106 protein-coding genes, 5 tRNA genes and 1 pseudogene are annotated in these 101,258 nt (G+C 58.4%); 44 read left to right on the forward strand and 68 right to left on the reverse strand.

All coding sequences use genetic code 11. From position 1 onward, the window contains the following. Positions 1–35 precede the first annotated feature (35 nt). The 18 genes from MPRO_RS26680 to MPRO_RS00300 all read right to left on the reverse strand — a co-directional run bounded on the left by MPRO_RS26680 (position 36) and on the right by MPRO_RS00300 (position 19,439). The gene (locus MPRO_RS26680; RefSeq protein ID WP_067285723.1) at positions 36–3,470 is read right to left on the reverse strand and encodes a hypothetical protein; all 3,435 of its coding nucleotides are present in this window, start codon (positions 3,468–3,470) and stop codon (positions 36–38) included. 12 nt (positions 3,471–3,482) lie between these two features. After that, positions 3,483–3,830, reverse strand: coding sequence for a hypothetical protein (locus tag MPRO_RS00230; RefSeq protein ID WP_067285725.1), 348 nt, complete (start codon positions 3,828–3,830; stop codon positions 3,483–3,485). Further along, positions 3,827–4,210 (reverse strand): hypothetical protein, encoded by a 384-nt coding sequence (locus MPRO_RS00235; protein WP_067285728.1) that lies wholly within the window; start codon positions 4,208–4,210, stop codon positions 3,827–3,829. Before MPRO_RS00235 ends, MPRO_RS00230 begins: the two co-directional genes overlap by 4 nt. Then, a complete protein-coding gene (locus MPRO_RS00240; RefSeq protein WP_067285730.1) occupies positions 4,207–8,322 on the reverse strand; it encodes a phage tail tape measure protein in 4,116 nt (1,371 codons plus the stop codon). Before MPRO_RS00240 ends, MPRO_RS00235 begins: the two co-directional genes overlap by 4 nt. Positions 8,323–8,399: 77 nt before the next feature. Continuing rightward, on the reverse strand, positions 8,400–9,149 hold the full coding sequence (locus tag MPRO_RS00245; protein WP_067285731.1) for a phage tail tube protein: 750 nt from the start codon (positions 9,147–9,149) through the stop codon (positions 8,400–8,402). A 16-nt stretch (positions 9,150–9,165) separates the two neighbouring features. Continuing rightward, positions 9,166–9,327, reverse strand: coding sequence for a DUF7210 family protein (locus MPRO_RS25590; protein ID WP_158651693.1), 162 nt, complete (start codon positions 9,325–9,327; stop codon positions 9,166–9,168). Then, positions 9,327–9,614: a co-chaperone GroES gene (locus tag MPRO_RS00250; RefSeq protein WP_067285732.1), complete on the reverse strand. Its 288-nt coding sequence runs from the start codon at positions 9,612–9,614 to the stop codon at positions 9,327–9,329. Before MPRO_RS00250 ends, MPRO_RS25590 begins: the two co-directional genes overlap by 1 nt. Beyond that, positions 9,607–10,074, reverse strand: coding sequence for a hypothetical protein (locus MPRO_RS00255; RefSeq protein WP_067285738.1), 468 nt, complete (start codon positions 10,072–10,074; stop codon positions 9,607–9,609). Before MPRO_RS00255 ends, MPRO_RS00250 begins: the two co-directional genes overlap by 8 nt. Further along, positions 10,071–10,655 (reverse strand): hypothetical protein, encoded by a 585-nt coding sequence (locus tag MPRO_RS00260; RefSeq protein ID WP_067285739.1) that lies wholly within the window; start codon positions 10,653–10,655, stop codon positions 10,071–10,073. Before MPRO_RS00260 ends, MPRO_RS00255 begins: the two co-directional genes overlap by 4 nt. After that, a complete protein-coding gene (locus MPRO_RS00265) occupies positions 10,655–10,966 on the reverse strand; it encodes a hypothetical protein (protein ID WP_067285740.1) in 312 nt (103 codons plus the stop codon). Before MPRO_RS00265 ends, MPRO_RS00260 begins: the two co-directional genes overlap by 1 nt. Then, a complete protein-coding gene (locus MPRO_RS00270; protein ID WP_067285741.1) occupies positions 10,966–11,301 on the reverse strand; it encodes a DUF2190 family protein in 336 nt (111 codons plus the stop codon). The genes MPRO_RS00265 and MPRO_RS00270 overlap by 1 nt, the downstream gene beginning before the upstream one ends. A 38-nt stretch (positions 11,302–11,339) precedes the next feature. Continuing rightward, positions 11,340–13,325 (reverse strand): prohead protease/major capsid protein fusion protein, encoded by a 1,986-nt coding sequence (locus tag MPRO_RS00275; protein WP_067285742.1) that lies wholly within the window; start codon positions 13,323–13,325, stop codon positions 11,340–11,342. 75 nt (positions 13,326–13,400) lie between these two features. Then, on the reverse strand, positions 13,401–14,912 hold the full coding sequence (locus MPRO_RS00280; RefSeq protein ID WP_067285744.1) for a phage portal protein: 1,512 nt from the start codon (positions 14,910–14,912) through the stop codon (positions 13,401–13,403). Beyond that, entirely contained in the window at positions 14,909–15,118 is a 210-nt protein-coding gene (locus tag MPRO_RS00285) for a phage head-tail joining protein (RefSeq protein WP_067285748.1), read from the reverse strand. The genes MPRO_RS00280 and MPRO_RS00285 overlap by 4 nt, the downstream gene beginning before the upstream one ends. A 28-nt stretch (positions 15,119–15,146) precedes the next feature. Further along, positions 15,147–15,545, reverse strand: coding sequence for a hypothetical protein (locus MPRO_RS00290; protein ID WP_067285750.1), 399 nt, complete (start codon positions 15,543–15,545; stop codon positions 15,147–15,149). Continuing rightward, positions 15,542–15,718, reverse strand: a complete 177-nt coding sequence (locus MPRO_RS25595; protein ID WP_158651694.1) for a hypothetical protein — start codon at positions 15,716–15,718, stop codon at positions 15,542–15,544. Before MPRO_RS25595 ends, MPRO_RS00290 begins: the two co-directional genes overlap by 4 nt. A gap of 69 nt (positions 15,719–15,787) precedes the next feature. After that, positions 15,788–18,925, reverse strand: coding sequence for a terminase gpA endonuclease subunit (locus tag MPRO_RS00295; RefSeq protein ID WP_158651695.1), 3,138 nt, complete (start codon positions 18,923–18,925; stop codon positions 15,788–15,790). Then, the gene (locus MPRO_RS00300; protein WP_158651696.1) at positions 18,897–19,439 is read right to left on the reverse strand and encodes a terminase small subunit; all 543 of its coding nucleotides are present in this window, start codon (positions 19,437–19,439) and stop codon (positions 18,897–18,899) included. The genes MPRO_RS00295 and MPRO_RS00300 overlap by 29 nt, the downstream gene beginning before the upstream one ends. A 350-nt stretch (positions 19,440–19,789) precedes the next feature. Here MPRO_RS00300 and MPRO_RS00305 point away from each other — a divergent pair, with 350 nt between their 5' ends. Beyond that, positions 19,790–20,020 carry a hypothetical protein gene (locus MPRO_RS00305; RefSeq protein ID WP_158651697.1) on the forward strand — a complete coding sequence of 77 codons (231 nt, stop codon included), beginning with the start codon at positions 19,790–19,792 and terminating at the stop codon, positions 20,018–20,020. A 476-nt stretch (positions 20,021–20,496) separates the two neighbouring features. Here the strand turns inward: MPRO_RS00305 and lysC are convergent, their stop codons facing one another. From lysC to MPRO_RS24915, 16 genes are all read right to left on the reverse strand, one after another. Beyond that, positions 20,497–20,727 carry an Rz1-like lysis system protein LysC gene (gene lysC, locus MPRO_RS26620; RefSeq protein ID WP_439646775.1) on the reverse strand — a complete coding sequence of 77 codons (231 nt, stop codon included), beginning with the start codon at positions 20,725–20,727 and terminating at the stop codon, positions 20,497–20,499. Further along, positions 20,624–20,998 carry a hypothetical protein gene (locus tag MPRO_RS00315; protein ID WP_067285757.1) on the reverse strand — a complete coding sequence of 125 codons (375 nt, stop codon included), beginning with the start codon at positions 20,996–20,998 and terminating at the stop codon, positions 20,624–20,626. Before MPRO_RS00315 ends, lysC begins: the two co-directional genes overlap by 104 nt. Continuing rightward, positions 20,995–21,510: a transglycosylase SLT domain-containing protein gene (locus MPRO_RS00320; RefSeq protein WP_245634997.1), complete on the reverse strand. Its 516-nt coding sequence runs from the start codon at positions 21,508–21,510 to the stop codon at positions 20,995–20,997. Before MPRO_RS00320 ends, MPRO_RS00315 begins: the two co-directional genes overlap by 4 nt. Then, on the reverse strand, positions 21,491–21,709 hold the full coding sequence (locus tag MPRO_RS26260; RefSeq protein WP_245634998.1) for a hypothetical protein: 219 nt from the start codon (positions 21,707–21,709) through the stop codon (positions 21,491–21,493). The genes MPRO_RS00320 and MPRO_RS26260 overlap by 20 nt, the downstream gene beginning before the upstream one ends. A 339-nt stretch (positions 21,710–22,048) precedes the next feature. After that, complete coding sequence (locus tag MPRO_RS00325; RefSeq protein WP_158651698.1) at positions 22,049–22,222, reverse strand: hypothetical protein; 174 nt, start codon at positions 22,220–22,222, stop codon at positions 22,049–22,051. A gap of 121 nt (positions 22,223–22,343) precedes the next feature. Next, positions 22,344–22,829, reverse strand: a complete 486-nt coding sequence (locus MPRO_RS00330; RefSeq protein WP_067285759.1) for a hypothetical protein — start codon at positions 22,827–22,829, stop codon at positions 22,344–22,346. Between the two features lie 441 nt (positions 22,830–23,270). Then, positions 23,271–23,453 (reverse strand): hypothetical protein, encoded by a 183-nt coding sequence (locus MPRO_RS00335; RefSeq protein WP_067285761.1) that lies wholly within the window; start codon positions 23,451–23,453, stop codon positions 23,271–23,273. Further along, entirely contained in the window at positions 23,450–23,785 is a 336-nt protein-coding gene (locus tag MPRO_RS00340) for a DUF968 domain-containing protein (RefSeq protein ID WP_067285763.1), read from the reverse strand. Before MPRO_RS00340 ends, MPRO_RS00335 begins: the two co-directional genes overlap by 4 nt. Beyond that, positions 23,782–24,216 carry a recombination protein NinB gene (locus MPRO_RS00345; RefSeq protein WP_067285765.1) on the reverse strand — a complete coding sequence of 145 codons (435 nt, stop codon included), beginning with the start codon at positions 24,214–24,216 and terminating at the stop codon, positions 23,782–23,784. The genes MPRO_RS00340 and MPRO_RS00345 overlap by 4 nt, the downstream gene beginning before the upstream one ends. Further along, positions 24,209–24,391 carry a hypothetical protein gene (locus MPRO_RS00350; protein ID WP_067285769.1) on the reverse strand — a complete coding sequence of 61 codons (183 nt, stop codon included), beginning with the start codon at positions 24,389–24,391 and terminating at the stop codon, positions 24,209–24,211. Before MPRO_RS00350 ends, MPRO_RS00345 begins: the two co-directional genes overlap by 8 nt. Before the next feature lie 4 nt (positions 24,392–24,395). Next, the gene (locus tag MPRO_RS00355) at positions 24,396–25,436 is read right to left on the reverse strand and encodes a DnaT-like ssDNA-binding domain-containing protein (protein WP_067285770.1); all 1,041 of its coding nucleotides are present in this window, start codon (positions 25,434–25,436) and stop codon (positions 24,396–24,398) included. A 456-nt stretch (positions 25,437–25,892) separates the two neighbouring features. Beyond that, positions 25,893–26,132, reverse strand: coding sequence for a hypothetical protein (locus MPRO_RS00360; protein ID WP_067285772.1), 240 nt, complete (start codon positions 26,130–26,132; stop codon positions 25,893–25,895). Between the two features lie 110 nt (positions 26,133–26,242). Then, complete coding sequence (locus MPRO_RS26450) at positions 26,243–26,368, reverse strand: hypothetical protein (RefSeq protein ID WP_281177073.1); 126 nt, start codon at positions 26,366–26,368, stop codon at positions 26,243–26,245. Then, a complete protein-coding gene (locus tag MPRO_RS00365) occupies positions 26,368–26,622 on the reverse strand; it encodes a hypothetical protein (RefSeq protein ID WP_067285774.1) in 255 nt (84 codons plus the stop codon). The genes MPRO_RS26450 and MPRO_RS00365 overlap by 1 nt, the downstream gene beginning before the upstream one ends. Next, positions 26,619–27,203: a phage regulatory CII family protein gene (locus MPRO_RS00370; RefSeq protein ID WP_082708356.1), complete on the reverse strand. Its 585-nt coding sequence runs from the start codon at positions 27,201–27,203 to the stop codon at positions 26,619–26,621. The genes MPRO_RS00365 and MPRO_RS00370 overlap by 4 nt, the downstream gene beginning before the upstream one ends. A 46-nt stretch (positions 27,204–27,249) precedes the next feature. Next, complete coding sequence (locus MPRO_RS24915; RefSeq protein WP_158651699.1) at positions 27,250–27,471, reverse strand: YdaS family helix-turn-helix protein; 222 nt, start codon at positions 27,469–27,471, stop codon at positions 27,250–27,252. A gap of 151 nt (positions 27,472–27,622) precedes the next feature. Between MPRO_RS24915 and MPRO_RS00380 the strand changes: the two genes are divergently transcribed. From MPRO_RS00380 to MPRO_RS00470, 20 genes and pseudogenes are all read left to right on the forward strand, one after another. Next, the gene (locus tag MPRO_RS00380) at positions 27,623–28,327 is read left to right on the forward strand and encodes a LexA family transcriptional regulator (protein ID WP_067285778.1); all 705 of its coding nucleotides are present in this window, start codon (positions 27,623–27,625) and stop codon (positions 28,325–28,327) included. A gap of 26 nt (positions 28,328–28,353) precedes the next feature. Then, positions 28,354–29,103, forward strand: a complete 750-nt coding sequence (locus MPRO_RS00385; protein ID WP_067285780.1) for a hypothetical protein — start codon at positions 28,354–28,356, stop codon at positions 29,101–29,103. 151 nt (positions 29,104–29,254) lie between these two features. Further along, positions 29,255–29,959, forward strand: a complete 705-nt coding sequence (locus tag MPRO_RS00390) for a BRCT domain-containing protein (RefSeq protein WP_067285781.1) — start codon at positions 29,255–29,257, stop codon at positions 29,957–29,959. Between the two features lie 191 nt (positions 29,960–30,150). Beyond that, complete coding sequence (locus tag MPRO_RS25600) at positions 30,151–30,318, forward strand: hypothetical protein (RefSeq protein ID WP_158651700.1); 168 nt, start codon at positions 30,151–30,153, stop codon at positions 30,316–30,318. 4 nt (positions 30,319–30,322) lie between these two features. Beyond that, complete coding sequence (locus MPRO_RS25605) at positions 30,323–30,463, forward strand: hypothetical protein (protein WP_158651701.1); 141 nt, start codon at positions 30,323–30,325, stop codon at positions 30,461–30,463. 39 nt (positions 30,464–30,502) lie between these two features. Beyond that, positions 30,503–30,757 carry a hypothetical protein gene (locus MPRO_RS00395; RefSeq protein WP_067285783.1) on the forward strand — a complete coding sequence of 85 codons (255 nt, stop codon included), beginning with the start codon at positions 30,503–30,505 and terminating at the stop codon, positions 30,755–30,757. A gap of 32 nt (positions 30,758–30,789) precedes the next feature. After that, positions 30,790–31,731, forward strand: a complete 942-nt coding sequence (locus MPRO_RS00400) for a recombination-associated protein RdgC (protein WP_067285785.1) — start codon at positions 30,790–30,792, stop codon at positions 31,729–31,731. A 26-nt stretch (positions 31,732–31,757) separates the two neighbouring features. Then, positions 31,758–31,943, forward strand: a pseudogene (gene csrA, locus MPRO_RS00405) (carbon storage regulator CsrA); the annotation flags it as partial. Between the two features lie 356 nt (positions 31,944–32,299). After that, positions 32,300–32,536, forward strand: coding sequence for a hypothetical protein (locus tag MPRO_RS00410; protein ID WP_067285787.1), 237 nt, complete (start codon positions 32,300–32,302; stop codon positions 32,534–32,536). After that, positions 32,533–32,820 carry a hypothetical protein gene (locus MPRO_RS00415; protein ID WP_067285789.1) on the forward strand — a complete coding sequence of 96 codons (288 nt, stop codon included), beginning with the start codon at positions 32,533–32,535 and terminating at the stop codon, positions 32,818–32,820. Before MPRO_RS00410 ends, MPRO_RS00415 begins: the two co-directional genes overlap by 4 nt. Beyond that, positions 32,817–33,110 (forward strand): hypothetical protein, encoded by a 294-nt coding sequence (locus MPRO_RS00420; protein ID WP_067285791.1) that lies wholly within the window; start codon positions 32,817–32,819, stop codon positions 33,108–33,110. The genes MPRO_RS00415 and MPRO_RS00420 overlap by 4 nt, the downstream gene beginning before the upstream one ends. Continuing rightward, a complete protein-coding gene (locus tag MPRO_RS00425; protein WP_067285792.1) occupies positions 33,107–34,813 on the forward strand; it encodes a DNA cytosine methyltransferase in 1,707 nt (568 codons plus the stop codon). The genes MPRO_RS00420 and MPRO_RS00425 overlap by 4 nt, the downstream gene beginning before the upstream one ends. Before the next feature lie 11 nt (positions 34,814–34,824). After that, complete coding sequence (locus tag MPRO_RS00430) at positions 34,825–35,403, forward strand: beta clamp domain-containing protein (RefSeq protein ID WP_067285794.1); 579 nt, start codon at positions 34,825–34,827, stop codon at positions 35,401–35,403. 11 nt (positions 35,404–35,414) lie between these two features. Beyond that, positions 35,415–35,816, forward strand: a complete 402-nt coding sequence (locus tag MPRO_RS00435) for a hypothetical protein (protein WP_067285796.1) — start codon at positions 35,415–35,417, stop codon at positions 35,814–35,816. A 137-nt stretch (positions 35,817–35,953) separates the two neighbouring features. Further along, positions 35,954–36,133 carry a hypothetical protein gene (locus tag MPRO_RS00440; RefSeq protein ID WP_067285797.1) on the forward strand — a complete coding sequence of 60 codons (180 nt, stop codon included), beginning with the start codon at positions 35,954–35,956 and terminating at the stop codon, positions 36,131–36,133. Positions 36,134–36,147: 14 nt separating this feature from the next. Continuing rightward, a complete protein-coding gene (gene ssb, locus MPRO_RS00445) occupies positions 36,148–36,723 on the forward strand; it encodes a single-stranded DNA-binding protein (protein WP_067285799.1) in 576 nt (191 codons plus the stop codon). 12 nt (positions 36,724–36,735) lie between these two features. Continuing rightward, positions 36,736–37,023: a hypothetical protein gene (locus tag MPRO_RS00450; RefSeq protein ID WP_067285801.1), complete on the forward strand. Its 288-nt coding sequence runs from the start codon at positions 36,736–36,738 to the stop codon at positions 37,021–37,023. A gap of 10 nt (positions 37,024–37,033) precedes the next feature. Continuing rightward, entirely contained in the window at positions 37,034–38,452 is a 1,419-nt protein-coding gene (locus MPRO_RS00455) for a hypothetical protein (protein WP_067285802.1), read from the forward strand. Between the two features lie 190 nt (positions 38,453–38,642). Next, positions 38,643–38,876 (forward strand): helix-turn-helix domain-containing protein, encoded by a 234-nt coding sequence (locus MPRO_RS00465; protein ID WP_067285806.1) that lies wholly within the window; start codon positions 38,643–38,645, stop codon positions 38,874–38,876. 8 nt (positions 38,877–38,884) lie between these two features. Next, positions 38,885–39,241 (forward strand): hypothetical protein, encoded by a 357-nt coding sequence (locus MPRO_RS00470; RefSeq protein WP_067285808.1) that lies wholly within the window; start codon positions 38,885–38,887, stop codon positions 39,239–39,241. Here the strand turns inward: MPRO_RS00470 and MPRO_RS00475 are convergent. Together MPRO_RS00475 and MPRO_RS00480 are read right to left on the reverse strand one after the other, a co-directional pair. After that, positions 39,238–40,512, reverse strand: a complete 1,275-nt coding sequence (locus MPRO_RS00475; RefSeq protein WP_067285810.1) for a tyrosine-type recombinase/integrase — start codon at positions 40,510–40,512, stop codon at positions 39,238–39,240. The genes MPRO_RS00470 and MPRO_RS00475 overlap by 4 nt on opposite strands. A 120-nt stretch (positions 40,513–40,632) precedes the next feature. Then, positions 40,633–41,949, reverse strand: coding sequence for a deoxyguanosinetriphosphate triphosphohydrolase (locus MPRO_RS00480; protein ID WP_067285811.1), 1,317 nt, complete (start codon positions 41,947–41,949; stop codon positions 40,633–40,635). Between the two features lie 375 nt (positions 41,950–42,324). Between MPRO_RS00480 and bufB the strand changes: the two genes are divergently transcribed. Beyond that, a complete protein-coding gene (gene bufB / locus MPRO_RS00485) occupies positions 42,325–43,173 on the forward strand; it encodes an MNIO family bufferin maturase (protein WP_067285812.1) in 849 nt (282 codons plus the stop codon). Further along, the gene (locus tag MPRO_RS00490; RefSeq protein ID WP_067285813.1) at positions 43,173–43,964 is read left to right on the forward strand and encodes an HvfC/BufC family peptide modification chaperone; all 792 of its coding nucleotides are present in this window, start codon (positions 43,173–43,175) and stop codon (positions 43,962–43,964) included. The genes bufB and MPRO_RS00490 overlap by 1 nt, the downstream gene beginning before the upstream one ends. Before the next feature lie 28 nt (positions 43,965–43,992). Here MPRO_RS00490 and MPRO_RS00495 read toward each other — a convergent pair whose 3' ends face one another. Genes MPRO_RS00495 through MPRO_RS00510 form a run of 4 tightly spaced genes read right to left on the reverse strand, consistent with a single transcriptional unit; the run spans position 43,993 to position 47,539 of the window. Next, positions 43,993–45,369, reverse strand: coding sequence for a cryptochrome/photolyase family protein (locus tag MPRO_RS00495; protein ID WP_067285814.1), 1,377 nt, complete (start codon positions 45,367–45,369; stop codon positions 43,993–43,995). Next, the gene (locus MPRO_RS00500) at positions 45,366–46,340 is read right to left on the reverse strand and encodes a YbgA family protein (protein ID WP_067285815.1); all 975 of its coding nucleotides are present in this window, start codon (positions 46,338–46,340) and stop codon (positions 45,366–45,368) included. The genes MPRO_RS00495 and MPRO_RS00500 overlap by 4 nt, the downstream gene beginning before the upstream one ends. A gap of 12 nt (positions 46,341–46,352) precedes the next feature. Further along, positions 46,353–47,009 (reverse strand): ChrR family anti-sigma-E factor, encoded by a 657-nt coding sequence (locus MPRO_RS00505; protein WP_067285816.1) that lies wholly within the window; start codon positions 47,007–47,009, stop codon positions 46,353–46,355. Next, complete coding sequence (locus tag MPRO_RS00510) at positions 47,006–47,539, reverse strand: sigma-70 family RNA polymerase sigma factor (RefSeq protein ID WP_082708360.1); 534 nt, start codon at positions 47,537–47,539, stop codon at positions 47,006–47,008. The genes MPRO_RS00505 and MPRO_RS00510 overlap by 4 nt, the downstream gene beginning before the upstream one ends. A 196-nt stretch (positions 47,540–47,735) precedes the next feature. On the opposite strand from MPRO_RS00510, the gene MPRO_RS00515 reads away from it, so the two are divergent. The 3 genes from MPRO_RS00515 to MPRO_RS00525 are packed head-to-tail and all read left to right on the forward strand — an operon-like array spanning position 47,736 to position 51,173. After that, on the forward strand, positions 47,736–49,091 hold the full coding sequence (locus MPRO_RS00515; protein WP_067285820.1) for an NAD(P)/FAD-dependent oxidoreductase: 1,356 nt from the start codon (positions 47,736–47,738) through the stop codon (positions 49,089–49,091). Continuing rightward, positions 49,088–49,930, forward strand: a complete 843-nt coding sequence (locus MPRO_RS00520; RefSeq protein ID WP_082708361.1) for a DUF1365 domain-containing protein — start codon at positions 49,088–49,090, stop codon at positions 49,928–49,930. Before MPRO_RS00515 ends, MPRO_RS00520 begins: the two co-directional genes overlap by 4 nt. Further along, on the forward strand, positions 49,917–51,173 hold the full coding sequence (locus MPRO_RS00525) for an SAM-dependent methyltransferase (protein ID WP_067285822.1): 1,257 nt from the start codon (positions 49,917–49,919) through the stop codon (positions 51,171–51,173). Before MPRO_RS00520 ends, MPRO_RS00525 begins: the two co-directional genes overlap by 14 nt. Before the next feature lie 50 nt (positions 51,174–51,223). Here the strand turns inward: MPRO_RS00525 and MPRO_RS00530 are convergent, their stop codons facing one another. The 3 genes from MPRO_RS00530 to MPRO_RS00540 are packed head-to-tail and all read right to left on the reverse strand — an operon-like array spanning position 51,224 to position 53,150. Next, a complete protein-coding gene (locus MPRO_RS00530) occupies positions 51,224–51,655 on the reverse strand; it encodes a nuclear transport factor 2 family protein (RefSeq protein ID WP_067285824.1) in 432 nt (143 codons plus the stop codon). Further along, positions 51,652–52,419, reverse strand: coding sequence for an SDR family NAD(P)-dependent oxidoreductase (locus MPRO_RS00535; protein ID WP_067285826.1), 768 nt, complete (start codon positions 52,417–52,419; stop codon positions 51,652–51,654). Before MPRO_RS00535 ends, MPRO_RS00530 begins: the two co-directional genes overlap by 4 nt. After that, positions 52,386–53,150, reverse strand: coding sequence for a DUF6134 family protein (locus MPRO_RS00540; RefSeq protein WP_067285827.1), 765 nt, complete (start codon positions 53,148–53,150; stop codon positions 52,386–52,388). The genes MPRO_RS00535 and MPRO_RS00540 overlap by 34 nt, the downstream gene beginning before the upstream one ends. 228 nt (positions 53,151–53,378) lie before the next feature. Between MPRO_RS00540 and MPRO_RS00545 the strand changes: the two genes are divergently transcribed. Next, the gene (locus MPRO_RS00545) at positions 53,379–53,996 is read left to right on the forward strand and encodes a peptidylprolyl isomerase (protein ID WP_067285828.1); all 618 of its coding nucleotides are present in this window, start codon (positions 53,379–53,381) and stop codon (positions 53,994–53,996) included. 35 nt (positions 53,997–54,031) lie between these two features. On the opposite strand, the gene MPRO_RS00550 is transcribed toward MPRO_RS00545, so the two are convergent. The 7 genes from MPRO_RS00550 to MPRO_RS00580 all read right to left on the reverse strand — a co-directional run bounded on the left by MPRO_RS00550 (position 54,032) and on the right by MPRO_RS00580 (position 61,110). Further along, the gene (locus tag MPRO_RS00550; RefSeq protein WP_067285830.1) at positions 54,032–56,272 is read right to left on the reverse strand and encodes a heavy metal translocating P-type ATPase; all 2,241 of its coding nucleotides are present in this window, start codon (positions 56,270–56,272) and stop codon (positions 54,032–54,034) included. A 5-nt stretch (positions 56,273–56,277) separates the two neighbouring features. After that, complete coding sequence (locus MPRO_RS00555) at positions 56,278–56,487, reverse strand: heavy-metal-associated domain-containing protein (RefSeq protein ID WP_067285832.1); 210 nt, start codon at positions 56,485–56,487, stop codon at positions 56,278–56,280. Between the two features lie 960 nt (positions 56,488–57,447). Further along, positions 57,448–57,903: a YiiD C-terminal domain-containing protein gene (locus MPRO_RS00560; RefSeq protein WP_245634999.1), complete on the reverse strand. Its 456-nt coding sequence runs from the start codon at positions 57,901–57,903 to the stop codon at positions 57,448–57,450. A gap of 1 nt (position 57,904) precedes the next feature. After that, a complete protein-coding gene (locus MPRO_RS00565; protein ID WP_067285835.1) occupies positions 57,905–58,465 on the reverse strand; it encodes a nitroreductase family protein in 561 nt (186 codons plus the stop codon). A gap of 33 nt (positions 58,466–58,498) precedes the next feature. Next, positions 58,499–59,326 carry an NADPH-dependent 7-cyano-7-deazaguanine reductase QueF gene (gene queF, locus MPRO_RS00570; RefSeq protein WP_067285836.1) on the reverse strand — a complete coding sequence of 276 codons (828 nt, stop codon included), beginning with the start codon at positions 59,324–59,326 and terminating at the stop codon, positions 58,499–58,501. After that, entirely contained in the window at positions 59,323–60,096 is a 774-nt protein-coding gene (locus tag MPRO_RS00575) for an ABC transporter permease (protein ID WP_067285839.1), read from the reverse strand. Before MPRO_RS00575 ends, queF begins: the two co-directional genes overlap by 4 nt. A gap of 78 nt (positions 60,097–60,174) precedes the next feature. After that, the gene (locus tag MPRO_RS00580; RefSeq protein ID WP_067285841.1) at positions 60,175–61,110 is read right to left on the reverse strand and encodes an ABC transporter ATP-binding protein; all 936 of its coding nucleotides are present in this window, start codon (positions 61,108–61,110) and stop codon (positions 60,175–60,177) included. 260 nt (positions 61,111–61,370) lie between these two features. On the opposite strand from MPRO_RS00580, the gene MPRO_RS00585 reads away from it, so the two are divergent. Further along, positions 61,371–61,769 (forward strand): PA2817 family protein, encoded by a 399-nt coding sequence (locus MPRO_RS00585; protein ID WP_067285843.1) that lies wholly within the window; start codon positions 61,371–61,373, stop codon positions 61,767–61,769. 66 nt (positions 61,770–61,835) lie between these two features. On the opposite strand, the gene MPRO_RS00590 is transcribed toward MPRO_RS00585, so the two are convergent. The 4 genes from MPRO_RS00590 to MPRO_RS25610 all read right to left on the reverse strand — a co-directional run bounded on the left by MPRO_RS00590 (position 61,836) and on the right by MPRO_RS25610 (position 66,439). Further along, entirely contained in the window at positions 61,836–62,042 is a 207-nt protein-coding gene (locus tag MPRO_RS00590) for a DUF3565 domain-containing protein (RefSeq protein WP_067285845.1), read from the reverse strand. 10 nt (positions 62,043–62,052) lie between these two features. Next, positions 62,053–64,005 carry a sensor histidine kinase gene (locus tag MPRO_RS00595; RefSeq protein WP_158651702.1) on the reverse strand — a complete coding sequence of 651 codons (1,953 nt, stop codon included), beginning with the start codon at positions 64,003–64,005 and terminating at the stop codon, positions 62,053–62,055. A 122-nt stretch (positions 64,006–64,127) separates the two neighbouring features. Then, on the reverse strand, positions 64,128–65,906 hold the full coding sequence (locus MPRO_RS00600; protein WP_067285850.1) for an SLC13 family permease: 1,779 nt from the start codon (positions 65,904–65,906) through the stop codon (positions 64,128–64,130). Positions 65,907–66,262: 356 nt separating this feature from the next. After that, entirely contained in the window at positions 66,263–66,439 is a 177-nt protein-coding gene (locus MPRO_RS25610; protein WP_158651703.1) for a hypothetical protein, read from the reverse strand. A gap of 546 nt (positions 66,440–66,985) precedes the next feature. Between MPRO_RS25610 and MPRO_RS00610 the strand changes: the two genes are divergently transcribed. Further along, a complete protein-coding gene (locus MPRO_RS00610; protein ID WP_067285853.1) occupies positions 66,986–67,681 on the forward strand; it encodes a winged helix-turn-helix transcriptional regulator in 696 nt (231 codons plus the stop codon). Positions 67,682–67,758: 77 nt separating this feature from the next. On the opposite strand, the gene MPRO_RS00615 is transcribed toward MPRO_RS00610, so the two are convergent. From MPRO_RS00615 to MPRO_RS00680, 14 genes are all read right to left on the reverse strand, one after another. Continuing rightward, positions 67,759–70,614 carry a bifunctional diguanylate cyclase/phosphodiesterase gene (locus MPRO_RS00615; RefSeq protein WP_067285855.1) on the reverse strand — a complete coding sequence of 952 codons (2,856 nt, stop codon included), beginning with the start codon at positions 70,612–70,614 and terminating at the stop codon, positions 67,759–67,761. Positions 70,615–70,622: 8 nt separating this feature from the next. After that, positions 70,623–71,843, reverse strand: coding sequence for a hypothetical protein (locus tag MPRO_RS00620; protein WP_158651704.1), 1,221 nt, complete (start codon positions 71,841–71,843; stop codon positions 70,623–70,625). Beyond that, on the reverse strand, positions 71,830–72,258 hold the full coding sequence (locus MPRO_RS00625; RefSeq protein WP_158651705.1) for a hypothetical protein: 429 nt from the start codon (positions 72,256–72,258) through the stop codon (positions 71,830–71,832). Before MPRO_RS00625 ends, MPRO_RS00620 begins: the two co-directional genes overlap by 14 nt. A 96-nt stretch (positions 72,259–72,354) precedes the next feature. Then, positions 72,355–72,430 (reverse strand) — tRNA-Glu (locus tag MPRO_RS00630). 23 nt (positions 72,431–72,453) lie between these two features. Next, positions 72,454–72,529, reverse strand: a tRNA-Gly gene (locus tag MPRO_RS00635). 33 nt (positions 72,530–72,562) lie between these two features. Then, a tRNA-Glu gene (locus MPRO_RS00640) sits at positions 72,563–72,638 on the reverse strand. Positions 72,639–72,678: 40 nt separating this feature from the next. Beyond that, positions 72,679–72,754, reverse strand: a tRNA-Gly gene (locus MPRO_RS00645). A 50-nt stretch (positions 72,755–72,804) separates the two neighbouring features. Continuing rightward, positions 72,805–72,880, reverse strand: a tRNA-Glu gene (locus tag MPRO_RS00650). A gap of 77 nt (positions 72,881–72,957) precedes the next feature. Next, positions 72,958–74,622, reverse strand: a complete 1,665-nt coding sequence (locus tag MPRO_RS00655; RefSeq protein ID WP_067285861.1) for a diguanylate cyclase — start codon at positions 74,620–74,622, stop codon at positions 72,958–72,960. Next, positions 74,612–75,001 carry a response regulator gene (locus tag MPRO_RS00660; protein WP_067285863.1) on the reverse strand — a complete coding sequence of 130 codons (390 nt, stop codon included), beginning with the start codon at positions 74,999–75,001 and terminating at the stop codon, positions 74,612–74,614. The genes MPRO_RS00655 and MPRO_RS00660 overlap by 11 nt, the downstream gene beginning before the upstream one ends. 134 nt (positions 75,002–75,135) lie before the next feature. Next, positions 75,136–78,114 (reverse strand): PAS domain S-box protein, encoded by a 2,979-nt coding sequence (locus MPRO_RS00665; protein WP_067285864.1) that lies wholly within the window; start codon positions 78,112–78,114, stop codon positions 75,136–75,138. After that, entirely contained in the window at positions 78,114–81,662 is a 3,549-nt protein-coding gene (locus tag MPRO_RS00670; protein WP_067285866.1) for a PAS domain S-box protein, read from the reverse strand. The genes MPRO_RS00665 and MPRO_RS00670 overlap by 1 nt, the downstream gene beginning before the upstream one ends. Positions 81,663–81,698: 36 nt before the next feature. Then, positions 81,699–83,219, reverse strand: a complete 1,521-nt coding sequence (locus MPRO_RS00675; protein ID WP_067285870.1) for a response regulator — start codon at positions 83,217–83,219, stop codon at positions 81,699–81,701. 11 nt (positions 83,220–83,230) lie between these two features. Continuing rightward, complete coding sequence (locus MPRO_RS00680) at positions 83,231–85,822, reverse strand: GGDEF and EAL domain-containing protein (RefSeq protein WP_158651706.1); 2,592 nt, start codon at positions 85,820–85,822, stop codon at positions 83,231–83,233. Positions 85,823–87,351: 1,529 nt separating this feature from the next. Between MPRO_RS00680 and MPRO_RS00685 the strand changes: the two genes are divergently transcribed. The 15 genes from MPRO_RS00685 (at position 87,352) to MPRO_RS00760 (ending at position 101,050) form a co-directional block, all read left to right on the forward strand. After that, positions 87,352–88,098, forward strand: a complete 747-nt coding sequence (locus MPRO_RS00685) for a hypothetical protein (protein WP_067285873.1) — start codon at positions 87,352–87,354, stop codon at positions 88,096–88,098. 118 nt (positions 88,099–88,216) lie between these two features. Beyond that, the gene (locus MPRO_RS00690; protein ID WP_067285875.1) at positions 88,217–88,429 is read left to right on the forward strand and encodes an AlpA family transcriptional regulator; all 213 of its coding nucleotides are present in this window, start codon (positions 88,217–88,219) and stop codon (positions 88,427–88,429) included. A gap of 10 nt (positions 88,430–88,439) precedes the next feature. Then, on the forward strand, positions 88,440–89,351 hold the full coding sequence (locus MPRO_RS00695) for a ParA family protein (RefSeq protein ID WP_439646774.1): 912 nt from the start codon (positions 88,440–88,442) through the stop codon (positions 89,349–89,351). Next, complete coding sequence (locus MPRO_RS00700) at positions 89,335–89,586, forward strand: cobyrinic acid a,c-diamide synthase (protein ID WP_067285880.1); 252 nt, start codon at positions 89,335–89,337, stop codon at positions 89,584–89,586. Before MPRO_RS00695 ends, MPRO_RS00700 begins: the two co-directional genes overlap by 17 nt. Beyond that, positions 89,579–91,240, forward strand: coding sequence for a ParB family protein (locus MPRO_RS00705; protein ID WP_067285883.1), 1,662 nt, complete (start codon positions 89,579–89,581; stop codon positions 91,238–91,240). The genes MPRO_RS00700 and MPRO_RS00705 overlap by 8 nt, the downstream gene beginning before the upstream one ends. 24 nt (positions 91,241–91,264) lie before the next feature. Beyond that, a complete protein-coding gene (locus MPRO_RS00710; protein ID WP_067285885.1) occupies positions 91,265–91,825 on the forward strand; it encodes a DUF2857 domain-containing protein in 561 nt (186 codons plus the stop codon). 3 nt (positions 91,826–91,828) lie between these two features. Beyond that, positions 91,829–93,061: an STY4528 family pathogenicity island replication protein gene (locus tag MPRO_RS00715; RefSeq protein ID WP_067285887.1), complete on the forward strand. Its 1,233-nt coding sequence runs from the start codon at positions 91,829–91,831 to the stop codon at positions 93,059–93,061. A gap of 213 nt (positions 93,062–93,274) precedes the next feature. Then, entirely contained in the window at positions 93,275–94,096 is an 822-nt protein-coding gene (locus MPRO_RS00720; RefSeq protein ID WP_067285889.1) for a PFL_4669 family integrating conjugative element protein, read from the forward strand. Continuing rightward, positions 94,093–94,635 (forward strand): DUF3158 family protein, encoded by a 543-nt coding sequence (locus MPRO_RS00725; RefSeq protein ID WP_067285891.1) that lies wholly within the window; start codon positions 94,093–94,095, stop codon positions 94,633–94,635. Before MPRO_RS00720 ends, MPRO_RS00725 begins: the two co-directional genes overlap by 4 nt. Before the next feature lie 71 nt (positions 94,636–94,706). After that, positions 94,707–95,108, forward strand: coding sequence for a single-stranded DNA-binding protein (locus tag MPRO_RS00730; protein ID WP_067285893.1), 402 nt, complete (start codon positions 94,707–94,709; stop codon positions 95,106–95,108). Positions 95,109–95,639: 531 nt separating this feature from the next. Beyond that, on the forward strand, positions 95,640–97,649 hold the full coding sequence (locus MPRO_RS00735) for a DNA topoisomerase III (RefSeq protein WP_067285895.1): 2,010 nt from the start codon (positions 95,640–95,642) through the stop codon (positions 97,647–97,649). Between the two features lie 637 nt (positions 97,650–98,286). Further along, the gene (locus MPRO_RS00740; RefSeq protein ID WP_067285897.1) at positions 98,287–98,679 is read left to right on the forward strand and encodes a hypothetical protein; all 393 of its coding nucleotides are present in this window, start codon (positions 98,287–98,289) and stop codon (positions 98,677–98,679) included. A 379-nt stretch (positions 98,680–99,058) separates the two neighbouring features. After that, a complete protein-coding gene (locus tag MPRO_RS00750) occupies positions 99,059–99,610 on the forward strand; it encodes an STY4534 family ICE replication protein (protein ID WP_067285901.1) in 552 nt (183 codons plus the stop codon). A gap of 190 nt (positions 99,611–99,800) precedes the next feature. Then, positions 99,801–100,628, forward strand: coding sequence for a DUF932 domain-containing protein (locus tag MPRO_RS00755; protein WP_067285903.1), 828 nt, complete (start codon positions 99,801–99,803; stop codon positions 100,626–100,628). Positions 100,629–100,756: 128 nt separating this feature from the next. Next, positions 100,757–101,050: a hypothetical protein gene (locus MPRO_RS00760; protein WP_067285905.1), complete on the forward strand. Its 294-nt coding sequence runs from the start codon at positions 100,757–100,759 to the stop codon at positions 101,048–101,050. Positions 101,051–101,258 lie beyond the last annotated feature (208 nt).

The following is a 101,258-nucleotide window of genomic DNA, read 5'->3' on the forward strand; positions in this document are numbered from 1 at the left end:
TTTTTTTTTCAACCAGAAGACGGAAGACGAGGTGCTCAGGAGTCTCGTGGGCTCGGAGAGGTGTATAAGAGACAGCCACTGAGCGTTGTCCTGGCGATCCAGATGGGCGCGTGGGCCGCATCGGTGTTGAACCGCAGCACGTTGTTACTGGCCCAGCCTGAGCCCCAGCCGGCGGCATACAGGGTGAAGTAAGGCTCCCCTGTCACCGGATTGATGGGAGCCAGATCAGAGCCTGTGCTGCCTGTCGCTATCTGCCCCACTACTTCGCCCACAACGTTAAACGACGATGAGCTGGTGAATATCAGCGCCCAGCGCTCACGGATGGCGTTATTGTTGTCGGTCTGCGGCGGGTACAAAACGTCGTTGTACTGCGCGGTGGTGTTGCTGCCGATGCGGGCATCGGCCCAGACGCTGGTCCAGGTGGTCTGGCTGAACAGGTGGTGCACGCGGGCGCCGATATCGCCGAAGATCAGCGCGCTGGAAACGTAGGTATCGGCCGGGTCGTAGGTGCGCGGGATGGCACCCACCAGGCGCAGGGTGCCGTTGATCTCGGCCTCGTTCACCAGCGCCATATCTTCAATGCGGTGGGTCGCGATGAGCGGCTCGGTGTAGGCGCTCAGGTCCAGCGGCGTGGCCATGGTGATGACGCCGGTTTCGCGGTTGACCGTATACAGGCCCGGGTCCACCAGGGTGCCGACCTGGTCCTTGAGGGTGGCGCTGGCCAGTTCGTTACGGCTGAGCGCGGCGGTTTCGCCGGCGGACAGCGGGCTGCTGAGGGTCTGCGACTGGGTGCTGTGCACCACAACCACGTCGCCGTTGCGGATGATGGGCACGCGGCCATCGATCGGCAGGCGTACCGGGTCCAGCCCCAGCACGGCCTCGTCTAGCGGCATCATGCTGTACACCACGGCGTTGAACTTGGCGGTAAAGGGCAGGATCTCGCTGGCGAAAGTCACATCGGCCACGCCGGTCTGGTAGCTGATGGTGCCAGTGATGCCGTCCTGGTTCAGCTCGCCATTCAGTGATCCGGTGGCGCTCACCACGGTGCCATCGGGCTGGGTGGCACGCAGGTAGAAGGATGCCGGGCGCAGCGGCGCGCCTGGGGTGCGGAAGAACATTCTGTCTGCCGTCCAGGCGCCCCGGGTGACCAGCAGGCTTTTCATGGCGACGGTATTGGCACCGCCGTTGTATTCATCCAGCGATACCTGGCCGGTTTCGTAGTCGATCAGGCCAACTGCGGTGGCGGCGCCGCTGGCGCGGTTAAGGTCCGTATAAATCGTACCTTCGCGGTCGATGTAGGTTTTGCCATTCCACAAAAATTCGACGCTGCCAGGCATGATGTTACGGGTGGTGAGCGGGGTCAGATCGAAGGTGATCGACGGCAAGGCGGCGGTTTCGGACTGGGCGATCGGCGCCACGCTGTCCTGGTTGTATTTAACCTCCACCGAGCCACCGTAAATGCTGGTTTGGGTGAGGTTGCCCCAGCTGCCGTCGCTACCGGTACCGCTGCTGACAATGTAGGTATCGAGGTCGTAAGCCGCCCGTACCGGCATGACCACAGCGCCGGTAGCATAGTTGATGGTGCCGCCGTTGCTGAGGTTGCCGGCGCCATCGTCGGTGACGCGCACCGTGGTGGTCTGCTCCTTGGTGCCGCGGTAATAGCGCACGGTACGGGTGCTGTCGTAGCTGGCGACAAAGGTTTTCGGCTCCACCGGGGCGTTGGCCAGGGTGAAGGTGGCGTCATTGCCGGTCAGGCCCGGGGTCAGCAACGCAGTAGTCTGGGTACCCTTGTCGTAATCGATCTGCAGCAGGCTGCCGCTGTCGGGCAGCAGGGTCGGCTTGATGCCGATCTGGCCAAGGCCATAAATCACGCGACCGGTACCGTCGCCGGTGATATTGCCGTTGCCGTCATCGGTTGCAGTTTTGGTGACGGCGCCGGACTCCCAGCTGATCACCAGGCTGCCCGGCAGGATATCGCCTGCCGACACTGTGGCGGTGATGGTGGGCAGCTCGATCTCGGTGTCGGTATCGCGGATCTCGTAATGGGCCTTGGTCGCCCAGGTGTAGATCACAGTGCTGCCGGTGTCTGGCAGCGCACCCAAGGTCGCTACCACTGAGCCGGTAACGTAATCGATCGTTCCGGTTCCACCGCTGTCGTCTTCCAGCACGCCATCGCCACGATCGCGCATCCGGTACCACTTGCCCAGCACCATATAGTCAACGGTCAGGGTGCCCGGGTGCGGGATCGGCCGCAGGGTTTTGACGTAGTTATAGCCCCGGTTCGACAACTCGATAGCTTCGGCGGCAGTGTGGGCGACATCGTAAATGGCAACACCTGGGATGGCGGTTATTTGCAGTGTTTCACCCAGCGCCTTAACGCCGGTCAGAGTGCCGGTGGCATAATCGATCGAGGCCACCACCTCACCCATCGCTGCGCCGCCTTGGGGGTGTACCGTGGTTACAACCAGGTTACCTACTCCGTCATCGGTCGCGGTGACGTAATACAATGTGGCGGTGAAGGGCTTTGCATACCAGGTCGCGGTCATAGTGCCGGGCGTTACCGCACGACCAAAGCCCATTGTGGTGGCGCGGGCCAAGGTGATGCTATAGCTGCTGGCACTGGCCGCTTGCACGTTGAGCCGATCGGCGCCGGCCTGGATATCCACCACCGGACTCTCGACCGTAGCAGCAGGTACCAGCTGACCATAGATACTCTCGGCCTTGATGCTCAGATCCCCCGGCGCGATGGCGTCTGCCAAAGGTACAACCCCAAAATATTTTGACGCATCGGCCACCAGGGTGGTGCGCAGCAATGTGGGGCTACCGTGCTTGCTGATGCGCAGAGCAGTATCGGGGCCATCAAATGTGCGGCGTAGCGCGCTGCCGATCTCGATCGTGAACACTTGGCGACTGTATACGCCATTTGAATCTTCAAACTCGCGGATCTCGCCGCTCACGTCGTTAACACGCACATACTGCTGTTCGCCGATGATGGTGCCGGTGCTGCTCTCGTTGCTGAGCAGGTAAACGGTGCCCACCTCCGGGCTCTCGGCATCCAGGCGGGCATAGACGGTGATCAGGCGCTGGCCGATGAGCTGGTCACCCAGCAGCACATAGCGCGACTCGGGCCCTTGCACCACATAGCTTTCGATCCGGTCCTGCGCCTGGGCGCGCTCGTCGGTATAGCTGCCGGTGGTGAACATGACCACCGAGACTTTGCCGTCGTCCGGGGCATCGGTGATGATGGCGTGGCTGCCGTAATACATATCCTTGTTAGCCGTGCGCACCGCCGCATAGGCCTTGCGCAGGTTAACGCGGCCATAGGTGCGATCCAGGCGGCTGATATCCGGGAACAGGTTGTTCACCACGCCATCCACCACTTCCACGGCGCTCATCAGACCGCCGCCATCGTCTACGTCCAGCAGCCGCTCGGAGGCCATGAGTTTGATATCGGATTCTAAAATGGTCATTTACTGCTTACCTCAGCTAGTGCCTGTTTTGTGCGACAGTGCGCGCCAGAGAAACCACACCAGCGCTGCGGCAGCGGACCAGGCACCGCCAGTGGCGAGCTTGTGTATTACGGCGTCGCGAAGTTCTTGGCGGCGGTGACGTTCGGCCACCAGCACTTTAATAAAATCGTGATGATCGGCGTGCTCAACATCCGGCATGGCGTCCAGACGAACTTCAAGGGCGCGCAAACAGCGCAGCGTTTGCTGCTGTACTTGCTGCGCCTCAAGCCGATCGGCTTCACTACGATCAATGGTGGCGCGCAGGGCGCCCACCTGGCCCGTCAAGGCGACTATATGATCCATCGGTGTTTGCTCGGTCACGCTACCTCCATCAGCCGCAGGCTCAGGGTGTATTTGTTGGTGGCGCCTGGGTTGCGCTGGCGACTCACTTCGGCGGCAGAAATCGCCTTTTCGCGGTGACGAAACAGCACGGTGAAAGTCCGCGAATGGAACACCAGGGTGCGGGGCGTGGCTGGGGTTTGCGCCAGCGCATACAGAGCTTCAACCGTCGCCCGGGTGACCCAGGCGGCGTTCTGCCCGCCCTCAAGAGTGATGCGGCGGCCTTTGGTCTGGGCAGCCTCTTCAACCACCAGCGCACCGGTCAGTGATACCTCTTCTTGCTGGCGCACCGGGGTCCACTCGAATTCGTCGGTCCATTGCATATCAAGCGGCAACTCAATGCCGGCGAGGGAAACGGTCATCGCGTGATGGCTCCTACTTCGGCCAGAGTATCGAGAAAGGCTATGGTGGTTTCATTGTCGGTATCGAAGCCGTAGGTACGGCCACCACGGACGAACTCCATCCGCACCACCTGAGATACAGATTGCTGGGCGGGCGAGGTAGTCTGGCGGCCAAAACCACTGGGTGGGGCTTTGCTGGCCGCCGCCTGCTTTCTGGCCAGCTCTGCCAGGCGCTTGGGCTCAGAGACAACGGTATCGTCATACGGGCTCAGCACCTTGCCTTCCAGTTTTTGCGCCAGCCCAGCTATGAGCTCGTCGTAGATTTCCACCGCCAGACGATCGCCGGTTTCCAGCAGTTCCTGGCGCTGGGCAGCACCGAGCTTGCCGCGTTTGATAGTGGATCTGCCGGATCCGCCGGAATCACTGCGGCCGCCACCACCACCGTCACCATTGGCGGCGTCGGTCATTTTCTGGGCGGACTCAGCGGCTTTTTCGTAGCCCTGCTGCAGCTTCTGCACTTCTTCGATCAGCGACCTTATCGCCGTGGTCAGCTCGCCAATGGCGCCCTTGCCGACTTTGCCGGTTTCTTTCAGGGTGTCGTTGAAGTCGTCCACTTCATCGGTGGCGTCTTTGGTGTCGCGCTTAACGCCCTTGATCTTGTCACTGGCCGCATCGAAGGCGACCTTGAAGCTATCGCCGGTCAGCACGCCCTGCTTGCGCGCCTTTTCCAGGGCCACGATCAGCGCCTCTATATCGGCTTTGGTGCGGGTTTTAGATAACGCAGAGTCAAACGCCTGGCTGATCTGCTTGGCACTGTATTCACCCTCAGACGCCAGCAACAGGAAGGCATCGGCGGCTTCGCGGCCCTGATCAGTAATGCCATCAGTGACCTCGTTGATATCTAGCCCCAGGGCTTTCCAGGCTTTCGACTGGGCCTGAACGACGTTATTGACGGTATCGGTGGTTGCAGCGCCCACGCGCTCCAGCGCCTTCTGCAGTTCTTCAGCCGACGCTACGCCAGCCAACCCTGCCTTGTTCAGCGTTTCGATGAGCAACTCAACGTCAGCCGCCGTCTTGGCATTATCCAGAGCGGCGCCGAAAGCCGCCTTGATGGTTTCGGCGCTGTATTTGCCGGACTCAGCAATCTTCTGGAAGGCCTCGGCAGACTTGCCGCCCTGCTCTGTGACGGAGTTGGTGACCTCAGCCACATCGAGCTTGAGGATCTTCCAAGCGTCCGCCTGGGCATTAATGGCCTGAGTGCCCGCTTCCGTGGCGACCTTCTGTTTTTGCTGACCTTCCTCGGTCGCTGCCGCTTCTTCGCGCTTAGCAGCGATCTTTTCCTTGGCGCGGCGGATCGCCTCCTCTTCCTCGATGCCTTGGGCCTTCATGAGCGCGACGGAGCTCTTTATCTCCTCGTTTTCGTCGGTGGTGTATTCCGTATAGATCTGCTTTTCACGGGCTGCGCGCTGAATTGCGCGGGTCAGCTGCCGGTAAACCTTGTCGTTGCCCTCGAGATACCCGGTGCTTTTGAGAATCGTTTCTGCCGCCTGGCGCTGCTCTTCGTCCAGATCATCGAGCGCCTCGCGGTTCTCGTTGTAGGTGTCACGCAGGTCCTGGTAGGCGCGAGAGGCATCACCGGACAGGCGCTCAATCGAGTCCCGCTGCCGTTTTACGGATTTCTCCACACTGTCGCTGGCATCGTTCCAGACCTTTTTCCACCGCTCCATATCCTCTGTGTCGCCGGTGAACTTGTTCCAGACATACCCGAGCTCAGCAATAGCCTTCGTGACTGTGTTGATCACAACCGAAATGCCATCAAACGCCAGCGACACGGCTGCCAGGGCGACGTCAAGCAGGCCTACGTCACCGGTCAGGGCTCCGAATATGGACAACACATTGTCGAGTGTGCCAACAAAGTCCACCACCAGTTCTGCCACATCGGCCAGCCCTTCACCCAGTTCGGCAAAGGCTTCGTCAAGGTCTTCGCTATCCTCAAGCGTGGAATTCATGGCACGGGATAGATCGTCGGAGAAGGCTTCGCCGATCTTCTCCTGCAGAGCCTTGGCGCGGTTCTGCAGGCGATCAAAGCCAGACTCCAGCGAGGCGGCCTTCTTCGCCATTTCCGCGAAATGCGCCGTGCCTTTCTCAAAGGCGGTATTGGCCAGATCCACGTTGGTGGTTACGCCTTCATAACGCTGCGACAGCAGGCCGAGAATACGGGCGTTTTCGTCGGACTTGATGCCCAGCTGATCCAGTATGCTGTTCAGCGTCTGGCCACCGTCCTGCAAGCTATTCAGGCCTTCGAGGAAGTCACCGAACAACGCTACCTTGTCTTCACCGAAGGCCTTCTGCAGCTCTTCGTGGGTCTTGCCCGTGAGGCGTATCAGGTCCTCCAGTGGCTTGCCGCCACCCTTCACCGCATCCTCGATGTAGCGGAAGGTTCTGCCAACGACCGTACTCGTACCTTCGGCCTGCTGCCCCATCTCCGCGAACGCGCCAGACAGGCCCAGCACTTCGGCGGAGGTCAACTTGACGGTGGCGGTATCAGACGCCAGCCGCTTAGCGAAGTGAATGATCTGTTCTTCAGTGGTGGCAGTGTTGTTGCCAAGCTCCGCAATGGCGGCGGACACGCCCACCACGTTTTTCTGCGCTTCGCCGGTGACATTGAGGATCTGCGCAATACTCTGGGCGGCATCATCGCCGGCAATGCCGGTCGCGGAACTCAGTGCGTCGATCGACTTGGTGAAGGCGCGAATATTATCCGCCCCCTGCACCCCCATGCGGCCGGCAGCCTCCGCAACTTTCAGCAGTTCTTCCTTGGTGGTCGGCGTCACATTGGACGACAGATGCTCCATTGTGTCGGCCAGACCCTGCAGCTCGGACGCTGTCAGGTTGGTGGTCTTGCCCAGGCCGAGCATGGCATTCTCGGTGGTGGCATAGGCCTTGCCCGATTCCACAACCTGCCGCGCCGAGGCCTGAGCGGCCTGCAGGGCGCCATAGGCCACCGCCAGCTGCTTGGCGGCCTTGACCAATCGGCCGGTTGACGCTGTCGCCTTGTCCTGCACGGGCGCCAGTACCATCACGCCCTCTGTGTAGGCGTTCAATTCGCGACGCGTGGCTTTTACCTGCGCCTCGCTGAGCTTCAGCCGGTTGCGCAGTTTCTGCTCACCAACCTCAAACGCCTCGGCCGATACCTTGCCCTGACGGTAGCTATTGGCGAGCTTTTCAAGCTCCTGGCGGTATTCGCGCGTAGCGCGCTCAACGCGACGCTCTTCCTCGGCCTGCCGGGCGCTGGCTTCTGCCGCCTTGCGGGCGGCAACCGCCCGATCGTCCAGCGCCTGGTTGATCTTCGCCACCTGCGTGCGGCTGAGCTCGGTAGCGCGGCCCGCCTCGGTGACACGGCGCTTGTAATCCTCCCAACTGATATTGCCGCTACGGAGCTCTTCGGTCAGCGCGTGGAGCGTGCGCGAATACTGCAGCGACTGCTCGGCGGTGCGGCGCTGCTGCTCTTCGAGCGCCTGGTCGGCGACAAGCTGTGCCTTCTTCTGCCCGATCAGCCGCTGCTCTTCCTCGGCCTGCTTCGCCTTGGCTACCGTAGACTCCCGCACCGCGTCAGCCTCTGCCTGGGCGGACTGCACAAGCCGGGTTTGCACCACGCTCAGATCGGTGAGCTCGACAGCGAGGCGTTCGGCGGTCTGACGGTAGCTGTCCTGATTGGCTTCAACGGTTTTAAGATCAACGCCATAGCGGCGCATGGAATCCTTGGTGCCGTCGAAAGCCTTTTGTACCTTGTTTGTGGCAGTGCGCAAGGATCCGAACTCGGCCTTGGCTTTGGCAAGCTGGGCCACCAGATCGACATTGGCGCCGCGGGCTTCCTTGTTGGCTTTGGTAAGGCGGTCAACCTCCAGCTTGGCTTCGGCCTGGGCCTGGGCCAGGCGGCTGACTTCCTGTTCCTGGGCGCGGTAGGTGTCGGCTAGATCAAGGGATTGCTCTAACTTATCGAACTCAGATCGCGTGGCTTTGGTTTTCTCGGCCAGGGCCGACATTTCAGCGCGCACGGCCTCAGAGACATCGGAGTATTCATCCGTGCCTTCAATGACGAGCTCGATAATGTCCTTGTTCTTTTCAGCCATTGACCACTGCCTTCAGGTTACAAAAAAGGCCGCACGCGGCGGCCCTTATCCTCATGATTACCGAGGGACGGGTGGGCTTAGCCCGCCATTTCGATTTTCACGTACTTCGATTTTTCCGAGCCGGTGATGGTGTTGTCACGCAGCAGGTCGATCGTGAAGGGCGCATCGGCGAAGTCATCCGAAATCATCTTCAGCGCTGTGGTTGGGTTGATCTTCACGCGGTGGGCGGTCAACAACACCGGCTTACCGGAGCGAGCTTCGTTCAAACCATCGAAGTAAAACTCGTACTCGCCGCCCACTTCAGTGAGCATTTCAACGGTACGGGATGCCAGCGCGGTATAGGTGATTTCAAGGCCTGCGGCGGCGGCAATATCACCTTCAAGAATCAGGATACCGCCGTTGCGGATCTCGTAATCGGTGCCTTCCACATAGGACGGTGTAGCGCTTGGGCCGGTGACGGTGATGGTCGCGTCCGTATCCGGCACCTGCAGAAACTTCACGAACGAGCCCTGAGACGCCACGGTATGAACCTCAGCCGAGACAGCGCCACCCGCCACCGCGACAGAAGCGCCAGCGGTTACGCGGGCGATGTTTTCCGGGTTCAGGTTGAGCAGTGTGATAGACGCAGACACAGATTCGATGGAGCTAATGGAGTCAGCGGTACCGCCACCCTGGTTTTCGTAATCCTGCATTTCCTGTTTCGCCAAGGCGAACGCCAGGTCAATGGCGGAGGCGTTGCCGATCGGCAGGAAGCCCAGCGAGCCCGCTTTGTTGCGCAGGTATCCGGTACCCTTGCCCTTGTAAAACTCATTTTGAATAACGGCCATCAGTGCACCTCAGCGGTTAGATGACACCGTGCTTTTTCAGGATGACTTCCTGAGCAGCGGTGCAGTTGATTGTTTTACCCTTGGGCACATGCTTACCCTGATGGGTAACGCCGCCCTCGATGATGACGGTTACCGATTTAGTCTTGCTGTCCGGGGCTTTCGGGGTTGCTTCGCTCATCAGATGGGCTCCTTGCACAGGATGAATTCTTCACTGATCACCAGGTACGGCTTGCCTTCAAACTTGACCTCGGTGCCGTGCGTCTTGCCGAACAGCACCACATCACCAGGTGCTATCTCACTGGTGCGAAAGGCGCCGGTGGGTGTGTAATAGCTTGGGTTGGCGGCCAGTACGCGACCACGGTGGGGCTTTTCAACCGCAGTGCCGGGCAGAACAATGCCGCCAGCACTCACCGCTTCCTGCTCGATGACTTCAAGAATGATGTTATCGCCGACGGGTTTAAGCATATTGTTCTGTAACCTCGAAACTGATCTTCTGCGAAAAGAATGCGTATTCATCACCCGCTTCCGGCACGTCAAATGGGCATTCCAGAAAAGTGATCTTCTTGATACCCATTCTGTTTTTATGCGGGTCGAAAACAAGTGCGCGCCGCACGTCTTTCAACAAGTTGAACAGGTCTTCCACCGGGGTATCGGTGTCTTTCACCGCGATGGCGCAGTCCAGCACCAGAGTGATGCGATCGGTCACGACTGCGTTGCCGGTACGCTCGCCATCGGGGGCGCTCAATTCAGGCCGATAAGCCACCACCGGAAAGCTGAATGGGATACGGGCTCGCGCCTGGAACAGGTGCTGCAGCCAGCCCTGCTTGATAGTGGGGTCGAAGTTATAGCCATTGGCGACACTGATGGTCGCCAGCATGGCTTTCACGGCGTTCAGCGCCACCAGCGCATCGGCTTGAGTATTCATTGGCGCATCGCCTGCAGGAATTGCTGTTTGGCCGCGCTCAGCGCCTGGGGCGCTACGCGGTAGCGGGAATCATGGAAATGCTGGTTAACTGAGGGGCCGTACAGCGCCTTGAAGCGCAGCCCGTTTTTGCTGGCGCGACTAAAGCCTCGGCTTTCGCCTTTCTGATATTTCTGCAGGCGCTCAACGATCAGCGGCTTGCCGTCTGATTTCACCCGTGGAATGACAAAGGCGTTTTTGATCACGCCACCACCCCTGCCCTTCACGACATTGAGCATCACGCCCTTGCGGCCTGACTGCGCGGCATAGCGAAAGTTATTGGCGCGGGTGCCTCGGTTGCGGGCCCAGACCTTGGCCTGCATGCGGCCTGGGGTCGAACCCGAGACGATTTTTACCTTACCGTCGATATAACCGCGGGGCAGCTGAAAGTAGGAATTCCACTCATCGGTGGTGAGATTGATGGTTTCGCGGGCTGCCTTGTTGATCGCCTTCGACAATTCCGCCTTCGCCTGGAGCTCGCGGCGGCGAAACTTGCCGATAAGCGGATCCAGATCGCGCGGGACCAAAACATGGAAGACAGCCATTAATCAGCACTCAGAATGAATTCTGTCTTAGATGCCGTCTCTTCCTTGATGCCCACCAGCGTGTAACTGAGGCTGGTTTCGGTATCCAGCAGGGTGTCGGACAGCATCGGGCTGGCGTCGGCCTTGTTGATCACAGCGGTGGTGGCGATGCCTGCAAAGACGTGATTTTCGTACACTTCCACACCGATCTGGACGATCGCGTTCAGCGTGATGGTTTCCAGGGTGAGGGTGTTGGTCAACACACAGGGGGAGCCCAGAACGTCGGTAACGACGCCCATGGCCTCCCCCATGATTTCCCGTAGCAGGGACATTAGATGCCGACACCGTTCAGTCGCACTTCCGCCACCGTGGTACCGGTGAGCAGGGTATCCATGAACACACCGATCAGGGTGTTATCAGTAGCCGTGGTGGTCACTTCACCGTTGGTTTCATCCCAGTACGCCTTGGCAAACTGGGCAGGGGTGTCGGTGGACTTCTTCGGCAACTCATAAACGCCGCAGGTATTGCCTTCACACTCGTAGGTGGCGGCGGCGGAAAATGCCGGAATCACCACCAGCGAACCCACCACCAGCGGGGTGCCAGAGACAGCGCCGCCGGCAGGTGCGGTAAAGGTGACGATCTCGCCATTGGATGTCCAATTTTTCATGCTGTGCTACTCCGAAAAGAAGAGGGGTTAACGCCGCGTTATGCGGCGCCCGTCGCTTTAGCCATGCCGCGGTAATCCACCAGGCCTGCGCCGAAGTCTTTGCGTACTTTGACTTCCAGCCCGTCCACGTCGGTGTTGGTGTTCACCTCGGTGTACATTTCCTCTTCACCCGCCAGGTGGGCGTACTCGAAGGTGTCCATCATGGCGCTAAAGGCGTACCAGGCGGCGGTATCGACCACGGCCAGGCGCGGCTCAACGATGATGTCCATTTTCTGGCGCGGCGCCTGATCTTCGATTTTGGCGGCCACGATGCGCGGCAACAGCAGATCTTCCGCCGTGGTTTCCAGATCCTCCGGTATCGCAATGGCGTTGTACTCGACGTTCATAAACTGGCCGTCCAGCGTCTTCATCTTGCGGCCCAGTTTGCGCAGCGCAGTAAGAGACGCCTTGCTCAGGGCGGATCCGGTGGTCAGCAGGTTGGCATGGTCGGCGTGGAACAGCGCCTTGCCGTCTTCCATTAGTACGCTGCCGGCTTTGTTGTTGATAAAGTCGTAGTTCAGCAACAGGCCCCAAACGATATCGTTTTCCAACCGGGCGCCAGCCGGACCGAACATGCGCGGCATGCGATCCAGCGCGCCCATATCGTCGTTGATCAGCATCTTGCGGGTGAAAGCGATTTTGCGCGCGAAGGTATCGATGGCGTAACGCTCTTTCGCCTCACTGAAGGTGCCGGCCTGGTATTCGCCGTTTTCATTCAGTGGTTTCAGGCTGGGCGCGTCACCCAGGCGATACAGGTGCTTCTCGCGGAAATCGTTCGCGGTGCTCGCCTGGCCCAGACCCATGAAGGTACGCGGTGTTTCGCGATACGCATCCAGCAGGTTTTTGTTCATTACGTTTTCAAGGATCAGCGGAAAATCGCTGGTCGAGTGCATCGCACGGGTGGCGATTTTCTGCGGCGACAGGCCGCGCACATTCACGCCCTGGGCTACCAGCAGCGTGCGCGCCACCTCCATCATGGAGCGGCCGGAAAACTCGCGGGCGCCTTCGGTCAGCGTGGCGCCTTTCACCCGGGCGCGCACCATGATTGCTTCTTCAGCCGAACGAATCAGGGATTCACCCTCATCGCGGCGGCCGTCGCTTTTCAGGTAAGGATCTACTGCGAAGGATTTCACACCACCGGCTTTGCGGGTTTCGGCCATCTTATCGAGCACCAGGGCGCGGAAGGCATCAATACCAGTGCCATCAGCGAAGGCATCAGTAGCGAAAGCATCGTCCAGGCCTGCGGCGCGAGCAGCTTCAAGCATCGGCTTCAGCTGCGCGCGGGTTTCGCCCCGCACTTCGTCCGCATTCACAGTGGGTGCGGCTGGAGCGGCAGGTGCGGCGGGCTGGGTACGGTTGGCCTCTTCCTGCTGCGCCTTCAGGGCAGCAGCGGCAGCGCGTTCTTCTTCGGTCATCGGTGTTTCCTCTTGCGTTAATGTGACATCGTAGGTTTCTGCGCCTGCGCGCTCTGCGTCGCGGGTACCGTTGGTGGTTTCAAAACTGACCGGCACGATCGAGAGCTCCAGCGGCTCCCAGTCGATCGCTTCGCGCTGCTCAATGGCAGTGTCTTTGCCAGGCTTGGTGACCTTGTATTCGTGGATGCGGTACCCCAGGGATACGTGGCGCAGAATCCCATCCGCTACGTCATCAAATACCGCTTGCTGGTTCTTCGAGAACCGACAGGTGCCCGCCAGCTGGCCTTTCTCGATGCGGTAATCTTCGGTGACGCCCAGAACGGCGCCAATACCGGCATAGCGGTTATGGCTGTCCAGAATGCTGAGGCCCTTTTTCAGGCGTTCCTGGCGGATCGATTTATCATCAACGCGCAGGCTCTCTTCGTAAGGGTCAGACCACCAGGATTGACGCAGGCCGGCCTCCCCCGTGGTGAATACGATCTCGACCGTCATATTCTCGCGGTCGACCGTTTCTGGCCGGAAGAACGCGGCGCCTTTCAGGCTCGGCATCTTTTCTTTTCTGGTCGCCATAATGTCCCCGTCTTGTTGCCTCAATTCTCGCTGTGGGGCGGTCGAAAACAAGTGGACTGTATATTTGTACAGTCTCTATTCGTTCGCGCCCTTGTCGTCTGCCTTGGCTTTCTTTTTGATGCGGGCATTGCCATTTGAATTGGCGCTGGCGGCATCGTTATCGTCCAGCTGATTGCCAGCGCTGCTGAACTGGCTTGGGTCGTGATCGAATGGCATTTCTCCAAACAGCGCTTTGGCTTCCAGCCAGCCCGTCAGGATGTCTTCAAACTTGCCGCCGTGTTTGGCCGAGAACTGCTGGGGCGTCATGGCGCAGGTGCGCACCTTGGCGATATCCACATCCAGCTCTTCCTTGGGATTGACCGCCGAACGGTGTGGCAGTATCCAGCTGCGAGTAACGCCGACTTTGCCGACTTTCACGGCGTATATGCCATCAAACCAATCGTGAACCTTGTTAAGACCAGGCAGCATCATGAACAGCTGCCAGCGATCAAGATTCGCGTAAAATTCACCGCGGGCCAGGCGGCCACTGGCCCAGGTCACCTGGCTGAAATCGCCGGTAATCTGCTCGCGCGTCACGCCTACACCGACGGCAATGTCCTGCAGCACTTCAGAGTTAAACTCGGTGCCGCTAGAAACATTGGGCGGTGTGACGGTGGTGATATCGGTGTTTGAACTGGCATAGGCGATCATGCCGGCCTCTAGCTCGGTGTACGGCAATCCAGCTTCATCACGCAGCGGGGTGCCGGCCGTTTTCAGGCCCATATCGCCGGGGGCTTCCTTGATGATAATGCCCATGCAAGCGGCCATGCGCTGCAGTGTCAGGGAGGCGTCGCGCCATTCCTGGCGGTCATGTATCAGATCGGCGACCGGATGCAGCCAGGACACGCCCAAATGCTGCCCGGCGCGATCCTTGCGGTAGATGTGCACCACATCATCGGCGCTGTAGAACTGGCTTTCTTCGCGGGTTAATTGGCTCACCAACTTGGTTTTCAGGTAGTAGCCCAGCAGCTCGCCTTCGCTGGAATATTTGATGCCGCTGATGATTTCGCCGCCATCAACCTGGCCGGAGCGGGATTCATCCAGAAACTGCTGTTCCAGCGTCTGCAGTACCAATGGGAACGCCAAGGCATTGTTTATGATCTGTCGCACAAAGACGCCGCCCGACTCTACGACGGTGGCAGCCCACAGCCACTGCAGACCCCACAGGTTGTTGTGACCCTCGTAGTCACAGGCAGTGGAGTTCGCCCAGGCATCGAACGTCTCTTTGTAGCGCTGGGTCGGGCGCTTGGCGCCGCCCACATAATCGGGTTTGATGCCGGTGCCGATCATATTGGTGGCGATCACGGCTTTAATGCGGTTACCGATGGCAGTGTTGCGCACCAGTTCCTGGGCGCCGCCCGCAAGCGGGGTGTGGCCGCGGGCCACTTCGTCCGAGCCGCGGGTTTTACGGCGACTGTAGCTGCCGTTCAATCGATCCGGATTCGCTGCCGTGTAGGCGCGCAGCATATCCAGCTGCACGCGATCGCGCTGCCGGGACAGGGCTTTTTTCGGGTCGGTTATTTCATACCAGCGGTCTATTAAATTCATCGTGGTTGGCTAAACCTTACTCGGCGCGAGCCGCGCGGTTTATGGGGGCTCTCGATCTGCAACTCGGCTTCCATGTCGGCGATGGCACGGCGCATCTGCACCATGGACTGGTATTCCACCCAGGTGTCGCCTTCACGCACCCGCAGCACGCCGCGGGCATAGGCTTTTTTCAGGCTGGCGAGTTGATCAAGTGTGAATGTGCTCATGGGCTATTTAGGTCCGGTATTCGACAATTTACCTGGGCGGCCCCATGGGCCCCAGCGGCTTGGGCGGTGGCGGTGCGAGCAATTTCTCAATGCGTTCCAGTGCATCCGCCATGCGGGTTAAATCCTTAAGCAGCGCCAGCGGCACGATCACCAGGGAATCATCAGCAATGTCGGGTATCACGTTGGGCGGCAGGCCGCGCTCTTCCCTGGACTTGCGCGGGGGCATTAGCGAGGGCTGTTCGGCGCGCTGTCGGCGCGCAGCGCAGATCCGGTAGCCCGGGAATGCTTCTGTCAAATGCTGGCAGCCAGGCGTGCCGCAGGCGCCTACAGTCGAACTGGCTTCATCACCCGGACGCACAGAAAGCAGGGAGTCGCCATCAGGACTATCCGCCTTCGGCGGGCTGATGAACCACTTTAAGAAACTCATACGCCAAAGAGCTCGCAAGCCAGCTGGTTGAAATAGGCCGCACAGCGGTCGCCGTAGTCTTCAACAGGGATGCCGTCCTCATCCAGAATGTCATCAAATGCTGCCGGATCATCGGCGAAACGCTCTGCCCAGGCATTGAAAACGGCAGCCATCTGTTCTGGGGTTAGCTCCATAGTGCAATGCTCCGGGTTATGGCGGTGGTAATAGCGACTCATGCTCCGGTTAACGCGGTCGAAAACAAGTTAGCGGCCCTTCTTGAAGAACCTGGCGGGGCGTTTCTTGCGCGGGCGTTCGGCTTCTGGAGCGGGCTCTGGCTCTGCGGGCAAGTCGGGCGACAGCGCATCAGGCGGGCGGCTGCTGGTAGCGCCGTAGTGTTTCTCGCGCTCTTTGAAGTCTTCATCCGCCATGCGGTCAAGGCCCAGCATCGAAGCGGCAGCACGGGCATAGCCGCGGCAGTCAAGATAATGGTTGTGGTCGCGGATGGTTTCCCAGCTGCGCACCAGAAACCCTTTTGAATCCGAGCGCTCGATGAGTATTTCGGCGGTAAGCTGCTTGAAGTAGTCATCACCCCACTCAGGGAAATGACAGTACCCGGTGGGCCATTCACCACCGGCGGCCAGGTGCTCATCTGTGGGGCGCGGCAGCAGCAGCCACTTGTACAGCTGCTCTTTCAGCACGTTCACGCCCAGTGGCCACATCTTGATGCCACCATCGCGGCGAATGCCGTTAATATCGATCTGCACCGGCTTGGGGGTGCCGACAATGGTGGTCAGGTTGCCCTGGCCCTTGATGGCCCGCAGGCGCGGCGTGCCGATCTGCGCCACGGCGCTGTACACCTCGCTGGTATCGTTGGATGAGTCAATCAGGGCCAGTTCAATCGCCATCGGGATACCGGCGGCATTGGTATAGCGGGTTTCCATAAACTTGCTAAGGTTCTCGCGCGTGGCATCTTCGGAGATATGGCCGTCAATAACGCCGATATCGATAGACCAGCTGACCTTTTTCCGCCCCCAGGCCACGGCTTCGTAAATCAAATAATCTTTCTGCACGTCGATGCCTACCGTCACCATCAGGCCGCCGTTCGGTACCGTGCAGGGGGCATAGCTTTCGCGGCGTTCATACAGGCGCTGCCAATCGGGCGCCTCGCCGATCTCGCGGTACACCTGCGCCATGCGGGTGTTGATAAACGCCTTCATGGCCTGGGGGTTATCCAGCGCATCCACGTATTCACGCGCCAGTGTCGTGATGGGCGTAAAGGGGCTGGCAAAGGCACTGGCCCAGTAGCCGCGGTGGTGCTTTATTTCCGGGCGCTTAGGGATCCAGCAACCCTCGGCGATCGAGCGGAAGCGGTCGCTTTCGGTCCATTCACTGCCGCACTCATGGCAGATAATAACGGCGCCGTCGGGCAGCTTGGTGCCTTTGTCGTCTTCGGGAATATGGACGTGCTTTTCCCAGTTCAGCACCTCGCTGTGGCCGCAGTGTGAACAGGGCTGGTGATATTCGCGCTGGTCCGATTTCAGGTATTCCTGATGGATACGCGAGCGGCCTTCCACCGTGGGCGAACAGGCGGTGATCTTCTTGGCACGTTTGCCGTAGGTGGTCGAGCGGCCCCAGGCCACCTGGATTGGGTCACCCTCACCGCCCGAACCGCCCTCGCCTGCACCCACGTTGAGCGGGTACTTGTCGCACTCGTCAAACAGCATGATGCGGCAGGCGCGCATCGCCAGATCCGTCGGGTTGCGGGCTGAAACGATCGATATCTGCCCGCCTGGGAACTGCTTCTGCAGTATGGTGTTGCCTTCACCGCGCCTGTTGCTGCTGAAAACATCACGGGTGACCGGCGTGGCCATCGCCGACTTCATAAAGCGCTCTTTCGACCAGGCCTCCGCGGTTTCCTTCTTCGGCGCCACATACATGATGGGCGAAGGCTCCTGATGGATGAAATACAGCGCCGCGTTGATCATCAACTCTGTGTTGTGAGTCGGGATCATTCCTTCGCCGCACAGGTACAGGTGATCGGGCGAGTCCACTGCAATGCACTGCACCGGTACCGGCGACACCTCAACCACATCAACGATCCGCCGGCGCTTCGTCTCACCCACCCGCGTCTTCGCTGATATCGGTTTCTGCCGGGCTCGCTTGCGGTGCAGCTTGAATATCGGGGTGTCGGCGTAGGCGACAAAATTGACGTGATAAGCAACCCGGGTTCGATGCACGCCGGGCTTAAAACCGAGGCTGCGCAGCAACTCCACAACTTGCAGGGCAAGGCGCTCATCCTTCGAGCAGAAGCTGGCATTCCCCTGCTTCGAAATGGTGCCATCGGTATCCATTAGCCCCTGCAGCAGTTCGAGCCTCTGCCGGTGGCTGGCGCGCATGTAAAGGGCGGGAATGTGCTTGTTCTGCAGCACGTTCAGCTCAACCAGCAGCTGGTGCATCCGCTTGTTTTTGCGATCCGAATACTGCGGATTCTGCCGTCTTGGGTTCGAGCGCAGGCTCGCGCAGGTACGGCAGCGGCGGCCCGGTTCCAGTGGGTGACCATAGGGACATTCGTCAGTCGGGCGGACTGTGCTAATCAACCATTCCCGGGTACCAGTCGCCGTTTCTGATTTCAGCTCGGCCGCATAACCATCAGCCATGAGCTCGTCAATGATCTGATGATCCTTGGCGTGATTGGTGAAGCGCGACGAATAGCTGTGACCATCACCCAGCCAGGCGCCAAAGGTGTATGGCGCGATTAGAAGATCCGCTTCCGGCAGTTCGAGCGGATCGGCAACGGGAATGGCGTATCGGTTTGCCAGGCGCCCGTCACTGAGTACCGACTTGAAGGTCTGGCTGATCTCCAGCGTGTTGGTGACACGCGTGCACTGGGTAGATGTGCGGTTGCGGCTATCATCCACCAGCCATTTGTGACCGGCATCCGCTATAACCTCGGCGCCATCGGAGAACACAACCCGGAAGCAGCGGTTTGCCGTCTTGATGTCGGACTTTGCCAACACCCGGCAAGGCTTGCCGTCACGACCGAAAACCCGATCACCGACATGGAGCGAGCCCATGGTCGTCCAACCTGCAGGCGTCGGAATTGGCGTATCGATCGCCAACGCCTTCATCAGCTGGATGCAGCACATTACCGTCACTTCCTGCACTTCGGGCAGGGTGATGGACTCCATCGGTTCGCGGGCAACCTGCACGCGCGAGGTACGCCACCGGCCTGCTTCGGCCGAGTTATCGGGCAGGTGGCGATAGGTATCCGCCCACTCAGGCATATCCAGCTTGGGTGGCGGTTTAAGACTGCTCTTTACGACATCTTCAAGGCGGCGGCGAAGATTCCGCAGCGCACGGAAATGCAGCGGCTCAGTGGGATTCGCTGTCGTCGTCATCATCAACAGTAAAGTCGGCGAGCTCTTCGAGCATGCGGTACACCTCTTCTTCGAGGCGTTTTTCAATCGTCAGCGCGTCCTGGTGCTCCAGCTGTGCGGCGTACTTTGGCAGGGCCATCAGATGGGCGCGGATGGTGGCCAGCGCTTCGCCGAGCTCGTCCATAATGGCTTCGATATCGCCATAGCGTTCTTCCACCACAGCCAGGCCGATTTCTTCTTTCTTCATCAGCGCCAACTCTTTGCGCCGGCGAATTTCATCAATATTCAGTTCGTCGGTGTTGTTGCCGGTGGATTTCTGCACCTCCATGTCCCGCAGCCAGCGGATGCACATCGCCGAGTCGTAGCGCGGGGCGTCACGCGGGCCGCCGTTGTCGTAGATCGGCATGCCCCGCTTTACGTACCCCGTCACACTGTGGCGACTAACACCCAGCATTCGCGCCAGGGCCTGACCATTGGTGATCGTCCCTACCCCGCCGGCCGACTGGCCACCCTTATGATTCTTGCTCGCGTTCGCCATGCCCTCACCACCCAACAATCCAATGCTGCCATGCTAACCGGGGCCTGCCGTGTCGTCTGTTGAGCCCGGATCCGGGGGCTCGATCGGGGTCGGCAGAAGCCTGCAAGGCCAGGGAGGCAGCCTGGGCGGGCCCTGGTGCGCCTTGGATCTATCAACTCTCCAAAATCCGCTGAGTTTATAAACCCCGGGGGTCTACGCCCTCGCGCCATAGGGGGGGTGGCTGGAAGAACCTAGTAGGGGGTGGGTGGCTGGTGTGGGCTGGTGCTGGTGCCTGCAGGTGCTCAGCCGCCTGGTGCTGAGCTCGAGCGGATCCGCTGGTCCGGTAGTGTCTGATAGTGGTGCTACTGGCGGTGGCTTCAGGCGCGCGAGCAGATCCGGTTCGACTGGTACTGCTGCTGGTGCTGCTGGCATTGGTGCTAGTGCTGGTACTGGTGCTGCTGGTGGTACTGCTGCCTGGGCTGAGGTGCGGCGCTCGAACGGATCTGCTGGCACTAGTGCCTAGTGCCTGGTGCTGCTGGTGGTACTGCTGTTGGCTTGTTGCTGCTGGTCTCAAGCGGATCCGCAGGGCGCAGGGTTGCTAGCGCTAGTGCTGGTGTCGATGGCCTACTGCTGCTGGCCTGGTGCCTGCTGGTGGTACTGGTACTGGCGCTTCTGCAGGTCTGCGATCGGTTCCGCTCGGCCTGCAGGCCTGCGGGGCTCTCACCCCAAACAGCGCCATGCGATACAGATCCATCGCGCTTGAGCCTTGCTTTGCATCCTGAGTGCGGCAGCGGTCACTGCACAGGCCGTCGTCATCCATGGCGGCCATCTGATAGTCGCGTTTGCAATACGAACAGGCGGCATAGGTTACATGGCGGGGGCCGCCCCGGGCGAGCATAGCGACACTGCGCTTATGGGCAGCAGACTTACCCTGGCACTTACGACAAACACGCTGCAGGCCCTTCGCCAGCTTATCCGGGCTCACCTGGCGGACGGCTCCACACATCTCGCAGCTATGATTGATCACTGTCCGTGCCATTTTTTGTCCTCCATTCCGGACCAGATGCCTGGGGGGGTATTACTGCTCAGCTGAGCGAGCGCTCCAATCGCGAATCTGTTCTTTATCGACGTTGCACTGGTGTAACGCGCTGCGCATGGATGCCGCATACAGCGCCACATCGCGCCAACTCGGATCAGTGCCGAGCTCAGGGGCTTGGACTGGATTCAGCAGCACGGCCGGCACCGCTGGGCACAGAGGCGCCACCGGCAATGCCGTTGCGCAGGATGTCAGCAATAGCAGCAGGCACACGGCGATCAGTGCATTCATCAGCCGGCGCATTGCGCAGGGCCGCAAGTTGGCGTTGTAGGCGGTTGCGTTCATGGGCCTGGGCCTCCTGTCGTTCTGCGGTTAATGCGTCCAGCTGGTCGTAACGCTCCCGAGCCTGGCCGTACTGTGTCGCAACGGTGCTCAGTGCCGCTTCCAGCTTCCCAATTTGCTGGTTAGCCCTCACTGCCTGGTATCCCGATGTCGCGGCGATGCCGAACAGAACGACAATCACGACCAACAAAGCGCGGATCACTGCGGGCCCCGGCTGAGCATCATCTGTGACCAGTAGCGCCAGATGCGCTGCACATAGGTGGTGGTTTCAGTGGCGTGCTTACCGGTGACCTGGGGCAGGCAGCGGATGATATCGGCGTAGCCATTAGCGCCAGCGCACATCCGTTGCGATTTAATGATGTTGCCGGCGCCGGCGTTGTAACTGGCCGCCCCCAGGCTGTACCTGTCTTCAGCTGATCGCGGGGCTTTCCAGATCCTGATCTGCTTGCCCTGGTAATAGGCACCAGCAATGATGGATTGCTTCGCCAGGTGCGGGCTGATCTGCCCCATGCCTAACTGCCGGGTGGTTTCCGCCCAGGTCGCAGGCATGAACTGCGCCAGGCCTGCAGCGCCCACCGGTGATACGGCAGCAGGATCTAGGCGGCTTTCCTGGAACAGCTGCGCTTTCCACAGCTGCCAGTCATAACTCGGCAGGTATCGCTTACCGGCCTGCTGTATATCCGCGTCGTACTTGTCAGGAAACGACCTGGCCAATGAGCAGGCAGACACCGATAAAGCGAGCACCAAAATAAATAGCTGCAGATAACGGTTCACTGGATATCCTCCAGGCAGTTGTTTTAAAGTCCACACCACCCAGAACATCAAGCGCACGAAGCGCTAGCCAGCCGGCGAATAATGCAAACAGCGCATACATCAATGTAATTACCGCATTAGCGGTCAGTACTTCAGCCACGTTTAGTCTCCTGCTTCAAAAGGAATGCGAGCCAAGGTGCTGCGAATGCTATTTGCATTTGCAGGCATAGGTTGATCAACGGTAATGCGGGCTTTATATAATCAGAGGGTTTTGCTTTCGGCAAAAAAGAAGGGCCGGAAAAACCAGCTGAAACCGGGGGTTTATTCCCGACTAACGCCAACTGAGTTTTACGGCCCGAAGGTGCGGATCTCATCTGCATTACTCCATAAAGGAACCTGTCGCCTCACGGCGAGAAACACAACATGCCCTACACAAAACCGAGTCTATAGCGACGACAATTAACCGTCAAACCATCTGACACGATAATCAAAATATAATCTAGTCGCCGCGCCAGGCGCCATTACCACGCCTTTTAAGCGGACCATAAATGGGGCACTCATCCGGATCCTTGCGCTTTAAATCGGCGATAACGCCCTGCAGCCTGGATATCTCCTTACGCATGGCCACCAGCATAATATCATCGGGTACCCTTTCGCCTGTCGCCTTATTCACGCGGCCGGATCCGCCGCAGTCATCGCACACCATTTCGTATAGGAACGGTTTTTCTACCCCAGTCTGGCGGCAGCGACCACAACCGGCCAATTCTGGAACTGTGATCTGTAGTGGTGGGCCACTATTTTTTTGCATAAACCCCTCCGGCCACTCCATATAGTGCCAGCATGGCAGCGTCCCTGGTGTCTTCATTACTGCGGCCCTGCCAGCCCGTGATTCTTTTAAACATCACCGCATCTTTTTTAACCACTTTCGCGGTACCGGTCATCGGCTTAACCAGCGTACAAGTGGCGCCGATACGGATCATGTAATGATGCAACAGGCGCGCGATGGCCTTAACCTGACCCACATTTTGGGCGATTTTCTCCCGCTGACGGCGCTTGGACTCAGGACTGCCACCCGCAACCGCCTTGACGAATATCGGTTTGTTGATTTCCACGTTTTCCAGCACAAACGCAGATCCGGCGGCGTGCTCAGCCTGGATAAATTCAATCAAGTCAAAGAATGGCAGGCTCTTTAGGTCCACCAGCCGGGCGTTTTCGGTGATACCGACGCCTGACTTGTCCAGGTCGGGGTCAATGCCGATTACTCTGGGGGTGTTTTTCATGGGCGCTCCATCAGCGATTCGTCCCAGCTAGCGAATGGCATGCCTTTGGCGATGCGACAGCAGGACCATGGCTTATCCCATCCCCACGGGGGAAGGAGTTTAGGGGCAACGTGATAGCCCCACCACTCACCCGATGAATCCGCAGCAACAAAACGCCATCGGTGGCTATCCCATGGCGGAGGATTAAGCGCTGCGCGCACGGATCGACTCATGCCGAGCTTTCGTTCTCCAATCTCATGGCGCGCTTTATTCGCCGTTACTCGGTCCATGGCTATCCCCTACTCCTATTCACGCCGCCCACGACAAATGTGAAAAAAACCACAAGGCCAGCTCAACAACACCCCACCCAACAAGGGCGCAGAATATCGCCAGGCAGGCCCACATGGTTCGCAGATCCGGTAATTGACCCATTACTTCACTCCCTTCGCTTTGATTAATCGCTTAGCTTCCACCAGCGCAGGCAGTCACTAAATACATCAGCCAGACCACCAGCGCCCCAAACAGCGCCACACCAACCCGCAGGCCCAGGTCCACCAGCGGCAATACTGCGTTCCTGTTATAGGCCCGCACCCAGAGCGCAAGGGCGATCGTTAACGCCGATGGAAATAAAATCGTCAGACTCATGCCGCCTCCATTTTGCGCTCAACGAACGCTTGCGCCTGGATCAGCTGCGCCTGCAACTCACCCGCAAATTGCGGTATCGTCATCTGCAGCGTCCACAGCAGCCACTCAGGCTGCTGCTGCTGCATATCGACATCACGGTGTACTTCGCTGTGGTGGCCGCGGCACATCGGCATGGCGAACGAATCCGGGGCTGTCATGCCCATGCCCGACAGACCCCAAGGCAGGCCTATAACGTGGTGCGGATCGCCGCCAGAACCATTGCAGCAGATGCAGCGCATTGCCTTCAGGTGTTTGATGTAGGCCGTGCTGCGGTAGGCTTTTGGTTTGATCACGCCGCCGCCTCCTTGTACTGCTCATAAACCGCCAATGACGGATCGCTCCACTTCACACCCTGGTGAGCCCCGAACGCATAGATCAGCCGGATAAGATCGGCGAAGGGCGCCGGCTCCATACCGCTGGTGGAATTACTCAAGGCCACCAGCCCGCCGTCTATGCCAGGCACAACGCGCTGATTCATCTGGCGGGCAGCAAACAGATCTTTCCAGTCCGCCTCGGGCATGGACACGCCATGCCACTCAAGCTGCTGGCTGATGTCCTGCAGTAGCGGCCAGAGTTTGCGGTTCATGCTCGCAGGCCGCTTATCCCGCCCCAGCGTGATCACCACCGGGCCCGCCGTCAGGCCCTGGGCTACCAGCCCCCAGATAGCGTTCAGCTTCGCCCTCAAGTCATCGAGCCCTTCGATCCGGATTTGCTTATCAGCCATGATTTAATTCCCCTACCTTGCGAAGGTGCGTTTCGAGCAGGATCAGGGCGTCTGCCCGCAAGCCCTTGCGCAGCAATTCAGCCAGTTTTTTGTCCAGCGCCCGTTCTTTGCGCAACGCCATCGCCAGGCGTTTATTTTCCGTAATCAGGCAGGGCAGTCGTTTGGCGTCGTTCATGCGGTCACCAGTCCGTATCGCGGATATCCATCACCGAAGCCGTTACGACCTGGCGACGACTCTGCGGGGTTGTTAGCGAAACCGGGGGCGCAGTCTGAGGTCTGACGGGTACGATCATGCGCAAGCGAGTCGCAAGCTTGTGCTCCCAGGCACCCTGCGAATTTTCTGCGGGGCGATCCACCCAGTACGACCGAAACTCGCCCAGGATCTCATCCGCCTGGCCAGTCGGAATCTTGCCCAGCGCCACACCCACCTGCTGGCAGCGGGCAGCGAACTGCGGGCCCGGCTGCCATTCCCAGTGCATCGCAAAACGACGTTGATCAGTTCGTGGGGTTGTATCGAACAGTCGATCGAAGTCTACCGCTGGGGGGGTGTCGGTTTGCTCTGGGTGGGCAGCAGCCAGGGGCATGCCCGGCGCGGCGCTGTCGGTAAGTATTCTCTGCTGTACTCTCTGTTCTTTTAGATTGCAGGATCCTGCAATCAAGTTTGCAGAATCCTGCAGTGCTGTTTGCTCGATCTCGCAATCTTGATTGCCGGTTTCTGCAATCAAGTTTGCAGGATCCTGCAAACTGTTGATTTCATTGGATTTAAAAACACTCTCTGCGGGGGCGATCGGAACATCCAACTCTTTGTTTTTGCTGCTATTGCAGGTTTCAGCATTCTTGATTGCGGGATCCTGCAAACTGATGTTTTCATTAGGGTTTTCTTTTGAGGCAACATCACCGATTAAAGCAAACAGCTGATCGCGATTTAAACGAAACCACATCCGCGCTGGGTTGCCGCGGCGCGCTTCCTTCAGCAGGCCCAACTGCTTCATCACCTTGCGGGCACGGTCCTGCTCAGATCGAGACAGACCTGTTTCCAGCTCCCATTCCTGCTGCGTCTTGTGGAACCACCCATCACGCCCTTCGCCGATGCGGCCGTCCGTCCAGTAATACATCTGGCTCAGCATCACAGCCGCCACAGTCGATCCTGTGACCTGGCGAAAGATCGGGTGGTAGGCGATCGGACGGCGCAGCAGCGCTGCCACTGTTTGTTGATTCATATAATGCCCACTCGCTGATACCTCTGATAAATCCTGTTGAACTGATCTGCAAAGCGGAACGGCGCGGATGACGAGTAGAAACCTCAAGGGATGCCAGCCATCCTTAGCCAGCTGATCTTCCCTGCTCCAGGGTGCCTGTGTGTCGCTGTGCGTCCTTTGTCCCTTACCTGCAGATCACCACTTACGGCGGTTAGTCGTGCTGTGGTGGCCGGGGCTCACTCCGGCGTTAGGCAGTTGGGATGACCCTAAAGATCATCGGTTGGCACAACTGCCGCCCAAGGCTTAGCATTCACCACAACCGCAGAGTGATTTGGCGGACGATGTACAGTGGGCCCCGTCAGTCGACCGGGGCGCCAGCACGCGCCCCGGTGTCCTATTTAGCTTCCAGTGCCGTGAAAGCACGCGCCAAATCACTCTCGGTTGTGCACTGCTTGCGGCAGTGACTCGTAAAGCCTTCTAAGTCGCCCCTTGGGCGAGCTTCAGTCGGGCAGCCTCTTTCCATCCTCTATCTTGCGAACGTAGTGACGCTGGCGGCTGATAGCCCTGAATGATCGCGGCGGCCCATACGGTTGCTTCCGCCCGTGTAGCAGGGCGATATTTCTCTTCCAGCGCCCCGTCTACGAATCGGCTGAAATTCACCCGACCATCGGGCATGAAGTCCATTACCCATCTTTCAGTGCCTTCCTGGTTATCCATAAAAACCTCGGTTGTATGTGGCTGCTGTACCCTGGTACCCAGAAAGCCCCAGTGAAGGGGCTGCGGCGCATTTGTTACCGGGCCTGCGCCTCTCGGCAGTGGCCCTGGAGTCAGCCGTACTCTGTTTGGTGGATCAGGGCGGGCAGTTCGTCGGGCTCTGCTGCAGCGCTGCCCGCAGGGGCGCCACACAGGTTCTCTGCCGAGATTAGGATCAGTTGCAACAGGAACAGCAGCATCAGTTCGCCTGGGCGTAATCGCAGGAATCATCAATACCCATCTGCCGCCGGCGGCGGGCGGCGGCCAGGCAGTCGCCTGTTTCGTTGCGGGGGCGGTACTTGCTGCTATGCCCCCAGAACGCACGCCGTGGCTTGCTCTTGCGCCGAGTTCGGGCGCCGTACTTCAAAGGCTCCAGATGGACTTCAAAAGCGGGCGCGGCATTGCTCATGACGCCAGCAATGGCCAGGATCTGCGCGCTAGACAAACGGCTCATGATGCGTGACCCATCTTCTGATCTTTTTCCCGCGGCGCAATTTTAAGCGCTGCAGGCTCGGCGCCATCAGGCTCAACCAGGCCGGGGCCATACACACACCCGGGCGCCTGGGTCTGGCGCAGTGCTTCACTCTGTGCGCGGGATTTCTTCTGCTCCAGCACAACGGCGCGGCTCAGCGCCAGCAGTGCCTGCACCGCTTCATCAATTTCCTTGCAGCACTGCGCGCTTTCGCGGGCCGTCAGGTGGTTATCAGCCATCGCGTCATCAATCGTGCGCATCACATCGCCGTGCTGGTGGGCCGCACTCAAAACCGCTTTCATCAGGCCACCACACTCGGATTCGTCATCTACCGGCTGGGACTGGACGCCCAGTTCAACCCCCATGGCGGCGTGAATGCGCGTGGTGCCGGTGGCTATCTGGATAGCCAGCGACTCACGCAGGGTCAGCTTATGCGTTTCGTTCTGGGCATTGGCTTTGTTCAGCAACACCTGGTGTGACATACCCACGCGCGAGGCAATTTCCTTCGCAGGAATGGATGAGTCGTGAACGGTGGCATAGATGGCGGTATCGATGTGGTCCATGTTTGAAAGTCCTTTTGATAAACGTGTTTTGATGGCGCCGGCCAACTTATGCTTTGGGTATGGGAGTGCCGAAGACGATTTGATGGGCGGTCACCTTGCCATCAGTTGCCACTTCGATTTTCACCGCCCGGGCAGCCGGGCACTTACGGCGGCCGATGGCATAGTGTTTGATGCACGACTCGGTGACCCCAGCGGCTTTTGCCAGCTTCTGGCGTACAGAGACGCGCTCTTCAACAGGGAATGAATCTATGTATTCTTTAAGCGACACAGGGATAGCCTCAGCGAAACTTCATATGCAAAGAATACAAAACGTATCCTTTTCGCGCAAGCGATGCGATACAAAATGTGGCATTGATCAGAACGGTACAAGTTGTACCATTCTCGGTATGACTACATGGCAAGCACGGGCTAAGGCCCGAATGAAGCACCTGGACCTGACACAGGAAGACCTCACCACCCCGCTGGGCGTTAAAACGCGCGGTGCAGTAGGGCATTACTTCTCAGGAAGGCGGCAGATCAATATCGACCAGGCAACCGCACTGTGTACGGCCCTACAGATGTCTTATGAAGAGCTTTTTGGTGCCGAAGAATCGCGGGCGGCCGAAGGCGCCGCTTCATACGCATCCCCGCCGGAAAAAAAAGCAGCTGAACCTACCTACAGCCTGGGCGCGGTGGCTCCCTGGGATAGCAGCACGCCGCTGGGTGCTGATGAATTGGAGTTGCCTTTGTTCAGGGAAGTTGAACTCGCGGGTGGGCATGGCCGCACCCAGGTACAGGAAAACCATGGCGCCAAACTGCGATTTGCGCGCTCCACACTGGCGCGCAAGGGCATAGACCCATCTGTGGCGGCCTGCTGCTTTGTCAGTGGCGACAGCATGGCCAGAGTGCTGCCCAACGGCTCTACCGTGGCAGTAGACACCAGCGCCACGCACATTGAAGACGGTCAGATGTACGCCATCGATCACGGCGGGCTGCTGCGGGTAAAATACCTGCACCGCCTACCCGGTGGGCGCGTTAAGGTCAGCTCCGAAAACAAGGAATATCCAGACGAAGTACTGGAGCCTGAAAGCCTGGATGAATTCCGCGTCGTAGGCCGGGTGTTCTGGTATGCCGTCTTGTTGTAACCAAAAATGGACTTCATAGGTGGGGTATGAACGAAGGAAAGCAATGCCTGAAATGCGGGTACTCACGCGCTGAAGATGATCCGCCCCCCTCCTCCCAGTGCCCAAAATGCGGGGCTATCTACGCCAAGGTCGAAGCCCACCAAGCCCACCAAGCCCAGGCTGCGGATGAACGACCAGCCAGACCAAAGCCTGAACCCACCAATAAGCCCTCCAAACTGAAGCGTGCTGGCATATATGGGGGAGCGATTATAGCCCTCGCGGTCGTTACGGAGTTGCTGCCCGATCGCCGACAAGTGGCGACCGAAAGTCAATCGGCGGCGGCCTCGACCACAACGACGGAAGAACCACTCGACACAGAAGAAGCGCTTCGAAACATCGAATACATTGTCACCCACGCCACAATCCATGCGAAGCAAATTTGCACGGATGACTGGACCAAGAGAGGGGTGCTGGACACCCGCATGTACAACCACTGTCTGGAGCAACAGATAGAGGCCATGCGGGACCTTGAGTACCTAATTGCCGAGAACAACACATCCCGCTACTACACACTCTCGCTATTCCACTGCAGGCGCGAGTGGACGGATCACGGCATAGTAAACCCGCGCATGGTGAGACACTGTCTTGAGCAAGAGGTAGAGGCGTGGAAGGACATTGATTATTACAAAACTATCTACGATCGCGAGCTGATAGAAGAACTGGCGCATCAAGGGATGATGCGGTATCGAAGCTGGCGAATGGCAGCCTATCACATGAAGGCGGCGCTTGACCGATGACTGAGGCATCATGCGGCGGCGTTCACTATTGGCGCTGCTGGTGCCTATTTACATGGTGATTGTGAAACCCAAGGGGTGAACTCACTATCACCTATAAACGCAATATCAGTGAGCAAAAGTAAGCTGCGACAACGGCCAAGGAGGCAAAAGGATGTCGACAGATAGCAAGGCATGGAACGGTGGCGTGCATGACGCGCACGGCCAGCCAATCCAGCAACGACTCCGCAAAACTGCACTGCAACAGCGTAATGTCGATGAGCTTATCGGGATCTGTCGTGGTATCTCGATTGACGGCATGGTAAGCCAAGCCGAACTTGAACCTTTCTACATCTGGCTGCATAGCCGGCCAACATTGATCGATGTATGGCCTGGAAATGTGCTGTATGCACGACTCAAGGATGCCTTTGAAGACGACTTCATTGACAAGCATGAGGCGCAAGATATTCTCGACCTGCTTCTGAGTGTAGTGGGAGGCGAACCAGATATACAGACCAGCACCGATACGAGCACCGGCGAAATAGTTGCGGTGCATAAATCGGCGTCATTGCCGATTACCGAACCGGAAAATATTCAAACAGAAGGGTGCTACTTTGTCCTAACTGGTAGATTTGCGGCTGGACCCCGCAAAGAATGGGAAAAGTTGATTATCGAAGGCGGTGGGATATGCCAAAAATCCCCGACGACACGAACTGACTACGTGGTGATTGGTACGGTTGGGAGTCGTGACTGGGCGCATTCAACCTGGGGCCGCAAAATAGAGGCGGCCGTCGAACTCCAGAAAGGCGGGCATAAGGTCGAAATCATATCTGAAGAATACTGGATATCACGCATAGGCTTGAAAGACGCTAACGCCTAGCGGCCATATTTACGGCGAGAGCCGAAGCATCCTCCCAAGCCCGCCCTGAGCGGGCTTTTTTGTATCCATTTTCCGGCATAACGCATCTTTTCGTATCCTTATAAAATAAAGATACAAAATGTATTGACCTAAATAGATCTGTTTTGTATCTTTTACTCCATCAGACACACATTACAGCGATGGAGCACGTCATGGACGACCACACAGTACAAACCTTCATCTTCCTGGGCTGGATGATTGGCTCTGCTTTCGGGCTGGTGTTCATAGCCACATTGCTGGGCGCTGGGGATGTGATTCGCGCATGGCATTGCGGCGAAGACTGGCGGGGAACGCTCGCCAAACACCTCAAAGAGTTCTGAGCAAATGAGGGCCCTACTCGCGTTCATGATCTTTGTGGCTGTTGTTGCCTACGGCTCCACAGAGATAGCCAAGCAGTTCGATACCAGCGACATAGCCTCTGCCCGCCGAGCCCGGGAACACTTGATTGATCACGCCGGCGAATAGCCTGCTCACCCTAACCCACAACCGCGCCAGGGAAGACCGATGCCCAAACAAACCCACACCTTCAAGCTTGCCGAGAAAGCCCTGAACGCCGCCCTCAAGTGGGCCGATCCAGAATTCGACAGTGTAGCCGCCTGCGATATCGAAATTGCGCTGCTGCAGCTGCACATCAACAACGGCATGGAAGCAGAAGATCGCGAGCGGGCAGAACAGACCATCAACCATCTGCGCCTGCACGGCCGGCGCTATAACCAGCACCGCGACTACGGCGAGTCCAAGGCCCGCAAAGCCGCCTGATACCCACAACCCACCAGCAGACAGGAATCACCATGAACTTCTTCAAGAACGCGATCTTCTATTGCCTCAAAGACTGCCCCGTGCAGGAAGCCCTCGAAGCGGCCCTGGCCGAAGGTGCCTTTGTACCACCCGGCACTCAGGAAATGACACGCAGCGGCTGGGTGGCGCCAGCTGAAGGCCTGGACGAAAGCCTGGTACTGGCATCGGAAACCCAGGAAGGCGGCCATGCAATGACTATCACCCTGCGCACCGATACAAAAATCATCCCTGCGGCAACCCTGCGCGATCACGTAGAAGCCCAGGTAAAGGCCATCGAAGAGCAGCAGGGCCGCAAAGTCTTCAGGCGTGAACGCACCCAGCTGAAGGATGAAGCCATCCTGGATCTGCTGCCGCGTGCCTTCACCCGCCGGCAGCACACCCGCGCGCTGCTCATCCCTGCCGCCGGCCTGCTGGTGGTCGAGGCCACAAGCTACCGTATCGCCGAAGACCTGCTGAGCGCGCTACGAGGCGCCCTGGGATCGCTGCGCGTCACCCTGCCGGACGTTAAGCAGTCACCGGGCGCCATCATGAGCCAGTGGATTGAAGGCGCAGCCACGCAAATCGGCCGATTCACCGTACTTGATGAGTGCAACCTGCGCAGCACGCTGGTGGAAGGCGCCGACATCAAGCTCCGCGGACAGGATCTGGCCAACCCCGATATCGTGGCGCATATCGGCAACGGCAACCTAGTCACCCGCCTGGCGCTGGAATGGAACGACTACCTGGTGCTGCGGCTCTGTGAAGATCTGCGAGTGCTGCGCATCTGCACCACCGACACCTTCAATGAGCAGCGCGCCGATGAAGCCGACGACCTGATTAAGTGCCAGGCCGATCTGCTGCTGATGGCTGCCTGTCTGCGGCAGCTTTTCAAAGACATCACCGGCGCCTTTGGCGGCCTGGTCGAAACCCCTGTCGCCGATAAAACCGCAGCCTGAGCCTAAAACCCAAGGAGGGAAACATCATGTTAATACTGACCCGTCGTGTGGGCGAAACCCTGATGATCGGCGATGACGTTACCGTCACCGTGCTGAGTATGAAGGGGAACCAGATCCGCCTCGGCGTTAACGCGCCAAAGGAAACCACCGTCCATCGCGAGGAAATCCACCAGCGCATCAAGGAAGAAAAGGCGGTTAAGGAGGCCAAGGAAGCAGAGCTGATAAAGGGGCTGTACCTGTTCGCCTTTCGCGAAATAGACACGCAAAAGCCGCTGCTCTGGATCGCCACTGAACGCTCCAATCTAAGTGGCGTAGAGGCAGACGCCGCCATACTCGCGCTATTTCACAGTGAGTGCCACGGCTACCCCCTGGATGAGTTCTACATAGAGCTGATCTGGACGCCCGATATGGTCTTTTATCACGACACCGATCTTGCCTGCGAGGCTGAGAATTCCATCTACGCTGCGCTGGTGGCCGAGTGTCGCATCACTCACCAGGCAACACCCTTTGTTGTGCCCATGCCCACCAGCACGCAGGAAACACTGGCCGTCGAACTGGAAGGTGCAGCATGAAAGCCGATATCGACTACGAAATTTCCATCGACCGTGCGTCCAGTCAGTACGCGATTTTCAAAGGGTTCGAAATCGTGTTCGGCTTTACGCCCTACACAACCGAGGCTGATGCGGAATACGCAGCGCGCGCCTGGGTATCTGAGCGAACCGATAAGGAACCCACCTTCATATATCCGCGGATTACCAGCATGAAGATGACGCGCTGCCGCTCTACAAAGAGGGCCGCGTCATGAATTGCGAATGTAAGACGGAATTTGAAGCCAAGCTCGCCGAGCGTATGAAAGCGGACCTCCCTGAAGGTCATGCCGACTACAAAGCCGAACTGGACAACTACACCCTCGGTATTTCAGATGCTGGCTTGCGCTTGGAAATGATCATCCCCTACAAGGGGCGCGTTCAGGTTCCGAAGAAAGCCGGCGGCCTGAAAACCCAAAAGATTGATACTTGGATTAAGGCGGCATTCTGCCCGTTCTGCGGCGTCGCGACAGCGCCGGTGGCGAAGGAAGGTGCCATATGAACACCGGACAGCAGGCGGTCGAGATAAGCGCCAAGCTATACCAGTGCCGGGATCAGCAAATATTCCTGGGCGGGGCAGACAAATTCAAAGCAACAGTTCAGAAGTGGCGTCCACTGTTCGACAGCGCCATGAAGGAACACAACTGCGGACCGATAAAAGCGCTCACCGTGCTACTGGATCGGCTGGAAAAGAGCGCGCATAACGACGGCATGGCGATGCACTTGCTGTGCGCTGTGGCCTGCGAACTGGCAGAGCCTGGCGTCACGGTCGGGAAGGAAGGTGCGGCATGACTTCGCGGATGAAACTAAACCCGCTCGATTTCAATACCCAGTACGGCCTGGCGCTTGACGAAATCGACCACGAAATAAATGTTGATCTCTTCGCAGGCGGTGGTGGGGCTAGCACCGGGATCGAAATGGGCCTTGGCCGCCCTGTTCATATTGCAATCAACCACAACCCGGCGGCGATCAGCATGCATCAGGCCAACCACCCCGGCTGCCTGCACCTGCAAACCGATGTCTGGACTGTCGATCCCGTGGCCGTGCTCGCAGGGCGTCGGGTTGGGTGGTTCCACGCATCCCCGGATTGCACCCACCACAGCCAGGCCGCAGGCGGGCAACCGCGCAAGAAAGAGATCCGGGATTTATCGTGGGTCGTGATCAAGTGGGCCGGCATCGGCAAGCCCCGCATCATCAGCCTGGAGAACGTGAAGCAGATCCGCCAGTGGGGCCCGCTCGTCGCCAAGCGCTGCAAGACCACCGGGCGCGTTATGCGACTGGATGGAACCGTTGCCAATCCCGGCGAGCGTGTACCGCGCCATGAGCAGTACCTGGTGCCGAACAAGAAGCGCAAAGGGCAAACGTGGCAAAAGTTCCGCGCCTGTCTAGAGGCGCTGGGGTACCACGTCGATCACCGCATTCTGAAGGCCTGTGACTTCGGCGCCCCAACGAGCCGCGAGCGTCTATTCATGGTTGCCCGTCGAGATGGCGAGCCGATCATATGGCCTGAACCCAGTCACGCAGCGCAGCCGGCCAAGGGCCAGAAGCCCTACCGCACGGCCGCTGAATGCATCGACTGGGCTGTGCCAGGCAAAAGCATCTTCGGCCGCAAGAAGCCGCTGGCAGAGGCCACCATGCGACGGATCGCCAAGGGCATCAAGCGCGAGGTGTTAGATAGAGCCCAGCCCTTCATCGTGCCGATAGCAAACTGGAGCCAGGAGACGGTACACCCAGCAGACCAGCCGCTGAACACCATTACGGCATGGCCCCGTGGCGGATCATTCGCGCTCGCAACAGCATTCCTGGCGCAAGCGAACGGCGGGTTCAACACCACGCACTCCAAGCCGCTCAGCGACCCGATGACCACGGTGACAAACACCGGCAGCCAGCAGCAGCTGGTAACGGCCAACCTGGTGCACCTGCGCGGCAACTGTGACGCGCGGGCGGTGGATGACCCACTGCACACCATCAGCGCCGGCGGGCAGCACCATGCACCGGCAACCGCCTTCCTGTCCCGTCAGTTCGGTGGCAGCGTTGGCCAAGGCATTGATGAGCCAGCCCCGACGATCACCGCAGGAGGTGGCGGAAAGTCCGCTCTGGTTGAGATCAAGCTGGCAGCAGATGCCGAGGCCGGCGCCCTGTGCTGTGCCGCCTTCCTGATGCGCTACTACGGCGAAGGCGGACAGTGGGGCGATCTGCGCGAGCCAATGCACACGCTAACCACCAAGGCCCGCTTGGCTCTGGTCACCGTTTGGATAGGCGGCGACCCATACGTGATTGTTGATATCCATCTGCGCATGCTCCAGCCCCATGAGCTGTACATGGCGCAGGGCTTCCCGCCGAGCTACATCATCGACCGGGGGCACGACGGGCGCAGGCTCACGAAATCCGAGCAGGTGCATATGTGCGGCAACTCAGTGAGCCCACCGCCGATGGCCGCCATCGCCCGAGCAAACAACCCATGGCAAAGAAATAGTCAATTTCTCGCAGCATAAGGATCGAAAGCATGACCATCACCAACATCGATCTGCCAGCCAAGCTGCTGCGTGCGGCCCAGGAATATCAGGCCGTGAATGATGTCCGCTATTACCTGAATGGCATTGTGATAAATACGGCAGGGTATATCGGATCCACCAATGGTCATTGCGCATTTTGGGCGCAGTGCGCCGAGGCCAAACAGCTCAAAAACACCATCATTATGAATATCGGTGGCGCTATTCCAGCCAAAGCCGAGACGGCGCATATCTCACTGCATGAGAACGGAAATGCGGGCTATATGTGGTTCTCCTGCGAGCTCGGGCGGCACGTCCTCAAAAAAGGATCAAAAGTGTACCTTGGCCTGAATCTGGTAGATGGCACGTTTCCGGATCTGGAGCGAGTGATGCCAAAGGGCGAACTGGTGGCGACACCCGCAATCGGCCTTAACCCAAACTACATCGCCAAAGCGGGAAAAGCGGGGCGGGCCCTGGGCTCAAAGAGCCCCACGGTCGAACTGAGGTTTCGCGGGGCTGATAGTTGCATAGAAATGCTGCTCAAGCATGCGGACTACAACGCCAAAGTCATTGTGATGCCGTGCGAGATATAAGGAGCAAACCAATGATCATCACCACCTATGAAGCCTGGTGTGACGCTCAGCGCGCTCTGGCGACAGACACTGCCTGCGATGAATGCGAAAGCAGCGGCTGGATTGAATGTGACCTGGGGCATGAGCATAAGTGCGACACCTGCGAGAGCAAAGGGCATTACCTTTCGCTGGACGGTGAAACAAAACTCAACCTCAGCCACGGGCTGTACTTCCACGCAGCCATCGCCGACATCAAGGCGATGTGCCTGTGGACCAGGCGGGATTTTCTGGCAGAAGTCGGGCCCTTTGTGCGAAGCGCGCGGGGTTACGACAAGCCGACAGATCGGAGCAATGCAGATGATTACTTGGCTGGTTTACCGCAATCGCCGTCTGGTCATACAGATATTCACCCACTGCAGGCCTGCCTGGCGTAATAGCGAGGCGGCGAAGCGGGCGGCAGAGCTCTATCGTCTCGATCCGGCAGACCACATCAGCGTCCAGAGAGTCGGACGCTAACCCACCGTTCCAGTGTGCAGTCGGAACCCACGGCCAGCAGGGCGAGGTAATCGATATGAAAGGCAAGCAACGGAATGACGGCAAGCCCCGCGGCATGACGGTCGCGCAGATCAGAGCCAAAGAGGATGTGGCGCGCGGCGCAAAACTATGGGAATGCCCCTATAAGTCTCAGGCCTGGAAGTCCGTCTGGCTACGGGCCTATGCAGCGGCCCAGCAACAACAACTGCTCAATTAATCAAGGAAATAACCATGGCGCGCGGCGTAAATAAAGTAATTCTGGTGGGCAACCTCGGCGGAGATCCGGAAGTGCGTTACATGCCCTCCGGTAATGCGGTGACTAACGTAACTCTGGCCACCAGCGACAGCTGGAAAGACAAGAACACTGGCCAGATGCAGGAACGCACCGAATGGCACCGAGTCGTGTTCTTCAACAAGCTGGCCGAGATCGCCGGCGAGTACCTGCGTAAGGGCTCACAGGTCTACGTCGAAGGCGCACTGCGCACCCGCAAGTGGCAGGACCAGAGCGGCCAGGACAAATACACCACTGAAATCGTCGCCAGCGAAATGCAGATGATCGGCAGTCGCCCGGCGGGCCAGCAGGACGGCCAGAACTCGCGCCCACCTGGCCAAAGCAACAGCCAGGGGTATGCCGGCAACGGGCAGCAATACGGACAGCAGCCTGCAGCGCAGCAGAACAGCCGCCCGCAGCCGCAAAATCAGCCAGGCCAGCAGGTTGCCGGCGCTGGGTACGGCCCAGACCCAGGCGTGCCTGAGTTTGACGACGATATCCCCTTCGAGGTCTACCACAAACACCTGCACAGCTAGGAGTACCGCGCGATGAGCAATCCACACCAGCGCCTGGTCAAGCTGGGCGACATGATGGGCGACGGGCTGCATCTTGAGCCGGATGGGAAATGGATCGCCCGGGAATACAAAGCCACGCTGCGCGAGCTGGGTATTGCCATCCCGCGGAAAAACAACACTCCGCAGATCAATGAACGTATGACGGTCCGCGTGAAGCAAGTCGTGTGCACCCAGTGTGGCGGCGCGCTGGTACAAACCCGGTCAGGATCCAAGCGCGCCCGGTGCGCATCATGCCCGGCAAAATTCAAACTACTGAAGTGAGAAAGGCAGCATGAGCAACACATACAAAACGGGTGACCGAGTACCCACCAGCACCCTGGCTGATCGCCTGGATGAGCTTTCAGAGGCCGTAACCAAGGGCGATACCAGCCCATTTGTCATGCGTATACCGGCCGAACTGGATCACTGCCCTGATCTGGTGATGAGTCAATCCGCAGTCAGAATGCGGGAGCTTGATGATCGGCTGAATACAGTCGAGATCGTATCCAATATATACCGGGCGCAGTTCGAGAAAGCTGAGCGCGGGCTGAACCTGCGGGCGCAGGACTTTCGCTTTATGTGCGAATCGGCGCAGCAGGTTGAAGCGCTGCTGGGCATAAAGAGCAATGGCGGGACAGGAATGGAGCCCATCATGGAAGAGGTTGAACAACTGAAGGCTGAGCGTGATCGGCTGCTGGACGGCTACCCCGAAGGCATGACGCCCACCGATGTGCGCAAGCTGAAGGAGTACAACGCCGAGCTCGCACAGGAAAACGGCGAACTGAAAGTAGCCTGCGGCGGCCTTATGACCCAGCGGGATGTGGCAAGAACCCAGCTGAGTCTTATTGAAAACACAAAGACAATGGCTAAACCGGCACTCGCGGAAAGCTATGAAGACCTGCGGCGACAGTTTAGTAATTTATGGACAGCCTACACCGCGCTAGCGAAGACCGTTAAGTTTTACCAAGATAGAGACTATGAGGTGAAGTGGGCTGAAATTGCAGTCTCTGCTGGTGAGGTTGATGGCCTTCGCGCTGCCAATCAAACCCTTACCGAGCAGCTTTTGGCTGCTGAGGCGGGCGCTGGATTCAAAGCGCAACTTGATGCTCTGCAGAGAAAGTCTGAACACCTGCAAAGCGAAGCCCAATGCCAGGCGAAGATGGCCAACACACTGCGCGCCACCGTATTTGAAATCTATAAAGCGGCTGGTGTGCAAAAAGGCGACTGGAACGGCGGGCGGCCAATCATTGAAAAGCTGGCGTATCTGAATGCGAAGCTTATGGCTGAAAAGGACAAGCGAATCACTGCTGATTATGAGAACAAGACACGCGAGAAAACTATTCGATCGCTGATTTCGCGTAATGTGCAGATGCGGCGGGATCTAAGAGCGCACGCGGAACAGCCTGAGCCTTGTAAGGCAGTCAAATCAGAGGTGATTTCGGGCGTTCGCATGGATGAACTGGACGCCTCCCTAGAAGTGGAAGCCTGGTTTGCGGATGTTATAGAGCGGCGTAACTATCGAGCTGAGTCCAGCTCATGTATGCGGCACCACGGGTTTGAGGCGGGCTGCGGGAAGGTGGCGGTCCTATGGGTTAATAACCGCCCCGTCGCCACTGCCGTATTGCTGCGCGACGAATTCAACTACACCACTTTCTTTGGATCAGAGCTTGACTGGCCAGCGGTGTCTGCCACCACGGAGCAGCAGCCATGAAAGCCCGCGGCGCTGAATCATTAAAGGCCATGGCCGAAAAGCGGCAACAGATATGCCGCAACGTACCCCCATGCCCCGAGTGCGCAACCAGGCAGGTACAGCTGGTAAACGTAAGCGATGACTTCCCGCTCTGGAAATGCAGGCACTGCGGGAACAAGTGGAATGGCAAGACAGCACAGGAGAGCAACCAATGACAATGCTTAACGCTCAAGGTCTGCTCGGCGAGCGCAAACTGTCACCCAAGGAAGTGGCCGAAATTCTGGACTCCACGGTGGCGACGCTGGCGGTGTGGCGCAGCACCGGCCGACACAAAGAGAAACTGCCCTTTCTCAAGATCGGCGCAAAAGTGCGCTACCTGGAGCGGGATGTGGAAGCCTTCCTTGAAGGCTGCAGGCGCACCGAAACCGATACTAAAGCCAAATAGGATCTGCCGTGGCCAGTGTAAAGGAAAAAGTTATTAATCAGGCGCTGGCGCGCATCGAGCGCCGCCTGACTTCCATTCGTGGCGTCCTTGATGCTAATCCGCTGTCTGATCTGTGCGAGGTCAGGGAAAAGGCAGCGGCGTTGCACGACGCCTGTTTTGCGGGCGACAAGCGCGATCATGACGGATTCATAAAGGGCCTGGATCCGCTGGTGAAAGAAGAAGCGCGGCTGCTGCGGCTGGCAAAGCGGCAGCTGCGCGACTCGATGAAATTGATAGATAAGCAGGTAGAGCTTGAGTTTGAACGGGGTGAACTCATCCGCGAGCTATCGATGATCGATTTCAGGAATAGCCTTCGCGGCAGTTAGCCCTTACCCGCCAGCCGCTCCAGCAGTTCCGCTTTTTCCGCCTCGCTCAGCCCATCCATAATAGCCCCCAGCTTATCCGTCTGCGACTCGCGCCCACTGGCGCGGGTGATGGCGGATACCGCCGTCTGAATCCCTACCCGTGTACTCTCTGCATCCAAGTGCGCATAGGTGCTGGCCGTGATGTTAATGTTCTTGTGCCCCAACACCTTGGCGATCTGCTGCAACCCCACCCCTTCGATCGCCTGCCAGCTGCCCAGGGTGCGGCGCAGGTCATGGATGGTCAGCCGTGCTTCAAGATCTGCAGGACGCAAGCCAGCGCGATGCGCGATGCGATTCCAGTAACGCTCGGTCTTAACCGGTATATGCGGCGAGCGCATGCCCGGGAATACATACCCAGTCTTGGCCTCAGCCTTGCGGCGGCGCAGGATCAGCACCGCATCTTCGATCAGCGGCACGCTATGGGCCCGCCGGCCCTTCATCTTGCGCCCCGGAATCGTCCAGGTGTTGCGCTCCAGGTCTACTTCGCTCCACTCCATTGTGTGCACCACCGCTTTACGCTGGGCAGTAAACAGCAGGATGAGCACCACATCCTGGTACAACTGATCTTCCTGCGCGATTGAGTCAAACAGCGGCGCCACCTCATCCGGGCGCAGGTAGCGTTCGCGCTTGGGTTGCTCGCGCCGATGCACGCTGGTAACGGGCGGCGCAACATCGATGCCGAGCTCGTCACTCGCATAGCGGTAAACACCCCTTAATACCGCGATCCAGTGGTTGTGCAGGCTCTGGTTGTATTGTTCGGTGCGCATATGATCACGCACTGCATCGGCGCTAATGTCCACCAGCTTGCGGCGGCCAAACACCGGCCGAATATGCAGCCGGTAATTGCGCTCATAGCTCACCCAGGTAAGGTGTCGCAGCTCTCCAGTGCTGACCTTATGTTTCAGATCAAACAGCCACTGCACCGCTACATGATCGAGCGTTGAGCTCTGCTGCGCCGTTCTGGCCGCGGCTTCATCCGGATCGATACCGGCGTTAAATGACGCCGCATATTCAGCGGCTTTGCGCCGGGCCTGGTCCACCGTCCACTGCCCGAAACGGCCGATACTGCGCTCGACCACGCCGCGCTCTTTATGCCGGGCCCGATAGTAAAACGTCTTGCCACCGGTGGGGGTCACTCGCAGGGTCAGCGACGGCAAAACCTCGTCGGCATACCGAGTGCGCTTCTCGACCACCAGCTTCTCAGCCCAGCTTTTGGTGAACTTAATTCTCATATTGAGCCCTGGCCCACACCGGGCCCACATTTCATATCAATTTTCATTGTATTCGTCGCATTGCCATTAAACATCAACTTCCGCATATTTCGTAACAATATCAACTATATAGCATCTTTATTAAGCTGAATATATCTTCCTAGATAAGTGCGTTGCGTAATTGTCCGTCATACCGCCGATGAAATCGAGCGCGCGGCGGTAGGCATCATAGAGCGGCAGCTGCGGCGAGGGCGCATGAATCCCCATCAGGCTGATAATCTTCTCGCTGCGATAGCCCAGCCCGCTGGCGCCCTTGAGGTGCTGATCATGCACCGCCCGGCAGAAGGCTTCGAGCAGCACACCCAGGCTGCCATAGGCACCCACCTCAAGCTCCGTCTTGCGGGTATCGGGGAAGACCCGGGTTTTCGCCAGCTGCTTGGCCCGCAACAGTCCCTCCCGTACGCCGGTATCACCATCAGCCAGCAACTCGCCACCGTAGTTTCCGGCCATAATGGCGGCATAATTGCGGCTATAGGCACTCAGCGCCGAATCGATCATGTTTTCCATCGCCGTACCGCGCAGCGCTGAAATCTTGCGCCGCGCCGACGCCTGGGTCGCAAACAGGGTATCGTCGTATTCCAGATCCCCGCACAGCTGCAGCAGGATCGGCTTGACCTCGTCGAAGCTAAGAATGTTCAGCTCTATGGCATCCTCCAGGTCGAGAATGGCGTAGCAGATATCATCCGCCGCCTCCATCAGCCAGGTCAGCGGATGGCGACTCCACCAGTGCTCACCCAGGGGTATCAGTCCCAGCGACTGCCCCAGCTTATCGAGGATCACCCGCTCGCTCTGAAAGCTGCTGAACTTGCCCTTGGCCGTGGCACGCTCCACCGTCCAGGGGTATTTCAGCAGGGTTCCAAGGGTCGGGTAGGTCAGACGCAGGCCGCCATCCAGCAGGTGATTTTCTATCCGCGTGACCACCCGAAAGCCCTGGGCATTACCCTCAAAGGTTTCCAGATCGGCACGTTCCGCCGGCGCCAGGGACTGCGTCAGCTCACGGCTGGCCGGGCTGCGAAACCAGTCCCTAATGGCATATTCGCCAGCGTGGCCAAAGGGGGGATTGCCAATATCGTGGGCCAGGCAGGCCGATTGCACTATAGTGCCCAAGTCATGGGGGCTGATCCAGACAGGCAGTTGATCCGCAATCAGCTCGCCAACACGAATTCCCAGGGTGCGCCCCACGCTGCCGACTTCAATGGAGTGCGTCAGGCGGGTATGAATATGATCATTCAGCGCCAGCGGATGTACCTGTGTCTTGCGGCCCAGGCGACGAAAGGCACTGCAAAAAACAATGCGGTCATTATCCTTGTGAAAGTGACTGCGCCCGATCTCCTGCGGGCTGACCTGCTCATGGCCATAACGCTGCGCGGTCAAGAGCCTGTCCCATTGCATTGTCATTACGCACGACTCCAAAGATTGCATGATTCGCTGCCCCTGCGCCCTGCTCTTTTTCCCAATAGAGCCGCGGCCACGGGCAGGTGCGGCCTTTGGCCGCAAATATCGAGTATACCCCGACACCCTGGCCTGCGCGTCCCGCGTGACCGACGGACCTATTCAAGACCTTGCACGGAACTAAATTCAAACAACAGTTTCAAAGAGCTGAACCTGAGATAAATCAGATGATCGCCAGACCCAACATCCATAACGCCGATACCAGCACGGGTCTGCGAGGGCGCGGCTCAGGTTCAACATTCGAATGCCGCGCGGTAAAGAACTAAACACAAACCGCTATTTTCCCAAGGACGGGCACCACAGCGCAGGGACAACAGCATTATGCGTGAGACGATCCACTGGAGTCTTGCTGGCACGGGAGTCGGCCTGAAAAGCTGCCATCTTGATGACATCATCAACGCAGGCGAGGATATTCGCTGGCTTGAAATCCTGCTGGATCAGCATTTGGTCAAGGGTGGCGCTGCACTGCACAGCCTTGAGCGGCTGCGCTGCAACTACCCACTCACCCTGCACGGTGCCGGTCTGGCTCTGGGATCCAGTGCCCCGCTGGACATGCACTACCTCGCCCGCATCAAGCACATGGCCAATCATCTGGATGCCAGCTGGATATCCGATCATGTCTCCTTCGGCACTCTGGGAAACTGCTTCAGCCATGAGCTTCTGCCCCTGCCCTACACCGAGGAAGCGCTGGATCACATCTGCGCGCGCATCCAGCAGGTGCAGGAATACCTCGGCCGGCGCATCCTGCTGGAAAATCCCGCCTGCTACCTGGGCTATAATCACTCCACCATCTGCGAAGGCGAGTTTCTGGCCGAAATGGCGCAACGAGCGGATTGCTATCTGCTGCTGGATCTTAACAATTGCTATGTAACCCAGTACAACCTGGGAGTTGATGCCGAGCAAACCCTGGCGCGGCTGCCAGCCAGCCGGGTACGTGAAATTCACCTGGCGGGCTTCGATGACCAAGACACCTATCTGCTGGATGGCCACAACTGCGCGGTACATGAGCCGGTCTGGGCACTCTATGAACAGGCCCAGCAGCGGTTCACCGCCACCCCGACACTAATTGAATGGGAGCACGATACCCCGCCGCTACCCGTCATTCTGAATGAGGTCAGCCGTGCCCGGCAGATCATGCAGCAACATATAGATGCCCGAAGGCGGTACTGATGCGGCTCGCCGATTTGCAGGCGGCGCTGCAGGCCGAAATGGAAGGCGAACCCAGTACCGAATTGCGTCAGCTCGTTACCAGCTCAAGCCTGGCACCCGAACAGTGCCTGCAGCTCTATCGGGATCTGCAGGCCCGGGCGCAAACCCAGGCGCTGCAGCAACTATACCCGGTCACCGCCCGACTGCTGGGGCCACAACTGTTTGCGGCCCTGAGTCAGCAGTACAGTCAGTCTTTGACCCGCCCTGATAATAACGGGGTGTACGGTGACGGCTTTGCGGAGCTGCTTGAACAGTGTACTGAACGACACGACAGCCTGCGACATCTGCAATTTCTGCCAGAGCTGGCCACACTGGAATGGACCCTGCACCTTGCCTGGTGCGCCGGTGATGATCCGCCGTTGAGTTTTGACTCCCTGATATACATCCCTGAGTCCGAGCAGTATCGCCTGCGTCTGGTACCCAGCCAGGCGCTGCAGCTATTGCACTGCAGCTGGCCGGTGCTGGAAATCTGGCACAGCCATCAGCACGACAACAGCACTGAGCTGCATCTGAGTTATCGTCCACAATGGCTGTGCGTGTATAGACAGCTCGACAGCCCCCAGGTCGAATCCCTCACTGAGGTACAGGCATCCTTACTGAACGGCATACTGCGCGGTGACACCCTGTATCAACTAGGGCGCGCCGTACCGGACATCAATCAACACCTGAGCATGCTAATCTCTCGCCGCTGGATCACCCACTTCAAGCTGCCGCCCGATGTAACTGCTGCTGATAATTCGCGCAAGGGCTGATATACAGCCGCCAGCTCTGCCCGTTACATCAGCCGGACGCCTTGTAGCTGGCAAGCGCCGCTGCACGAGCATCCGGATAGACGATAATCGGCTCTATCCCCCGCACAGCGCTGCTAGCCACCGGATCCTGGCGCTGACGCGCCGGCAGCTGTGAAAGCTCCGGCAGCCAGTGACACACGAACTCATCCCGTGAGTCGAAACGCTGTGCCTGGCGCAACGGACTGAAAATACGAAAATAGGGCGCAGCATCCGCCCCCACAGACGCACTCCACTGCCAGCCCCCAAGATTGGAGGCAAAATCACCGTCAATCAGCTGCTGCATAAAAAACGCAGCCCCCAGGCGCCAGTCCACGCCCAGCAGTTTGGTAAGAAAGGAGGCTGTCACCATGCGCAGGCGGTTATGCATCCAGCCGGTGGCGAGCAATTGGCGCATGGCGGCATCAACAATGGGAAAGCCGGTCTCGCCGCGACACCAGGCAGCAAAAAGTTCGGGCCTTTGCTGCCACTGAATACGTGCCTCGACCTCAGGCCGAAAAGGCGCCAATCGGTTCAGGTCGGTGAAGGCCACCAGCAGATGGCGATAAAATTCGCGCCAGATAAGTTCAGTCACCCACTGACTCTCGAGCCAGCTCTCGCCAAGTCGCTGCTGCGCTACATTCAGACACTGACGCACCGACAGCTGTCCGGTATTCAGATAGGCCGACAGTGACGAAGTCGCCGCCAGCGCCGGAAAATCCCGCTGCTCGCCGTAGGCGCCCAGATCGACCTCGGCGAACCGGTACAGGCGGGCCGCTGCCTGCTCCTCACCTGGGGGCCAGAGCTGGCGATCGTAGGCTTCGCCCAACGGCGGAATCGGATCACTCACTATCGCCTGCGGCGGCTGGCGCAAGGGCGCCGGCAGGCACGCCAGGTCACGCCGCAGCATTTCCCTGCGCCAGACACGGCTAAAGGGCGTAAACACCTTGAAAGGCTCGTCCTTGGCACTCTGCACCGAGCCAGGCTCAAGCACCAGATCACCATGGCTGCCTTCGCAGCGCAGCCCCGCGCCGCGTAGTACACGTTTGACCTCGCGATCACGGCGGCGCTCATTGAGTGGATACTCGTAGTTAAAATAGAGCCCCTGTGCCTGCACCTCGTGACACAGTTTGAGCAAAGCCTCAGCGCAGTCGGCGTAGTCATCGACCTGCAGTATCCGCAGCGCAATATTACGTGACGCCAGATCATCGGCCAGGCATTGCAGCGAATCCCGCCAGAAGGCGAGTTTTCGCGGCGCATCACCGTGTTGTCGCCATTGCTCCGGAGTCAGTACCACCACCGCCAGCAGGGGCTGGCCCAGAGCTGCGGCGCCATGCAGTGCCGGATTGTCCGTCAGGCGCAGATCGTTGCGAAACCAGACCAGATTCATATGTAGTTGCGCAGCCCCAGCTTGTAGGGATGTGGATCCAGGTAGGATTGCTGTTTGATGTAATCCGAGCCGTGGCGCTTGAGATAGTGGCGCAGCAGTGTGAGCGGCACGACCAGATGAACCTCGCCGCGGTGATACTCGGCCACGCTGTCGAGAATCTCCTGCTTGCACTCACTGTCGATGGCCTTTTTCAGATAGCCAAACACATGCATCAGCACATTGACGTGGCTGTTACGGGTGGCACAGTGGCTCATGTGCTCCATAAAGCCGCTGATATAGGTCTGCATGGCGACCTCGATGGGCTCGCTATGGGCTTGCGCCAGATAACGCCCCAGGATGCGGTAACCTTCATAGCTATGGGCCATAAGCAGATACTTGCTCTGGCTGTGGAATTGCAGCAGTTCATGATAGCTGGGCTGCGCTTCCACCTTCTGTTTCCAGCGGTGCAACGCAAACACCCTGGCAATGAAGTTCTCCCGCAGCACCGGGTCATTCAGTCGCCCCTCCTCCTCAACCGGCAGCAAAGGGTTGGCCCGCATCAGCGCTTCAATAAAAATACCGCGCCCGGCCCCGTTGGGCATGCCGTTGGGGTGATACACCTTGACCCTTTCCATGCCACAGCTGGGTGAGCCCTTGATGACGATATAGCCACAGATGTCCGGCAGTGCTGCTGCGACCGCCCGCCCCTGCTCGGCCAGCGCTTGTGTTACATCCAGCGACGGATCCTTTGTACCCAGAGCTCTAGGGCTGGCAGCATCGCCTACCAGTCGAATGGGTTCCCTCGGAACACCCAAACCGACGGCAAGCTCGGGGCAGAACGGCTTGAAGTTGAAGCAGTCGGACAGCACATCCAGACAATATAGCGAGCGCTTGTGCCCACCGTTATAGCGCACCTTTTCACCCATAAGGCAGGCACTGATACCAATAGAAATGCGCTCTGCCTGCGTACTATCTGCCGTTATATCGTTCATGCTTAGTCCCTTTTAAAGCCCAATAAACGGCTGTACCAGCCGGACCATCAAGCCACTGAAACGCAAAGGCGCATCCGTGGCGATCAGGCAGATACAATCCTCGCCGCTGTCGCTGATCGGCTGATGGGAGATCTGTTCATCCAGATCGGCCACATCACCAGCCTGAAAACGCCCTAGCTCGTCACTGTAGGAGCCGCGTAGTATCAATGTTAGTTCATTGCCGCGGTGACTATGGTGTGGCACCGACAAGCCTGGCGCTATTCTCAGCAGTCGCGTGGCTCCGGGGCCACCCAGGCGCAGATCCAGTTGGCGCACACCCGGCACCAGAGTACGCCAATCCAGTTCATCAAGCGGCTTGTTCAGATACTGCGCCAGCGGCATCGGAATGTCTGCGTCCTGCGAGCGAACTCGCACTGGTGTCTGCATTTCTGGCGAACCGGCATTGGTTTCCAGCAATGCCAGCACCTGATCCAGCGCGTCCGGCGCCAGTGCAACCGGTGCAAGTTCCTCTAGCAAGGCCCCGCCAACAGCTTCCGCCTGGCGCATCCGTTGCTGACAATGAGCACAGCGATCTATATGACTGGCAACCAGCAGCGACATGCCTTCAGACAGCGAACCCGCCGCGTAAACCATCAGGGTCGCATCATCGAGATGGTGACGAATATTCATGATGACTCCCCCCACACCTGTTTAAGTTTCTCGAATCCGAGGCGCAGCCGGCTCTTGACGCTACCCAAGGGTATCCCAATGGCCTGGGCAATTTCGGAATGGCTGCGCCCCTCGTAGTAAGACAAATACAGTACTTGGGCCTGAGCTTCCGGCAGGGTGCGAATGGACTCCGCCATGCGCGTTGCCAGCACGGCATGCTCTCCGGCATGATGATCATCCGGATCGGGCTCCTCTGCCTCCAGCTCATAGAACTGGATTTTTTCGCGACGCAGGCGGTCGATACACAGATTGCGTGCAAGACGGAAAATCCAGGTACTGGCATTTGCCTTGGCCGGATCAAACATGTGGGCCTTGCGCCACACCGACAGCAGCGCTTCCTGCGCCAGTTCCTCGGCGTTGGCAGGCGTCATGCCCATACGGATGATGTACGCTTTGACTCGCGGAGCAAAGTGCTGGAACAGCCGACCATACTCGGACTTGTCCCGCGACTGGCCAAGTCCCGCCAGGCAGGCGCTCCATTCCTCTTTCACAGGGGGAGCCTGTTTGAATAAAGAGATGACTGCAGCCACATCGCCTCCGGACGTTTTTGTTTGTTCATTGTCCTGCTATACGTAAGTGCGGTATGGATGGATCAGTACGACAAAAGGACATTTAAAACACACAGCCGCTGATCTGAATGTATGGCCATCTTCGTACAGGGAGCTCAAAGATGCAAAGGAACAGGCCATGAACATCCAGGCGATACGTCCACTCAAAATCGCGGTCATTGGCTCGGGCATTTCAGGACTCTCCAGCGCCTGGCTGCTTAGCCAGCAACACCAGGTCACGCTGTTCGAAAAAGACGACCGCCTGGGCGGGCACTCCAATACGGTCGATGTGACCCACGGCACCAGCAGTGTTGCCGTGGATACCGGCTTTATCGTTTATAACCCAGTTAACTACCCCAACCTGGTGCGCTTTTTCGAGACGCTGGGTGTTCAAAGCCGCGAAACCGAAATGTCATTCGGGGTCTCGCTGGATGAAGGCCGACTCGAATACAGCGGTACCGGCCTGCCTGGCCTGCTGGCACAAAAGCGCAATATGCTGCGCCCGCGCTTCTGGTCCATGTTGCTGGATCTGTCACGTTTTTACCGCGAAGCGCCCCACTACTGCGAAGACCCTGACACCGCCAGCCTGACCCTGGGTGAACTGCTGCAGCGCGAACACTATGGAACTGCCTTTATTCAGGATCACTTGCTGCCCATGGGCGCCGCCATCTGGTCGACGCCAGTGGACCTGATGCTGCAATACCCGGCGCTGGCCTTCCTGCGTTTTTGCCAGAACCATGGTCTGGTTCAGCTCAAAGACCGCCCACAGTGGCGCACCGTCAAAGGCGGCAGCCGCAGCTATGTGAACAAGATAGAGGCCGGCCTGCGCCGACGCGGTGAGGTGCGCCTCAACAGCCATATCCGCCGTATTGTGCGCAGTGAAGGTAAAATCGTGCTGGAATTCCTGCACGGTGAACGGGAAACCTTCGACCATGTCGTTCTGGCCTGCCATGCCAATCAGGCGCTGCAGCTGCTACACACGCCCAGCACATTGGAGCAGCAATTGCTGGGGGCATTCAGCTATCAGCGCAACCGCGCCGTGCTGCATTCAGACTCCAGCCTGATGCCCCGCAGCAAGTCTGCCTGGGCCAGCTGGAATTACCTGGCGGCACAGCAACACAGTGGTCAACGGGAAGTCTCCGTAAGCTACTGGATGAACCGCCTGCAGCACCTGCCCGATGCATTGCCGCTGTACGTGACGCTGAATCCGCTACGCGAACCCGAGTCCGGCACCGTGCACCGCAGCTTCCTGTATGATCATCCAACCTTTTCGCTGGCCGCCCTGGATGCACAAAAGCAGCTGTGGGACCTGCAAGGCCAGCAAAACACCTGGTTTTGCGGCGCCTACTTTGGCTACGGTTTTCATGAAGACGGCCTGCAGGCAGGCCTTGCCGTGGCGGAAGAGCTGGGCGGACGTCCGCGCCCCTGGACACTGGATACGCCCAATCACCGTATCCACGTGAACCTAAAAGCTCGCCTGGTCGTGCCTGCATGAGCCTGTCGGCACTCTATTTCGGCCATGTTTTGCATCACCGCCTGCTGCCGCGCGTGCACCGGTTTCGCTATGGCGTGATGGCACTGCTGCTGGATCTGGACCAGGTTGACGCACTACACCGTCACCTGCGCCTGTTCGCCCACAACCGCTTTAACCTCTACGCCTTTTACGACCGCGATCACGGCAATGGCACCAACACGGACCTGAAAACGCAGATACAGCAGCAGCTCGCACACCAGGGCATCCATCTGGACAACGGCAAAATTATACTGCTGTGCTATCCACGCATTCTGGGCTTCGTATTCAACCCGCTCAGTGTCTATTACTGCTACGACGCCAAGGCCAGCCTCAGGGCCATTCTGTACGAGGTCAGCAATACCTTTGGCGAACGCCACAGCTATCTGCTGCCCGTCAGCAACAGCGCCCAGGTTATGCACGAAGTCGACAAGTGCTTCTATGTGTCACCGTTCATGCCGCTGGACTGTCGTTACCGTTTCAGAATGCAAGCGCCCGACAATCGCATCGGTGTGCATATCGAACAACATCATGCCGATTCACTGATGTTTCGCGCCAGCTTCAGCGGCGTACGCCGCCCCCTGAATGACCGCAGCCTGCTGCAGGCGTGCTTTCGCTATCCGCTAATGACCCTGAAAGTCGTCGCCGGCATCCACTGGGAGGCCCTGCGCCTGTGGTGCAAGGGCCTGCGCATTCAGCCCAAACCTGCGCCACCTTCCCACAGCCTTACGCTGGCGTGCGTGCCGAACAGTACCGCCACGCACACCACAGCCACTGGCACAAAAAAGCGTAATGATGGAGAAAATGCCCATGAAACCCACTGAATTCCGCCTGGCGACTGAACTGCCCCACCTGGCCGACTCCGTCAAGACGGGCTGGTTCAATCGGCTGTGCGTGCGCATTCTGGCACGCTGGCTGGCACGCATGGAGTTTGGCCATCTTGATCTGGTGCTACCCGACGGTCAGTGGATTCGCGTTGGCAACCAGGACAACCCTCAGGTGCGGGCCGAGGTTCGCCTGCACAGCCTGCGCCCCTTGCGCCGACTGCTGCGCGGCGGCCAGCTCGGCTGGGCCCAGGGCTACATGGCAGGCGAGTGGGACAGCCCGGATATCAGTGCCCTGATACTCTGGGCACTGGGCAACGAAGCCAATTTTGGCCGACTTGACCAGGGTTTCGCCCTGAGCGCCGGGCTGCACCGCCTGTCTCACCTGGCAAGGCGTAACAGCCGTCGTGGCAGCCGACGCAACATCGCCTATCACTACGACCTGGGCAATGATTTCTATCGGCTCTGGCTCGACCCCGGCATGACCTACTCTTCGGCCCTGTTTGCCGACCCGCAGCAGAGCCTGGAACAGGCTCAGCAAAACAAGTACCGCCGTATCTGTGACCTGCTCCAGCTTGAGCCCGGCCAGGAAGTACTGGAAATCGGCTGTGGCTGGGGCGGCTTTGCCGAAACCGCAGCTAAGGACTATGGCAGCCAGGTCAGTGGAATTACCCTGTCCCGGGAGCAACTGGCCTGGTCGCGGGAGCGCATCGCCAAACAAGGACTGGAGTCACAGTGCAGTTTCTCGCTTACCGATTATCGCGACCTCGATACCCAGGCTGACCGTATCGCGTCCATAGAAATGTTCGAGGCCGTGGGCGAGGAAAACTGGCCCGAGTATTTCGCCCAGATAAAACGTTGCCTCAAACCGGGCGGCCTGGCGCTGCTGCAGATCATCAGCATCGAGGATGATCGCTTTGATGAGTACAGGCGCAGCGCCGACTTTATCCAGCGTTACATATTCCCCGGCGGCCTGCTGCCAAGCCGCGCTCGGCTACAACAGGAGATCAGCCACGCCGGGCTCGAACTGATCCAGCAGGAGCAGTTCGGCAAGGACTACGCCCTGACGCTGACGCTCTGGCGCGACGCTTTTTTGCAGCAGTGGCCGCAGATTGAAACCCAGGGGTTCGATGAGCGCTTCAAACGCATGTGGCTCTATTATCTGGGCTACTGCGAAGGTGGCTTTCGCCATGGCGCTGTTGATGTCGGCCTTTACCTGATTCGAGCAGAACAGGACGCATGAGCGCCCGCCACAGACACTGGCGCCACCCTGGTTCTACCGACAGTCGCAGTCTAGCGGCCACTGGCTGAGATGCGCTTTTTAATCAGCCGTAACAGGCCCCCAAGCAATGGCAAGCGCTCATACAGGGCGCCTGCATCCCAGTAATCGATATGGCTGGCAATACGGCCATCCGTATCGAACACCAGGCGTGAAACCCCTTCCACCTGCCAGGGGCCCAGGCCCGCCAGGCCAGCGCTGAAGGTCCAGAGGATATAACCGCACCGCTCATCCACCGACCAGTGTTGCACGCTAAAGCGCGGTTCGCTGGCGCGCCTGAACATGTCTTCAAGCACCTGCTTTACTCCAGCCACTCCACACACGTCATTAAAGGGATCCTGAAAGCGCACCGATTCGCTGAGCAGGGGCTCCAGCTGGGCGATGGTATCAGGACTCAGGTGTTCGAACAGTGCCACATAACGGGCACAGGTCTGAGCAGGTGTCATGGGCGCGTAATCCATCTGACAAGTGGAAAGTAAACAGAGTATGGCAACAGGCGCAGCAGCTTGAGGCCGAACACAAAGCGCCAGGGGAAAGCGATCTCAAAACGCCGTTTCTCGAGACCCTGGATAATGCGTCTGGCGGCATCATCCGCCTCAAGCAGAAACGGCATCTTAAACGTGTTTTGATCAGTCAAAGGGGTGCGTACAAAGCCCGGGTTTATCATGCTCAGCGCTATGCCTGTGCCCTTGAGGTCCAGTTGCAGCGCCTCGGCGAAATTAATCAGCGCCGCCTTGCTGGCTCCATAGGCACTGGCTGTCGGCAGGCCCCGATAGCCCGCCACCGAGGCGGTAATCGCCAACTGACCCGATCTGCGCCTGCGCATGCGCTCAAGCAGGGGTACGACGACATTCACCACACCCATGTAATTCAGCCGCACAAGGGAATCAAACGCCGACACCTCGAATTCCTCCAGCCCCAGGGCTTTGTGACTGCCGGCATTCAGCACAGCCAAGCTGACAGCGCCGCGTTCGGCTTCAATCTGCACCAGAGTTGCTACACAGGCAGCGGAATCGGTGACATCCAGCGGATAGGACCAGATCTCGCCGCCAAGCCCCTTAGCCTGATGCACCAGTTCCTCCAGCGCTGCAGCACCGCGGGCGCTTATGGCAACGGTGCAGCCTCTGCGAGCCAATTCCAACGCCAACGCAGCGCCTATACCGGTGGAAGCGCCTGTTATCCAGACAACGGGCCAGTCAGTTTTTGACATACGGCATTCCTGCTCCAAAGAGGTTCGGCGATAGCGGCTAGCGCTGCCGCAGGATCACGGGGATACAAGCGCACAACAGAACCATCGCGCGCCGAAAACTCCAGCCCACGCCAGAGGCCCTCGGCGTCATACCAGACCCTGGTGTCGGCCAGATCACCGCCCAGCAGGTAGCGATCAGCCTCAACCTCGCCGCCTGCCAGCGGGATTCTGTCACGACCCTCAAGGGTCACATCCAGCCTACTGGTGCCACCGGTAAGAGTATTCAGCAGCTGTGATTCATCTAGCACCGCTGCATTCCAGTGATTGCTCGGCAGCAGGTTGCGGGTCAGGCGCAGCAACCCCTGGGGACCATCGATTTCAAGCCGACCGTCCCTTGTATCACCATCAATGCGTAACTGATCGGTGCCATCCTCAATCTGCACCCGCAGCCCATCGAGCCTGCCGGCCTGCCACCATTCGGTGGCACTGTAGCTATAGCGGTAGTCAAACCAGAACGCGATGGGCACCTGCAAATCCATCATTATATCCACTCGCAGGCGCTCCGAATCCCGGGAAAAGACCACACAGTGCGTACCGATGGCAACATTATTGCGCTTTACTTCAAAGGCCAGCGACGCTGGCACCCCCGCTGCCTGGGTAGTTCTCGCCTGCGCCTGGGCCGCTACGCCCAGCAGCAATGTTGCCAGTAACCAGCCCGCTTTGTTCAACCACTGTACTGCACGCCCATTCATAACCTGTTCCATCTGTAAGTCAGATTGAACATACGCAAAACAGGCACTATCAGATTCATGCTTTGAATTTTGCTTCGGGACTCAAAAATAAGGCACCCTTGACGTTGCACTGCAGCACAGGCTTCAATACGGTTGCTTAAACAGCGGCGTGACACAAGCACCGCCCCCATAGACACACCGGTACCGCAGCCCCGCCGTTGCCGTCCCGGCAACGGAAATATAGCCACCATGAAACAGTTCTTGCGTAATACAGCATTGTGCTGCGGCCTGATCGCCGGCCTTAGTGTTCTGCCCGTACAGGCAGGTACCCTGGTCCAGATGCAAACCAGTGCCGGTAACTTGGAAATCGAACTCTTTGACGACCAGGCCCCCAAAACCGTGGCCAACTTTCTGCAATACGTCAATGAGGGCTTTTACAACGGTTCCATCTTTCACCGCGTGATTCCAGGTTTCATGATTCAGGGTGGCGGCTTTACCCAGGACATGCAGAAAAAGCAGACACATGCCCCCGTCGAAAATGAGTCTAATAACGGCCTCAGTAATCTTGCCGGTACCCTCGCCATGGCCCGCACCAATGACCCACACAGCGCCACCGCGCAGTTTTTCATTAACAGCGTCGACAACCCAAGGCTTGATGCACGGGGCAGCCAGCACGGCTATACGGTCTTTGCCCGGATCGTCAAGGGAATGGACGTGGTGAGCGATATCAGCGACACCCCTACCACAGTGCGTGCGCCGCACCGCGATGTGCCTACAACCCCCATCATTATCCTGGACATAAAGCCTCTTCCCGTAAAAAAAGAAGCAGAAACAGAAAGGCCCCGACAACAGGATGCCGGGGCCTAATAGGCAGAGCTTGAAGAAACGGCTCGGTGAGGCCGTTAGTACAGCTTGATCCAGCGCAGCCGGTTGGCGTTGCTGACCACGGTCACCGATGACAGCGCCATGGCGGCACCGGCGATCGCTGGGTTGAGCAGCATTCCAGTAAAAGGGAACAGCAGCCCGGCGGCCACCGGAATGGCGACGCTGTTGTAAACAAAGGCGCCAAACAGGTTCTGCTTGATGTTACGCACGGTGGCACGGGACACCGCTATGGCTTCCACCACCCCGGACAGCGCCCCGCTCATGAGTGTGACATCCGCGGTGTCGATCGCAATGTCGGTACCCGTCCCTATGGCATAACCGATATCGGCCTGTGCCAGCGCCGGCGCATCATTGATACCGTCACCCACCATGGCGACGATCTCGCCGGCCGCCTGCAATTCGCTGATCTTGGCCTGCTTTTGCTCCGGCCTGACACCTGCGAAGACCTCATCAATCCCCACCTCTAGCCCCACGGCCTCGGCACTGCGCTGGTTGTCTCCCGACAGCATTACGACCCGCAGCCCCATGGCGCGCAGCTGGGCAATGGCCTCTGCCGACCCCGCCTTGACAGGATCAGCCACCGCAAACAGCGCCTGCGCCTGCCCATCCACCGCCATGAACACCAAAGAGCGGGCCTGGGCACTCCAGTACTCTGCTTTTTCTTCCAGCGCACTGTAATCAATACCCAGCTCTGCCAGCCAGGCGGCATTGCCCAGAAGTATGTCATGTCCGTCAAAGCGGGCCTGCACGCCTGCGCCTGAGATGGCTTCAAACGCATCAAGCTCCATCCCCTGCACCGCGCTACCGGCCTGCTCATGGGTATATCGAGCCATGGCCTGTGCCAGCGGGTGCTCGGAGCGCCGCTCGATCACATGGGCCCAGCGCAGCAGTTCATCTCGGCGCGACTCATCCAGCAGCTGTACATCTGTCACCGCCGGGTGGCCTTCGGTAATGGTACCAGTCTTGTCCAGCACCAGAGTGGTGATATCCTGGGCCCGCTGCAAGGCTTCACCGTTGCGGATCAGGATGCCTCGCCCGGCAGCACGACCGACGCCGACCATCACCGACATGGGCGTTGCCAGACCCAGGGCACAGGGACAGGCGACGATCAGCACGGTCATCATGGTTACCAGGGCGTAGGTGTAGCGTGGTTCGGGTCCGAACCACCACCATACCAACCCGGTCACCAGCGCTAGCACAATCACCACCGGCACGAAGATGCCGGCGATGCGATCCGCCAGCCGACCGAGTGCAGGCTTGCTGTTCTGCGCCTGGCGCACGGTATCGACAATCTGTGCCAGCACCGTCTGACGGCCGACATGGGTGACTTCCATCAGCAAGCTGCCATTGCCGTTGAGGGTGCTGCCCACCACCGTATCACCGGCGGCCTTGCTCACCGGTATCGGCTCGCCGGTCAGCATGGATTCGTCTATCCGGCTACTGCCATCGACGACCTTGCCATCCACCGGAATGCGCTCGCCAGGGTAAATCCGTACCTGATCACCCGGCACCAGCAGCGCCACGGGCACCTCGGCTTCCTCGCCATCCCGCACACGCCGTGCGGTGCGGGGCTGCAAATCCAGCAGCTTGCGAATGGCATCCGAGGTTTGCCCCCGGGCACGGGATTCCAGCGCCTGCCCCAGCAGGATAAAGCCGAGAATCATCACCGCGGCCTCGTAATACAGATGCCGTGCCTCCGCCACCAGCAGCTCGGGCGCAACGACCGCCACCACCAGCAGGACGCTGGAGTAAAGCCAGGCAGCTCCGGTACCCAGGGCAATCAGCGTATCCATATTGAGATTGCGCTGTACGATGGAACGCCAGCCGCCACGATAAATATTGCCGGCGCAGAACACCATCACGGCCAGCGTCAGCAGCCCCATAAGAAGGGCTTCAATACGCCCGGCAGAAGTAGCGATATCCGGCATCCAGCCCAGCAGGCCCGCCACCATCATGGCGCTGCCCAGCGCCAGCGCGATCAGGCTGCGGCGCAACACCTTGCGATAATGTTGCTGCTCGGCCTGGCGCACCTGCTCCTGGTCGTTTTCGTCCTCGACCAGCATGGCGTCATAGCCAGCCGCACGTATTGAATCAATAATGCGGCCAGGCTCTATTTCAGCCTGAACCGTGGCGCTGCGATCGGCAAAATTGATAGCGAAGGCCTGAATTCCCTCTTCAGACTGCAGCGCCTTGTCGATGGTGCGCACACAGGCCGCGCAGGATACGCCCTGCAATGCGAACTGGTGAATGTTGCTCATGATTGCTATTCCTCCAGCGTGGCGTTGTAGCCCGCATCCTGAATCAGATCGATAATCACATCACTGCTGGCCGCTGTGCGCACGATAACGGTTTTGCTCGGCAGATCAAACTCAGCCGAGGCGACCTCACCGGAGGCGGCAAAACGGGTTTCAATGGTTCTTACGCAACCGCCACAGGAAACGCCCACCAGATTAAATTGATATTCGTGTGTCATGGGAACCTCGCGTTATTAACAGTATGGATGACCTTCGACGACATCATAAACCCTAAACCCAACTACAGAGTCAAGACTCAAGACACACTTTTTTAATAACCACAGTCCAGCGGAAGAACACCGCGTCCGCGCCGGGGGTGCGTCATCACAATGATGAACAGCAAGACAGGCAAACATGCTCGCTCGGCGCGGAGCGAATGGCAGGAAAACCAGCAAAAAAGACTAAAAGCAGGAATATATCGACAGGATTGCCGATTTACACAGCGATAGCTGCCCACCGGGCAAGCTACAGGGATGTAGCTTGTGCATAGTGACTTACTGGTGTGCGTATAACGACCAATGAGACATGGCGGCGAACCGCCGCACGGTGTAATTGGCAGGCTCATTGACACCCTACACAGCCAGCCCCCGATGGGATATCAAACCATCAGACGTAAATTACGACCACCAAGACATCAGAACGGCTTACATTCCCCCTTATGAAGCCCGCGAGCACTGAGGTCATGCGGCGAATTGGCCCGAAGGGGCGCAACAGGGACTGATGCGCCTGCGATGAGGTACATGGATGTACCCGCAGGGGCTCAGAGCGCAGCGTAAAGGCTTCATTGGGGCGTATTCTTCAAGGTAAAAAGTCTTGCATACTTTCCTTGTCGCGTAACAAGGAAAGTAGGTCGCCGACAGGCGAAATACAGACTCGAAAAAATCAGCGGAGCTTCCGCCGACAAGCGCGATCCAGGAGACACAGGATTCCAGCTTTATTCACTTCTGCCATCCGGCATGGCGGCATAGCGCCTTATGACGGAACGCCGCCCGGAACAATTCGCTTGGGTAAACGGTGCGATTCGCTTCGCTCATCAGCACCCTTCAAAAGCACGTGCCCCGCTACCCCAGTAGTGCGGATTCCGCCCCCTCCTGTTCGATGACCAAAATCAGGTAGGTTAAATATTGTCCGACAACCTCCTAACGCAGCAACGCCACGTAGGCGCCGGTCATGCGCATGGCCACACGCTCACCCTGACAGATCTCAATCGTCAGATCCAGCCGCGCCCGGCGCCGTGCTTTGAGTTTGTCGAGAAAGGCACCAATGCCGGGTGAATCCGGCAATTGGGTGCGGGCAACAAAGTCCGCATCCACCGGTGACAGGTACTTCAGCTGACTGTCCGCGATCACCAGATCGCAGTCCAGCCCCTGCTCACTCAGCAGCAGCGTAACGAGTGACCAGCCACAGATGGTTGCCAGCGTCGCCTGGGAACCGCCAAAACCGGTGCCCTTGTCGTTGACATTGGGCCCCAGTGCCGCCGGAATCGAGAGCCGCTGACCATCATAATCGAACGACCCCAGCCCCATGTGATTGAGCAGCGGTATCTGGCCCAGCAGCCAGTGCTGAAAATCAGCAATGTCTACCGGACCCTTCATCTCAGGCACCATCCCAGCGACGGACAAAGTCGGCGGGGTCCAGTGCCTGGGTGGTGCGCTGACGGCTCGGTGTACCCAGGTAGACATAGCCGACCAGGGATTCGTGTTCGGCCAGCCCCAAACCCTGCAAGACCAGTGGATCATAGGCGGGGCTCCCGGTGCGCCACATGGCACCGACGCCCAGGGCATGGGCGGCCGTGACAATATTGTTGGCGGCACAGCCGGCGGATATCAGCTGTTCGATCTGCGGCACTTTGGGATGCTCACGCATGGCAGCAATAACCACCACCACCATGGGCGCGCGGCTCGGCGCCTTGAACAGTTTGTCGCCCCGCTCCGGTGCCAGCTGCGGATCTTTCGCCCGGGCACCCGCCAGAAACAGCTCACCCAGACGATCCAGACCCTCGCCTTCGATCACCAGGAAGCGCCAGGGCTGGATACCGCCGTGATCAGGCGCTCGCAGCGCGGCGCGAAACATCTGCTCCAGCTGCTCGGCAGTAGGGCCCGGCGCCTCAAGCAGCGGAATTGATACGCGGTTGATCAATGCATCCAGTGCATCCATGGAATAAGTTCTCCTAATAGGGGCGCGAGGGGGTTACTGCCGGTCCAGCCTCAAATTGGGGGCTTCGCCTGGCTGGCTGCTGCGATAGGGGTTGATATCCAGACCGCCGCGGCGCACATAGCGGGCGTAGACGCTGAGCGACTCGGGGCGACACTGTTGCCAGATATCCATAAAGATATTCTCGACGCACTGCTCGTGAAAATCACCGTGCTCACGGTACGACACCAGATAGCGCAACAGGCCTTCGCGATCAATCTGCGGGCCTGTGTAGCTCACCTGGATGCTGGCCCAGTCCGGCTGGCCCGTGACCGGGCAGTTGGACTTGAGCAAATGACTGTAGAGGCTCTCGGTGACGACATTTTCGCCGGCACCGAGCAGCTCGGGAGCCGGCTGATAATGCTCAATTTCAACGTCCAGCTCATCAAGACAACTGCCTTCAAAGCTGCCTATGGGCGCACTGGCGTCGGGCGCAATGAGCCGAACCTGCACCTCGCCTCCAGCCACGGCGGACAGATCCTGCGTCATCAGCGCGCTAACCACAGCCTCGCTGTCAAAGCGACTCAGGTTGAAGGAGTTGAGATAGAGCTTGAACGACTTGGATTCAATGATATGGCTGGAGCTGGCAGGAATGCGAAACTCCGCCAGCCGTACCACCGGCTTGCCGCGGCCATTAAGCCAGGACACCTCGTAGGCATTCCAGATATCCTCACCGGCAAACGGCAGGCTGGCCTGGTCGATGCCCCGCTTTTGCCAGTTAAGATTGCGCGCGATCGGGTAGAGCTGACCGGCGTCGTAAGTATTCACATAGGCGGTGTCCTGTCCCAGCGGGGACTGGTGCAAAACCTGATCTTCATGACTCAAGAGCGGATCCCCTTGCCTTTTTGCAACAGGTACAAAGAATAGCTGAACAGCACTGCGATGACGGCCAGCAGCATGCTGAAGGCGAAGACGATATTAATGTCACTGACCCCCAGAATGCCGTAGCGGAAGGTATTCACCATATAGAGGATGGGGTTCAGCATAGACACACCCTGCCAGAATTCCGGCAGCAGCTGAATCGAATAGAAGACGCCACCCAGGTAGGTCAGGGGTGTCAGTATAAAAGTTGGCACTATGGAAATATCATCGAAGGAATTGGCGTAGATTGCATTGATAAAGCCACCCAGTGAAAACAGAACCGCAGTCATCAGCACAATACTGATGGTCACAAAGAGGTGATGTACCTGCAGGTCAGTAAAGAATAGCGACAGCAGGGTCACAATCAGGCCCACGCCGACTCCACGCGCAACGCCACCCACCACATAGCCACAGAGAATAATCCAGTTGGGAATGGGTGATACCAGCAATTCCTCGACATTGCGCTGGAACTTGGTGCCGTAAAAGGACGACACTACATTGCCATAGGAGTTCGTGATCACGGACATCATGATCAGGCCTGGCACTATGTATTCCATGTAATCGAAGCCGCCCATCTCACCAATGCGACTGCCTATCAGGTTGCCGAATATAATGAAATAGAGCGTCATGGTGATGGCTGGCGGCAACAGTGTCTGCGGCCAGATACGCATGAATCGGCGTATTTCCTTGACGACTATCGTCCAGAAAGCAATTAATAGCTCCCGCGGTTTCATGCAGTCTCCTGGTTAAACGTGAATCGATTAGGTTACTAACAGCGCCCCAAGCCTTATGCGGCGGCGCTTCAAAAGAGCTCAGGCGCTTTTCTCGTCCTTGAGATTTTTATCCACCAGGCTGACGAACAGCTCTTCCAACCGGTTGGCCTTGTTGCGCATGCTTTGCACTTCAATGCGCTGTTGCGACAGCTCGGCAAAGAGCCCGCTCAAACCCTGATTTTTTTCCACATCCACCACCAGCGTATGATCGTCTTCGAGGCGCGCCTGGTAGCCGTTCAGTGCCGGCAAGGTACCCTGGGGCGGGTCTATGTCCAGAATGATCGTCTCGGTATTGAGCTGCTGCAACAGCGCCTTGATACTGGTGTTCTTGACGATGCGGCCATGGTCGATAATCGCAATATTGCGACACAGACTCTCGGCCTCTTCCAGGTAATGGGTAGTCAGAATAATGGTGGTGCCGGCACGGTTAATGTCCTGCAGGAAGGCCCACATGGAACGTCGCAGTTCGATATCCACACCTGCCGTAGGTTCGTCCAGAATCAGCACCCGGGGCTCATGCACCAGCGCCCTGGCAATCATCAGGCGTCGCTTCATGCCACCGGAGAGCATGCGCGATACCTGGTTGCGCTTGTCCCAGAGACCCAGCTTTTTCAGATAGAACTCTGCCCGCTCCCGCGCGAGCCGCGGCCCTATGCCGTAATAACCCGCCTGGGTAGTGACTATATCCATCACCTTTTCAAACTGATTAAAATTGAATTCCTGCGGCACGACGCCAAGACACATCTTGGCCTGGGCGTGGGCCTTGTCCAGACTGTGGCCAAAGACCTCCACATCGCCGGAACTCTTGTTGACCAGTGAGGAGACGATCCCCAGGGTGGTGGACTTGCCGGCACCATTGGGGCCCAGCAGCGCAAAAAAATCGCCCTGCTGCACTTCCAGCGAGATGCCTTTTAGCGCCTCAAAGCCGTTGCCGTAAGTTTTACAAAGATTGCGTATCGATAGCGCAGCGGTCATGTATTCATCCTGTCTGTTCGGCCCGCGGGAGCCGCTGAATGGGTGTCGACAGGCCCGTAGGGCCCGGATGCGCCTTGCAGCTGCAGGGGCGACGGCTTCAGAGGCTCTCTATATGCGGTCGCAGGGGGGCAATTTCAACCTCGAACGACCCCGCAGAGGTAGCCGCATCAAGCCCACGCCGCACAATTGGCGCTGAACAATGCTCGACCCGGCCCCATCCTTTGCTAAAATAGCGCCCCTTCAACCGAGGGTAGCCACCGATGATTGCCGATTATTACCAGTTCCAGATCAATCTGCTTAAAGTTGCCAGTAACAATCTGCTGCGCCAGGCACCATTCAACCTGGAGGAGCTGGGTGAAAACGAGATCGAGTTTCAGCAGCAACTGATCGCCCTGGTGGAAGATCTTGAACATCAGCGCGGGGATTATATCGAATCCGGCCAGCAAATTCTGTCCCGTCTGGTACGTCATTACCCGGATTTGGTGCCGTTGGTGCCCCGGGACCTGTTCTGGCTATTTGGTGGTGAGCTGCTGCATTTCATGCCGGACGATGAAATTGAGATTTTCCAGCAGCTCGACGAGCAACGCTACGAAGCAGAGACCGCGGGCAAAGCCTTCAATTACGAAGAATCCCGTGCACGCCTGCTGGGCCTGAATTAACCAGGCGGCACCCGCGGGAAGAGCCGGACTCTGGAACCAGGGTGAATGCTGAAGCCGGATAGTTTTTCAGCGGCAGTCCGCTGGCGCACTCTCATCGCACTTTTTGCACCTCAGTTCAGAGCCCAGTTTTGACGCCCGCCCCTGTTCGGTAATCACCCAGGGGCGATTTACCCAGGGCGGATTATGGCGCACATGCTGAAAATGCCCGCAGGCCAGTTGTGCCACCCAGTCACCGGCCTCATCCAGGTGATAGCCCGTAATAGGTTGCTTCATGCCAAGCGCTTCATGCAGGCTCAGTCGCTGGATTCAGCGGCAGCTCAAAGCTAAAGCAGGCGCCTTCCCCCGGTGTACTGTTGCAATTCAGGGTGCCACCATGCTTTTCCACGATCTCCTTTGTGATCGCAAGCCCAAGTCCGGTGCCGCCTTTTTCCCGCGTATCAGAGGAGTCCTCCTGGGAAAACTTCTCAAAGATGCGTTTCTGAAACTCCAGCGCGATTCCGGGGCCCTTGTCGGTCACACTGACCCGCACCCGTTCACCCAGCACACGGCTTTCAATCAACACCTCCCCTGCGCCCGGAGAGTACTTGATGGCATTGGACAGCAGGTTCGACATCACCTGCATCAGCCTGCCCTCGACCCCGAGCACAGGAGTATTGGCACCCTCAGCAGGCTGCCAGACGATCTGCACGCCGTATTTGTCCGCATAGCCCTGCATTGAGGCCACGGCACTGTCGATCAGAGTTTCGATTGATATCGGATGTAACTGAAAGCTGTTATCGGTGAGTTGAATCTTGTTGATGTCCAGCAAGTCATTGATCAGCTGCTCCAGCCGGTGGCTGTTGTCATAGGCAATCTTGAGCATATGCTGCGCCGGCGCCGGCACCTCACCCAGTTTGTTGCCGACAATCAGGCCAAGGGCGCCCTTGATCGATGTCAGCGGGGTACGCAGTTCATGACTGACCGTAGAGATAAATTCATCCTTCATGCGCTCGATTTTTTTGCGCTCACTGACATCATTGAAAACCACCACAGTACCCACCACAAGGCCGTCCTTTTTCAGCGGTGTGCGAGTGTACTCCACCGGATAACTAGTACCGTCCCGATAGCTGAACTCTTGATCTGTCACCCGAAGAACCTCGTCCAGCCCTTCCGCCCCCGAGCCTTTAGATGCCATATCCTGCACGCCTGGCTGAATCAGCGCCCCCATATGAGCCCCCAGCAGCTCGTCGGCGCGGTAGCCGAGCAACTGACAGGCCGCCGGGTTCGAGAAGGTCACACGGCCATCCAGGTCCAGGCCATAAATACCTTCACCTACAGCATCCAGCAGCAGTCGGTTGTGCCGCTCGGATTCCTGCAGCGCCTTGGTGGACTCACTGATGCGCCAGGCCAGCAACATCACCAGCACCAGCAGCATGATCGAGGTAACAGATGATATGAGTGCCGCCGCATAGGCCCTGGGCAACCAGCCGGCCGAAATCGCGTAGACAGCCCCACCCACCAGCATAAAAGGCAACAGCAAAGCCCACGGAATGGCCCTGCGGACGATTACGCTACCAATCCCCTGCCCAATCAGCAGGGAAAAGAAACCCGAATCCGTGCGTCTGATGATCACCAGTGTCCCAAGCAACACAAAGCAGACCAGGGTTTGCAGCGAGGTCACGGTAAAAGATGACTGGCTAAACAGTTGCGACGCCTTAAAGCTGTAGCCGGCAATAATGATCAGTATCATGGCGCCCATGGCAATACTCAGGCTATCGGCCAGCCGATTGCGCCATTTGCCCCGCAGGCTGGACTCGGCAACGAAAGCCAGCCCGATGACCAGGAACAGCAGCGCCGTTTGCAGAGACATGCGCCCCGGCAAGTCGGCCGCAGTATCTTCAGCCAACAGCGTATCGAGCCAGAATGCCCGCCCGCTGAGGTGACCCAGCAAGGCGGTACCGGACAGCAGCAGTACCAAAAGCGCACACAGGCAGGCCGCACCGCGTCGCACGCCATGGCGTCGGGGCTCACAAAACTGGTAATTCCCCAGACACAGCAGAAAGGCCAGCGCCGTGTTGGCCTTCATCAGGAACCAGTCTCCAGGCAGCAGTGCACCCACCGACGGCAGCAGCCAGCCCAGCAGTACTGGCGTTGCTATCATCAGCATCAAAACAACACAGGCCGTCCTGACACCCTTTAGCACGCCGTACTTTTTAACTTCAGACCGGGCCGAAGGCTGCGTGGAAGAATCTGACATATCCATTTTCAAAGTCCCTTCTATTCAGCGCCAGATTTCATGCAGCTTTACAGAGCAAAAGCGCGCATCAGCGGCGCCTTCTGCAAGATGCTTCCCAACGAAGAGCCCTGGCCCAGCCACCGCTAGAGCGGCCAGACCAGCAGAATCAGCGGCACTGCCAGTAACACAATCAGAATTTCAAGCGGCAATCCCATGCGCCAGTAGTCCCCGAAGGCATATCCGCCCGGGCCCAGCACCAGGGTGTTGGACTGATGCCCGATAGGGGTCAAAAAAGCACAGGATGCACCCACGGCAACGGCCATGAAAAACGGATCCGGGCTCACACCCAGCCCCATGGCGATACCGTAGGCCAGCGGCGCCATGATCACAGCCGTGGCCGCATTATTGATAATGTCAGACAGGAACATGGTCACCACCAGCACCAGACCGATCACCAGATACAGCGGCATACCCTCGGTCAGCGCCAGTACCTGGGTAGCCAGCAGCTGCGTGAGACCCGTGCTCTGCAGCGCAGATCCAACTGGGATCATGGCCGAAAGCAGGATGATAACCGGCCAGTCGATGGCATCGTAAAGATTGCGTACCGGCAATATTTCGAGCAGCAGGTAAACCAAAACGGCGATAAAAAATACCACCGCCAGCGGCAACACCTTGGCAACGCCCAGCGCAATCGCGACAGCAAAGATTGTCAGCGCTATGGCAATTTTTTTCGGCTGCCCAAGGCTGAGGTTGCGCTCGGCAAGCGGAATCATGCCCAGCTCGCCAAGTTGCTCGTCCACATCATCGACAGCGCCCTGCAACAGCAGAATATCGCCGGCCTGAAACTGCTCGCGCCTCAGCCGCCTGCGAATCTGCTGCCCTTCCCGCGCCAGGCCAACCAGCGCCAGGGAACTGCCACTGCGCCTGCGCAGAAAGGGCACATCACGTCCTTCCAGTACCGAGCCTTTCTTGACAACCCCCTCAACCAGGGTAAGGTCGCCCTGGGTCAGCTCGGCGAATTTTTTATCGGCACTGGTAATCAGCTCCAGGTCATTCTTGTCGAGCAAGGGCTGAATTTCCGACGGATCGGCCTGCAGAATCAGAATATCGCCGGCATTGAGCACCTGACCCGGGCGCAATGACAGCGTCTTGCCATGGCGATGTGCCACACCCACCACCTCGATACTGCCATCATCAAGGCCATCGATATCTTCGACCGGCCGACCAACCAGAGTGGAATCAGCGGTCACTATTACTTCTGTCAGATAATCATCTATGGCAAACAGTTGCTCGGGCGAGCTGCGATTGAGGCGTGCCGCCGGAATAAAACGCCAGCCCAGCAGTGTGACGAAGAGCACGCCCATTAAGGCAATGGCCACTCCCACTGGCGAAAAATCAAACATGTTGAATGATTCTCCGCTCACCTCGGCGCGCATCATGGCAATGATAATATTGGGCGGTGTACCTATGGCCGTCGTCATGCCTCCCAAAATACTGCCAAAGGCCAGCGGCATCAGTATCAGCGCGGGCGAGCGCTGGTGCTTGCTGCAGGTCGCCAGCGCAACCGGCAGCATCAGCGCCAGGGCTCCTACGTTATTCATAAAGGCAGATGCCACCGTTACGACTGTGGTCATGATCAGAATATGGCTAAGCGGATTTTCAGTGTAGGGCAGGATTTTCTGCACGATCATGTCCACCACCCCGGAGCGGCGCAGCGCATCGGAGATCACCAGCACCGCCGCCACCGTTACGACCGCAGGATGGCCAAAGCCTGCAAAGGCATCCTCAGCCGACACCAGACCTGCCAGTACACAGAGCCCCAATGCGATTGCAGCTACAACATCATGGCGATACTTTCCCCAGACAAAGAGCACCAGCGTCAGCAGCAAAACTGCGGTAATCAGCCATTGATCAGTATTCAAGAACGAGCTCCCTGTTCGCAAGCCCTTGATAATAGAGCACCGCAGGGGGAATAAACAGACGAAGGCCTATTCTGATCCTCCATCGGGTACCGCCCCGGACTCACAGCAGGTCCCGGCATGAATAATTCCGACGCTGCGACAAGACTCAGTCGACAGGCAAAGGCGCCTGGGCAAGTTCACAGGCATTGAAGGATCAGGCGGGGAAATCGTAGGTTACAGCGAACACTGGGGCGGAAAACCCAGCAGCCGGCCAAGCCCTCAGCACCCACCTGATCGCCCTGAGTGACGACGGCAGAGTCCGAGCCGACAAAGATATCCATGGATATGATTCTGCTCAAAGGCTGGCAAGACAGACCTCATGACGCCAGATCCCGCCACAGCCGCTCATTGCGCCGCAGCTCAGCCGCCATGGGGTCTACACCAATATCCTTCAATGTATGCCGATCCAGTGACCGTAGCGTCCTGTGGTCTGTCCGATACTGAGACTGATACCAGGATTTCAGGTTTTGGATAACAGAGTTGAGTGATTTCATAACGACCTCCCCATAGCCTGTGAACCTATAGCCAGATGCTGGCTCTTCTCCTGCAACTGTGGGACTAAAATCAGGCTATTGATCATCATGCCCCTGGGTTGCTTATCAAAGCTGGTGACTGCCACTGCCGATATGCCGGCCTGACAGGTGCTCAATATCTTGCGCAATTCGGTCCTATCGATATAACTTTTTATTATTCGGCACATAATGCTCCTCCGGCTTATTCCGTAACTTGCATGTTGTTCAGGTTAATCCACCGGGGATTTTTATAATGCTTCAAAATCAGCAGGAACCAGCTACAGTTTTTGTAGTAACTAACTACTGTAGATAAAGCTGACTATCGGAAAACGTGACCTGCCATGCTTTTTAGCTAGGAGGCTGTCCTAGAATGCTGGCCGTAGCGAGAGCCGACTGATTTGAGCGGGTTTTTGCGGTGTTTTAAGGCGAATAGTGGTTCTATTTAACGCAAAACAGCACAAAAAACAGCCAAACTCAGGTGGCTCGCAGTAGGTTGAGTATTCTCGGACAGCCTCCTAGAGGTACAGCATGAGCTATTACCAATTTTGCCCCATTGCCAAAGCCATGGAAGTGCTGGGCGAGCGCTGGACGCTGCTATTGGTAAGGGAACTGCTGATGGGCTCTACCCGGTTCAACGTCTTTCAGCGCGGACTCTGTCAGATGTCACCGAGTCTGCTGACCAAACGCCTGGGCAGTCTTGAGGAAGCTGGACTGATTGTGCGTAAACGCATTCCGGGTCAGCGGGGGTTCGAGTATTTTCCGACCCAGGCCTGCAAAGACCTGATGCCCGTTATCGAACAGATCGGTCACTGGGGCATGCGCTGGGCGCGGAATCAACTCATCGAAGATGATTATGACCTCGAACTTCTGATGCTCTACCTGCAACGCAGCATCTGCCCGGACAAGCTGATCGGTAATGAAACCGTGATTCGCTTCAACTTCAAAGACGTCAAGGAGCATCCCAGCTGGTGGATCGTCGTGAAGGGGGCGGATGTGGATGTCTGCATCCATGACCCAGGCAAAGAGGTGGATGTGTATTTCAACGTCGGTCTTAAAACCATGTGCCAGCTGTGGATGGGCGACATCAGCTACAAAAAGGCCATTTCAGCAGGGCAGCTACAGCTGGTCGGGCATTGCGAGCTGACCAAGAGCGTCGAGCACTGGCTCAAACCCAGCATTTTCGCCGACATCCCAACCGCCCGGGAGATCATGGAGCCCGCTTGATATATGGGAAAACCTGCAGGTGATTGTCGGGCTTGTATTGGCCTGCAGCGCAGAGTGATGAACCCAGGCATCAGCAACTATTCCGGGCTCCCATGTTGCTCCACGAAGTCCCACAGAGGCCCAGGATCCAGTGGACGGCTGTAGTAGTAGCCCTGGATATGGCTGCAGCCATGTTTAAGCAGAAACTCGAGCTGCTCACTGGTTTCCACACCTTCGGCCAGCACCCCAATGCCCAGGCTGCGGCACATGACAATAATTGCCTTGACAATCGACTCGTCATCCCGATCCTGACCTATGTCGCGTATAAAGCTCTGATCTATTTTCAGGGTATTAATGGGCAAGCGCTTCAGGTAACTCAGTGATGAGTAACCGGTGCCGAAATCATCCATCGACAGGCTGATACCCCGCTCACGTAACTGATTCAGCTTGCTTATGGTCAACTCCGGTTGGCGGATCACAAAGTTTTCGGTGATTTCCAGATCCAGCAGGGTCGCTGGCAAGCCAGCATTCGCCAGCGCATCGTCCACCTCCTGCAAAAGACCCTCGTGGGCTATCTGTTGACCGGCAAGATTCACGCCCAGGCGAATCGGAATCATACCCTCGCGTTGCCACTGCGCCATTTGCCGGCAGGCCTCGTACAAGACCCAGCGCCCCAGCGGCACGATCAGCCCCATTTCTTCAGCCAACGGAATAAAGCGCCCGGGCGACACAGCACCAAGCTCGGGGTGCTGCCAGCGCACCAAGGCCTCCATACCGCAGACAAGGCCGCTGCGTGCATCCACCTTGGGCTGATACTGCAGCGTAAAATCGCCTCTGTCGGTTGCCCGGCGCAGATCGTTGGCCAGCGCAAAGCGCTCTACCCGCACACTGCCCTGCGCCCGATGGTACACACGGTAGCGCCCCAGCCCCTGCTCCTTCGCCTCTATCATCGCCAGATCGGCACTTTTCACCAGGTCGCTGGCATCCTGGCCATGCTCAGGGAACAGGCTAATACCAATACTGACAGTGCTGTAAATTTCGTATCCCCCAAGACTAAAGGGCTCGACAAAAGCACTAATCAGGCACTGAGCCAAACCGGTGGCCGCCGACTCGATATCCCGTTCGGCTTCCAGCATGAGTACAAATTCATCAGCACCCAGACGTGCCAGATGATGCTCTTCAGCAGTGATTGCGCTGATACGCAGCGCCGCAGCCTCGAGCAGCTGATCGCCCAGAAGATGCCCAAGACTGTCATTTACGCCTTTGAAGTCATCAATGTCGCAACAGAGCATGGCCAGCTCCCGGCCCGCTTGTGCGGCACTCTGCAACCGCTGCACCAGCGCTTCGAAAAACAGCTGACGGTTAGGCAGGCGGGTCAGCGGGTCATGATTGGCTAGCCAGTAGAGGCGACTTTCGGCATGCCGCCGCTCGGTCATGTCCAGCCCGATGGAAAGAATATAGGCATCGCGATCACCAGCGTCACGCAGCCGCGAATGCTGCCACGAGAGATGCAGCTCGCGTCCGTCGTCAGACATAAAGCGCGTATCCAGCTGCAGCCGCGGACTGCGGCCGTGATAAAGCGACTGCAGCTGCACCTGGGCATCATCGCCTTCTGCCAGCAACCCTATATCATCGAAGCGATAACCTGGTTGCAACGGCAGATCAAGCCCCAACAGACGACTGCCGTACTGGTTCAGGGACTGAATAACCCCGGCGCGGCTTTGTGTCAGAATCACGGCCTCCGCCGTATCAAACAGGCTGGTGACAAAGTCACGCTCGCGTTGCAATGCCGCGCTGCGCCGCTCCAGATGCAGAGTATTGTCGGCCACAGCGTCCTCCAGCTCATCCAGCCGGCTGGCAAGCTCGCCGGCGCTGTCCGCCAGTACATCGAGCTCGTCACTAAAGAGCCTGGAACCAAGGCTTGCCGGCAATGGCTGCAGCTCCTGCTTGCGCAGTCCACCGACCCTGGCCAGCTGAGGCAACTGTTCGGCCAGGCGCCCAAGATAGCCCAGCGGACGACGCAATATCAGCGTTAGCAGGACCAGCGCCAGTACTATGCCGCAAAGCGCGAGGACCATGTCAAACAAACGGCGGCTCTGCATCGCCTGCAGCGGGGATGTAATATCGCTGATAATCAGCCAGTAGGCGCGGCTGTCGGACAGGTCCTGAACCAGGGGTGACAGCAATAGCTCCAGCTCGCGCCCGTCGAATTGCAACCTGAAGGTGGAACCGGGATTTTGCAGCCACGTCGCCAGATTCGCCTGCCTGAGCATGGGTTCATAGCGGTCACGGTTAGTCAGTGCCATCAGGCGCGGCGCGCCATCGCTGCCCTGCTCTGCAGGCGCCAGCAACAGCCCGATATCCACGGCACTCTGTCGATGGTATTCCAGCACTACATCATGCATCAGGCTGCCCACCAGCATGACCGCCGTAGTGCCGCCGCCAAACATAACCGGTATGGCCAGATAACGCAGGCAATTCTGGCGGCACGAAATACTCTGTTGCGGCTTTTCAAGCTCAAGCACTCGCCGAACAACCTCTGGCTTGATATCCAGCGGCGCCCCCCAGGCCCGCTGTAACTGACCATCAGCACTGTACAGCTGTACCAGATCTACCACCCCCAACATCAAGGCATTTTCTACTCGACTATCCAGGTCCCAGGCCGGTTGCGACCATGGCTCAGTGGCCATTGCGGCCATTGTATCTTTGGGAGGCAATAGCATGATCTGGGCGATATCCAGCAAACGTCTATAACTTGTTTCCACCGTGGCATTGAGCATGCCTAGCTGCTGCTGACTGCGCGCACTAAGGTCGGCCGCCAATTCCTGCTGCTGGCGCGAATAGGACAGGGTTTGAGCCAGCCCATACACCAGGGACAGCGTCATCAGCAGAATCAGCGTCAGTTTCCACTTCAGGCTGATAAAGGTACTGCGTCTTTCCGCCCGGAGACTCATAGCGCTCCCTAAAACCGGTAGGTGGCTTGCAGCGCAAAGAGATTCCAGTTGCGCTCCAGCTGCAGATCGTCCGGATTATCCTGCCTTGGTAGCCAGAGAGCGCCCCGCACACGGTGCCATTCCGCCCGCAACAGCCAGTCCGGCGACGGCTGCCAGCCAACCCCCAGGGTCAAGTCCCTGGCGTAGCGCGCTGCAGGCTGCGATGCTATGCCCAGCTCAGCCAGGCGCGCCTGATAATCCAGCCCCCCCCGGTCGTCTCGATCAAGATAAGCTTCGCCATAGCGCAGGACGAGGTCCCATTGCGAAGAAAAACGATACTGCGCCTGAAGGTAAAAGGCCTCCAGATCGACCTCTGGTTTCAGTGCAACAACCCCGCCGAGTTCACTCCAGTCAATATGCTGCAGTATGTATTCGGCCGTGAATACCCAGCTCCGATATCCCGCCTGCGCCGACAAAACCGCAATATCCACATGCAACTGGCCATCCCCCGGCAACAGCTCGGGAACCGGATCATCGAAAGCGTCGTAATCCAGGTCAAAGCTCGACAACGAGATCGCGGCACGCCAGCGCGCCTGCGGGTCCGAAAGCATCAGACGACCAACCACAGCCATGCCTGAGTCAAACTTGCCAGGCATATCCCCCCCGAGATAGGTATATTCGACCGCCACATTCCGTTTAGGGGCACCCAGCACGAGGTCCAGATCCAGGTTTAAGCCAGCCGCAGTCCCCTGACGATAGAACCCTGCACCATCAACCGACAGCGTTAAGTCACGTAACATGTCGTAATAGATTTCCTGGGCGAGCAGAATTGAAGGCCGCGTAAAAGCCACATCCCGAGTGTCATTGTAAAAGCCATAAGGCACCTTCAGTCGACCCAGTCGCAGACCGCTCTGTGTCTCGAGACCGTCCTGCGCGCGCCAGTCCAGCAGCAGATAATCCACCTGCGGTGAACCGTCATTCACGTTACCTGCGCGCCTAGACATCAGCTGGCCGGCCACCAGCAAGTCTGACCGGGGTCGCCAGGACGCATTGATCGCCAGCTCACGAAAGTCAAAGCTGCCACTTTCGCTATTGCCATAAATATTATTGTGATCGGAAAGGAAGTAACCCTGGGTGACAAAGCCGTTCATGCGCAAGTTAGCTGGTAACTCAGCGGCGCCGGCGGGGGCCACCAAAGCGGCAAATAGCACCGCAATCCCCATCAGACAGGCCAGGCTATTTGATTTCAATGACACGCACTCCCTGTATGTCGCCAACGTCCGACTCAAGATAGCCAATGCCGCCCTCGGTATGACTTACCCAATAGAGCATATCTTGCACACTGTCGACGACTCTGGGTGCCTGCACGGCACCTGAAAAAATATAGCGGTCCCAGATTCCGCGCAGCTGATAGGGATAGACACCCAGATCCTGCTTGACGAAGTTAATGTGGGCGGGATGCTGATCCTCAAAAACGATCAGCGAGACGGGCTGTCCCAAGGGCCAGTGACGAGCACGCAGAGAAAACAGCGAAAAAAGATAGGCAGGGCTAAGGGAGTCGGCTTGCACCCCGGGATGGGCAATCACAACCTGGGACCACAGGCTTTGCGTCGGCAATACGCCAAGCACTATTGCCAGCACTCCATAACGCAGAAAATATCCCACAATCCCTTGCTACCCCTCTGATATTCCTATCAATCTGATTGAATAGTATAGGAAAGAATAAGCTTTGGGTGAGATGAAAGCAGAGCCTGATGGAAATGGCGTCCCATAGGGGGTTCGAACCCCTGTTACCGCCGTGAAAGGGCGGTGTCCTGGACCACTAGACGAATGGGACTGACTGAATCCCCGGATGAGGATTGGAGCGGGAAACGAGACTCGAACTCGCGACCCCGACCTTGGCAAGGTCGTGCTCTACCAACTGAGCTATTCCCGCTGATTTTCTGTTAGCCGAACGGCTGTCAGAAAGTGGCGTCCCATAGGGGGTTCGAACCCCTGTTACCGCCGTGAAAGGGCGGTGTCCTGGACCACTAGACGAATGGGACTTACAAACTCCTCTTGCGAGGAATGTCCTCTTTCGAGGATTGGAGCGGGAAACGAGACTCGAACTCGCGACCCCGACCTTGGCAAGGTCGTGCTCTACCAACTGAGCTATTCCCGCTGAACGCTTGCGCGCTTACCGTATTTCTGCAGGCTGTACCTGGCATGAAATGGCGTCCCATAGGGGGTTCGAACCCCTGTTACCGCCGTGAAAGGGCGGTGTCCTGGACCACTAGACGAATGGGACGCTGCGGCCTCTTCACCAGAAGAGGCGCGTATTCTAAGCGCAGGATTAGGAGCTGTAAAGCCCCGCGTGGAATTTTATTAGCGCGCAGTCCCGAGCCGGGCGTCACTTCGCAGCGGCAGGTTCCTGTGCCAGCCAATAACGTAGTTACGCCCGGCCCCCTTGGCTGCATAAAGCGCCTGGTCCGCGCATTCGATAAACTGATCGGCATGCAGCCGTTCAAAGTCTTCGCTGCTGGCGATACCCGCACTCAATGTGCAGGAAAAGACTTCTCCCTCGTGCTCAAATTCAAGCGCCGCGAAGGCCTCACGCAACCAGTTGCACTGGCGCTCGGCACCCTCTTTCTGGCAACCCGGCAATATGGCAAAAAACTCCTCACCACCATAACGCCCCACCTTGTCCGTGCCGCGCAAACGGGTTTTCAGCAGGTGCGCCAGGGCCCGAATAACGGTATCTCCCCGGGCATGACCATAGGTATCGTTTACCTGCTTGAAATAATCGATATCCAGCATCACCGCGCTGAAGCTCGACTTTTCACGCTCAGCCCGCAAGCACTCGGCGGCAAGAGCCTCCTTGATGCTGACATGGTTCAGCAAGCCCGTCAGGCCATCACAGGCCCGCAGGTTGGCAAGACGGCGCATGCGCTCTGCCCGCACCCGTACAACCGACACCAGATATTTTTCGGAAATGGGTTTGGTAATGAAATCATCACCGCCCTGATCCAGTGCATGCAACTGTCGATCCCGGTTGGCTTCGGCCGACAGGTACACAATGGGCAAACCGGTCCATTCATCGTAATAACGCAGCGCCGCCGCCAGCTCGACACCGTTGTAACCCGGCATGTGAATATCGAGCAACAGCAGATCCGGGCGAAACTCCTCCAACCGCAGCAGCAGGTTAACCGGATTCATTTCAACCTCGACCCGCATACCGGCCTCAATCAGCGCCTGCTGGTAGCGCAGTGACAGCATCTCGTCGTCATCGACAATGAGAATGCGATAAGCTTCTTCGGTATGATCACCCACCAGAGCATCAATCAACTCAACCAGCTTCATAACATTCAGCGGCCGCACGAAAAAGGCAGCGGCACCAAGCCGTGCCGCCTCAAGCCTGGATGTGAAGTCATCCTGCAGCGAAATAAACACCACCGGAACACCGGCCGTCGACAAGCTCTCTGCGAGTGCCACGCTCAGCTTTACACGCTCATTATCCAGCACCAGTACGCCTTGCCTGGCCTCGGTAAACACCAGCGCTTCTTCGGCGGCTTTAAGCCCATCCAGGCGTTTCACGATGAAGCCGTACTGGCGTAGCGAACGCAATAAATTCTGCTCACTGGCACCCGCGTCTGTTAGCAGCCAGATGGTCGGCATAATACCCTGCGCCGGAGTGTCCAGCGTTCGAACCGACGCCGCCAGATGCTCGGTGGAATTGAGCCAGCGCTCGGCCAGCGCCAGAACATCCTGCACCAGCACCGTGCGAGCATCGTCATCCAGCGCCTGACCGCCACGAATTGCCTCTTCCAGTCGACTGGCTTCGTGCCCCAAATCCTCAAGCCCGAAAATGCCGGCGGAGCCAGAAATTCGATGCAACCCCTGCTTCAGGGCCTCAAAACGCTCCGAATCCAGTCGCTCCCGCCCCCATGCCCGGGCCAATTCACCAAGATAGGCAACGGTCGCCGGCAAGCGTTCGAGATAGCGCTGACGTTGTAGTTTTAATGTTTCAACTACACGATCCTTAGCCGTCATGCAGCCCACTCCAGATCGACTTTAGCTGATCAGCCAGGCACATCGGATCAAACGGCTTGCTCAATACATCCACGGCACCTAGAGACTTGTAGTGCGCAACTTCCGAGGGCTGCACCTTGGCCGTCATAAACAGCACGGGTGTGTTAGCCAATGCGGGTATCTTGCGCAGTCCTGCCAGGGTCATGGGACCATCCAGTCCAGGCATCATGACATCTAGCAAAATAAGGTGAGGAGCAAACGCCTGCGCCTCCGCCAACGCCTGGTCACCGGACGAACACACCTTTACATTGAGCCCGCCAACCATTTCGAGCGCCACCTGGGCGACGACTCGGATATCCTCGTCGTCTTCGACATAAAGCACTCGCTCCAATTCCATCATTCTGATTTTTCTCCGTGGCTACTTTGTGCCAAATGCAGCAAGTTTTTAACGCTTTGGCTGAGATCCTGTGCAGATATGCGTGGTTTAACCAGCGCACTGTCGACGTCATCCAGCTTCTGGGCTGATTAATTCCGTCATTCTGTTTTTTCTCCGTGACTATTTTGTGCCAAATGCAACAAGCTTTTAACACTTTGGCTCAGGTCCTGCTCCGATATGCGCGATTTGACCAGCGCACTGTCGACTTCGGTCAGCCACTGCTCTGAGGCATCTTCCACCGTCAGCACAAGCACCCGGGGCGAATCCCTGAGCCCCTGAATATGCGGTAACAAAGTACGGGTGCGGTTATCCGACATACCAATATCCAGTATGACCAGATCGTAGGGGCGATTGTCGAGCCTGGCCCTGGCATCTTCAATGCTATAGGCCTGCTCTACATCCACCGCCAGGCGCTCAGCCAGACGGTGCAGGGTCTGATCCTGTGCATCACGTACATGCAGCACTCGACCATTGCCGACAGCAGCGGCATCCAGCGCCATCTGGCTACGACTGGCCAAGACACTGCGGCGACGCTCAACAAAGGGCCTCCCCTGCTCATCCTGACGTACATTGACCGATCCCACGCCATCGCGATTGGCTTTGGGGAACTCCACATAAAACAGGCTACCGCTGCCGGGCTCAGACTCAAAACCGACTCGCCCGCCCATGTGCTCCGTCAATTCCTTGCAGATCGCCAGACCAAGCCCGGTGCCGGCTGTCTTCTTGGTATCAGATCCATCCGCCTGGGCAAATTTCTCGAACACATAGGGCCGAAATTCAGCGGAAATACCGATACCGCAGTCCTCCACCGACACCCGCACCCAGGCTCCCAGCACATCAACATGTACGCGGACCTCCGCCCCCAGGGGCGAAAATTTTACCGCGTTGGAGAAGTAGTTTGCCAAAATCTGCTGCACACGCTGCTCATCCACCCAGATACGCGGCGGCTCATCAGGCACCCTGCCCGGAACAACCCTTACATCATAGGTCTTGGAGTAACCAGCAATACCCTCCAGCGACTTGTTCACCAGCTCGGCAACATCCTGGGTACGCAAATCAAACTGCATCTTGCCGGCGGTGATTTTTTCAATATCCAGCAAATCATTGATCAGGTGGATCAGGCGTTCGCTATTCTTAAGGGCGATGTGCAGCAAAGGCTCGGCACTTTCGGGCAATGTGCCCATCACACCACCGCAGATCAAGCCCAGAGATCCGGCAATGGAAGTAAGGGGGGTACGCAGCTCGTGGCTCACAGTGGCGATAAACTCGCTCTTCATTTCCTCAATGCGCTTGCGCTCGCTGATATCGGCGCCAATACACACATAGCCACTGATCCGGCCGCGTTCGTCCCGCACCGAGGTGATAGACACCTGGGCCGGAAAGCGCGAGCCATCCTTGCGCACATAGGTCCACTCGTGCTCGTCGGCAGAGCCGCTGCGTGAACGGCCAACCAGTACTTCGACACCGCATGCACCGGCAAACTCCAGCCCCTGGGCCACGGCACCGGCAGTCAGCTCCTCCTCGTCATGTACGAAGGTCAGCAGTTGCTGGTTCACGACCTCCTTCGAATGGTAACCCAGCATATGCTGAGCGCCACTGTTAAAGGATCGCACCACACCCTCCAGATCGCAAAACATAATACTGAAGTTGGCGCTGTCCAGAATGGCGGTCCGGTGGGCAATTTCACGCTGCAGCACCAGCTGAGTTGCGTGACGACTAATTTCATTACCCACCCAGCGACTGAACAGCTGAATCAGATTAAAGTCGATCTTGCCAAAGGGTTGCGCACGGGCATCCGGGCCGGAAAAATTGAGCGTGCCGTAACGCAGGCCATCCACCAGCAGCGGAGCACCGATGTAGGCCTCAAGACCAAAATTCTGATAACAGGGGTGTTCACTGATATCGCTTTCACCGGCATGGTGAAACCCCAGCGGTGAGTCGGCCTGCAGGCAGTGTACGCAGTAAGTGCCACTCAGTGAAAAACGAGTCCCCGGCTCAGGCGCACCCTCAGGACCGCTAATAAATTCAACCAGGTAATCATCCGCCTCGATACAGCTGACAATAGCGAGCGGCAGCTCGAACACATCCTTGCCCAGTTGTAGCAGCTGCTCTACCTTGCGTTCGAACGGCCAGGACGAGGTCGTAATGGTATGCAGACGCTCCAGCGCAACGGAGTACTTTTTTTGCTCCAGATCGGCGGCGTGACGCAAGGTGATATCCCGCAGTACAAGCACAAACTGCCGACCGGCATTGCGCTCCACCGCCGAAAGCCCCACCTCCAGTGGAAAAACATGACCATCGCGGCGGCGCCCCCGCAGCACTATGTCGCTCCCATCAGCCCGCAGCATAAACGCCTCGAACTCTGCAGCCGCCCCCAGACAGTCCTGCTCACTGCCTGGTGCTAGCAACAGCGAGTCCATGCGCCTGCCCAGCAAGTCATCGCGGTCGTAACCAAATAGCTGTGTTACTGCCGGATTCAGCTCACAGATAACGCCCTTGGCGTCCAGCGTCATGATGCCATCGACAACATGGTCCATGACGGCACGGCTGTAAGACTCAGCCTCACTGAGCCGCAGCATCAGGGTTTCACACTCGGCCTGCGCCAGTTCGCGCTCGACGCAATCGGCCAGGTCCCGCAATGCACTTAATTGCGTCTGATCCAGCAGGCGCGGCTTGTCGTCGATAATGCACAAGGTGCCAATTCGCAGCCCATCAAGGGTGCGCAAAGGCGCGCCAGTATACATGCGGATTTTCGGCGCCTGCACAACCAGGGGATTGTCGACAAAACGAGGGTCAGCATGCGTATCGGACACATGAAAAACGTCGTCATGCAAAATGGCATGGCCGCAGAAGGATATGTCGCGGGGTGTTTCGCAGGCATCCAGGCCCTGGCGCGACTTGAACCATTGACGGTCGGCATCCACCAGACTGACAAGCGCGATCGGCACCTGAAACATGGCCTTTGCCAGCCGGGTCAGGCGATCGAATCGCTCCTCTGCCGAGGAGTCCAGAATATGTAGCCGCTGAAGCGCTAGCAGTCGCTTTGCTTCATTATCTGGAATTTCAGGAGCCTGCATCAGTTAGAACCCGCATCCAAAGAAATTTCAGTTTCGCATTCAATAGCCGTGGCTGTCACGCGCTGCGCCCGGGTCTGCTCCAGCAGAGCGCGTAATTGTTCCAGTAAATCCTGTTGCGACACGCGGGATTTGAGCAGAACTGCATCAACTTGCTGTGCTTCGGCAAAGCTGACCTCGGTTGCCGACAACAGCATAATTTGTGGCCGCCGGGTCAACTGTTTCAGCTCCGGCAACAAAGACCAGCCAGACCCATCCGGCAGCCCCAAATCCAGAATCACCAGATCATAGGTTTCCTGCGCCAGCTTGCGCCTGGCACTGGCAAGGGACCCGGCCCGGTCGATGGAGGCTAGCTCGCTGACCATAACGGTAACAACTTCGCTCAAATCCTCGTCGTCTTCGACATGCAGAATCCGTGGCAGGACTGCGGGCAGCCCTTTGGGCAGCATATGCTTAAGGCTTGCCAACAAGCGTGTTTCATCAATCGGCTTGGCCATCCAGTCGACCACCGGGAAATTGCCACCAATCTCGAGACGCCCTTCTTCAGCAATCACCGACACCACCAGAATCGGCAGTGGCAGACGCCCTTCTTCCTGCTCCCACTCACGCACTTTGTGGATAATCTTGCTGCCGGCAATATCAGGTAAAATCAGATCCAGCGTCATGGCATCGTAGGTTTCTTCCCGCAGCTGCACCATTGCCTGCGCGCCATTGAATACCACATCATTGGCCACCCCTCCGCGCTTGAGCATCAGACTGATAAGACGGGCAATATCAGGCTCATCCTCCACCACCAGCACCCGCGGCGCGCCCGCGGGCAAAGGCGCATCCGAGTCCGGCTCACTGCTCTCAACCTTCAAATCATCAAACTCGACGTAGAAACAGCTGCCCACTCCATCTACCGAGTCAAAGCCTACACAGCCACCCATACACTCGGCCAGCTCCTTGCAAATCGACAAACCAAGGCCTGTACCTTCCGTCGACTTGGTATCAGACGCATCCGCCTGAGCAAATTTCTGGAAGATGCGCGAGCGGAAAGAAGCCGGAATGCCGTGGCCCTGATCCCGCACATCAACTCGAACACGCCCGTCCAGCTCCCGCACCGCCAACTCAACCTTCCCACCCGAGGGCGAGAACTTGATGGCATTGGAGATGAAGTTGGCCAAAATTTGCTGCAAACGCTGCTCATCCGCCCGCACAAGCGCGTGCCCTGCACCGTAGTCAGCCAGCTTCAGCTCCACATTATGGGCCTCGGCATAGCCCTGATTGACTTCACAGGCGCGCTCAAGCTGGAACGACATATCCAGCGTCTGGAAATTGAATGTCATCTTGCCCGCGGTGATTTTTTCGATGTCCAGCAGGTCGTTAATCAGATGTATCAGCCGCAGACTGTTCTTCTGGGCGATATCCAGCAACGGCTTCGCCTTGAGCGGCAGTTCTCCCAGAGCGCCGCCGGCCAGCAGGCCCAGCGAGCCCGAAATGGATGTCAATGGTGTACGTAACTCATGGCTAACCGTCGAAATGAACTCATTTTTCATCTGTTCATTATGCTTGGTCTGGGATATATCCCAGTTGGTACCGGTCATGCGCAGTGGACGCCCGGACTCATCGCGACTCAGGATCGCAAACGCCTTTAACCAGCGAATATCTCCATCGGGCAGGATAATGCGCAGTTCGCACTCAACTGGATCGCTCTTTCGCAACAAACCATCCAGGGTCTGCTGCACCCGCTGCTGATCATCAGGGTGCACCTGGTTTATCCAGCTGCGGTAATGGCCATCAAACTCACCCTCGGCATAGCCGTATAGCGCATGCATATTGGCATCCCAAACCAATTCCCTGGAATCAAAGGCATAATCCCAGATACCGACCTGTGCCGCCTGAGTGGCCAGTTCGAGACGTGTATTCAACTGCTGTACCTGCCGCTCTGCCTGCTTGCGTTCACTCACATCGTGCATCACAACCACAGCGCCAAGCTGCTGTCCATCGGGGCTCAATATTGGCTGACCACTGCACAGCACTGTGCGCAGGGGCAAGCCGACCGGTGCTATAACAACCTCAATATCGCTTACCCGCTCGCCCTTCTGCGCTCTGAACAGCGGGATATCATCGTGCTTAAGCGTATTCTTCCCGTCTGCGGCATAAAGGCTGTAATACCGCCCCCAGTCCTCAGGCGCCAAAGGCTCAGGTGGCAGACCATGAAACTCAAACGCGGCATTGTTAAACAGAGTCAGGGTGCCCATCTCGTCGCAGGCAACAACACCGTCGGTCAGGTTGTCCAGCACCGTTTTGAGAAACTCCCGATCCTTCACCAGCGCCTGCTCGGCCTGTTTGCGCGTGCTTATATCCTGCACGATTAACCAGATCACTTCCCGCCCGGAGTCATCCGTCAGTTTTACACCACTGAGCAGAACGGCAAAGCGACTGCCACCCTTGTGAATAAAGGCCGCCTCAAAGGGACCATACCGACCCGTTTCATCCAGGCTGAGCTGAATATCAAGTTCAGTCTGGGCGCCTGGCTTTGCAGCCACAGCCTCGTAGTCCAGCTGCAGAAATGCCTCACGGGTGTAACCGGTTGCCGCGAGCAGGGAGTCGTTAACTTCAAGAAAACGCCTACTGTCAACATCCGCCATGGCAATACCCACGGGTGACAGATCAAACAACAACTGCAGTCGAGACTCGGTTGCACCCAGCTGAGTTTCAACCTGACGCCGCCGGACCGTTTCCTGTTCCTTCTGTTTAAACGTCTGATACATGCTGCAGAACAGGCCCGCCATCAACGCCAGGTAGCTGAAAATCTTGACCAGGTGAGCGCTGACAAAGGAGACGTCGAACAGTGCCGCCGAGAATGGCATCACCAACCACTGCGCAAGACTGCTCAGCAACAGCGTAATAACAAGCCAGTATTCGAAACGATCAGTCGCCCAGCGCCTATCGCGCCATAGACCCACCAGCACCAAGAGGAAGAAAGCGCCGGGTATAAATTCTTCAGGGCGGGACACCAGGACAAAATCAAAATGCGCCTGGGGCAAGGGTGCCAGGGCGAAGAACAGGAAACAGCCCACAGTCACCACAGCGGTCATGATGAATACCGGCGATGCCAACTGTTTCGAGTCTATCTGCACAGCCCAGGGGGCTTTGCGCAACCACCACCACATAAACAGCAACACCGCCAGATAAAAGCGAGAGGCAAACCAGCTCCAGGGCGCCAGACGCTCCAGGGTGGAGGGTGCGTCTGACGCAAAGCCTGTGGCACTGAGCAGGCAATGAGAGCCATCCAGCAGACCCGCGCCCACCAGGCCCGCGCCCAGCACCAGAAAGCCTATTTCTGGGCGGCTGTAGAAACGCACCAGCGCAATGCCTCCGGCCACCAGTGCCAGCACCGTCGCCGCCAGCTCCATCAGAGTATGTGTCGCTGCGCTGCCAATACCCCAGCTACCGGACAGTATGAGCCCCAGATAGCCGCCAAGTACCGCCACCGTCAAAAACACGAACCAGACAGGGCTCCAGCGAGCCACAGCCCCGGCATCATCCCTGTAGGGCTGAACCATTGCATTACACCTCAGAACTTGCTTGATAAATCACACTCACATGGGCTGAACGAATACGAATGCCTTGCAGGAGCTCCCGCCCGCATCCAAAAATGGCGTAATGGTACTTTCTACAGCAATGCCCTGGCCATTGCGATGCTGCAATGTCATTTCCCCCTGCCAGGTTTCACCCACCGCCAGGCACATGACAATAAGATCCTGCAATTGCTGCGACAGCACCGGCATACCCTCCTGGCGCCAGGACTCCGCATCCTCGTACCCAAGCAAACCGTGCAACCGATCATTCACGGATGTCAGGCTACCCGTGGCATCAGCCAGCGCCAGGGGGACACTCCTGGTAACGCCATCCAGCAGGCTGTCATATTCATGCGACAGCGCCTGATAACGCGTCCCCAGCAAACGCATACGGCGAGCTCGCCAGGCCCTGGCACGCACCGCGGCGAGTAATGCAACAGAGCGTATCGGTTTGAGCAGAAAGTCATCTCCCCCCAAACCCAGCGCCATCAACTGCGTTGCCTCACTCTTTTCCGCGGAAATAAACAGAATGGGGAGAAAGGCAAACTGATCTTCTTCCCGCAGAATCGCCGCAATCTCCGGACCACTAACCTGCTTCATCGATATATTGAGCAACAGCAGGTCCGGCCCGAAGCTGCGTAGCACATCCAGCGTTTCGAGCGGTTTGTTCAGCACTTGCACACTCATGCCGGCATCGAGCAGAGGCCTGGCCGTCAGGTCGGCCTGGCGGCAATCATCATCCACCACCATCACACGATAGGGCGCAGCCGGGCGACGCAGCGAAAGCTCGTCCACCAACTCGAACAGCCGGGTCGGCTGCACCGGCTTGGTCAGATAGCGGGAAGCTCCGGCACGAAATGCCGCCAGGCGCGCTGACACATCATCGCGGGCAGACAGAAACACCACCGGTGGCGGGTTTTCTACCGTGGCCAGTACCTCTACCACAACTTCGGCACCGGCCTGCACCCGCTCGGCGAATACCATGTCGGCCAGTACCAGGTCGGCCCTGTGCCCGGTCAGCCAGGCGCTTCTGAAGCCAGAGGTCGCCTTGTACACACTCACATCGTAGCCATGGGATTCAAGCAGCTTGCACAACACCTCGGCCTGCTCTGGGTCATCTTCCAGTACATCGATGGAGGGCCTTGGTGAACCCGCCGCGCCCCGCGTCTGGGCCGTACCGGCATCAACCACAGCACTATCGTACCAGCGCCGCTGCTGCGGGCTCGCCAGCGGCACGTTTTTCATGGCCTCCAGCAACCCCGTCCAAACAGCCCACTCCGTCTCTGTCGGCCCCGTATTCTCCGCACTCCAGCCTTCAATAAAATCAAGCAGGCAGCGCGCCTTGTCGCCAATCCCCGGCTGACTAAAGGTACTCGCTGCACCCACCAGACTATGCACCAACCGACACAGCTCCTGCACCGCAGGCGCGGGCCAGCATCCTGGCCCTACACGCCCGGCCTGTGCGCTGATTGCCTGTATGCGTGCCGGCAGCTTTTCAAGAAATGCCAGTGCGAGAACATCCATCGTCTTTTCGCTATCCATATACACACCACTCAATGAAGCTTGGACTCGGCGCGCAATGCGTCACCGGCTGCAACTACAGGCTCGAGCCACGGTCTGAGAACCGCCTCGGCGGGCTCGGGTCGCGCGAAAAGATATCCCTGCATCCGATCACAGCCTCTAGCGCGCAAGAAGTCAGCCTGGGCTCTGGTTTCAACCCCTTCAGCCACAACCGACAGCTGCAGACTCTTGGCAATACCCAGTATCGCCTCAACAATAGCGGCATCATTGTTGCCTTCCGCCAGATCCTGCACGAAGCTCTTGTCGATCTTGAGTTCGCGCAGCGGCATTTGCTTGAGGCGGGCAAGATTGGAAAAACCGGTGCCAAAGTCATCAATCGAAAACTGCAAGCCCAGACCCGCCAGCTCCGCCATAACCCCCACAGCGTCACCCATTTCGTCACCCAGCAGACTCTCGGTAATTTCCAGCACAAGGTTCTCAGGGTTTGCTCCGGTCTGATCCAGAATATCCTTGATGCTCTGTACGAAACCCGCTTGCTGGAACTGCCGCAAACTGACGTTGATTGACATGGGCAGCATTTGATTGGCAGCACTAACCCGCACGCTTAACTTGCACACTTCGGCAAATATCCAGGCTCCCAGCTCTACAATAAGCCCGGACTCCTCGGCCACCGGGATAAAATTCACCGGCGAAATAAAACCCCGCGCTGGATGACACCACCTTGTCAACGCTTCAACCGCAACCGTGCGCCCATCAACATCTACCTGCGGCTGCAGGAATATAAAGAGTTCACCATGCGCGAGCGCGTGGCGCAGGTCACGCTCCAGATCAGCAAACTCCTGCACCTGCAGCTGCATGCCCGCCTCGAAAAAGGTCACTTCCCCCAACCCCGCAGCCTTGCTGCGATAGAGCGCTATGTCAGCCTCTCGCAGCAGGTCTTCAGCCGTTTCCAGCCCCTTGGGCAAGAGCGTAATGCCCATGGATGCCTGCAGATGATGCTGATGATCGCCTATTTCAAATGGCTCGCGCAGCGACAGCGTCAATTTGCTTGCAACTCGGCGAACCGTGCGTGAAACATCGGCCGATACACTGGCCCCCACATCCGGCAGTAGTATCACAAACTCGTCACCACCAAGCCGTGCCACCGTATCCTGTTCACGCACCAGAGTTTCCAGGCGCTGCGACAGCAATTTCAATGCGGTATCACCTACACTGTGGCCAAAGACATCATTAATACGCTTGAACTGATCCAGATCGACAAAAATCAGCGCTGATACCCGGCGATGACGACGCCCGGACGCCAGCACCATCTCCAGTCTATCAAGCAACAAGCGGCGATTTGGCAACCCCGTCATCGGGTCGAAAAAGGCCAACTGATGCAGCAAGGCTTCACTTTCCCGACGCTCGGTCACATCTTTGAGCACAGACACGTAATGGCTAATATCCCCCCGCGAATCCCGCAACACCGTCGAGGTCACTTCCGCCTGGTAACTGCCGCCGCTCTTGCGCCTTAGCGCCAACTCACCATCAAAGCCACTGGAGGACAGCAACGCCTGACACCAGGAGCCCCAGCCCTGTTCGTCTTCATCACTGCAATTGAGTACAGACAGATGCCGCCCCACTAAATCGGCCCGCCCAAAACCTGTCTGGGCTTCAAAACAGTCATTTATCTCCGCCACCTGGCCGCGCGCGTCCAGAATGGCCATGGCGAGGTTTGCCTGTTTCATCCCGCAACTCAGCGCTCGCAGCCGATCCCGATCACCGCGCAGCTGCAACGTAATAGCCGCAATGCTTGCCGCCACCGCGGCGACCTCATCGACAGCGTTCGGCGAAATTGCACCCGGCCGGTGATAGATTTCGATGCACCCCAACATCTTGCCGGCGCTGACCACCGGGTGCGACAGACTCGCCGAAAACTCCAGCGCCTCAAGCACATCCCCATGCAGACTCCAGCTTGAACAGCTCGCCAAATCATCCACCCGAACAGGCTCGGCCCGACTGATCGCAAGGGACGCCAGCCCAGGCAAAGCCCCCGGCACTGCACCCTCTATAGCATCCAGGTAACACTGGGGAAGCCCGATAGAGGCACCACAGCTAAGTCGCTCGCCATTGTGCAGCAGCAGAATAACGACACCCGACCCCGGCAACAGCGCCATAACGCCCTGCGCCAATGACTGCAGCTGATCTGCCAGCGGCCTGATCAGAGCCACTGGTTCCAGCAGTGAAGCACGCAACTGCGCCAGACCGCGCCTGTGCCGCTCATCCGTCACATCAGTGCAAAACCACGCCAGCGCCTCCAGCGGCTTTTCGCTCTCGCACAAAGACTGACTTCTAAGGCGCACCCAGCGCATAACCCCCGTTGCCGGATAAAAAGGAACTTCAACATCAAGAGGGTCACCGGCGGATTGTGCCGGATCGATTTGTTGCAGCAGCTGCGGATCCGAGGATGCTCCCTCGAAATAGGACAACGACGCGCGGTGCAAGGCTTCCTGCGCCTGACACCCGGACAAGGCACAGAATGCCTCATTGACCCACAGGGTCTCACCCTGGGGCGACACAATCATCACCGCACAGGGCGCCAGCGCCAATGCACGACAAAATGAATTCGTTTCAGAATGCAGCAATGTGAACTCTCCCTGTAACCCCATTTCCAACCGAAATGAAGAACGCCCGCCTTGGTACTAACACTGCATCATCTTGTGAATAATGCAGTTGTTGGTACCCATTATCCATAACAGGCACGTAGCGCCCATTGTGCAAATAAACGCACTCCTGCACAACGCAGATCTTACAATCCGAAAACGATTTCACTTACAGATGACAGCGAGTAAAGATTAGCAGTTCCGTTACGCACAAGCCTGCGCCTCAGATCACTTCCTGCCTATTTTGAACGGCACTCACTCGCAGCAGAACATTTAGATCCAGAAACCAACGACCAGCGACGGACTGTAAAAAAACGAAGTCGAGCCCAAAGCAGCCCTTTTATCGGCTAACTATAGTACCCAGCGTCGCATAATGAAGACGTTAGCGAAAAATGATGCACGAAAAGTGCACAATCCATAGGCGTGACAAGATGCGGAGCAGAACAGAACAGAACAGAACAGAACAGAGAATATAAAGAGAAGTAAAACCAAGTACGGAATGATCTGGAGCGGGAAACGAGACAAACATTAGAGCTCTAAATCGTTAATTTATAAGACTTATTTCCCTACCTTCATTAGAAGGTGGCCACAATATTAGCCTTGTTTTTTGGACCCGTCAAACAGACGAATCCAACAAAATCTACGGCAATCCATTAAGGTCACCGTATAGCACCTTGAGCGGTCATTACCATGCAGCACCAACGGACGAGCAATGATGACGCTCTCTCCCAGGTTCAGCCGAAAGACAACGTCCCTACCCTGCCGTCGGTGCTATCTGGATGATTTCGAAGTCGAGATGACGAGATTATTTTGGTTTCCGGCGATACCAACGACGAATAGGCTTGAGCCGCCACTGGAACTGTTTGCCCAGTAAGCAGGCTTCGGTGACGCCAATTTCCTCAGCCAGCCAATTCGGGCTGTGTTCCGAACTCTGCAATTGCTGCTGCCTCATCTCCTGTCAGCGAGTCTAGGCCAGAACGCCGAAGCAAACGCTGAATCGTCATTTCCACTAACGCCGACCAAGGCGGGCCGCCAGTCCGTCAATGAACCGTTCTTTTCGCACAGACGGGACTGGATCACACCGCCCTAATAGCTACCGCGGGAGTGACGATGATTTAATACTTAGCTATAAATAGCTCCGCAGTGTATCTGAGCATAAAGAAAGGGTCATCGACACATAAACGTACAAGGAAGGAGAGAAAAAGTCAGAACTAGCACACCCAACTGTCATTTTTAACCGTCTTATCAATGCGTCATTCTAGACAGCAATTTCGCATCATCCAGATACTAAAAACACCAGTTCACATACCCCTCTGCCAATAGCCTTCGTATTTTACAGCTTTTTCAGAATAGATTACTGATTATTCCGTTTAAAGTTGATCAACTGTGCATATAAAATCGTAAAAAACCTCATTTAACGTTGAATTCAACCCCTTTATTATCATGACCCCAAGGAATGCAAATGACATTTAGACGTTAGCTATCAGACGCGAATCCAAGGAGATGGATGTATGCACGGAAGCAAATCGCTATCGCAGGTTTACTATCGCCCCATTGAGGCTGCGATCCGTTGGGCAGGGTTATTGGCGTACGAGAACGACATTCTATCTACGATGTCGCCGCCTCGACATTTACCCGAGAAGCTTTACTGCCCGAGAAGTAACGAGCTCCGCCTGTGCACGGACCGAATCTACGATGCCATCGTCAATGGCGAATTACCGTACGGCCTGGATGGCATCACCCTGAACGACCCATCGCTCTGGGATTCTTCCGATCTGACCATCCGCCATGTCGATCTCAAGCGCTGGATGCGTGACCACTACCCTGAGCAGCGTCCGCGCTTTCTGTTCAGTCGCCGAGAGCGGATCACTCATCCGGTCATAACGCTGGAAGCAGGCCAAGCAATGCTGATTGAGCGCCAGGCTTTGAAAGCACAACTTAAACACTGCCGCCGTGAGTTTGTCGCTCTCCAGGAGCAGTATGACGGACTATCGAAACAGAGCAAAACAAGTCCGGCCTGCGACCAGTATTCCATCAGCGATCGCGCCGAGTGCACTTATCTGCACATTATCGGCAGTCTTCTCGAGTTGATGCTGGGCCATTCCCCCTCGGGTATGCCTTATTCCAGTTTTAAAACGCAGGACGCCATCGTCAGCGCACTGATCGCCAACCACAGCGGCATCATGGGAATTACCGAACGTACCTTGAACGGCAAGTTTGCCAGCGCCCGACGCAAACTGCGTAATACGATTTGCTGAAGAATACCAGCTTGTAGCTGCAGTCCCGTAAATTGCATATGCAATGTACTTCGGTAGCCGCGCCTATTTAATGAGGGTCACGCCAACGAACGCTGCTAAGCGTTAAGGAGTGTCCCTCATGTCTCAATCACCCTCAATGGCTCCCGGCGAGCGCCGTATTCTTCGGCGCGAGGAAGTGGAAGCCAAGACTGGTTTCAAACGCGCCCATATTTATAACCTGATGAAGAAAGGCGACTTCCCCAAGGCGCTGCGTATTGGAGTTCGCGCTGTCGGCTGGGATTCAGACGAGATCGACCAATGGATTGCCGACCGGCTCAATAACCGGGCCTGATTCGGCACCTATGAACGCCTTTTCTATCCACAAGGAGAACGCCATGCAGGTGGTATCCATTATCTCGACCAAAGGTGGTGTGGGTAAAACCACCACCGCCGCCAATCTGGGTGGTCTCGCCGCCGATGCTGGCCTGCGCGTGTTGTTACTCGACCTGGACGTGCAGCCGACACTGTCATCCTACTTCGAGCTGACCCACCGCGCGCAGGGCGGCATTTATGAGCTATTGGCGTTCAACGAACAAAGCCTCGAGCAGCTGGTGTCCCGCACGGCGGTCACGGGCCTGGATGTGGTGCTATCCAACGACGACAGAGGTGATCTGAATACGTTGCTGCTGCATGCCCCCGATGGGCGCCTGCGGTTGCGCCATCTGTTACCCATGCTGGCGTCGCGCTATGACCTGGTACTGATCGACACCCAGGGCGCACGCAGCGTGCTCCTGGAAATGGCGGTACTGGCCTCCAATTTGGCACTGTCACCTGTCACGCCGGAGATTCTGGCGGCGCGCGAGCTACGCCGCGGTACACTGCAGCTGATCGACGACCTTGCCCCTTACCGTCACCTGGGCATTAACCCACCGCCTTTGCACCTGCTTATCAATCGGGTGCACCCCGTTTCAACCAATGCAAGGCTGATCCACCAGTCACTGCGACACGTGTTCCAGGCGCGCAGCGGTGTGCAGGTTCTGACTGCCATCGTCCCGGCCATTGAAACCTACCCCCGGGCATCGACCAGGCGTTTACCGGTACACCGTATCGAGCAGCGCGCACCCACCGGTCGCGTGGCGCCGGCCGCACTCGATACCATGCGCACGCTGGCCTGCGAGCTGTTCCCGGCCTGGTGCGACAAGTTCGCGTCCGTGACCGGTAAACCCCAGACAAACGGCGAGACGCGGAGTGACGATAATGGCCCGCGCCTATAAAGTCGCGCGCGGCCACAAGCGGCTGCGCGCACTGATCGCATTTGCCCTGAACGAAGGTTGGTGCATCAAACGCACACCGGGCGGCCATCTGAAATTTAGCAAGCCCGGCCACGCCTCGATCTACACCAGTTCCACCGCCAGCGACCACCGCGCCAGCTTGAACGCCCGCGCCCAGCTTCGCCGCGCGGCCAGACAGGCAACGGGCAGTACTTCTGATGAGTGCAGGCATGAATGAGCTAACGCCAGAACAGATGGCGACTGAGCTGCTGGCCGAAAGCTTCGAACGCAACGGCCCTGCTGCCAACACCTTGAGTGATCCGATCGCCGACACCCCAATGGTGGTGACACTCGACCAGTTGCGTCCCTATGACCATGATCCGCGCGTCAAGCGCAATCCGGTCTACAACGAGATCAAGGCTTCGATCCGCGAGCGGGGCCTGGATGCGCCGCCAGCAATCACGCGACGCCCCGGTGGCGAGCATTTTATCATCCGCAACGGCGGCAACACCCGACTGGCGATCCTGCGAGAGCTTTGGGCTGAGACCCGGGAGGAACGCTTCTTTCGGATTGCCTGCCTATTCCGCCCCTGGCCGGAGCGCGGCGAGATCGTCGCCTTGACAGGCCACCTGGCCGAGAATGAACTGCGCGGCGGCCTGACCTTCATCGAGCGGGCTCTGGGGGTGGAAAAAGCCCGCGAGCTCTATGAGCAGGAGCGCGATGGCACGCTGTCCCAGTCCGAATTGGCCCGTCGCCTGAGTGCAGATGGCTATCCGGTGCAGCAATCGCATATCAGCCGCATGCATGACGCCGTGCGCTACCTGCTGCCGGCGATTCCGAACCTTCTCTACGGCGGGCTGGGCCGGCATCAAGTCGAACGGCTCGCTGTGATGCGCAACGCCTGCAAAAGGATCTGGGAACACCACACCGCCAAGCGTGACGTGGGAATGGAGTTCGAATCGCTGTTCCAGGACGCGCTGGCACAGTTCGATACCGAGCCGGATGGCTTCTCCGCCCAGCGGGTACAGGACGAAATGATCGGTCAGATGGCCGAACGACTGGATGTCGACTACGACGCCCTGAGCCTGGATCTGAATGAAAGCGAACACCGGCAACGCGTGTTAACCCGCGAGCCGTCTCCTATCGAACCCGAACTTTCGATGCATCCTTCGCCTCCCTTCACACCACACCCGAGGGTCGAATCCCCCACGACCGCATCGGCCCAGCCAGATAAAACACCCGTCACACAGCCTTCGACTTCAACGCCACAAGGCGGCACGGCCGAACTCGGGAACGTAGCACAAGACGATACCTCGCTGACAGGTAGCCTCGTGCAGGAGCATATAGTGTCCGAGGCGCCCACGACCAACCGGCTCCAGTCCATTCAACGCCTGATGGCCGAGCAAATAGGCGACGAGGCGTCGCCCGACTTCGAGTCCAGGGTGCTGCAGGCGATCCCGATCCAGGCCGGTGGGCTGTATCCCATTTCAGATGTCTGGTACATCGAGCCAGGTCTTAACGTACCGGACAGACTACGGGCACACATCGCACAGTTCGCGCGGGAAATTGCCAGCGAAGCGTCGATCGCCGACTACATCGTGCCTCGTGATGGCGGCATCGGTTTTACCTGTGTACTACCGCCCACGAGTGAACTGCAGGCGTTGCCGCCCTTTCCCGGTACGGTTCTGGTCCTGCTGCTGTCGCTGAACGGTGAAGCAGCGGCGGCCGTTACAGGCCTGGAGCGAGGATTGCTGTCCAACGAATTGGCAACCCTGCTGTACGGCCAGGGCGATCCGGACCGACGGCTGAGCGACACGGCGCTCGTCAAACTGTTCCGTCTATTGCGCCTGGCGCGACGACTGTTTGATCTTGAGGCCGGCAATGCAGATTGAGGATTCTGAGCCAGGGAGGCCACCATGTCGTCACCACATCCGCTCAACCAGGCCGTGATCGCCCAGGCATTGCACGACCTGCGCAACGGCCAGCTACGCCGCTGCAAAACGATGGGCTTCGGTGAAACGGAGCTCGAAGCGCTGAAGCATCCGGCCATGGTGAGTGTGCTTGTGAATGCGACTGTGTCCTGGTGTTCAGTTTCGATCAACCGCGATGTTCTCAAAAGATTACTGAACCAGGCGCAAGACGTGGAACAGGAAATAGCCAAGGTGGATCGCATGTTGCGGCTCGGCGCCAGTACCGAAATGGTCAGTGGGTTTTACGGCCTCACCCACCAGGAAATCGCCTTGCGACGAGACGTGCTCGGCCTGCCGAAACGCAAGGGGCGTCACCCGGTGCTCGACGAGCAACAGGATACGGCGCTGTGGCAGCGCTGGAGACAACTCACTACGCAAAGGGGCGTTGAAGCGGACGATGCCGCGTCCATGCTGGATGTCGCCATGGATCTGTCGGAAAGCATGACACTGCCCTTGTCAGTGGTCTGGGCGGCCATACGAAACTGGATTGACCAGGCATTGGAATAGGCCATGGCGGCGGATGATCCATCCCGGCATTTAAGCCCCGTCCCGCTCTCCGACCTCTTTGATGGCGTCCTGAAACAGCTGGCACCCACAGAGCAAGACGCCACCGCGCACGGCGACGGCATTCTCTACAGTGGCAACCGTCACGAGAGCGTGCCTCGAGCGCTGTTTCTCGACACCCGCCTGACTCCGCTGGAGCGCAATGCCTGGCAGGTATTCCGGCTGCTGCTTAACGACCATGGCGTCACCACCCTGCCCACCTACGATCAGCTGCGGCCCTATCTGGCCTCCATGCCCTGCGGTGCCCGCGCCTCTCATGAAACCGTGGCCCGCGCCCTGACGCTGCTGCGGCTAACGCGCTGGCTCAGCCTGGTGCGTCGGCGCCGCGACCCGAGATCGGGACGTATCCTGGGCAATTTATATGTACTGCATGACGAGCCTTTGACCCCGTTTGAGGCGATGCAGCTCGATGCGGACTACCTCGGTCTGGTCAGCCAAGCGCTCGATCACGCCGCCAAAGCAGTCCGGACCGTCGGCCTGAACGCCCTGAAAGAGATCGCCGATGATCCGCTGCTCAGTGGCCGCACCTTGCCAACCCGCCTGCAGGTTTTGGCGCAGCGAATGACTGACCACGACATGGATTCAAAACACCATCAACAGGACGGGGCGATGCGTGATTCCGAAGAAGGCTCCACCACCCTTCTTCGGAATCAGGAACCCCGTCTTCGGAATCAGAAAGGCCTCGCTTCGGAATCCGAACCAGGGTCGAAAGCCCCAGCTGACGGCAGGCTTCGGAATCCGAAGGAGGACCGTACTGTAAGTAATAGTAATAATAAAATACGTATACCGCGCGCACGTGCGCACGAGGGGCTGCAATTGCCCGAACGCTTCACGCGCCTGAAAGACGAGCAGCAGGCCGGCGTCCTGGTGGCGCTGCAACAGCTGGACGAGACACTGCAGCAGGCCGTGCTTGACGAATGGGACGCCCGCTGCCTGGCTGACACCATCCGTAATCCCGCCGGTTACCTGTTCGGCATCATCCAACGTGCCCTTCAAGGCGAATTCAACGCCTGGCTCGGTCCGGCGGTGGCCGCCTCGCCCACCGCAAAGCCACAATCGCCGTCACCACGACCACCGCCAGCATCATCAACGCCATCAAGGTCGAAACCGAAAGTCGCCCCGCCTGAGGTCGCCCTGGAATACCTCGCGAGGTTGCGTGAGTTTCTGCGCGATAGCTAGACGGTCATCAGAGTGCTGACGCTGGCAACGTAACCCTCAGTGGAACGCCCTGGCGTTATCCCCAGGGGATAGCTCGCGCCAGCCATGCCTTCAGCCATACCTTCAGCCATACCTTCGACAAATCCGGGAACGCTTCAGGTTCCTTTAGTTGACTGACAGCCTTCCGGTTGATGGCGATGCTATCGACTCGTTACTCAACCGCGAGTCCTCACCATGGCAAACACAGGACCACTACAACTCAACCTCGGGTCACTGCGCAGCGCGATGTCGCTGACGCTGCATACCCATCATGCGTCGCGCATCTGGCACGGCCGGGCCGCTGCCGAGGGCAAGCCTGCGATCGTCGGCCTCAACGGTTTCATCGCCGTGATGAACAAGATGAAACGGGGTGCCGAGCAGGACGACCCCTACAGCGATTGGTGGATGCTTCGCATCGAGGAGAAGCTGGAGCAGACCAAAGCGACCCTGCAGTCGCTGCGTGAACAGGTGGACCAGGCGCTCGCGACGGTACCGTCCGCCCTCAGCCTGGGGGAAAACCTCAACGTTCAACCCGTCAAGCTGCCGCTGTTCGTCAATGCCCAGCTGGGCTTTGCGGCGGTCTACCTCCTGGCGGACTACGACGATCTCGCACGCAAGCTCATCCTGGCCCACCACACCGCACTGATCGACCGTAGCACACTCGAACGCTGGCTCAATGACGGCGCCCATGCGCTGCGCAGCTTGTTCTCGCTGGCCCAGCAATACCGCTACTCCGGTTGCTGCCGTGACGATTTCGCGGCCAACAATGCAGCAGCCCGGGCGGCGCTGGAAAAGTTTGGAGCGCTGCCGCAGGACGTATTGGAGGGAACGCAGCGATCAGGCTTCGCACCACCGATCATGCGGCGGGCAAACCAGCACCATGTCGATGCCGATGCCGATGCCGATGCCGATGCCGATGCCGATGCCGATGCCAGCAAGTCTGAGCCTGACGATACGCAGGGCGATACCTCGACATCGGTCGACGCCACTGGCACCAACGGGGAGGACTCAGCATGACGGAACAGGCTCAACATCAACGGCGGTATTTCCAGCCGTTGCAACAGGAAGACTTCCTGCGCCTGGAACACGCAGCCTATCTAAAAGGCCTTTTAAAGCCTTTTAAAGGTAACGGGAGTCTGGAGGACTGGGCCAACCAATGCCACGCGCTGCGAGACAGTTTGATTGCATTGGCGCAACGGCGCGTACTGCCACAAGTGAGCGGTTATCCGTTCCGGCTGCTACCCGTCGAACTGGCCCAGCAGACCACTGGCGCAGGCACTACCTTTCTGCGCTGGCGCAAACCCGACCGTTCCGCGATGGGCGTAGCGCTGTGGCAGGCGATGATGGACAGGCCCGGCACGCCGGTCCATTTGCTCGCTGACCTGCTAGCGCTCGAGCACCAGCGCATCACGCTGAACATGCAGATCAGCCTGCTGCACAGCCTCGGGCGTCAAGCCCATGACTGCGCCAACAAGATGGCCGCGGCTGATGCCGCGTACCAGCAGCGCCTGGCGGTACCTTCCATCACTGCGTCAGCGGATCGGCTGCCACCCTAGTTCACCGGCATCCCTTTTTTCTGCACTGCCCCTGCCAACAAAGAGCGACCAACCACCTCGGAGAATTCACCATGAGCACCCATTTCTACGGCGAAGGAAACATCGGTTCGGCACCGGAATACCGCGAGTTTGCCAACGGCAACGACCAGCCAAACCGGTTGCTGCGCCTCAATGTCTACTTCGACAACCCCATTCCGAAGCGGGATGGCAGCTACGAGGACCGCGGTGGCTTCTGGGCGCCTGTCGAGATCTGGCATCGCGACGCGGAGCAATGGGCCGGCCTCTACCAGAAAGGCATGCGCGTGCTGATCGAAGGCCGGGCCGTACGTGACGAATGGGAGGATGCCGACGAGAACGAGCGCGTTACGTTCAAGATCGAGGCTCGCCGTGTTGGCATCCTGCCGTTCCGGCTGGCGTCGGTGACACTCAGCGAGAAGCCGGCCAGCGGTGAGCAGGCCCCCGCACCGGTGTAAATCCGCCCCCCACAGGGAGCAGCCGCCAACCCGGCAGCTGTTCCCTGCGCCTCCCCCGCACCACGACCTTGCCACGTTATCCCCAGGGGATAATTCCACCGACGTCCACTGCAATCCGCGCGCTCCGAGCAGGAGGCTTGCGTACAACATACCGCTGCGTACCGAACAAACCCGCTCTGCTACCTTGCCACGCTATCCCCAGGGGATAATTCCACTGACGTCCACTGCAGTCCGCGCGCTCCGAGCAGGACACTTGCGTACCAAAATCCGCTGCGCACCGTGCAAACTCACTCTGCTACCTCGCCACGTTATCCCCAGGGGATAGTTCCACTGACGTCCACTGAAATCCGCGCGCTCCGGGCAGGAGGCTTTCGTACCAAAATCCGCTGCACACCGAGCAAACTCACTCTGCTACCCTGCCCGACCACGAGTAACCGGTTGACCTCGCAGTCCGCTTTTTTGCGGTAGGCGTTTGGCGCCCGGGGCATGCTGCTGTACACCGAATGAACTCAATGATGCAGACGAGGCCGCATGCGACTCTACCTGTGCGAAAAGCCGTCCCAGGGCAAAGACATTGGACGGGTACTGGGTGCGACGCAGCGCGGTAATGGCTGCTTCAAGGGCCCTGACACCGTCGTCACCTGGTGCATCGGTCACCTGATCGAGGCCGCACCGCCCGAGGCTTATGGCGAGCAGTACAAACGCTGGTCCCTCGAGCAGTTACCCATTATTCCTAAGCACTGGCGCGTTGAGGTCAAGGCCAAGACCGCCGCGCAATTCAACGTCGTCAAACAGCTGATGGCACAGGCCACCGAGCTGGTGATCGCTACCGATGCCGACCGTGAGGGCGAACTGATCGCCCGCGAGCTCATCGACCTCTGCGGCTACCGCGGTCCACTCCAGCGACTCTGGCTGTCCGCACTGAACGACGCCTCGATCCGCACGGCACTGGCCGCACTCCGGCCAGCGGCCGAGACGCTGCCGCTGTACTACTCCGCGCTGGCCCGCGCCCGGGCCGACTGGCTGATCGGGATGAACCTCAGTCGTTTATTCACCCTGCTGGGCCGGCAAGCGGGCTACGACGGCGTACTGTCGGTGGGCCGTGTGCAGACGCCGACCTTGCGCCTGGTCGTCGATCGCGATCGCGACATAGCGCAATTCGTTTCAACGCCGTTTTGGACCATCGATGTCGCGCTGACCCACGCCGGCCAAACCTTCATCGCCAACTGGCTCGCACCCCAGGCATGCGCGGACGACAAGGGCCGCTGCCTGCAGGAAGCGATTGCCCAGCAGGCCACGCAGCTCCTGCGCGCCGCAAATATCGCCCAGGTGGTCACGGTCGAGACCGAACGGGTACGCGAAGCGCCTCCGCTCCCGTTCGATCTGGGGACGCTGCAGGAAGTCTGTTCCAAGCAGATGGGACTGGATGTGCAGGAGACGCTGAACATCGCGCAATCCCTGTACGAGACGCACAAGGCCACCACCTACCCACGCTCGGACTCGGGCTACCTTCCCGAGTCCATGCTGGCCGAGGTGCCAGGCGTGCTCGCCAGTCTGCTCAAGACGGATCCTGCGCTAGGACCCGTGATCGACCAGCTGGACCCAACCCGGTGCTCGCGCGCCTGGAACGACGGCAAGGTGACGGCGCACCACGGCATCATTCCCACACTGGAGCCTGTCGATCTTGCCAAAATGAGTGACAAGGAACTGGCCGTCTATCGACGCATCCGGGCCCACTACCTGGCGCAGTTTCTGCCGGATCACGCATTCGATCGCACCACCGCCACACTGTCGTGCGGCCGCGAGACGCTCCAGGCGGTTGGCAAGCAGATCGTGACACCGGGCTGGCGCCGGGTACTCACAGAGCCTGAGCCAGAGGATGCCGACACGGAATCCACCACTCGTAGCCAGACGCTCCCGCCACTGCAGAAAGGACGCTCATGCCCCGTCACCGGCGTCGAGTTGAAGACCCGCAAGACGCTGCCCCCACGGCCGTTCACCCAGGGAGAGCTGGTCAAGGCGATGAAGGGGGTCGCCAGGCTGGTGTCTGATCCGCGGCTGCAGCAAAAGCTCAAGGACACCGTGGGCATCGGTACCGAAGCGACACGGGCCAGCATCATCAACGGCCTGCTCGCCCGCGGCTATCTGGTAAAAAAGGGACGCGCCATCCGCGCATCCGATGCGGCTGTCACGCTCATTGATACGGTTCCGGCAGCAATCGCCGATCCCGGTACCACGGCGGTGTGGGAGCAGGCGCTGGATATGATCGAAGCCGGTCAGATCACTCTGGAGACGTTCATCGAGAAACAGTCGGCCTGGATCGCACAACTGGTTACGCAGTACCGCGGCACGACCCTGGCCATCAAGGTCCCCGAGGGGCCAGCCTGTCCGCAGTGCGGTGCAGCCACGCGCCAACGTACCGGCAGAACAGGCGCATTCTGGTCCTGCAGCCGCTATCCAGAATGTACAGGCACACTGCCGGTCCCATCCGCCAAGCGCGGCACCCAACGCAAGCGCCGTGGTAAACCCAAAGCCTCTTGATCCCGTCTGTCGCAATGGCCGACACTGTCAACGTGACAAGCGTCCCGCCTCCCTGCGGGACTCCCAGCACGCGACCCCTTCTGCGACGGTGTGCGCGTCCCGCCAGATCCGCAATGGTCACGGGGCGAGAAGGTCGTTTTTCCTCGAATCGCGCGTCGCGCATTCTATTGATCAGTGCGGTTTGCGTCCGCCGCGACGGGTCCCCTGATACCTTGCCAGGCTGTTTCGATTGAATCTGCCACCACGCGGACTATCAGGAGACCCGTCGGGTCGACGGTATTCGGTGCCGGTGCCCACCGGTGAAACAACGGGCGCCTTTTGTGCGCGGATGTGTGCCAGTAAATACCGGCTCCAGCCACGATACGAGCCGGGTGAGCATGCGGTGACAGCGAACGGCTTTAGCGACGGCTGAACCCTGCGCCAGCCCACAGGTGGTGTGTTCCTCCCTAGCCGAATGTCGTTCCGGCCTTCGGCGCTTTCTCCCGTTTTCCCGTCCGTTAACCCTGTATCGGCCACCATCGCCTGCCGGCCGATCAATCCGAGAAGTGCCCGCGCCCCATTGCCACATGACGTCAACCTACTGCCGGGTCAATGCTTGGCGCCGACCTGTGACTAAAAACGATTAAGGAGTAGTGCCATGCATCACCCCCTGCCTCGAGACGTGATTGACCGGATCGCCAAGGAAGAACAGCATTTTGCCCACGCTCCCGAAGCGTTTTTCCAGGCCTGGAAGCGTGGCGTCGTGCTCGCCGGGCCGCAATGGTTTGGCGATGGCACCCATGAGGGCCTGCAGCGCGCGACCAGCGAGTGGGAGCTACGTCCCAACATCCAGGCCCTCATCGACGCCCTCAGCGTATTGAATCATGGGCAGCGCCTGTTCCTGTCGGCCATGGTCAGTTTCTACAATACCACCGAGGGGAACGCCATGCTCCGCCGCTGCGGGTTCCAAGGCCTGCCTGCTCTGGGTGGCCTGGATCTGCAGCAGCGTCAGGTTCTTGCCGATCTGTTGCTGAATTATCGCGGCGGGTGAGCCCATCCGTCGCAGCGCCTCAGTGCCTCAACGCCCATGATCCGCTGCATCCTCAGTGCACGCAGGCCGAGAGGCTTTACCTTCAATAATGAGGTCGGTCCCCGATATCCATTTTCCATCGCGCACCCCGCGTGCTGCTGGCAGGCTGGTCCCATGTTCCGCTGACGCCGTCAGCGACATGCCAGGCAACCGTCGGTCTTCGAGGTTGCGGCGCGGTTTCTGCCGCGTGACCGAGCCAGTTCGCACCGGCATCGATACGCGAACGACCGTCATTGCGACGGCGATGCCAAGACGCTGTTCCACCAACCCGCGCGGGGGTTCCACACCTCCCCGTCGGGTCGGGTGTGTCTCCGCACTCTGATCCATCAGGAGATTCACCATGACCACATCCAACGAAAAGTCGTACTTCGACCTGCACATCACCGGGCTCGGCTATCTGAACCGCATCCGCGAGGTCAGGCCCAAGAAAGGCGATGCCTTCCTGGCCTGCGATATCGCGGCGCTCAATGGTCCCAGCGACGCTGTGTCCTATGTCCGCTTCGACACCCGTGTATCGGGCTCGGAAGCACAGCACCTGGTCCGTCGCTGCCTTGAAGCGGTCGACGCCGAAAAGAAAGTAATGATCGGCTTTCGCCTGGGCGATCTCTGGGCCGACACCTTCACCTACACCAAGGGCAAGCGTGCCGGCGAACAGGGCGTGAGCCTCAAAGCCCGCCTGCTGTTCATCAGCTGGATCAAGGTCGAGGGGCAGCAGGTTTACAAGGCCGAGCCCCGCCCGGTCGAAACTGACGCGCAAAGCTCCCAAGAGCCAACGCTCGCGCCTATCCAGGAGCAAGCTCCGGTTCAAGATGCATCCCCGGCTCCCGCAGCGGAGCCTGTCGGTGAAGCCGCCGTCCAGGCACACGCACCGGCGGTAGCCGAGTCGTTCTGACCTTGACTTAATTTTTCAACTACCCCCTCACAGCGGCCGCCGCCATGCCCGATGCCGGTGGCCGCTTATGTTCCAGGACTGGCATCTCGCCATGGCCTGATTCCAACCGCCGCGTCAGCGGCACTCCATCACCCGCCAGGGTTCCTACCCAGAGGGGCGGAACTCCGGTATTTCATCCAAGGAGATCATCATGCAACTTGCATCCCGCTTCGCTTATCGTTCCCCGGTGCTGCGCTCGAATCATCCCCTGTCCGATGACCAGATTCGCACCGTCGCGCCCTCCATCTTCGCAGACACCCCGCACGCAAGCCGCTCCGAACGTTACAGCTACATCCCCACAGCGGCTGTGCTGACCGAACTGCGCAGGGAAGGCTTCCAGCCATTTATGGTGTGTCAAACCCGCGTGCGCAAGGAAGACCGCCGCGACTACACCAAGCACATGCTACGCCTTCGCCATGCGAGCCAGATCAACGGCACCGAGGCGAACGAGATCATCCTGCTCAATTCGCACGATGGCACCAGCAGCTACCAGATGCTGGCGGGCATGTTCCGCTTCGTCTGTCAGAACGGCCTGGTGTGCGGCGACATGTTTGCCGACGTGCGCGTGCCTCACAAGGGCAACGTCACCGATCGCGTGATCGAGGGCGCCTACGAGGTGCTGCATGGGTTCGAGCAGGTGCAGGACTCGCGCGACGCCATGCGTGCCATCACGCTCGACGACGGCGAGGCCGAGGTCTTCGCCAGATCGGCTCTGGCCCTCAAATACGGTGAACCCGGCAAGACCCTGCCGGTCACCGAAAACCAGATCCTGCAGCCCCGTCGCTTCGACGACAATCATGCGGACCTATGGTCCGCGTTCAACAGGGTTCAGGAGAACCTCATCAAAGGCGGCCTGACCGGCCGCAGCGCCAACGGCCGCCAACAGCGCACACGGCCTGTCCAGGGCATCGACCAGAATATGCGGCTCAACCGCGCACTCTGGCTGCTCGCGGATGGCCTGCGCAAGCTAAAAGCCTGACACAGGGCTAGGTCCTGACCATTCCCTGTTCCTGTCGCCCAGACGGCTTGCCGTCTCCTTCATCCACCCACCGGGGCCAGTCATCCCCTTGGGGTGCCGTGGCCCTTTATCTTCGAGAGGTAATCACCATGGCACAGGCCATTTCCTATCAACCACGCGTGCAGCTCGGCCAGGTCGTTATGACCACGGGCATTAGCGATCTGATACAACGCGGCGTCTTCGATGCCGTGCCCTTTCTCCAGCGCCACCTCAACGGTGACTGGGGCGATCTCAGCGACGACGACCGGCACCAAAACGATGCCGCACTCAAGCACGGGGAGCGATTATTGTCGTCCTACCAGGTCACACCGACCTTGAAACTCTGGATCATAACCGAACGGGATCGCAGCGTAACCACACTGCTATTGCCCAACGAGTATTGATCCGATTTCCCAATCCAGGGGCCTGACACCACCCCCTCCAGGGGAGGTGCATGCCCCGCCTTTTCTGGAGCATCATCATGTCCCTGTGGCTACCTCGCAGATGACCTGCCTGGGGCTGATGGCCAGAAAGTTACTATCGCTGAGTACTCTGGGGGGACGTGTCGGAGTCCGGGTTCAATGTCCTCAACTAGCAGGCTGTTGAAAATCT

Source organism: Marinobacterium profundum, assembly GCF_001528745.1.
GTDB lineage: Bacteria > Pseudomonadota > Gammaproteobacteria > Pseudomonadales > Balneatricaceae > Marinobacterium_A > Marinobacterium_A profundum.

Bases quoted from the DNA above. Each gene is read 5' to 3' on its own strand.
- MPRO_RS00735 (WP_067285895.1), top strand. From the start codon at position 95,640: ATGCGACTCTACCTGTGCGAAAAGCCGTCCCAGGGCAAAGACATTGGA.
- MPRO_RS25595 (WP_158651694.1), bottom strand. From the start codon at position 15,718: ATGGAGCTAACCCCAGAACAGATGGCTGCCGTTTTCAATGCCTGGGCA.
- MPRO_RS25590 (WP_158651693.1), bottom strand. From the start codon at position 9,327: ATGAGCGAAGCAACCCCGAAAGCCCCGGACAGCAAGACTAAATCGGTA.
- MPRO_RS00450 (WP_067285801.1), top strand. From the start codon at position 36,736: ATGAGCAATCCACACCAGCGCCTGGTCAAGCTGGGCGACATGATGGGC.
- MPRO_RS25610 (WP_158651703.1), bottom strand. From the start codon at position 66,439: ATGAAATCACTCAACTCTGTTATCCAAAACCTGAAATCCTGGTATCAG.
- MPRO_RS00575 (WP_067285839.1), bottom strand. From the start codon at position 60,096: ATGAAACCGCGGGAGCTATTAATTGCTTTCTGGACGATAGTCGTCAAG.
- MPRO_RS00530 (WP_067285824.1), bottom strand. From the start codon at position 51,655: ATGACACCTGCTCAGACCTGTGCCCGTTATGTGGCACTGTTCGAACAC.
- MPRO_RS00440 (WP_067285797.1), top strand. From the start codon at position 35,954: ATGAAAGGCAAGCAACGGAATGACGGCAAGCCCCGCGGCATGACGGTC.
- MPRO_RS00585 (WP_067285843.1), top strand. From the start codon at position 61,371: ATGATTGCCGATTATTACCAGTTCCAGATCAATCTGCTTAAAGTTGCC.
- MPRO_RS00455 (WP_067285802.1), top strand. From the start codon at position 37,034: ATGAGCAACACATACAAAACGGGTGACCGAGTACCCACCAGCACCCTG.
- MPRO_RS26680 (WP_067285723.1), bottom strand. From the start codon at position 3,470: ATGACCATTTTAGAATCCGATATCAAACTCATGGCCTCCGAGCGGCTG.
- MPRO_RS00685 (WP_067285873.1), top strand. From the start codon at position 87,352: ATGCACGGAAGCAAATCGCTATCGCAGGTTTACTATCGCCCCATTGAG.
- MPRO_RS00590 (WP_067285845.1), bottom strand. From the start codon at position 62,042: ATGAAGCAACCTATTACGGGCTATCACCTGGATGAGGCCGGTGACTGG.
- MPRO_RS00380 (WP_067285778.1), top strand. From the start codon at position 27,623: ATGAAGCACCTGGACCTGACACAGGAAGACCTCACCACCCCGCTGGGC.
- MPRO_RS00540 (WP_067285827.1), bottom strand. From the start codon at position 53,150: ATGAATGGGCGTGCAGTACAGTGGTTGAACAAAGCGGGCTGGTTACTG.
- MPRO_RS00270 (WP_067285741.1), bottom strand. From the start codon at position 11,301: ATGAAAAATTGGACATCCAATGGCGAGATCGTCACCTTTACCGCACCT.
- MPRO_RS00610 (WP_067285853.1), top strand. From the start codon at position 66,986: ATGAGCTATTACCAATTTTGCCCCATTGCCAAAGCCATGGAAGTGCTG.
- MPRO_RS00345 (WP_067285765.1), bottom strand. From the start codon at position 24,216: ATGGCTGATAAGCAAATCCGGATCGAAGGGCTCGATGACTTGAGGGCG.
- MPRO_RS00705 (WP_067285883.1), top strand. From the start codon at position 89,579: ATGAATGAGCTAACGCCAGAACAGATGGCGACTGAGCTGCTGGCCGAA.
- MPRO_RS00240 (WP_067285730.1), bottom strand. From the start codon at position 8,322: ATGGCTGAAAAGAACAAGGACATTATCGAGCTCGTCATTGAAGGCACG.
- MPRO_RS00665 (WP_067285864.1), bottom strand. From the start codon at position 78,114: ATGCAGGCTCCTGAAATTCCAGATAATGAAGCAAAGCGACTGCTAGCG.
- MPRO_RS00750 (WP_067285901.1), top strand. From the start codon at position 99,059: ATGACCACATCCAACGAAAAGTCGTACTTCGACCTGCACATCACCGGG.
- MPRO_RS00430 (WP_067285794.1), top strand. From the start codon at position 34,825: ATGACCATCACCAACATCGATCTGCCAGCCAAGCTGCTGCGTGCGGCC.
- MPRO_RS00545 (WP_067285828.1), top strand. From the start codon at position 53,379: ATGAAACAGTTCTTGCGTAATACAGCATTGTGCTGCGGCCTGATCGCC.
- MPRO_RS00435 (WP_067285796.1), top strand. From the start codon at position 35,415: ATGATCATCACCACCTATGAAGCCTGGTGTGACGCTCAGCGCGCTCTG.
- MPRO_RS00535 (WP_067285826.1), bottom strand. From the start codon at position 52,419: ATGTCAAAAACTGACTGGCCCGTTGTCTGGATAACAGGCGCTTCCACC.
- MPRO_RS00255 (WP_067285738.1), bottom strand. From the start codon at position 10,074: ATGAATACTCAAGCCGATGCGCTGGTGGCGCTGAACGCCGTGAAAGCC.
- MPRO_RS00475 (WP_067285810.1), bottom strand. From the start codon at position 40,512: ATGAGAATTAAGTTCACCAAAAGCTGGGCTGAGAAGCTGGTGGTCGAG.
- MPRO_RS25605 (WP_158651701.1), top strand. From the start codon at position 30,323: ATGAGGGCCCTACTCGCGTTCATGATCTTTGTGGCTGTTGTTGCCTAC.
- MPRO_RS00565 (WP_067285835.1), bottom strand. From the start codon at position 58,465: ATGGATGCACTGGATGCATTGATCAACCGCGTATCAATTCCGCTGCTT.
- MPRO_RS00560 (WP_245634999.1), bottom strand. From the start codon at position 57,903: ATGAAGGGTCCGGTAGACATTGCTGATTTTCAGCACTGGCTGCTGGGC.
- MPRO_RS00690 (WP_067285875.1), top strand. From the start codon at position 88,217: ATGTCTCAATCACCCTCAATGGCTCCCGGCGAGCGCCGTATTCTTCGG.
- MPRO_RS00250 (WP_067285732.1), bottom strand. From the start codon at position 9,614: ATGCTTAAACCCGTCGGCGATAACATCATTCTTGAAGTCATCGAGCAG.
- MPRO_RS00415 (WP_067285789.1), top strand. From the start codon at position 32,533: ATGAATTGCGAATGTAAGACGGAATTTGAAGCCAAGCTCGCCGAGCGT.
- MPRO_RS00290 (WP_067285750.1), bottom strand. From the start codon at position 15,545: ATGAGTTTCTTAAAGTGGTTCATCAGCCCGCCGAAGGCGGATAGTCCT.
- MPRO_RS00670 (WP_067285866.1), bottom strand. From the start codon at position 81,662: ATGGTTCAGCCCTACAGGGATGATGCCGGGGCTGTGGCTCGCTGGAGC.
- MPRO_RS00675 (WP_067285870.1), bottom strand. From the start codon at position 83,219: ATGGATAGCGAAAAGACGATGGATGTTCTCGCACTGGCATTTCTTGAA.
- MPRO_RS00260 (WP_067285739.1), bottom strand. From the start codon at position 10,655: ATGGCTGTCTTCCATGTTTTGGTCCCGCGCGATCTGGATCCGCTTATC.
- MPRO_RS00660 (WP_067285863.1), bottom strand. From the start codon at position 75,001: ATGATGGAATTGGAGCGAGTGCTTTATGTCGAAGACGACGAGGATATC.
- MPRO_RS00555 (WP_067285832.1), bottom strand. From the start codon at position 56,487: ATGACACACGAATATCAATTTAATCTGGTGGGCGTTTCCTGTGGCGGT.
- MPRO_RS00725 (WP_067285891.1), top strand. From the start codon at position 94,093: ATGACGGAACAGGCTCAACATCAACGGCGGTATTTCCAGCCGTTGCAA.
- MPRO_RS00505 (WP_067285816.1), bottom strand. From the start codon at position 47,009: ATGAATATTCGTCACCATCTCGATGATGCGACCCTGATGGTTTACGCG.
- MPRO_RS00300 (WP_158651696.1), bottom strand. From the start codon at position 19,439: ATGGCGAACGCGAGCAAGAATCATAAGGGTGGCCAGTCGGCCGGCGGG.
- MPRO_RS00500 (WP_067285815.1), bottom strand. From the start codon at position 46,340: ATGAACGATATAACGGCAGATAGTACGCAGGCAGAGCGCATTTCTATT.
- MPRO_RS00615 (WP_067285855.1), bottom strand. From the start codon at position 70,614: ATGAGTCTCCGGGCGGAAAGACGCAGTACCTTTATCAGCCTGAAGTGG.
- MPRO_RS00400 (WP_067285785.1), top strand. From the start codon at position 30,790: ATGAACTTCTTCAAGAACGCGATCTTCTATTGCCTCAAAGACTGCCCC.
- MPRO_RS00490 (WP_067285813.1), top strand. From the start codon at position 43,173: ATGCGGCTCGCCGATTTGCAGGCGGCGCTGCAGGCCGAAATGGAAGGC.
- MPRO_RS00740 (WP_067285897.1), top strand. From the start codon at position 98,287: ATGCATCACCCCCTGCCTCGAGACGTGATTGACCGGATCGCCAAGGAA.
- MPRO_RS00335 (WP_067285761.1), bottom strand. From the start codon at position 23,453: ATGAGTCTGACGATTTTATTTCCATCGGCGTTAACGATCGCCCTTGCG.
- MPRO_RS00390 (WP_067285781.1), top strand. From the start codon at position 29,255: ATGTCGACAGATAGCAAGGCATGGAACGGTGGCGTGCATGACGCGCAC.
- MPRO_RS00715 (WP_067285887.1), top strand. From the start codon at position 91,829: ATGGCGGCGGATGATCCATCCCGGCATTTAAGCCCCGTCCCGCTCTCC.
- MPRO_RS00235 (WP_067285728.1), bottom strand. From the start codon at position 4,210: ATGACCGTTTCCCTCGCCGGCATTGAGTTGCCGCTTGATATGCAATGG.
- MPRO_RS00385 (WP_067285780.1), top strand. From the start codon at position 28,354: ATGAACGAAGGAAAGCAATGCCTGAAATGCGGGTACTCACGCGCTGAA.
- MPRO_RS00695 (WP_439646774.1), top strand. From the start codon at position 88,440: ATGAACGCCTTTTCTATCCACAAGGAGAACGCCATGCAGGTGGTATCC.
- MPRO_RS26450 (WP_281177073.1), bottom strand. From the start codon at position 26,368: ATGCTGCTGTTCCTGTTGCAACTGATCCTAATCTCGGCAGAGAACCTG.
- MPRO_RS00700 (WP_067285880.1), top strand. From the start codon at position 89,335: ATGGCCCGCGCCTATAAAGTCGCGCGCGGCCACAAGCGGCTGCGCGCA.
- MPRO_RS00275 (WP_067285742.1), bottom strand. From the start codon at position 13,325: ATGGCGACCAGAAAAGAAAAGATGCCGAGCCTGAAAGGCGCCGCGTTC.
- MPRO_RS25600 (WP_158651700.1), top strand. From the start codon at position 30,151: ATGGACGACCACACAGTACAAACCTTCATCTTCCTGGGCTGGATGATT.
- MPRO_RS00245 (WP_067285731.1), bottom strand. From the start codon at position 9,149: ATGGCCGTTATTCAAAATGAGTTTTACAAGGGCAAGGGTACCGGATAC.
- MPRO_RS00525 (WP_067285822.1), top strand. From the start codon at position 49,917: ATGAAACCCACTGAATTCCGCCTGGCGACTGAACTGCCCCACCTGGCC.
- MPRO_RS00395 (WP_067285783.1), top strand. From the start codon at position 30,503: ATGCCCAAACAAACCCACACCTTCAAGCTTGCCGAGAAAGCCCTGAAC.
- MPRO_RS00330 (WP_067285759.1), bottom strand. From the start codon at position 22,829: ATGAAAAACACCCCCAGAGTAATCGGCATTGACCCCGACCTGGACAAG.
- MPRO_RS00580 (WP_067285841.1), bottom strand. From the start codon at position 61,110: ATGACCGCTGCGCTATCGATACGCAATCTTTGTAAAACTTACGGCAAC.
- MPRO_RS00495 (WP_067285814.1), bottom strand. From the start codon at position 45,369: ATGAATCTGGTCTGGTTTCGCAACGATCTGCGCCTGACGGACAATCCG.
- MPRO_RS00425 (WP_067285792.1), top strand. From the start codon at position 33,107: ATGACTTCGCGGATGAAACTAAACCCGCTCGATTTCAATACCCAGTAC.
- MPRO_RS00755 (WP_067285903.1), top strand. From the start codon at position 99,801: ATGCAACTTGCATCCCGCTTCGCTTATCGTTCCCCGGTGCTGCGCTCG.
- MPRO_RS00360 (WP_067285772.1), bottom strand. From the start codon at position 26,132: ATGGATAACCAGGAAGGCACTGAAAGATGGGTAATGGACTTCATGCCC.
- MPRO_RS00285 (WP_067285748.1), bottom strand. From the start codon at position 15,118: ATGAGCACATTCACACTTGATCAACTCGCCAGCCTGAAAAAAGCCTAT.
- MPRO_RS00410 (WP_067285787.1), top strand. From the start codon at position 32,300: ATGAAAGCCGATATCGACTACGAAATTTCCATCGACCGTGCGTCCAGT.
- MPRO_RS00295 (WP_158651695.1), bottom strand. From the start codon at position 18,925: ATGATGACGACGACAGCGAATCCCACTGAGCCGCTGCATTTCCGTGCG.
- MPRO_RS00550 (WP_067285830.1), bottom strand. From the start codon at position 56,272: ATGAGCAACATTCACCAGTTCGCATTGCAGGGCGTATCCTGCGCGGCC.
- MPRO_RS00520 (WP_082708361.1), top strand. From the start codon at position 49,088: ATGAGCCTGTCGGCACTCTATTTCGGCCATGTTTTGCATCACCGCCTG.
- bufB (WP_067285812.1), top strand. From the start codon at position 42,325: ATGCGTGAGACGATCCACTGGAGTCTTGCTGGCACGGGAGTCGGCCTG.
- MPRO_RS00265 (WP_067285740.1), bottom strand. From the start codon at position 10,966: ATGTCCCTGCTACGGGAAATCATGGGGGAGGCCATGGGCGTCGTTACC.
- MPRO_RS00760 (WP_067285905.1), top strand. From the start codon at position 100,757: ATGGCACAGGCCATTTCCTATCAACCACGCGTGCAGCTCGGCCAGGTC.
- MPRO_RS00465 (WP_067285806.1), top strand. From the start codon at position 38,643: ATGACAATGCTTAACGCTCAAGGTCTGCTCGGCGAGCGCAAACTGTCA.
- MPRO_RS00370 (WP_082708356.1), bottom strand. From the start codon at position 27,203: ATGGACCACATCGATACCGCCATCTATGCCACCGTTCACGACTCATCC.
- MPRO_RS00720 (WP_067285889.1), top strand. From the start codon at position 93,275: ATGGCAAACACAGGACCACTACAACTCAACCTCGGGTCACTGCGCAGC.
- MPRO_RS00655 (WP_067285861.1), bottom strand. From the start codon at position 74,622: ATGACGGCTAAGGATCGTGTAGTTGAAACATTAAAACTACAACGTCAG.
- MPRO_RS00420 (WP_067285791.1), top strand. From the start codon at position 32,817: ATGAACACCGGACAGCAGGCGGTCGAGATAAGCGCCAAGCTATACCAG.
- ssb (WP_067285799.1), top strand. From the start codon at position 36,148: ATGGCGCGCGGCGTAAATAAAGTAATTCTGGTGGGCAACCTCGGCGGA.
- MPRO_RS00480 (WP_067285811.1), bottom strand. From the start codon at position 41,949: ATGACAATGCAATGGGACAGGCTCTTGACCGCGCAGCGTTATGGCCAT.
- MPRO_RS00515 (WP_067285820.1), top strand. From the start codon at position 47,736: ATGAACATCCAGGCGATACGTCCACTCAAAATCGCGGTCATTGGCTCG.
- MPRO_RS00365 (WP_067285774.1), bottom strand. From the start codon at position 26,622: ATGAGCCGTTTGTCTAGCGCGCAGATCCTGGCCATTGCTGGCGTCATG.
- MPRO_RS00730 (WP_067285893.1), top strand. From the start codon at position 94,707: ATGAGCACCCATTTCTACGGCGAAGGAAACATCGGTTCGGCACCGGAA.
- MPRO_RS00350 (WP_067285769.1), bottom strand. From the start codon at position 24,391: ATGAACGACGCCAAACGACTGCCCTGCCTGATTACGGAAAATAAACGC.
- MPRO_RS00710 (WP_067285885.1), top strand. From the start codon at position 91,265: ATGTCGTCACCACATCCGCTCAACCAGGCCGTGATCGCCCAGGCATTG.
- MPRO_RS00595 (WP_158651702.1), bottom strand. From the start codon at position 64,005: ATGTCAGATTCTTCCACGCAGCCTTCGGCCCGGTCTGAAGTTAAAAAG.
- MPRO_RS00355 (WP_067285770.1), bottom strand. From the start codon at position 25,436: ATGAATCAACAAACAGTGGCAGCGCTGCTGCGCCGTCCGATCGCCTAC.
- MPRO_RS00280 (WP_067285744.1), bottom strand. From the start codon at position 14,912: ATGAATTTAATAGACCGCTGGTATGAAATAACCGACCCGAAAAAAGCC.